We start from the raw sequence: 113156 nt of genomic DNA on the forward strand, positions 1-113156 counted from the left end.
CTCGCCCAGCACCGCCCACGTGGGCGGCATCAGCGCCCGCGTGCCGTCCTCCCACTCGCGCAGGGCCTGCGCGGGCGCGCACCACCGGGCACCGACCGCCTCGGTGGTCGCCCCGTCCGGCTCCTGGCCCGGGGGCACGGCGGCCACGAAGAACGCGGTGTCGTAGCGGCGCGGCATCGCCTCGGGGGTGATCCAGCGCGCCCACGGGCGCAGCCGGTCGGCGTCGACGCGCGCCACGACGTCGCCCAGCCCGACCTCGCGGGCCACCAGGCGCTCGCGGACGCCGGGACCAGGGGTGCCGTCGGCGAGCAGGACGCCGGTCTCCTCGTAGGTCTCGCGGACCGCGCACGCCAGCAACGCCGCGGCGGTCCCCGGTGTCGTCGCCCAGCTCTGCGCGGCCTCGCCCGCGGCGGCCTCGTCGACGAGGCCGCGCGCCAGCGCCTCGCGGTCGGCTGCGTCCACCCCGCCGCCGGGGAAGACCGTCATGCCGGCCGCGAACGCCATCTCCGCGGCCCGCTCGAGCACGAACACCTCGACGCCCCCGCCCGCCGCGTCGCGGACGAGCAGCACCGACGCGGCCCGCCGCAGCTCGCCCGGGGGACGGCTCCCGAGGCGGTCGAAGGCGGGCCGGTCCATCCCGAACCGCGGGGGCAGGTCGACGAGGTCGGTGGTCACCCGCCGCACCCTAGGCGTCGCGGGGCGTGCCGTCCTCGCCGTCGTGATCCCCGCGGCGGGGCAGGTTGTGGCCGTTGCTGCCGCCCACCGGCGGCGGCCCGGACGGCCGGGGTCCGGGGTGCGGCGGCCCGGTGGGCCGCGGGCGGGGCGCGGTGGTGTCCTCCGACCCGGGCGGGGCGTGCTGGCCCGGCGAGGGCCGGCCCGTCAGCGGGTCCGGCGCGCCCGCCTCCAGCCGCTCCCGGGAGGCCAGCTCCTCGTGCAGGCGGGCGAGCAGCTCGCGCTCGCGCTCGGAGAGCTGCGAGTCCACCGAGTCCGGACCGGACGGGGGCGCCGACGAAGGTGCGGCCGGCGCGGGCGGCTCCGGGGCCGGCGGTGACGGTGACGGCCGCGGCCGGTGCACCGGCCCGGTGGCGGCGTCGCCGGGCCCGTGGCCTCGCCCGTGGCCCTTCCCGTCGCCGTGCTCGGGCCCGTGGTGGTGGCCGTTGGTGTGGGTGGGCGCCGGGGCGTCGAGCGGTGCCTCGAACTCGCCGGTCTCGCTGCGGCTGTGCCGGGCGCGACGCAGCCGGGCACCGTTCACGGCGTCCGGTTCCACCGCGGGCAGGTCCCCCACCAGGGAGCCGCCGACGACGGGGATGTCGCCGGTGGCGGCGTCCGGGTCGACCGCGGCGGGAGGTTCCCACGCACGGTCGTCCGTGGTCTCCGCCGGTGCCGTCCCGGGTGCCGCCGGCCCGTCGGTGCCGAACGAGACACCGAGGGGGCTCCCGGTCCACGCCGAGATCGGGTGCTCGTCCGAGAGGATCTCGTCCGGTGGCGGGGTGCGCCACAGCGCCGCGATCCGCTCGGCAGTGGTCTCCGGGTCGAGGTCGACCGGGGGCGGCGCCGGCGGCTCGAGACCCTCGGGCTCGGCGGCGAGGGTCTCGGGCTGCGGTGCCGACGGCGCGGGAGCGTCCTCGACGTCCGCGATGTCGGGTACCGCCCGGTCCGGCCGCTCGAGCGGGTCACGGCCGGCGGCCGCGACCGTGCGGTACTCCTCCTCGGCCGGCTCGGACGACCCGACCGGCTCGGCGCGCCCCGTCGGCTCGACCGGGAGCACCGGCTCGGCCGCGGGCTCCCGGCGGGCCGGCTCGGCGCGGGGCTCCGACGACTCGACCGAGGCGCGGGACGGGGCGGGCGGGCCGGGCACGCCGAACGGCGGGACGTGGTCCCGCCGGGCGTGGCCGCCGGCGGGGGCCCCCGACCGGGGCGTCGCCGCGGGGGCCCCCGACCGGGGCGTCGCCGCGGCGGGCAGCGGGCGGGCGGCCCGCACCGCCGCCTGGTGGTAGGCGGGCAGCTCCGCGCCCGCGGCGAAGACCTCGACCGACACCGCGCCCAGCTCGCGGGCGGCGTGGGCGACGTGATGGGCGACGTGCTCGCAGTCGTCGGCGGAGTGCGTCTCGACCAGCACGACACGGTGCGGCACGGGACCGGGCGCGGCCCCGGCGGGCGTGGTCCGCCAGCACTGGCGCACGCGGTGGACCTCGGGGAGGCGCGCGGCGGCGCGGGCGACGGCCTCGCCCGCACCCCCGGACGCGGCGGCGCCGGGCGGCGGGTCGCCCGTGAAGCGGTGCTCGTCGCGCCGGTCGGCCTCGGGGTCTCGCGGCAGGACGTCGACCAGCTCCGGATCGACGCGCGACGAGGCGAACCACCGGCCCAGCACGGCGTGCTCGCGGGGCGTCACCCCGGCGCCGGCGGCCAGCAGCGATCCGCCCAGGAGCTCGGCGGCGGCGGCGTCGTCCTCGACGGCGACCAGCTCGCGCACCGAGGACAGGGCGTCGTCGTCGATCCGTCCCGCGAGCGAGAGCAGGACCTCGTGCCGCCCACCCCCGTCGGGCCGCACGGACGACGGGGTGCCGGGCCGGAAATCGCTCCCGCGGGTCCGGGCCGGCCCGGCCGGACGCTCGGGGGGCTCGGCGTGCGCGTCCCGCGCCGCGGGCACCGCCGGTGGTGCGGGGACCTCGTCCACCGCCTCGCCGGCGTCGTCGGTGTCGGCGTCGTCGGTGTCGGCGACGTCCTCGGGGGCGGGCTCCTCCGCCACGGGCTCCTCGACGGCGGGCTCCTCGACGGGGGGCTCCTCGACGACCGGCTCGGCGGGCTCCGGCACCGCCGCCGCCTCCTCCGCCGCCGCCTCGTCGGCAGCCGCCTCATCCGCGGCCGCAGCCGCGCGCAGGCGCCGGCGCTCGGCGACGCGCCGCCAGGCGGCGAGGGCCACCGGGTCTCGGTCGGGGCGTCCGGCCTCGTCGCGGACGGACCACGGCGGCAGGTTCGCCAGGTCACCCCCGCCGCCGGCGAGACCGCGCAGCTCGCCGCCGAGATCGCCGCCCAGGTCACCGCCCAGGCGCTCGAAACCGAGGCGGCCGATGCGCGGATGGTCGCCGCGGCGTCGGGCGAGCGGGGACCCGTCGGCGCGGTCCTGGTGGTCCTCGCCGGTCATGTCGCGCTCAGCCATGGCCCACCAGCTCCCCCGTGCTCGCGACGACGCCGGCGCGGGCGGGCGGCGGGACCCGGCCGGCGTCGCGGCGCCACAGCACCTCGGCGACCGCCAGCGCCTCGCGGTGGTACGGGGCGGGCACCGCCGACGGGCCCAGGACCTCGACGCACGGGTCGGCCTCGCCGCGGGCGCGCAGGGCGCGCTGCAGGGCCCCGGTGAGTGCCGCGTCGCCCGTGCCGTCCGCCGCGACGAGCACCACCCGCACCGCGTCCCCGGCGGACCCGGAGCGCCACGCCCGGCGCACGGCCGTCACGCCCGCGGTGACCGGGGCCAGCGCCCGCAGCACGAGGTCGGTGTCGTCCCAGCCGGGACCCGCGCCGGGCTCGGCGAAGGCCGCGGCCGGCGCGGGCGCCGCCTCGACGTGCAGGACGGCGTCGACCAGCCGTGCCGGACCGCCCCACCCGAGCACCGCCGTGCGCAGACGGGCGCGCTCGTCCTCGGTGACGCCGACACGGTGGCGCAGCAGGGCACGCGGCAGGGCGGTGCGCAGGGCCACGTGGGCGCCGCAGGACAGCCAGTCACGTAGCCGCCAGAGCTGGCGGTCCGGCAGCCGGCCGGCCATCGCCAGCAGGACGTCGTGGCACGCCCGCTCGGCCTCGGTACCGGATGCGGTCCTCGTGTCCACCTCTGCTCCGATCCACCTGCTGCTCCCGGCGACCCCCGGTCGACCGGGGTGCGGCCAGCTCACGTGAGGTCGACGACGACCTCAACCTCGACCGGGGCGCCCAGCGGCAGCGCCGCCACTCCGATCGCCGAGCGGGCGTGTTCACCCGACGAACCGAACACGGAGCCCAGGAACTCCGACGCACCGTTGATCACCTGGGGCTGACCGCCGAACCCGGGCGCCGACGCGACGTAGCCCACGACCTTCACCACCGAGGCGATCGCCTCGAGACCCACCAGCGCGTCGATCGCCGCCAGCGCGTTGAGGGCGGCGATGCGGGCGTAGGCCGCGGCGTCGTCCGGGTCGACCTCCGCGCCGACCAGCCCGGTCGCCGGCAGCTCGCCGCCGACGAGCGGCAGCTGACCGGACGTCCAGACCTGGTTGCCGGTGCGCCGCGCGGGCACGTAGACACCCTTGGGCGCCGCCACCGCCGGCAGCTCCAGCCCCAGCGACCGCAGCCGCTCACGCGGGCCGGAGCTCATCCGCGCGGCTTCTTCAGGTACGCGACGTGCTGCTCCCCGGTGGGCCCGGGCAGCACGGTGACCAGCTCCCAGCCGTCCTCGCCCCACTGGTCGAGGATCTGCTTGGTGGCGTGGGTCAGCAACGGAACCGTTGCGTACTCCCACTTCACGGCGTCCGCAGTCATGGCCGCGAGGGTAGAGAAGGCGTCCGACACCGCGGTGACCCGGTGTGACCCGGACCCCGGGCGCACCGCCCGCGACACCCGGCGGGCGGGCCTACGCTGGACGGCGTGAGCGATCAGCGCTGGCCCGCAGCCCTCGACGAGGCCCGGCTGCACGTGGTGACCGGCAAGGGCGGCACGGGCAAGACGACCCTCGCGGCCGCGCTGGCCCTCGCCCTGGCCGCCGGCGGCCGCCGGACCCTGCTCGTCGAGGTGGAGGGCCGGCAGGGCATCGCCCAGGTCTTCGACACCCCGCCGCTGCCCTACGCCGAGCAGCGGATCGCCGTCGCGCCCGACGGCGGCGAGGTCCGCGGGCTGTCGGTCGACGCCGAGGCGGCCCTGCTCGAGTACCTCGAGATGTTCTACAACCTGGGCCTGGCCGGGCGGACCCTGCGGCGGATGGGCGCGATCGAGTTCGCGACCACGCTCGCGCCCGGCCTGCGCGACGTCCTGCTCACCGGCAAGGTCAAGGAGTGCGTGGGGCGCACCGTCGGCGACGGCCGTGGCGCCCGCGGGCGCGTGCCGCTGTACGACGCGGTCGTGCTCGACGCACCGCCCACGGGCCGCGTCGTGAAGTTCCTCGACGTCACCAAGGCGATGGGCTCGCTGGCACGCACCGGCCCGATCCACTCGCAGAGCGAGGGCGTGGTGCAGCTGCTGCACTCGCCGCAGACGGCGGTGCACATCGTCACCCAGCTCGAGGACCTGCCGGTACAGGAGACCCTCGACACCGTCGACGAGATCGCCGAGGCCGGGCTCCCGATGGGCGCGGTGCTGGTCAACCGCATCCGCCCCTCGCGGCTCCCGGCGACGGCGCTGACCGCGGCGGCGACGGGCGCGGGCGTCGGCGCCGAGCTGCGGTCCGGGCTGGAGGCCGCGGGGCTCTTCCTCAAGGACGACGAGGTGGACGGCCTGGTCAGCGAGACGGTGGAACACGCCGAGCGGGTGCAGGTCGAGGCCGCCGTCCGCTCGCGCCTCGACGCCGCGGGCCTGCCCCAGCTGGACCTGCCCGAGCTCACCGAGGGCGTCGACCTCGGTGGGATCTACGAGCTCGCCGAGCTGCTGCGTGAGCAGGGGGTGCGCTGATGGCCGCCGACCGCACCGACGCCGCCGGCACGCGAGGGGGCCGCCCCCGGCACCTCGACCTCGACGGGCTGCTCGCCGACCGCGCCACCAAGGTGCTCGTGTGCTGCGGCTCCGGCGGGGTCGGCAAGACGACCACCGCCGCGGCGCTGGCGCTGCGTGCGGCCGAGATGGGCCGGCGCGTCGTCGTGCTGACCATCGACCCGGCCCGCCGCCTGGCCCAGTCCCTCGGCCTCGAGGAGCTGGACAACGAGCCGCGCACGGTGCCGGGCGCGCTGCGCCGCGAGGCGGGCGACACCGGCGAGGGCGAGCTCCAGGCGATGATGCTGGACATGCGGCGGACCTTCGACGAGATGGTCGCCGGGCACACGACGCCCGACCGCGCGCAGGCGATCTTCGACAACCCCTTCTACCAGACGATCTCCACGTCGTTCTCCGGCACGCAGGAGTACATGGCGATGGAGAAGCTGGGGCAGCTCACGGCCACCGGCGCGTGGGACCTGATCATCGTCGACACCCCGCCGTCGCGCTCGGCGCTGGACTTCCTCGACGCCCCGCAGCGGCTGTCGTCCTTCCTCGACGGCCGCATGATCCGGCTGCTGTCCGCCCCCGCCCGTGCCGGCGGCCGCGGCCTGCGCAAGATCGTCGGCTCGACGTTCAACCTGTTCGCCAAGGCCGTCTCGACGATCCTCGGCGGTCAGTTGCTCGCGGACGCCTCGGCGTTCGTGCAGGCGTTCGACACGCTGTTCGGCGGCTTCCAGGAGCGGGCCGACAAGACCTACCAGCTGTTGCGCGCCCCCGGGACGTCGTTCGTCGTGGTCGCCTCGCCGGAGCCCGACGCCCTGCGCGAGGCCAGCTACTTCGTCGAGCGGCTGTCGTCGGAGCGCATGCCCTTGGCGGGCCTCGTGCTCAACCGGACCCACCCGGTGCACGCGACGCTGTCGGGCGCGCGGGCGCGCGAGGGCGCCGAGACGCTCGAGGCCTCGCAGAACGATCGGGTCGAGCTCCGCTCCGCTCCGTCTCCCGGCTCCGAGATGGCGGCCGCCGTGCTGCGCCTGCACGCGGACCGCGTCGAGACCGCCGAGCGCGAGCGCCGGGTGCTGGGCCGCTTCACCCGCGCCCACCCCGGCGTGCCGATCATCGACGTGCCCGCGATGGCCACCGACGTGCACGACCTGGACGGTCTGCGCGAGATCGGGCGCCGCCTGGCGTCCTGACCGGTCCGGCCTCAGCCGGCGTGGCGCCGGTCGCCCTCGGTGCGGCGGGCCGGCTGCGTCCCCGCCGCCGGCTCGCCCGGGCGCCCGGCGCGGCGCGTCCGGGCCGGAGCGGCCGGGTTGGCCGGGGGGCTCGCGAGGGCCGCGCGACGCGCGGACTCGAGCAGCGCCGCCCATGAGATGACGTCGGGCCGGCGCTTGAGCAGCGCGCGGCGCTCCCGCTCGGTCATGCCGCCCCAGACGCCGAAGCGGATGCGGTTGTCCAGGGCGTGTGCCAGGCACTCGGTGCGCACCGGGCAGGCCTTGCACACCTCACGGGCGTCACGCTGCTGGGCGCCCTGGACGAACAGGGCCTCCGGATCCTCGTCGCGGCACCGCGCGGAGTGCCGCCAGTCCACCGAGGTCCCGGCCGCGAACGGCACCGACTCGTTCGTCACGTCGTGTCCCCACCCTCTGTTCCCGGTGCGGGCCCCGTCTCCGTGGAACGCCTCCCCGCAGGCGTCGCCACGGAGCGCGCGCCGGATCGGTCCCCGGGCGCGTCCTGCCCGTCATCGGGGTCTGACGCACTGTAGGAGCGCTCGGTTCCCTCCCACAACGGAAACGGAGGATCTCCGGGGCGCCGGTGCGGCCCCGGGGCCGGGGATCCTCACCGCACGGCCGGTGTCGGGCCACCGCGTACCCTGATCGGCGTGGCGAGGGGCGAGCGGAACATCGGGGCGACGGTGCGGCCGATCACCAAGCTCCTGGCGATCTGCCTGGTCGCGGGGGTGATCGTCGCCGGCATGGCGTTCCCGTTCGTCGGGGGTCTCGGGCTGGTGTCCAACGACGCCAGCGACACGGTCAACGCCACGTCGTCCGACCTCGCGGCGGGCCAGCTCCCGTCGGTCACCACGGTCACCGACAACCAGGGCGCGCCGATCGCCTACCTCTACGAGCAGAACCGCACCCCGGTGCCCCTGCAGCAGATGTCGCCGGCGATGCGCGGCGCGATCGTCGCGATCGAGGACCGCCGCTTCTACGAGCACGACGGCGTCGACTGGACCGGCACGCTGCGCGCGCTGGTGACCAACCAGACCGCCGGCTCCACCCAGCAGGGCGCCTCGACGCTGACGCAGCAGTACATCAAGAACTACCAGCTCTACGTCACCGCGCAGACCGAGTCCGAGCGCCTGCGCGCCACCGAGCCCACTTACGCGCGCAAGCTGCGCGAGGTCCGCGTCGCCCTCCAGCTCGAGCGCGAGCTCGCCTCCGGGCGCAGCAAGCGGGAGGCCAAGGACGAGATCCTGGAGCGCTACCTCAACATCGTCTTCCTCGGCAACAACTCCTACGGCGTCGCCGCGGCCGCGCGCACGTACTTCAACACCACGCCGGACCGCCTCACGATCCCGCAGGCCGCGATGCTGGCCGGGATGGTGCAGTCGACGACGCAGTTCGACCCGACGCGCCACCCGCAGGCCGCGACGGGCCGGCGCAACGAGGTCATCAACCAGATGCTGGGCCAGGGCATGATCACCCCGCAGCAGGCGCAGGAGGCCGCCGCCTCGCCGCTGGGCATCGTCGAGCCGCTGGCCACGCCCCCCAACGGCTGCATCGGCGCGGGCAACGCCGCGTTCTTCTGCAAGTACGTCGTCGACTACCTGGGCGAGACCGGCATCTCGGCCGAGCAGCTCAACCGCGGCGGCTACACGATCCGCACCACGCTCGACCGCAACGCGATGAACATGATGCAGGCGGCGCTGACCAGCGAGGTGCCCCCGCGGCAGCGCAACGTCGCCGACGTGATGTCGACGGTGCAGCCGGGCCGCGACAGGCACCGCGTGGTCGCGATGGGCGCCAACCGCGTCTTCGGCGTCGACGGCGACGCCCAGGAGACCAGCTACGGCCTGCCGTGGGAGCCGGTGAACCTCGGCGCAGGTTCGACCTACAAGATCTTCACCGCGGCCGCCGCCCTGGAGGAGGGGCTCGGCATCAACTACCAGATGCCGATCCCGCCGGACGGCTACGCGTCGCCGATCTACCGGGACGGGTCCGGTCGTCCGTTCCCGGTGCGCAACTCCGAGCCCGGTGTCGCTCCGTTCATGAGCATGACCGACGCGCTGGCGCAGTCGCCGAACACGGGCTTCGTGAAGCTCATGGAGATCACCGGCGTGCCCCCGGTCGTGGACATGGCGGTCAAGCTCGGCCTGCGCTCGCTCGCCGACCCCGGACCGAACGGGGTGTCGATCGCCGACACCGCCCGGGAGCAGAACCAGGGTTCGTTCACCCTGGGCGTCACGCCGACCAGCACCCTCGAGCTGGCGAACGTCGGCGCCACCCTCGCCTCCAGCGGGATGTGGTGCCCCCCGACGCCCATCGAGTCGATCACCGACGCGTCCGGTGCGCCCGTGCCGCTCTCCGAGCAGCCGTGCGAGCAGGTCGTCGACCCCGCGCTCGCCGACACCCTGATGACGGGGCTGAGCAAGGACGACCAGCCCGGCGGCACGGCGTACAACGCAGCCTCGGCCAACGGCTGGAACCGGCCGCTGTCGGGCAAGACCGGGACCACCCAGAACAACCGCTCGGCCGCCTTCGTCGGCTTCAACACGCAGTACTCCGGGGCCGTGATCACCTTCGACGACTCGTCGTCACCCCGGACGCTCTGCGACGGCGGCGGCAGCAGCCCGCCGTTCCCCTGCAGTGACGGCAACCTCTTCGGCGGCACCACCCCGGCCCGCACCTGGTTCAAGGCGATGAACCCGCTGATCGCGCCGCTCCCGGTCGCCCCGCTGCCCCCGACGAGCCCCCGGTACCTGCAGGGCGGCTCGAACGAGCAGGTGCCCGAGGTGATCGGCGAGCGGGTCGACGAGGCCACGGAGGAGCTGCGCGACGCCGGGTTCGATGTACGGGAGGTCCAGGTGGGCAACCGCGCTCCCGCCGGCACGGTGGTGGGCCAGAACCCGCGCGGATCGGTGCTGCCCGACGAGGTCATCACGCTGCAGGTGTCGGACGGGACCGTGCCGGCCGCGCCGTCGCCGCCGAGCGGGCCGCCGCCCCTGGCCGGCGGCGCGCTGAACGGGGCGGGCGGATGAGCCCCGCGGGGACGCTCGGCCGCCGGGTCCTGCGCGCGGGCGCCGGGCTCACCGCCACCGGTGCGCTGGGCCTGGGCTACGCCCTCGGCGTCGAGCGCCACTGGTTCGCGCTGCGCCGCACCCGGCTGGAGGTGCTCGACCCCGAGACCGCCGCCGGCCGCACCCTGCGGGTCCTGCACCTCTCGGACCTGCACCTGCGGCCGGGGCAGCGGCTGGAGCGGCGGTTCGTCGAGGGGCTCGCCGCGCTCGAGCCGGACCTGGTCGTGAACACCGGTGACAACCTGTCCCACCCGCGCGCCGTGCCCGCGGTGCTGCGCGCCCTGGGTGGCCTGCTCGACAAGCCGGGTCTCGTGGTCTGGGGCAGCAACGACTACCACGGGCCGCGGCCGAAGAACCCGACGCACTACCTGTTCAACCCACAGCACCGGGTGCTCGGCCCGGAGCTGCCGTGGCGGGACCTGCGCGCCGCGTTCCTCGAGCGCGGGTGGCTCGACGCCACCCACACCCGGCACACCCTGACCGTGAACGGCGTGCGGATCGCGGCAGCCGGTGTGGACGACCCGCACATCGGTCGCGACGACCACGACCGCATCGCGGGGCCCGCCGACGAGCCCTACGACCTGCGCCTCGGACTCACCCACTCCCCCGAGCCGCGGGTGCTCGACGCGTTCGCCGCCGACGGCTACGACCTCGTGCTCGCCGGGCACACCCACGGCGGCCAGCTGCGCCTGCCCGGGTACGGCGCGATCGTCACCAACTGCGGCGTCGACCGCTCCCGCGCGCGGGGAGCCTCGCGGTGGGGCGCACACACGCGCCTGCACGTCTCCGCCGGGCTGGGCACGTCCCCGTTCGCCCCGGCGCGCTTCGCCTGCCGCCCCGAGGCCACGCTGCTCGAGCTCGTGCCCCGTCCCGCCGGCGTCGCCCGCTCGGCACCGGCGGCGGGCGGGCGCGAGGGGCGGCCCCCGTCCGCCCGCTCGGAGGCGAACGGGTAGAGTCGTCTCCGCGCGATCGCCTCCGGGGTGTGGCGCAGCTTGGTAGCGCGCCTCGTTCGGGACGAGGAGGCCGTGGGTTCGAATCCCGCCACCCCGACACGCCGGACGACGGCCCCCATCCCTCGCGGATCGGGGGCCGTCGTCGTTCCCGAGCCCTCGCCCACCCCGCGACCGTGAACCTCACGGGACCCGTCCGCCGGAAGCACCTGGTGGTCTCCGTCCGGTAACGACACGATGTCGCTCGACGATCCCTCTCTCGGATCACCCTGTCGGGGGCTGGCACACGGATCGGGGACACGATGGGACACGGACGGGCACCGCACCCCGGGCGCCATGCCGCGCCGGCGACGTCCACCGCGACGCCCGACCCGGCCGGTGGGCGCCACACGCGCCACGTCACGGCCGTCATGTCCGCCCCGACACCCGCGGCACCCGGCGCCCCGACGCCACGCCGCCGCCTCCACGCCGTGCCCGACGCCCCCGCCTCCCCCGGGCGTGACCACGGGGGCGCCGAGCCCCGCCGCACGCCGCGCCTGGCCGACGTCCTGGCCGACGCCGCCGTGGGCGACGCCCCGTCCCCGTGGGCCGGCCTGACCACCGGCACCACGCCCGCCGCGGACCCCGCGCGGTCCGACGCGCCCGCCGGCGCGCGGCGGTCCCCGGTCGCGGTCCCGTCCCCGGCCCGTCCCGCGGTGCCCGCCCGCCCGACGCCCCGGGGTGCGTCCGACCCCCGTCACGCGCACGCCGAGCCGCCCGGCGCCCCCCTGGTGCCCGTGCCCGCGAGCGCGGCGCCGGATCGCCCCGCCGGCCCGGCGCCGGTGCCCGCCCGCCCGACCCCCACCGCGGTCCGCCCCGCGCCGCTCCCCCCACGCCCCGCTGCGCCCGTGACGGCGACCGTGGTCCCCGCGACCCGCACGACGCTCACCCCGACGACGCACCGGGACCCCGAGCCCTCCCCGACGGCCACCGGCGTCACCACCGCCACCCCGGAGCCGGGCAGGCGTCCCGCCGCCCGCCGCTCGGACCCGGCCGAGATCGCTGCGCGCAAGTCGACGAACCTCCTCGGCGCACCGGCACTCGGCGAGCCCGGGAACGCGGTCGTGCCCGTGTTCGCCGATCGCACCGGACGACGGGCCCGGCGCTGGCGCACCGCGGCGTTCGCCGTGACGGCCGTGTGCGCCTCCTACATCGGCGTGGTCGCCGTCGGTGCGGTGGCGGGCCCCGTCGGCCCCACCGCGGCGCCGACCCTCCTGCCGGCACCGCCGCCCGCCCCGACGCCGGTGGCCGCGCCGCCGAGCGTCGAGGCCCGCGCCGTGGCCGAGGTGGAGCCGACCACGACCACCACCCGCGCCCGGGCGACCACCACCCGCAGCACACCGCGCACGACCACGCCGCGCGTGCCCCGGACGACGCCCCGTGCGGCCGTGGTGGCGCCGGAGCAGCCCGCCGAGCCCCTCGACGACGACGGGACCGGTACCCGGGCCGAGCCCCGGACCGAGCCGCAGGGCCCGGCCCAGGGCGACGACGGGTCGCAGGCCTGAGCCGCGTCCGCCGCAGGACGGCCCGGCCGTCCCTGCGTGCCGTCCTGCTGGCCACGGTGGTCGCGGTGCTGGTCACCGCGCCGGTGGTCACCGGCGAGACGCCCACCCCCGCGCCGACGGTCGCCGACGTCGCGGCGGCCGGCGGTACCGGCGTCGGCGAGACCGCCGGACCGCGGCGCCCGGGCGTCACCGCGCCCGACGGCCCGCTGCCCTCGGTCGCCGTCGTGCCCTACGTGGACCTGACCACGCCGCCGCTGCCCGTGCTCACGGACATGGCCGACGCGACCGGGCAGGCCGACGTCGTGCTGGCGTTCGTCCTCGCGGGTCCGGACGGCTCCTGCGCGCCCACGTGGGGCGGCACCACGCCGCTGCGCGACCCCGCGATCGCCGGCCGGTTGGCCGCGCTGAAGGCCCGCGGCGGCACGATGACCGTCTCGTCGGGCGGCGCGCTCGGTGACTACCTCGAGGCCGCGTGTCCCGACGCGCCCTCCCTCGCCCGCGCCTACGCGACGGCTCTCGACGCCGTGGGCACCGACCATCTCGACGTCGACGTCGAGACCGACCGCGGCCGCGAGGTGTCGGTGCGGCGCATCGCCGAGGCCCTCGCCCTGCTCCAGCGCGAGCGTGGCACCCGGGTGACGCTGACGGTGCAGATCGACGGCGTCGCCGAGGGCCTGTCCGCGGACGCCCGGGAGCTGGTGCGCGAGGCCACCACCGCCGGGGTGGCCGCGCGGGTGAACCTCATGGTCATGAACTACACCTACGACGGTCGCTGGGCCGACGCCATGACGGGCGCCGCCCGCAGCGCGGTCGCACAGCTCGAGGCCCTCTGGCCGGGCAGCGAGCCCGCCGAGGTGCGGCGGCGCACCGGCATCACGTTCATGCTCGGCCGCAACGACATGGACATGACCACCACCCCCGCCGACGCGCGCGCCGTGGTGGACGGCGCCCGCGCGGCGGGCTACGGGGCGGTCGGGTTCTGGGCCGTCGCCCGGGACAACGGCTCGTGCCCCGGCACCGAGGACGAGGCCGACGGCTGCAGCGGGATCGCCCAGGCGCCCTGGGAGTTCACGCGGGTCGCCCGGCGCTTCACCGCACCGGTCTGACGGCCGCGGGTCCGCGGGGTCGGCGCCCCGTCACCACCGATCGGCGGGCCACTCCACCGGGTAAGGTCGCCACGACAGGGAGCGGCCGTGACGAGCCCGTCACGACGCCGGGCGTCGCGAGGGGCGGAGGTGCGGCGTGAGCACGCAGGTCGAGACGGACACGCTCCCCGAGTCGGGTGATCGGCCGCTCGTCGTCCTCGTCGACGCTCCCTCCACGGTCGAGCGGCGTCTCGTCGACCGCTGGCTCGCCGCCGTGCGCGACGGCGCGGGGAACGGGCGCGGTCTCGAGGTCCTTCCCGCCGAGGGTGAGCAGCTCGCGTCCCGCCTCACCCGGGGCGACAACCCGCTGCTCGTCCCGGTGCGCGTGGTGTGGTCGCCCGACCCGGAGCCCGACCGCACGCTGCTGCGCCTCGCCGACGTGCTGACCCGCGGCTGGGCGCTGCGGGCGCGGGCCCGCGCGGCGCGCCGGGGCCCGCACCGCCACCGCGTCGTGGTCGGCCGCCCCGCGACGGTCCGCGAGCTGATGCGCCGTCACCGCCGCGAGCGCGCGCAGCCGGACACCGCCGACTTCGTGCGCTTCGTGGCCCGCCAGGCGACGCTCGCGCTCGACCGCGCCGAGCGCGCCCTCACCGGCAACCGCTTCAAGGTGCCGCGCGAGGTCGCCGGGCAGATCGTCGGCTCCGCCCACTTCAGCCGCGAGATCCAGCGCTTGGCGGCGGTGACGGGACGACCCGAGGAGGAGGTGGCCACCGAGGCGGCGGCCGATCTGGAGAGCATCGTCGCGTCGCTCGACCCGAGCGCGGTCGACCTGTTCTCCGGCGTCCTGCGTCCGATGCACGAGAAGGCGTGGACGGTGCACGCCGACACCGCGGGGCTCGAGCCGCTGCGGGAGCTCAACGCCGAGCACGCGCTGGTCTTCCTGCCCTCGCACCGCAGCTACACCGACCCGTTCGTGCTGGCCGACGTCCTGCGCAGCAACGACTTCCCGCGCAACCACGTACTCGGCGGCGACAACCTGCGCATCCTCGGCCTCGAGGCCCTGGCGCGGCGCAGCGGCATCATCTTCATCCGCCGCAGCTTCGGCGGCGACCCCGTCTACAAGGCCGTCGTCCGCGAGTACTTCTCCTGGCTGTGCGCCAAGCGCTTCAACCTCGAGTGGTACATGGAGGGCGGGCGCACGCGCACCGGGAAACTGCGCCCGCCGAAGTACGGCCTGCTCTCCGACGTGGCCAGTGCCGTGGAGACGCGACGCACCGAGGACGTCTACCTCGTGCCCGTGTCGATCATCCATGATCAGCTGCAGGAGGTGCACCAGATGGCGGCCGAACAGACCGGCGCCGCCAAGACCCCGGAGGGCCTGCGCTGGCTGATGGGCTACGCCCGCGCGCAGCGCCGACCCGTCGGCGGGGTGCACGTCAGCTTCGGCGAGCCGCTCTCGCTGCGCGCGGCGCTCACCGCCGCCAACGACCCGGCGCTCGACTCCCGACCGGCCGACGACCCCGACGACGCCGCCGAGGCGCCGGCCCGGCGCCTGGCGCTGCAGAAGACCGCGTTCGAGGTCTTCGTGCGCATCAACCGGGTGACGCCGGTGACGCCGATCGCCCTGGCCGCGCTGGCGCTGCTCGGCGTCCGCGACCGGGCGTTGACGCTCTCGCAGGTGCGCCGCGTCGTCGAGCCGGTGCTCGACTACGTCGACGCCCGCGGCCTGCCCCACACCGGCGTCGAGTCGCTGCGCACCAACGGCGGCGTCGCCGAGGCGCTCCTGTCGCTGCGCCGCGAGAAGGTCGTCAGCGCCTACACCGAGGGCTCCGAGCCGGTGTTCTCCATCGAGCCCGGCCACCACATCGTCGCGGCGTTCTACCGCAACTCGGCGATCCACCACTTCGTCAACCGCGCGATCGTCGAGCTGGCGATCCTCGAGGTCGGCGACCTCACCGGGCGCGACGCGCTCGCCCGCGGCTTCCAGGCCGCGCTGGAGCTGCGTGACCTGCTCAAGTACGAGTTCTTCTTCCCCGACAAGGAGACCTTCCGCGCGGAGCTCATCCAGGAGCTCTCGCTGATCGACCCCGACTGGCGCAGCGACGACGGAGACAGCGCGCGCACCCGCAAGATGCTGCGACAGAGCCGGTTCCTCTGCGCCCATCGCGTGCTGCGCTCGTTCGTCGACGCCCAGTGGGTGGTGGCCGATCGCCTCGCCGAGCACGACCCCGACACCCCCGTCGACCAGGACGCGCTGCTCGACCGGTGCGCCGCCGTCGGGCAGCAGCTGCTGCTGCAGGGCAAGCTGCACGGGCCCGAATCGCTGTCGCGGGAGCTCTTCGCGTCGGCGGTGCGGCTCGCCAGCAACCGCGGCCTCCTCGCCCCCGACACCCGGCGCGAGGGCGAGCCCGACCTGCGCGAGCGGCGCCGCGCGTTCGCCGCGGAGGTCCGCGGGGTAGTGGAACGGGTCGTGACCATCGACGAGACCGACGCGACCAACCGACAGGAGTCCGCGGGTGTCCGACCCTGAAACGACCATCCAGGGGCTGATGGACGCGGTGGAGGCCGCGCCCGACGGACCGCATGTCGGCGCGTTCTTCGACTTCGACGGCACGGTCATCGCGGGCTACTCGGTGACCTCGTTCATGCGCCACCACGTCAGGAACCTCGACCTGCACCCGCGCACCACGCTCGAGACGCTGGCCAGCGGCTGGCAGGGGCTGCACGACGAGGAGGACTTCCGCAAGTTCCTCGGCATCACGCTGCGCACCTGGGCGGGCCGCACGCCCGAGGAGCTCGAGAAGATCGGCAACAGGCTCTTCCGCGACGAGATCGGCCCGAGCGTCTACCCGGAGGCGTGGCGGCTGATCCGCGCGCACCTCGAGAAGGGCCACACCGTCGTGCTGGCGAGCTCGGCGACGCGCTTCCAGGTCGAACCCGCCGCGAAGGCCCTCGGCGTCGACCACACGATCTACACCGCGGTGGAGGTCGGCGAGGACGGCACGCTCACCGGGCGCCCCGACGGCCGCTCGCCCTACGGCGAGGGCAAGGCCGCGGCGGTCAAGGAGTTCGCCGCCGCCCACGACGTCGACCTGGACGCGAGCTTCGCCTACTCCAACGGCGGCGAGGACGTCCCGTTCCTGGCGACCGTGGCGCACCCGCGGGCGGTCAACCCCGGCGGCGCGCTGCGGCGGGCCGCCGCCGAGCGGGGCTGGCCGACGCTGGACTTCACCGGACGTCCCTGGACCACGCCGATCGAGGTCGCGCGCACGGCCGCGACGTTCGCCGGGATGATGGGCGGCTTCGCCACCGGCCTGGGGATCGGCCTGCTCGGGGGCTCGCGGCGCGCCGGGCTGAACCTCGGCATCGGTCTCGGTGGCGACCTCTCGCTGATGGCGTCGGGGGTCTCGCTCGACGTGCACGGGGCCCGGCACATCTGGGAGTCCCAGCCGGCGGTGTTCCTGTTCAACCACCAGAGCCAGCTCGACGTCCTCGTGCTCGGCGGCCTGCTGCGCGGCAACTTCGCACCGGTGGCCAAGAAGGAGCTCGCCAACGACGTGCTCTTCGGCGGGCTGATGCGCCTGCTGGAGACCGCGTTCGTCGACCGCGCCGACAACGCCCAGGCCCGCAAGGCCCTCGAGCCCGCCGTGGAGCGCCTGCGCCAGGGCACCTCGGTGGTCATCGCGCCCGAGGGCACCCGCTCGCCCACCCCGACGCCCGGGCGGTTCAAGAAGGGTGCGTTCCACCTGGCCATGCAGGCCGGCGTGCCGATCGTGCCGCTGGTGTTCCGCAACACCGGCGAGCTGATGAGCCGCAACGCGATGATCATCCACCCGGGCGTGGTGCAGGTGGCCGTGCTGCCGCCCATCGACGTGTCGTCCTGGACCCGCGAGGACCTGGACGAGCGCATCGAGGAGGTCCGGCAGCTCTACATCGACACGCTCGCCCACTGGCCCGGCGACGGGGTGCGCTGACGCGGATGTGAGCCGTCAGGCACCCCGGAACACCGGCGCCCGTTTCTCCGCCCGTGCGCGGCGGCCCTCGGCGAGGTCCTCGCTGGCCCAGCACGCGTCGAACGCCGCGGCCACCTCGTCGGGAACCGGTGCGTCCTCGAGCAGCCGGGCGACGGCGAGCTTGTTGTAGGCCAGCGTCAGGGGCGCCAGCGCGGCGATCTCTCCCGCCCAGGCCAGCGCGGTGTCCCGGTCGCCGACGCGGTCGACAAGGCCTGCGGCGCGGGCGGCGTCGTGGTCGAGGCGCTCGCAGCCCAGCAGGATGCGCCGCGCCGCCCCGCCGCCCGCGACGAGCGCCAGCCGCCGGATCGTCCACGGGTCCACGGCCAGCCCCAGCGCCGCGGTGGGCAGCCCGAACACGCCCGCGGTGTCGACCACGCGCAGGTCGGCGGCCAGCGCGAGCTGGGTGCCCGCCCCGATCGCGGGGCCGTGGACGGCGGCCACGACGGGCACCGGGACCTCGGCGAGCCGGTGCAGCATCCCGTAGAGCGCGGCGAGGAAGTCGGTGTCGCCGACGGTGTCGAGGTCGGCGCCGGAGCAGAACGCCGTGCCCTCGCCGCTGAGCACGAGCACCCGGGCACCGTCGGCCACCGCCGCGTCGACGGCGGCGTGGAGGTCGCGGCAGTGCTCGGTGTCGAGGGCGTTGCGCCGCTCGGTGCGGTCGAGGCGGATCTCGTGGACGCCGGCGTCGTGGCGGTGGGTGCCGATCACGGGGTCATCACGGGCGCGATCATCCCCGGACGCGGCGCACCCGCGCGAGCACACCCCACAGCCCGCTCCCGGTGACTTCCGGGTCCGCCGCCGGGTCGTCGAGCGCCCACTCCGGCGCCGACGTCCATCCGGGGCCCACGAGCTCCGTGCCCTCCAACCACGCAGCCATGTCCTCGGGGTCGCGCAGGGCGGGCGCGTAGGACCAGCCCGTGTGCGGGATGGCGCGCCAGGCCACCAGCTCCGGACGCCCGCGACCGGTCGGGTGGGTGACGGCGAGCGCGCTGCCCGGCGCGACCGCGTCGCGGTACCGCCGCAACGTCGCGCGCGCGGTCTCGTCGTCGAGCGCGCTGAGCACGCCCACCGCCAGGACGGCGACCGGCCGGCGGAGGTCGACGAGCTCCCGCACTCCCGGGGTGGCCAGGACGGCGTCGACGTCGGTGAGGTCGGCGTGCTCCACGGCCACACCTGGCACCCCGGCGGCGATCCGGGAGGCGAGGGCCACGGCCTCGGCGTCGCGGTCGACGTAGACGACGCGCGGGGCGGTCACGTGTCGAGCCGCGACGGCGTGCACGGGGTCGACGGTCGGCAGCCCCGACCCGAGCTCCAGGAACTGGTCGACGCCGCTCTCGGCGAGATGGCGCACCACCGTCCGCGAGAAGCGGCGGAGGTCATGGCAGAGCCGACCCATGCCCGACACCACGCGGTCGATCTCGTCGGCGAACTCGCAGTCCACGACGAGGTGGTCGGTCCCCCCGAGGAAGTGGTCGAAGATCCTGGCGCCGTTCGGCGTCGGCCCCGCCAGTTCCGGTGGCTCCTCGCGCACCCGTCAGCCCCCCTGATCCGTTGCGCTCCCATCCTCTCCCACCGCCGGGTCCACGCGGCGGCCGCGGCACACCGGCGGGCAGGATCAGGGCATGACGTCGTCGCCCGCCCGCCGCCCCGACCCGGTCCCGGACGTTCCCGAGGCCCTGTTCGCCGACCCGGGCGTCGAGGCCCGCTGGCGGGGCCGGTTCACCGCGGCGCGCGTGTCGGTGCCCGACTGGGCCCGCGACGCCCCCGACCGCAGCGTCTACTCCTCCAACGCCACGGGGACCTGGGAGATCTACGCCTGGGACCGCGCCGCCGACACCCACCGCCGGGTCACCGACCGCCCGCACGGCACGCGCGGGGGCGCGGCGAGCACCGACGGCACCGCGATCTGGTGGTTCGACGACACCGACGGCGACGAGTTCGGCGTCTGGGTCCGCGAGCCGTTCGAGGGCGGTGACGCCGTGCCCGCGGTGGCGGGCGCCGTCGCGGGTTACCCGGCCGGCCTGGACCTGGGCCGGCGGACCGTCGCCGTCGGCTGGTCGACCGACGACGGCTCGACGCTGGCGGTGAGCGAGGACGATGGTTCGGGATTCGGCGAGGCCCGCGTCCTCTACGCCCACACCGAGGACGCGGGCATCGGCGCGCTGTCACGCGACGAGACGCTGCTGGCCATCTCGCACGCCGAGCACGGCGACTCTCGCCACCCCGCGGTGCGGGTGGTGCGCGTCGCGGACGGCGGCACGGTCGGCGAGCGGCACGACGGGGAGGGACCCGACGGACAGGGACGGGGCCTCGACCCCATCGAGTTCGCGCCCGTCGAGGGCGACCAGCGCCTGCTCGTCGGCCACGAGCGCCGCGGCCGGGACGAGCTGCTGATCTGGGACCTCGCGACCGACACCGAGACCGAGCTGGACATCGGCCTGCCCGGCGACCTCTCGGCCGGCTTCTACCCCGACGCCACCGCCCTGCTCGTCGCCCACACCCGCGCCGGCCGCACCACCCTGCACCGCTACGACCTCGCGACCGGTGAGCTCGGTGACCTGCCCACCGCACCGGGTTCGGTCGGCGGCGCCGACGTGCGCCCCGACGGCACCATCGAGTACGGCTGGTCGTCGGCGGCGTACCCGTCGTCGGTGCGGGCGCTGCGCCCCGACGGCACCGACACCGAGCTGCTCGCCCCGCCCGGGGACTGGCCCGCGCCCTCGGTCGCCCTCGACGACGCGTGGGTGGACGGCCCCGGCGGCTCCGTCCACGCGCTGTGGACGCGGCCCGACGGGACCACCGGCCCGGTCCCGACCGTCTTCATGATCCACGGCGGGCCCCAGGCGGCCGACGAGGACCGCTGGTCGCCGGTGCGCGCGGTGTGGGTCGACGCCGGCTTCGCCGTGGTGCACGTGAACTACCGCGGCTCGTCGGGCTACGGCTCGGCGTGGCGGGACGCGATCGAGGGGCGACCGGGCACCACCGAGCTCGAGGACATCGCCGCGGTGCACGACTGGGCCGTGTCGACGGGGCTCGCCGACCCGGCCGCGTGCGTGCTCGAGGGCTGGTCGTGGGGCGGCTACCTGACGCTGCTCGGCCTGGGCCGCCAGCCCGAGCGTTGGGCCGTGGGCTGCGCGGGCGTGCCGGTGGCCGACTACCTCGCGGCCTACGCCGACGAGATGGAACCCCTGCGCGCCTTCGACCGCTCGCTGTTCGGCGGCTCGCCGACCGAGGTGCCCGAGCGCTACCGCGAGGCCTCGCCGCTGACGTGGGTGGACGCGGTGCGGGCGCCGGTGCTCGTCCTGGCCGGCGAGAACGACCCGCGCTGTCCCATCCGACAGATCGACAACTACCTCGACGCCCTCGCCGAACGGGGCCGGGAGTACGCGATGGTGCGCTACGACGCCGGGCACGGCTCGCTGGTCGTGGCCGAGACGCTCCGCCACACCGTCGCCGAGATCGCCTTCGCCCGCCGGGCCCTGGGCCTGCCCGTCCCGGCCTGAGACGCACGACGGCCCGCCCGCGAGGGACGCGGGCGGGCCGGGTGTCGGTGAGGCGGCTGGCGTTGAGGCGGGCCACAGCGGCTCAGGCCGTCTTGGCCTGCCACATCCAGTGGGCCTCCTCGAGCTTCGCCGTCTGGGCGATGAGCATGTCCTGCGTGATCGGGTCGGGCTCGTCGGTGAGCTCGACGCGCTCGCGCATGCGCTCGATCAGCCGCGCCAGCGTCTCGACGACCGCCTTGTTGACGTCCTCGACGTCGCGCCAGCCCTCCTCGGTGGTGGGGAGGCCGCTGGCCTTGGCGACGGTCTCGGCGCGCCCGTCGGGCGAGACGCCGATGGCGGCCGCGCGCTCGGCGGCCTCGTCGGTGTAGGTGCGCGCCAGCTCGACGAGCTCGTCGAGGTGCAGGTGCGCCTCTCGGAAGTTGCGGCCGACGACGTTCCAGTGCCACTGCTTCGCGGTCAGCGACAGGTCGACGAAGTCGGCCAGGCTCTCCTGAAGGACCCTGCCGACGGTCTGCTTGGCCTCGTCGGGCAACGGGCTGGAGATGGGTGCGGTGGCCATGTGGTGGTGACTCCTCTCACGACCGTGTGCACGTCGTACTGGTGTCGGGTTCCCGGCGGGTCGCCGCGACACGCCGCGACCCGCCCCACAATTCAGCGTGGGACGGGTCGCGGTTGTTCCTGCAGGGCCGGTGGTCAGCTCTGGCTGAGGACCTTCTGCTCCTTGCCGGTCAGCTCCCGGACCCGGGCCTCGACCCGCTCGCCCATGCCCTGGTCGATCGACTTCCAGTAGTCGAACGCGCGGGCCAGCACATCGTCGCCGACGCCCTTGGCCAGGTGGCCCGAGACGTTCTCGACGAAGCGGTCACGGGCCGCGTCGTCCCAGACCTCCATCATCATGGTGCGGGCCTGGACCTCGTCGGTGTCCTCGGCGTGCGGCACGTAGGCCGCGCGCTGGATCTGGCCGTCGGAGTACCACGTCGGCGGCTGGATCGTCTCGGTGGTCTGCGGGCCGCCCTTCGTGTTGGGGGCGTACACCGGGTCCTTCGCGTTCACCACGCGCATCGCGCCGGCAACCGTGTACGGGTGCGCCTGCGTGCCCCGCGGCGAGTTCACCGGAATCTGCTTGTAGTTGACGCCGAGGCGGGCACGGTGGGCGTCGGCGTAGGAGAACCCGCGGGCGAGCAGCATCTTGTCCGGCGACAGGCCCAGCCCCGGGGGCTGGTTGTTCGGCTCGAACGCGACCTGCTCGATCTCGGTGTGGTAGTCCTCCGGGTTCCGGTTCAGCGTCATCTTCCCGACCTCCTGCAGCGGGTAGTCGCCGTGCGGCCACACCTTGGTCAGGTCGAACGGGTTGAACCGGTAGGTCTTGGCGTCCTCGAACGGCATGATCTGCACGTAGAGGGTCCACGACGGGTACTCGCCGCGCTCGATGGCCTCGTAGAGGTCGCGCTGGTGGTAGTCGGCGTCCTCACCGGCGAGACGGCCGGCCTCCTCCTCGGTCAGGCACTCGACGCCCTGGTCGGTCTTGAAGTGGTACTTGACCCAGAACTCCTCGCCGGCCTCGTTGATCCACATGTACGTGTGGCTCGAGTAGCCGTTCATGTGGCGCCAGGTCCGCGGGATGCCGCGGTCGCCCATGAGCCACGTGACCTGGTGCTTCGACTCGGGCGAGAGGGTCCAGAAGTCCCACTGCATGTCGTGGTCGCGCAGGCCGTTGCGGGCCAGGCGCTTCTGCGACCGGATGAAGTTCTGGAACTTCATCGGGTCACGGACGAAGAAGACCGGCGTGTTGTTGCCGACCATGTCCCAGTTGCCCTCGCGGGTCCACAGCTTGAGGGCGAAGCCGCGCGGGTCGCGCCAGGTGTCGGGGCTGCCGCGCTCCCCGGCGACGGTGGAGAACCGGATGATGCCCTCGGTGACCTCGCCGGGCTGGAACACCGCGGCCTTCGTGTAGGCAGTCACGTCCTGCGTGACCTCGAACTTCAGGAACGCACCGCTGCCCTTGGCGTGCGGCTGGCGCTCCGGGATGCGCTCCCGGTTGAAGTTCGCCATCTGCTCGATCAGGTAGTGGTCCTGCAGGACCAGCGGACCGTCGGTCCCGACCGTGGCGGAGAACTCGTGGCTCGGCGCCACGATCCCGGCGTCGTCGGTGGCGTGGGAGGGATTCGGGTTGGTCACGTTCGCCTCTCCTCGTGGTGGTGGCTCTCGTGCTGCGTGACGGGACGCCGTGCGGTCGTGGGACCGGCCAGGCCGACGCGTGCCGCGTGGCACGACGGACAGGTACCCCAGAACACGACCTCGGCCTCGTCGACGACGAAACCGCCGGCGTCCGACGGGGTCAGGCACGGGGGCTCGCCGACGACGCAGTCGACGTCGGCGGTCGCCCCGCACGACCGGCAGACCACGTGGTGGTGGTTGTCCCCGGTGCGCGTCTCGTACCGCGCCGCCGAGCCCGCCGGCTCGATGCGGCGGACCAGCCCGGCGTCCACGCACGCGGCGAGAACGTCGTAGACGGCCTGGGTGGACACCGACCCCAACCGGCTCCGCACCGCGGACGCGACGGCCTCGGCCGTCGAGTGCGGGTGCTCGCCGAGCACACCGAGCACCGCCTGGCGCGGAGCCGTGACCCGCAGGCCGGCCGCCCGCAGACGGGCACGGGGATCGGCCACGTGGTGACGCGGGTCCGCAGGGACCGGCACGTGGCCGTCCTCGGTACCGGTGCGTGGGGTCATGATGGCCTCACCGTGCCACCGAGACTGGAACGAGTCAAGAAAAGGACGGCGAGCCCGGGTCAGCCCCGGACGAGCTCCTCGGCGATCTCGTAGGTGTTCAGCGCCGCGCCCTTGCGCAGGTTGTCGCCGCACACGAAGAAGTCGAGGGTGTTCGGGAAGTCGAGCGCCTGGCGCACGCGGCCGACGTAGGTGGGGTCCTCGCCGACGACGTCGACGGGGGTCGGGAAGCGCTTCGCCTCCGGCTCGTCGACCAGCACGATCGAGGGCTGGGCGGCGAAGACCTGCTGCGCCGTGGCCACGTCGACCGGCCCGTCGAACGTCGCGTGCACCGCGATCGAGTGGGTGGTCACCACGGGCACCCGCACGCACGTGGCCGAGACTCGGAGGTCGGGCAGGCCGAGGATCTTGCGGGACTCGTTGCGGACCTTGAGCTCCTCGGAGGTCCACCCCTCGTCCCGGAGCGAGCCCGCGAACGGGACCACGTTGAGCGCCAGCGGGACCCCGAACGGCGAGTCGGACGGCAGGCCGGCCGCCGCGATGGCCTCGGCGACGTCACCGCGCCGGTTGCCGACGCCCTTGCCCGCCACGGCGGCGATCTCGGCCTGCAACCGGTCGATGCCCTCCTGGCCCGCGCCCGAGGCCGCCTGGTAGCTGGCGACGACCAGCGCGCGCAGCCCGAACGAACGGTGCAGCGCGCCCAGCGCCGCCATCATCGACAGCGTCGTGCAGTTGGGGTTCGAGATGATGCCCCTGGGCCGGTGGTGCACCTGCTCGGCGTTGACCTCGGGCACCACGAGCGGCACGTCCGGGTCCATGCGGAACGCGCCGGAGTTGTCGACGGCGATCGCGCCGCACTCGGCGGCCACCGGCGCCCACTCGGCACTGATCGCGTCCGGGGTGTCGAACATGGCGACGTCGACACCGTCGAACGCCTCGCGCGACAGCGCGACCACCTCGACCTCCTCGCCGCGCACCCGCAACCGGCGGCCGGCCGAGCGGGGCGACGCGATCAGCCGGATCTCGCTCCACGGCACGGTCTCGCGCGCGTCGATGATGTCGATCATGACGGAGCCGACCGCTCCGGTGGCCCCGACGATGGCGAGCACGGTCATCGGTTCACCTCCCCGTTCCGGCGTGGACGACCGCTTCCTCGTCGCCCCCGAGGTCGAAGGCGGCGTGCAGCGCGCGTACGGCGTCGTCGAGCTGGGTGTCGCGGATGAGCGCGGAGATGCGGATCTCCGAGGTGTTCATCATCTCGATGTTCACGCCCGCCTCGGCGAGGCACTCGCAGAACGTGGCGGTGACCCCGGGATGGCTGCGCATGCCCGCGCCGACCAGCGCCACCTTGCCGACGTGCTCGTCGTAGAGCACGTCCTCGTGGCCGACCTCGCCCTGCACGGCGCCGAGCGCCTCGACCGCTCGGGGTCCGTCCTTGACCGGCAGCGTGAAGGTGACGTCGGTCTTGCCCGTCTGCAGGTGTGACACGTTCTGCAGCACCATGTCGATGTTGACCTCGACGTCCGCGACCGCCCGGAAGATCCGCGCCGCGTAGCCGGGCCGGTCGGGCACCCCGACCACGGTCACCTTCGCCTCGGACCGGTCGTGCGCGACGCCGGTGAGGACCGCCTGTTCCACGCTCAGCTCCTCGATGGACCCGACGATGGTCGTGCCGGGCTTGTCGTTGTACGACGACCGCACCCGCAGCGGGACGTTCTCGCGCCGCGCGTACTCCACCGCGCGCAGGTGCAGGACCTTGGCCCCGCACGCGGCCATCTCGAGCATCTCCTCGTAGGTGATCCGCTCGAGCAGCTTCGCGTTCGGGACGATCCGCGGGTCGGCCGAGTAGACGCCGTCGACGTCGGTGTAGATCTCGCAGACATCGGCCCTCATGGCCGCGGCCATGGCCACCGCGGTGGTGTCCGACCCGCCGCGCCCGAGCGTCGTGATCTCACGGGTGTCCGCGCTGACGCCCTGGAACCCCGCCACCAGCGCGATGTGGTCCTCGGCGAGGGCGGTGTGGATGCGCCCCGGCGTCACGTCGACGATGCGGGCGTCGCCGTGCTTGCCGGTGGTGATCATGCCGGCCTGCGAGCCCGTGAACGAGCGCGCCCGCCCGCCCAGGGCGTTGATGGCCATGGCCAGCAGCGCGTTGGAGATGCGCTCGCCCGAGGTCAGCAGCATGTCCAGCTCGCGCGGCGGCGGGCTGGGATGGACCTGCATCGCGAGGTCGGTCAGCTCGTCGGTGGTGTCACCCATCGCGGACGCGACGACGACCACGTCGTGGCCGTCCTTGCCGGTTCGGACGATGCGCTCGGCCACCCGGCGGATGCGCTCCGCGTCCTGGACGGACGAGCCGCCGAACTTCTGGACGACGAGTGCCACCGCGACTGACCTCCACCTGCGGGCCGAGCTGTCCGTACGACCCTATCGGAGGCGCCGGCGATCACGAGGTGGTCGGCGCCACGCCGCCGACGTCAGGGCGCGAGCGCGTTGAGCAGCTTGGAGACGATGATCCCGATCGCGATCCACACCACGGCGGCCAGGCCGTAGTTGAGGATGATCCGCAGCGACTCGCTCGCGGGCAGGAACAGGTCCCCGATGCCGAGGGTGAGGTTGTCCGCGAGATCGCGGAAGAAGATCGTGATGCCGTTGGCCGGGTTCGCCCCCGCCACGGCCAGGATCACGTGGACGACGAGGATCCCCGCGAACACCACGGTGAGGATCCGGATCACCGAGGCGGCGACCGTCAGGACCTTTCGGGTGAGCGCACGGAGGTCATCAGAGGTGTGCGAACGCCGCTGTTCGGAGGTGTCCGTGCTCGCATCCTGCGCCATGCGCGACATCATGGCATGACACATGACTCGTCGGTAGCACGGCATGCGAGCTGCGTCACGGACGCAAGGAAATCGCAGGACAGAAGCCTCGACGACCCCTGCGTGGCGCCACCGGACGGGGAGCCGGGGTACCGGCCGGAGTCACGCCGGCGTTACCGTGGGGGCGATGTTCCTCGCGCCCGCACGCTCGTCGATCACGACGGGCCTGCTCCTTCGCCGCCGCGGCGGGGTCTGAACGGACCGGCCCCTCGCCGCGGGTGATGCGCGCTGCCGGTCGCCGTCCCCCGCAGTGACGCAAGACCCTGGAGCGCGAGACCCATGAGCACCACCCCCGGCGCGTCGATCAACGACGGGCCCATCGCCGACATCCGCTCGACCGTCGTCCGTCCCGACGGCGCGATCCCGGCGGACCAGCCGGCCTGGAACACCCAGCGGCCCAGCCGCATGCCGATCCAGCGCTACAAGCCCTTCGCCGACCTCGTCGAGAAGATCTCGCTGCCGGACCGAACGTGGCCCGACAAGGTGATCGACAAGGCCCCGCTGTGGGGGGCGGTCGACCTGCGCGACGGCAACCAGGCGCTGATCGACCCGATGTCGCCCGCCCGCAAGCGCCGCATGTTCGACCTGCTCGTCCGCATGGGCTACAAGGAGATCGAGGTCGGCTTCCCGGCCGCGTCGCAGACCGACTTCGACTTCGTCCGCGAGATCATCGAGCAGGACGCGATCCCCGCCGACGTCCGCATCCAGGTGCTCACGCAGGCGCGCCCCGAGCTGATCTCCCGCACCTACGAGTCCCTCGAGGGCGTGCACTCGGCGGTCGTCCACCTCTACAACTCGACCTCGATCCTGCAGCGGCGCGTGGTCTTCCGCTCCGACCGCGACGGCATCACGAAGATCGCCGTCGACGCCGCGCGGATGGTCCGCGAGGAGGCCGAGAAGCGCCCGGGCACCGACTGGCGCTTCCAGTACTCGCCCGAGTCCTACACCGGCACCGAGCTCTCCTACGCCAAGGAGATCGTCGACGCCGTCGGCGACGTGTGGGAGCCGACGCCCGCGCGCCCGATGATCGTCAACCTGCCGGCGACGGTGGAGATGGCGACGCCGAACGTCTACGCGGACTCCATCGAGTGGATGCACCGCAACCTGGCGCGCCGCGACTCGATCATCCTGTCGCTGCACCCCCACAACGACCGCGGCACGGGCGTCGCCGCCGCCGAGCTGGGCGTCCAGGCCGGCGCCGACCGGGTCGAGGGATGCCTGTTCGGCAACGGCGAGCGCACCGGCAACGTCTGCCTCGTGACGCTGGGCATGAACCTGTTCAGCCAGGGCATCGACCCGCAGATCGACTTCTCGGACATCGACGAGGTGCGCCGCACCGTCGAGTTCTGCAACCAGCTGCCGGTCGGCGAGCGCCACCCCTGGGGCGGGGACCTCGTGTTCACCGCGTTCTCCGGGTCGCACCAGGACGCGATCAACAAGGGCCTGCAGGCGATGAAGTCCGACGCCGCGGCGGCCGGCCACGACGTGGACGAGCACCCGTGGGAGGTCCCCTACCTGCCGATCGACCCGAAGGACGTCGGCCGGACGTACGAGGCGGTCATCCGGGTCAACTCCCAGTCGGGCAAGGGTGGCGTCGCCTACCTGATGAAGGTCGAGCACCAGCTGGAGCTGCCGCGGCGGCTGCAGATCGAGTTCTCCCGCCGGGTCCAGGAGCAGACCGACTCCGAGGGCGGCGAGGTCTCGGCCAAGGAGATGCACGACATCTTCGTCGAGGAGTACCTGCAGCGCCGCGTACCCCTGGAGCTCGTCAGCTCGCGCGTGTCGACCCACGACGACGGCAAGGCCGAGCTCTCGGCCACGCTGCGCGTCGAGGGCGATCTGCACGAGGTCACCGGCGTCGGCAACGGCCCGATCGCCGCGTTCGTCGACGCGCTGGCGTCGGTGGGCTACGACGTGCGGGTCCTCGACTACGCCGAGCACGCCATGTCCGCCGGCGACGACGCCCGCGCCGCCGCCTACGTCGAGGCCAGTGTCGGCGTCGGGGCCGGCGACACCGAGGTCTGGGGCGTGGGGATCAACGGCTCGATCCTCACCGCGTCGCTCAAGGCCGTCGTGTCGGCGGTCAATCGCGCTCTGCGCTGACGCGCTCGTGCGTGCTTTCCCGTGCCTGGGCACGGGGAGGCACGCACAAGGCGGGGACGGGGCCTCGTGCTCATCCCCGGTGCCGGATCCCGCGTGTGCCGCGGGATTCGGCACCGAAGTGTGCGACTCCGCTCGAAGATCTGGGATGGCGGAGCGGACGTTGCGCTGAGCGTAACGTTCGCTCCACGCCTTCAGATCTTGCTCAGCTGTCCGGGAGGTCGAACTCGCCCGCCTTCACCCCGGCGACGAACGCCGCCCACTCGGCGGGTGTGAACCGCAGCGCCGGCCCGCCCTCGGCCTTGGTGTCGACGACGCGCACCTCAGCTCCGGGATTGATCGCCACGCCGACACAGGACCCGTCGCTGCAGAAGCTGCTCGTCCTGATCACCACAAGAGCATCACGGCGCGGTTGCACTGCGGCATCCTCCTGAGGGTCACCGGAGCGGGGAAGGGCTCATCACCCGCCCGAGGCCTCGAGGCGCCGAACGGCTCGTTCCATGAGCGGGACGGACTCACGCTCACTCAACGCCGCTCGGTAGATGCCGTTCAGCCACGTCTCGTGGTCGGCGATCTCGGTGGGATCGGCGAGGAACTCACCGGCCGTCCCGGGTCGTTCGACGTAGACGAGGCCGTGCTCGATGCCCTCGGAGTAGTCCAGCTTGGCGAAGGCCTCGCGGCTACCCGGGACCAGGCCCGCCGAGAACGGCAGGACCCGGACGTCGACGTGCTCGGCCTCGGCAACGACCAGCAGGTGCTCGATCTGGGCCCGGAGGACATCCGGCGATCCCACGACCCGGTACAGCGTGGATTCGTCGAGCACGCAGTGGAACGAGAGGCCGTGGCTCGGTGCGAGCGCATCCTGCCGCTGCATCCGGACCTCGACGAGCTTCTCGACGTCGTGGGAGGCCATGGTCGACCCGTAGGCGTTGCGCAGTACTGCGCGGGCGTACTCCCGGGTCTGCAGGAGACCGTGCACGACGTACGCCTCGTAGGCGTTGATGTTCGCTGCGTCCCACTCCAGCTCGACGTACGTCGCCATCACCGGCGGCAGGACATCGCTGTACGCCTGCCACCAGGTCGGCGCCCGCCCGTTGCGGGCCCAGCTCTCCAGCCGCTCGCGCTGCTCGTCGTCCGCGACGCCGTAGACCTCGAGCATGTCCCGCACGTCGCGCCAGCGCGGGACGCCTTTGCCGTTCTCGAGCCGGCTGATCTTCGATGGTGAGCACTCGAGCCGTCGGGCCACGTCCTCGAGCTTCAGGCCCGCGCCCTCACGCAGGCGCTTGAGCTCGCCGCCGAGGCGGCGGCGGGTCACCACAGGGCCGGGTGACCAGGTCATCCGTACGCCTCCTGGGTCGGGCGTGGGCGTTGCCGGCCCCCCTGCCGACGTCGGTCCGTACACGGTAGACCTCGGGCGGCCATGTCGTCACGCAATCGTTGTGTGCAATCGCAAGACTCACTTGTGCAGTGCAGTGACACGCGGCACTCTCAGACCACGGCCGGATCGCCGGAGCCGTGGAGCGCACGACTCGACGGGAGGCACGACGACATGATCACAACGTGGAGCATGCGCCGATGGCGCAGCCGCGGGACGACCCGCGGGACCCGATGACCGCCATGACGATCATCGTGGCGGTGGTCGCCTTCTGGACCCTGTTCGTGGTGGGTGTGCTCGTGGGCATCTCGGTGCACCGCGAGGCGACGCGGCGCCGCACCCACCGCCTGCACCGCGGCGAGCTGGAGCTCGCGAGGGCGGAGGTCGTCGCCTACCGCACGCCGGTGACGGCGCGGGACCTGCGCACGGACTAGAACGCGCGGCGACCGGCGAGGGCGCGGCCGAGCGTGAGCTCGTCGGCGAACTCGAGGTCGCCGCCCATGGGCAGACCGGAGGCCAGCTTGGTGACGGTCAGCCCGGGGAAGTCGCGCAGCAGTCGCACGAGGTAGGTGGCCGTGGCCTCGCCCTCGGTGTTGGGGTCCATGGCCAGGATGACCTCGGCGATCTCGGGTTCCCCCCCTTGGTCGCCGCCGACGCCACCGATGCGGGTGAGCAGCTCGCGCACCCGAAGCTGGTCGGGCCCGATGCCCGAGAGCGGGTCGAGCGCCCCGCCCAGGACGTGGTAGCGCCCCCGGAACTCGCGGGTGCGCTCGACGGCCAGGACGTCCTTGGGCTCCTCGACCACGCAGACGAGGGTGGCGTCTCGGCGCGCGTCGCTGCAGATGCGGCAGCGGGGTTGCTCGGAGACGTTGCCGCAGACCTCGCAGAACACCACGCCGACCTTGACCTTCTGCAGGGCCTCCTGCAGCCGGGTCACGTCGGCCTCTTCGGTGGCGAGGAGGTGGAACGCGATGCGCTGGGCGCTCTTGGGCCCGATCCCGGGCAGGCGACCCAGCTCGTCGATCAGGTCCTGGACCGGGCCCTCGAACACCGGACTACTGCCCGGGCAGGCCCAGCCCGCCGCCCATGTCCCCGAGCCCGCCGGCCAGCGGGCCCATCTTCTCCGCCTGCAGCTCCGCGGCCGCCTGCGCCGCGTCGGCGATCGCGCCGACGATGAGGTCCTGGAGGGTCTCGACGTCGTCGGGGTCGACCACCTTCGGGTCGATCTTGACGGAGCGGACCTCGCCGGTGGCCGTCTGCGTGATCGTGACCAGGCCGTTGCCCGCCTGACCGGTGACCTCGGCCTCGGCCAGCTCCGCCTGGGCGGACATCAGCTGCTCCTGCATCGCCTGCGCCTGCTGCAGCAGGGCGCCCATGTCCATGCCTTCGGGGTTCTGGCCGGGTTGCATGTCACCACAGTAACCGTGCGCCCGTGAGGCGCCGCCGGCCGTCGACCGGGCACGCTGGACCCGATGGACTCGACCCACAGCACGCTGCTGCACCGGCTGCTCGACGCCACCACCTGGCGTGCCTTCGACCTGGACGTCGAGGGCCGCATCCTCGCCGGACACGACGACTCGGGGACGGTGCAGCTCGTCGAGCTGCGTCCGGGATCAGGGCAGCACGCCGATGGGGGCACGCGCGCGCCGCTCACGGCGCTGCCCGGCGCCGTCCACGGGCGGTACCTGATCGGCTCGCGACGGATCGTGGTCTCGCACGACGCGGGCGGCAACGAGCGCGCGCAGCTCTCGCTGCTCGACCCGGATTCCGTCGACGAGCCGGTCGGCGAGGACGGGCTGACCCCCCTGGTCCACGACCCCGCGTACATCCACGCGCTCGTCGACGTCCTGGCCGACGGCCGGATCGCCTACGCCACGAACCGCCGCAACGGCGTCGACTTCGACCTCGTCGTGCGCGACCTCGACGACGGCACCGAGGCCGTCCTCTACGACGGCGGCGGCATGGTCGGTGCCGCCGCGGTCGCCCCCGACGGCACGCGCGCGCTGATGACGCGGCCCGGCCGTCCGGCACTGAGCTCGCAGGTCCTGCTGCTCGGCGGCGGCACCGTCACCGAGCTGACCGACGCCGACGAGCACGCCCGCCACCTGGACCCGCAGTGGCTCCCCGACGGTGACGCCGCGATCGTCACCACCGACTCCGGGCGCGACCACCTGGGCGTCGCACGGCTCGACGTGGCGACCGGGAAGCTGACGTGGCTGGTCACCGACGACGCGCACGACGTCACCGCGCGCCTGTCCCCCGACGGCCGGTCGATGCTCGTGGTCACCGACGACGACGGCGCGAGCCGCCTCGCCGTCCACGACGCCGACGGCACGTTCCGCCGGGAGGTGACCCTGCCCGCCGGCTACCTCGGCGGCGTCGCCGACTTCCTGGCCGTGCCGCGCTGGTCCCCCGACGGCACGGGCCTCGCGCTGTCCTGGTCCGACCCGGCGACCCCGGCCGACGTGCTGCTGATCGACGCCGCACGCGGGCGGGCGGCGACGATCGCCACGTCCCGCGATCAGCTCGCCGCCACGCTCCCTCCCGGCCTCGACCTCGTCGGCCCGACCAGCCACGGCGTCCCCACGCCCGACGGCGAGACCGTGCCGTGCTTCGTCTACACGCCCGCGCACCCGTCCGGGTCGAGCGTGGTCATCGTCCACGGCGGGCCCGAGGGCCAGTCGGTGCGCTCGTTCTCGGCGATCGTCCAGGCCCTCGTCGGCGAGGGGCACACGGTGCTCGTGCCGAACGTGCGCGGGTCGGTGGGCTACGGCAAGCGCTGGTACTCCCTCGACGACGTCGAGCTCCGGCTGGACTCGGTCGCCGACCTCGCCGCCCTGCACGCCTACCTCCCCCGCCTCGGGCTGGACCCGGCCCGCGCGGCGCTGTGGGGCGGGTCGTACGGCGGCTACATGGTGCTCGCCGGCCTCGCGTTCCAGCCCGAACTGTGGGCCGCTGGTGTCGACATCGTCGGCATCTCGTCCCTGGTGACGTTCCTGGAGAACACCTCGCCCTACCGCCGCGCGCACCGCGAACGGGAGTACGGCTCGCTCGAGCGCGACCGGGAGTTCCTCGAGCGCGCTTCGCCACTCCACCGGATCGGCGAGGTGCGCGCCCCGCTGTTCGTCATCCACGGCGCCAACGACCCGCGCGTACCCCTGTCGGAGGCCGAGCAGGTCGCGGCCGCGGTGCGGGCGAACGGCGTCGAGGTCGAGATGGTCGTCTACGACGACGAGGGCCACGGGCTCGCGAAGCGCGTCAACCGGCTCGACGCCTACCCGCGCGCGGTGGCGTTCCTGGGGCGTGCGCTGGCCCGCTCCTAGCGCCCGTCGACCCGCCGCGCGCCGAGCTGCGAGGTCAGCAGCTCCATCGCCGCCTCCTCGGGATCCCGCCGCACCCCACCGCCGGTGCCCCCCGGGTCGGCGGCGGCCTCGGCGTACATGTCCTCCTCGGTGACGTGCTCGTCCGGATCGTCCTCGGGCGGCTCGGGCGGGGGCGGGATGTCCGGCGGCTCACCGGAACGGGTCGGCCGCGGGGGCGCCTCGCCCCCGCCCCGCGCCGGCGGCTGTGGGGCGGGCCGCTCGGGTCGTGAGGGTGCCGGCCGCTCCGGGCGCTCCGACCGCTCCGGGCGCCGCGGTGCCTCCGCGCGGGTGCGCGGGGCCTCCGACCGGCCGCCACCGCGCGCGGGCCCGTCACCGTCGCCGCCCGCGCCGTGCACCGCCTGCACCGTCCACTGCCCCGACAGCACGATCCCCAGCGCCGCGGCGACGTGGTCGGCGCGGTTGGGCTGGGAGAGCTGGCGGGCCAGGGGCGGTGTCGGCATCCCGAGGGTCACGGTCGTGCCCTCGACGGCGGTGACCGTGGCGTTCTGCAGCAGCGCGTGGGTGGGCTTGTTCCGCTCGCGCACCTGGTTCATGACCTCGGGCCACACCCGCCGCAACGCCGCGGCGTCGACCGCGCCGGCGGGGGCCGGCTCCCGGGTGGGCTGCTGCGCGGGTTCGGGCTGCGACACGGGTCCGGGGGCCGGCTGGGGCCGCGAGGCGGGCTCGGCACGCGCGGCCTCCCGCGGCGGCGCGTCCCGCGGCGGCTCGTCACGGGCCGCGACGGTGGCCGTCGGGCGGTCGGTGGGCGGGACGACCGTGGCGTCGAGCTCGCCGGCCCGGGCCGGGGCGGGGTCCGCGTCACCCTCGGTCGGACGCCGGGAGGGTCGGGTGAAGCGCTCCCCGCCGTCGTCGGCCGGGGTCCCGCCGCCCCCGCCCGCCCCCAGCGCGAGGCGCCGCTCGACGCCCTCGAGCCGCTGCACCATCGCCGCGTCCTCCGACGACGCCGACGGCAGCAGCATCCGCGCGCAGACCAGCTCGAGCAGCAGCCGCGGCGCGGTCGCTCCGCGCATCTCGGTGAGCGCGGTGTGGACGAGCTCGGCGTAGCGGGTCAGCGCCGCCGGGCCCAACCGTGCCGCCTGGTCGAGCATGCGTTCCATCTCGTCGGCGGGCACGTCGACGAGCCCGCGCTCGCCCGCGTCGGGGACGGCCTGGACGAGGACGAGGTCACGCAGGCGCTGCAGCAGGTCGGCGGCGAAGCGGCGCGGGTCGTGCCCGGCCTCGACGAGGCGGTCGACGGCCCCGAAGACCGCCGCGCCGTCCTGGGCGCCGAGCGCGTCGACGACGTCGTCGAGGATCGCGACGTCGGTGACGCCGAGCAGGCCCACCGCGTGGGCGTACGTGACGCCCTCGGGGCCGGCGCCGGCCAGCAGCTGGTCGAGCACCGAGAGCGAGTCGCGCGCCGAGCCGCCGCCCGCGCGCACGACGAGCGGGTAGACGGCCGGCTCGACCGTCACGCCCTCCTCGGTGCAGATGCGCTCGAGCAGCCCGCGCAGCGTGCTCGGCGGCAGCAGGCGGAACGGGTAGTGGTGGGTGCGCGAGCGGATGGTGGTGAGCACCTTGTCCGGCTCGGTGGTGGCGAAGATGAAGATCAGGTGGTCGGGCGGCTCCTCCACCACCTTGAGCAGTGCGTTGAACGCCGCCGTGGTCACCATGTGCGCCTCGTCGATGATGAAGACGCGGTAGCGCGAGCTCACCGGCGCGAAGTGGGCGCGGTCGCGCAGCTCGCGGGCGTCGTCGACGCCGTTGTGGCTCGCGGCGTCCATCTCGGTGACGTCGAGCGAGCCGGCCCCGTTGGGGGCGAGCGCCACGCAGGACTCGCACACCCCGCAGGGGTCGGGAGTCGGGCCCTGCACGCAGTTCAGCGAGCGGGCGAGGATGCGCGCGCTGGAGGTCTTGCCGCAGCCGCGGGGCCCGGAGAAGAGGTAGGCGTGGTTGACCCGTCCGGCCGCGAGCGCCGTGCGCAGCGGCTCGGTGACGTGCTCCTGACCGACGACCTCGGCGAACGTCGCCGGCCGATATCTGCGGTACAGCGCCAGAGCCACAGGGCGAGGCTACGCGGCAGCTCCGACGGTCGAGCGCCGGCCGGAGGAAGGACAGGGGAGCACGCCGATAGGGGGAGCACGCCGATAGGGGGACCCCGCGCACCCGCCAGAGCCCGCTGACCCTTGCTGCCTTCCGGCCCTGGGGGAGTTCACGGGATGGACGCCGCGCGGGGTCCGGTCACAGTGTATCGAAGGCGAAGCGCGGCCCCCGGCCCCCGGGTCGCCGGGGAGCAGGGCTGTATCGTCTCCCGCGGAGGATTGGCCGAGCGGCCTAAGGCGCACGATTGGAAATCGTGTTGGGGCAACACCCCTCACGGGTTCGAATCCCGTATCCTCCGCCGTCCGTGCCGCCGTCCGGTCCGTGGACCCGCGGCGGGGGGCCCACCGGCGTCGATGACACGGTGGGCCCGTGCGCGGACTCCTCATCGCCCTGGTCGTGATCCTCGCCGTCCTCGTGGGCGTCGACTTCGGGGCGCGCTGGATCGCCGAGGACCGCGTCGCCGTGGCCCTGCAGGACGCCCTCGACCTGCCGAACCCGCCCGAGGTCGACGTCCGGGGCTTCCCCTTCCTCACCCAGGCCCTCGACGGGCGCTACGACGACGTCGGGCTCTCGGCGCCGGGGATCGCGTACGGCGAGCTGCGCGACCTCACGCTGACCGCCGACCTCTCCGGGGTCTCGCTGCCGCTGGAGGACCTCGTCGACGCCCGGGTGGAGCGCATCCCCGCCGAGCGGGTCACGGCGTCGGCGCGCGTCAACCCGACCGATCTCGCGCGGCTGCTCGACGTCGGCGAGCTGACCATCGAGCCCCTGACCGCCGACGACCTCGAGCGCCTGCGCAGCGAGGCCGAGGCCGACGACTCCGGTGCCTCGGGCAGCGCCCGCGCCCTCGCGGACGTCGACCCGGCGTCCTCGGTGCGCCTGACCTCGTCCACGACGGTCGGCGGGCAGTCGATCGACGTGGCGGTGATCGCCTCGTTCCGGCTCTCCGGCGGGCGGATCACCTTGCAGGCCCGCGACATCCGCACCGAGGGCGGCGAGGGCGCGGTGGGCCAGGTCGCGGCGCAGGCGCTGCGGCAGCGGCTCTCCGGCTTCTCGACGAGCGTCGACCCCGGCCGGCTGCCGTTCGCCATCACCGCCACCGAGCTGCGCGCCGAGGACGGGGTGCTCGTGGTGTCGGGAACCGCGCGTGACGTCGACCTCCTCGACCCTCCGGGTGCCTGACACAGTGAGCCCCATGCAGGACATCCGCTGGGGCATCGCCGGGCCCGGACGCATCGCCGCGAACGTCGCCGGGGACCTCGCGCTGGTCGAGGGCACGACCCTGGCGGCCGTCGGCTCGCGTTCGCCCGAGCGCGCCCGGGCCTTCGCCGAGCAGCACGGGGGTCCCGACACCCGCGGGCACGGCAGCTACCGCGCGCTCGTCGAGGACCCGGACGTCGACGTCGTCTACATCGCCACGCCGCACCCCCAGCATGCCGCGATCGCGGTGGCGTGCCTCGAGGCCGGCAAGGCCGTGCTCGTCGAGAAGACGTTCACCGCGACGCTGGCGGGCGCCTGGCGGGTGGTCGACACGGCGCGCACCCACGGGGTGTTCGCGATGGAGGCGATGTGGACCCGCTTCCAGCCCGCGGTCGTGCGCCTGCGCGAGCTGATCGGCGAGGGCGCGATCGGGGAGCCCCGCTCGGTGCAGGCCGACCTCGGCACGGTGCGCGACGTGGACCCGGACGACCGGCTGTTCTCGCTCGAGCTGGGCGGTGGCGCGCTGCTCGACCTCGGCGTCTACCCCGTCTCGTTCGCGCAGATGGTGCTGGGCACGCCGGACCGCGTCCACGCCATGGCCAACCGCGAGACCACCGACGTCGACGCCGACGGGGCCATGCTGCTGGGGTTCCCCGAGGGCCGGTTCGCGACGGTGCAGACCTCGTTCCACAGCCCGTCGCCCGGCCAGGCGCGGGTGTTCGGGACGACGGGCTGGATCGACGTGCTGCCCCGCTTCCACCACCCGAGCACGATCGTGCTGCACCACGGCATCGACGACGAGGGCGAGCGCATCGAGCTCCCCGCCACCGGCCGCGGGCTCTACCACGAGCTGGTGGAGGTCACCGAGTGCCTGCGCCGTGGCGCCACCGAGAGCACGGTGATGCCGCTCGACGACACGCTCGCCGTGCAGGGCGTGCTCGCCGAGGCGGCCGACCAGCTCGGGCTCGTGTTCCGCGAGGACGACACCGCGGTGTGACGCGCTGTCACGAGCGCGCGCCCCTACCCTTCTCACGACGAGGGGGGAGCCATGCCGGAGGGGGACCAGGGCGCGCCACCGGGACGGCGCGTGACGTCGCCGCACCGCGGGCTGCGCCGGGCGACCACCGAACGGGCGATCCTGGAGTGCGTCGCCGCCGAGAGCGGCCCGCTGACGCGCGCGGAGCTGGCGCGGCGCACGGCCATCTCGCCCCCGGCCGTCAGCGAGGCGGTCCGGCGGCTCGAGGCCGGCCGGGTGCTCGTCGCCGTCGGCCCGCGCTCGGGGGTGCCGGGCGCCGTCGCCACCCTCTACGACCTCGCCCCGGGGGTCGGCGTCGTCGCCGCCGTCGAGATCCACCGGACCGCGGTGCGCGCGGCGGTCGGCGACCTCCTCGGGCGCATGCTCGAGACCACCGACCACGACCCGCCCCGCGACGGTCACGACGTGCTGGCGCGGCTGCACGAGGCCCTCGCCGAGGTGCGCGCACGCTGGGAGGCCCGGGGGCGGCCGCTGCGCGCGGTGGCGGTGTCGATCGCCAACCCCGTCGACCCGGCGACCGGGCGCGTCGTCGAGCTGCACGAGTCCGCCTTCCCGGCCGGGGTGCTCGGCGCCGACGACGTCCGCGGTGTCGACCCGGCGATGGTCGTGCTCGACAACGACGTCAACTTCGCCGCCCTCGCCGAGCGCGACCACGGCGCCGCCACCGGTGCACCGTCCTTCGCGTACCTCCACGTCGGCGAGCGGGACAGCGTCGGGCTGGGCCTCGTCGTCGACGGGGTCCTCGTCCGCGGGGCCCGCGGCCTCGCCGGGGAGATCGGCTACCTGCCCCTCGGCGGCGGCTCCGAACGCTTCCGCTTCGGCGAGGCGATGGCCGCCCAGGGGCTGGGCGCCGGCGAGGACGCCCCGGACGAGGCCGGCCTGGCCACCGCGGGGCGCATGCTGGGCGAGGCGGCCGTCGCCGTCTGCGCGATCGTGGATCCCGGGATGCTCGTGCTCGGCGGGCCGGTCGGCCTGCGCCCGGGCCTGCTCCGCCACGTCGCCGCCACGGTCGTCGAGCTCGCCCCACGTGAGGTGCCGGTGGTGGCCGGCGCCCTGGGCGGGACCGCGCCCCTGCGGGGTGCGTTGGCCGAGGCACGCCGGCGGGCGTGGGAGGGGCTCGTCTCCGCCCGCGGGTGATCCATCGCCCCCCCGCGGAGGACATCGGTTGCGCCGGAAGGTCGTCCTCGGCGGTGAGCGGCGCCACGCGCGGATCCCCAAAATCGTCCGACGACACGGGTTTAATGATCTTGACCTGCACCCGTTACGCTGCCGTGACCAAGCTCGTTGGTCCTTAAAGCTCCCCCCACCGCGGCGTTCGGTCCATTCCGGCCGCCCGAAAGGACTTCTCGATGCCGGCCAAGCACCGCACCGAAGCCCCCGGGCCGTCCCGGCACCGCTGGGTGAGCCCCACCGCGGGCGCCCCCGACGGCATGAGGCGCCGTCGCTTCCTCGGCTACCTGATCGCCGCACCGACGCTCGCCGTCGGGGTCAAGCTGACGGCCGACTCGGTCCTCGAGGCCGAGGCGCTGCCCTCGCCCACGCCCGAGGTGTCGGAGGTCTACGACCTGTCCGACCTGCTGCTCGACTCCACGCGACCGACGGCGAACCTCATCACGATCGTCGTGAACTCCGACGGCACCGTCTCCTTCACGATCCCGCGGGCCGAGAGCGGCCAGGGCATCACGACCACGGCGGCGATGCTGATCGCCGAGGAGATGGACATCCCCGTCTCCGACGTCACCGTCGACCTCGCCGACGCCCGACCCGAGCTGCTGTTCAACCAGCAGACCCAGGGCTCGGCCTCGGTCATCTCCATCTACACCCCGGTGCGCGTCGCGGCCGCGCTGGCCCGCGGGCGGCTGCTCGAGGCGGCGGCCACGATCCTCGGCGACGAGGCCGAGAACCTCCGCACCACCGGCGGCCGGGTGCTCTCCACCGCCGGCTCGTCCATCCCGTTCGCCGAGCTGGCCGCGGCGGCGGCGAACGCGGTGACGCGGGAGGCCGTGACCGAGCTCAAGCCGGTCGACGAGTTCAGCGTCATCGGCACCGAGCAGCGCCGCGACGACGTCGTCGCCGCGGTGACCGGGCGCAAGAAGTACACGATGGACCTCGAGGTCCCCGACGCTCTGCCGACGATGATCGCCCGGCCGCCGACGATCAAGGGCACGGTCGAGTCGGTCAACAACCTCGACGAGGTCCGCTCGATGCCCGGGGTCACCGACGTCGTGGAGATCTCAACCGACGCCGAGCCCGGACGCGGGACCACGTCCTCGGCGGTCGCGGTCCGGGCGCGCACCTTCGGCCAGTGCATCGACGCGGTGAACGCCCTGGACATCACCTGGGGCCGGGGCAATGTCGACGGCGAGTCCGACGCGTCGATCCTGGCCCAGCTGCGCGAGGCGCCGGCGCCGGCCAACCTGCCCTCGCCGACGCCGCTCGACGAGGTCGGCGGACAGCTCCCGCTCGTGACCGAACCCGTCGGCGACGTCCTCGACGGGGTCGGGGCGACCGAGTCGATCGACCAGGAGTTCGTCTTCTACTGGCGCAGCAACGCCGCCATGGAACCCAACGTCGCCATCGCCGACGTGCGCGACGGCGAGGCGGAGGTCTGGACCCCCAGCCAGATCCCGATCGTCACCCAGACCCAGCTCGCCCAGGTGCTCGACCTGCCCCAGAGCCAGGTGACCGTGCACGTCCCGCGGGGCGGGGGCGCCTTCGGCCGCCGGCTGTTCAGCGACGCCGCGCTCGACGCCGCGCGGGTGTCGAAGGAGATCGGCAAGCCGGTGCGGCTCATGTGGCACCGGGCCGACGAGTGCCGCGCCGGCCGCGTCCACCCGATGTGCATCTCGCGGGTGCGCGCCACCTACAGCCCGAGCGCCGGTGAGGTCGTCGCCTTCGAGCAGCGGCAGACGAGCGTCGCGACCGACTACACCGAGTCGTTCGGCGACATGATCACGTCGCAGGCCGCGAAGCTGCCGTTCGCCAACGAGCTCACGCTCTCCCAGACGGTGTTCCTGCTGACCGCCAGCGTTCCGTACGACCTCGGGGCGATCGTGCTCGGCTACAACGAGATCTTCGACTTCGACCGGTTCGCCACCGGAAGCGTCCGCAACCTCAACAACCAGGACTTCCGGCCCGCCCAGGAGCTCGTCGTCGACCAGCTCGCCGAGCGGCTGGGCGAGGACCCCCTGGAGTTCCGGCTCGACCGTGTCGAGGACGAGCGCGCGAAGGCCGTGCTGGAGGCTGTCCGCGACGAGGGCGAGTGGGGCCGGGACCTGCCCGACGGCGTCGCGCAGGGCGTGGTGGTGCACAACGAGTACAAGGGCACCGTGGCCGTGCTGGCCGAGGTCGACACGCGCCCGCAGACGACCGGCCGGGAGATCCCCGGGGCCACCACCGGGCCGCGGGTCCGCAGGGTCACCGTGGCGGTCGACGTCGGGCTGCCCATCAACCCGCTCGGTCTCAAGGCCCAGATGGAGGGCGGGGTGATGACCGGGATCTCCCACGTCTTCACCGGCAGCCTCCACCTGCGCGACGGCAACTTCCTCGAGGGCAGCTGGGACGACTACCGCTACACCCGGTTCTGGAACGCCCCGACCGAGATCAACGTCGTCGTCATGCCCGCGAGCGGCGACCGCCCCGGCGGCGCCGGCGAGCTCGCCGTGGGTGCGGCGACGGCCGCGGTGGCCTGCGCCTACGCCCGGGCGACCGGGGAGATGCCCACCAGCTTCCCCATCGGCCACACCAAGGACGTGCCCTTCGAGGTCAAGGACTTCGTGCCGCCGCTCCCCCCGTCGCCCGTCGACGGCCTGACGGCCTACCCGGCGCCGTCCGCGGCCGGCCCGGCCTTCGACCCCTCGAGCTGAGGAGCTCCCCATGCCCCCCCACACCTTCAAGGTCAACGGCCGGCAGGTCACGGTCGACACCGAGGACGACGTGCGCATGCTCTGGGTGCTCCGCGACCTCCTCGGCATCACCGGGCCGAAGTACGGCTGCGGCATCAACGTCTGCAAGGCCTGCACCAGCCACATCAACGGCCGGGCGTTCAACCCCTGCTCCGTGCCGGTCAGCCAGATCGCGCCGACCGACGAGATCACCACGATCGAAGGGCTGCCCGACACCGTCGGCGCCGACCTGCACCCGATGCAGGAGGCGTGGATCGACCGGGACGTGCCGCAGTGCGGCTACTGCCAGCCCGGCCAGATCATGGCCGCCGTCGATCTCGTGAAGAAGGTCCAGGCCGAGGGCGGGACCGTCACCGACGACGACATCGACGAGATCCGCAACATGTGCGCCTGCGGCACCTACGGCCGCATCCGCGAGGCCATCAAGCAGGGCGCCGACAACATGTGAGCCCGGCCCACCCTCCCCCCGTCTTCCACCTGAAGGGACATCGTCGTGACCGGAGCCCTGAGCCCCTCCCACTGGCTGGTCATCCTCGTCGTGGTGCTGCTGCTGTTCGGCGCCAAGCGGCTGCCCGACGCCGCGCGCGGCGTCGGCCGCTCGCTGCGCATCTTCAAGGCCGAGACCTCGGCGCTGTCCGAGGACGGCAAGAAGGACCCGGAGCCGGCCCTCGAGCCCGGCACCGTGGCCGCCACCGGTTCCCCCGCGACCGGTTCCCCCGCGACCGGTTCCCCCGCGACCGGTTCCCCCGCCACGGCCGACGCCCCCGCGACGCGGACCACGAACTCCTCGACGGTCTGAGGAGTGCCCACGCGGATGCGGGGGTGGACACGCGGGTGGCCCGGGCGGCGGCGCCGCGACCCCGAGGCGACGATGACGGTGCTCGACCACCTGCTGGAGCTGCGCCGCCGCCTGGCGTGGGCGCTGGTCGCACTGGCGATCGGCACGGCGGCCGCGTTCGTCTGGTACGAGCACGCGGTGCTGGGCGTGCCCAGCCTCGGCGCGCTGCTCATCGAGCCCTACTGCTCGCTGCCCGCTCAGGCCCGGGCCGGTTTGAACGGCACCGACTGCCGCCTGCTGGCCACCGGCCCGTTCGACCAGTTCCTCCTGCGGGTCAAGGTCGCCCTGACCGCCGGCGTGGTGCTGTCGGCCCCGGGCTGGCTCGCCAAGCTGTGGGCCTTCGTCACCCCGGGCCTGCAGCGTCACGAGCGGCGGGGCGCCGTACTGTTCATCAGCACGGCGTCCGCGCTGTTCGCGGGCGGTGCGGTGCTGGCGTACCTCCTGGTCGCCCACGCCCTGGGATTCCTGCTGATGATCGGCAACAGCGTGCAGATCACGGCGCTGCGGGGTGACGAGTACTACTCGCTGGTGCTCTCGCTGATGGTCGTCTTCGGCGTCGGCTTCCTGACCCCGCTGGTGGTGGTCATGCTCAACCGCGTCGGCGTCGTCTCCTACCAGCGGCTCGCGAGCTGGCGGCGGGGCCTGATCTTCGCCGCGTTCCTGTTCGCCGGCGTCGCCACCCCCGGCGGCGACCCGATCTCGATGGCGGTCCTGGGCGTGGTGCTGTGCGTGCTGCTCGAGGCGGCCGTGCAGGTCTGCCGGCTGCAGGACCGCCGCCGCGCCCGCCGGGACGCGGGCTGGGACGACGTCGACGACGACCGCCCGTCCCCGCTGCCCGACACCGTCGGCTGATCCCCACCCCGAGGAGGTGAGTCCGTGTTCGGCATGGGCATGGGCGAGCTGGTGCTGCTCGCCCTGGTCGGGTTCTTCGTCATCGGCCCGGAGCGGCTGCCCGGCGCCATCCGGTCGCTGGCGTCCGTCGCGACCAGGGCCAAGGAGTACGCGGCCTCGGTGCGCGAGCAGGTCGACTCGGCCGCCGACCTCGCCGAGGTCCGCCGCCAGCTCGACGAGCTGCGCGAGCCGCTCGCCGAGATCCGGTCCGCCGACCCGCGGCGGGCCGTGCGGGACGCGTTCCGGGAGGTGCCCGAGGCCGTCGGCCAGCCCGAGCCCCGTGTCCGGGTGCGCACCCGCTCGCGGATCTAGGGAAGCCAGAGCGCGCCCTCGATCGTCTCGGGCCGGCCGGCCGGGACCGCGCGCAGCGCCCGCAGGGTGTCGCGGTGCTCGGCCATGTCCAGCGCGGACAGGGCCGCGTCGAAGGCGTCCTCGCTCGCGGTGACCTCGTCCCGCAACGCCGGCGGGACCCGCGGATCGGACTCGACGACCCGGCGGCGTGCCGCGGGCGAGCGCTTGACCACCGGACCGGTGTGGACGCGCGGATAGATCTCGACCACGGTCGAGGGGCCGGCGTCGTCGAACGGCCACACCGCGAACCCGGCCTCCCGCAGCCGGGCGAGGTGCGGCATCCCGCGCAGCGAGCCGGTGCCGACCGCGCCGGCTCCGCCGATCTGGAACGTCGAGCGCGGGTCGAACCCGGCGGCCCGGGCGGCCTCCTCGGTGGCCCGCAGGCCGGGCCGCGCCGGGTCGAGCGGCGGCCGCGGCCGCGGCCCGCGGCCCCAGAACGGCGGCCGGCAGGCACGCAGCCACTCCTCGCCCTCGCGCTCCACGAGGTCCCAGAGCGCGGCGACGTCGGCGCACCCCTGCTCGCGGGCGAACCACGCCGGCAGCCCGAAGGAGAAGTCGAGGCCGACGACGAGCGGACCGGCGTCCGCGCGGGCGAGGAGGTGCTCGACCACGCCCTCGCGGTCGAGCCCGCCCCGGACCTCGAGCAACCGACCCGGGACCGCGCTCGCGACGCGGATGCGGTGGTGCGCGGCACGCTGGTCGCCCGACCAGTCCACTGCGAGCACCTGCACGGCGTCCCGCGTGCTGCTCAGCCGACCATGACGTGGTCCGGCGGGGCCGCGGTGACCGCGGGCAGGCGCAGCCGCACGGCCGTGCCGACGCCGGGGCGGGTGTCGACGTGGACGTCGCACTGCGAGCCGAACGCCGCGCGCATCCGGCGGGAGACCTCGGCGATGCCGCCGTGGCGCTGGTCGACCTGGGACGCGGCCCGCGTGGCCTCCGGACCCATGCCCGCGCCGTCGTCGGACACCGTGATCACGCAGTCGGATCCGGAGCCGGCGGCGAACACGCTGACCGCCCCGCCGCCGGGCACCGGCTCGATGCCGTGGCGCACGGCGTTCTCCACGAGCGGCGCCACCACGAACGGCGGCACGAGGACGCCGCGGACCTCGGGCGCCACGGCGACCTCGGCTCGCAGCCTGGCACCGAACCGGGCCTGCTCGAGCGTGAGGTAGCGCTCGGCGTTGTGCAGCTCGTCGCCGACCGTGGTCATCTCCCCGCCGGAGCGGAACGAGTAGCGCGTGAAGTCCGCGAACTCGGTGAGCAGCTCGCGGGCCCGGCCCGGGTCGGTGCGCACGTAGGACGCGATCGCGGTGAGCGTGTTGTGCACGAAGTGGGCCGAGAAGCGCGAGCGCAGCGCCGACTCGACGTCCGCGGGCGACGGCGCGGCCACGATCGAGGGGTCGAGCGGGGCGTCGCTGCGTCTACCGGTGACGTCGGTGCCGGCGCGGCGGATCGGGGCGCCCGGCGCCTCGGGGCCGTCGGTGGTCTCGAGCTCGTCGAGCTCGAGGTCGGTGTCGACCACCGGGGCGGCCAGCACGGGCGCGGCCACCGTCGCCGGGTGCGAGGGACGCAAGCCCTGCCACGTCGGGCGCTCGAGCAGCCCCGTGGCGGTCCAGCGTCGGTGCTCGACCTGGCCCACGAGCCGCGGCGCGAGCCAGCGGGCGGCCCCGCTCGCGTCCTCGGGCAGGGTGGCGTCGAACGGGCTGTCCGCGCGTTCGAGCGTCGCCAGCAGCCCGTCGAGCTCGCGACGTGCGCCGGCCGTGATGCCGGTGACGACGCGGCCGGAGTAGCGCAGCCCCGACTCCCCGGGGACGCCGACGAGCAGCGCGCCGACGGTGTCGGGTCGCCCGCGCGCCGGGAGCCAGCCACCGACCACGACCTCCTGGGTGCGCCGCACCGGCGTCTCGATCCAGCTGCGCGAGCGCCGGCCGGCCTGGTAGGTCGACTCCAGGCGCTTGGCGACGACGCCGTCGAGCCCGTAGCGCCGCGCCGTGGAGATCACCGCCTCGGCGTCGACCCCGGTGAAGCACGGCGGGATGACCACCCTGCTGCCGGAGAGGTCGAGCTCGGCGAGCAGCTCGCGCCGCTGCCGGTAGGGCAGGCGCCGCGTCGACGCGCCCGCGACCTCGAGCACGTCGAAGACGTAGTAGGAGACGGGCACCTGCGCCTGCAGGACCTCCGAGGGGTGGGCCACGCGGTGGCGCCGGCGCAGCTTGCCCGCGCTCGGCCGGCCGACGCCGTCGAGGGCCACGACGACCCCGTCGAGCACCAGCCCGCTGGTGCTCGTCCACGGGGCGAGCACCCCGAGCTCGGGGAAGTGCGACGTGACGTCGCGCCCGGCCTCGGTGACCAGGCGCAGGCCGTCGGGCTCCGTGCGGGCGAGGCAGCGCAGACCGTCCCAGAGGAACTCGAAGGCCCAGCCCGCGCCGCGCGGGACGTCGCCGCTGCTGGCGATCATGGGACGGTGGGGCGAGGCCTCGGTGCTCGCCGCGTCGGGCGGCGCGGTGTCCGTGAGGGTCGCCAGACGTGCCACCCGCGCCACCTCCCCCGACCGGCTCGCCGCATGCCGGCGGGGTGATCGCCGGCACCCACCACGGTATCCGCGTGGCCCGACGGTGACACCGTCCTCGGCGACGCGGCGCGCGGCAGCTGCGACCGGGGAGCAGCGAGACGCGACGAACGGCGCAACGGTCCCTGGCGCGGCCGGGCGAGGAGGGGTCAGGCCGCCAGTCCGGCGGCGACGACCGTCGAGGGACGTGCGGGCACGGGACCGGCCGGCTCGACCGACACCGCGTACCCGCGCGGCGCGGGCGCTCCGGGCGCCGGGGGCCCGGTCGGTGCCCCGAGCGGGCGTGTCACGCCGTCGGACGGGTCCATGACTGCGACGGCCTCGGGCACGTTGCCGGGCAGCCCGGTGGCCCAGAGGACGTAGTCGTGGGCCGGTGGTGCGGGCGGCATCGCGAGCGGCACGAGGCGGACCGGGGCGGCGGCGTCCGCAGGGTCGAGGACCACGGCGGCCGCGTCGCCGCGCTCGCCGCGCAGGACGGCCGAGCGCAGGGACGGGTCGCGGGAGCGGGCGTCGGCGACCACGCGGTCGGCCTGCTCATCGAGAGCTGCGGCCGGGGTGTCCGGGGCTCCGCCCTGCGTGGACAGCACGCCCCCGGCGACCACCAGCCCGAGCCCGAGCACGACGGCGACGACGAGCCCGCCCACCAGGCTGGGCCACCGTCGACGGGGGCGGTCGATCGGGGCGGCACCGGGGGGCGGGTCGAGCTCCGGGCCCGCGACGCGGGGCGGTGCGGGTCGCGCGGGCCGCGGCGGCGCGGGCTCGGCGAGCACGGCGTCGAGGACCCGCCGGCGCAGCGGGGGCGGCGGGTCGACCTGCGGCACCGCCGCCCCGAGGGCGGCGCCCACCTCGAGCGCCTCGTCGAGGGCACGCCGGCAGGTGGCGCAGCTCGCCAGGTGGTCCCGGAGCGCAGCGTCCTCGTCCGGTTCGAGCGCGGAGAACGCGCCGCCGACGGCGTCGGCGGCGCGCGGGCAGGCGCTCACGCGGGCTCCCGGGAGTGTGAGGGCGGTGCGGGGTGGTGGGCGGCCCCGCGGCCCGGTGTGGGTGGCGTGACCACGGGTGCACACCTCCTCGTCGGTGCCGCGACGGTCCCGTCAACGTTCGCCCGGGGGTCGCTGCCGGTTCGGCCGATCGGTCCTGGTCGCGGAAGCGTGTGGTCTGTGCGTTACCCCGTCCCGAGCTCCGCCAGCAGGTCGTCGCGGGCGAGCCCGAGGGCCGCGAGGCGCCGCCCGCGGGCCGGCACGTCCTCGTCGGCGAGCAGGAGGGCGATCTCTGCCTCCACGGCGGACAGCCGCTCGCGCGCCGCGGCCCGGGCGACGACCCGCTCGGCCTCGCGCGCGACCTCCCGGGCCGCGCGCCCGCCCCCGAACCACCGCTGCCACGTGTCTCGCCCCGCCATGGCGTCCTCCTTGCGTCGTCCCGCCCGACTAAACCGGTTCAAAGCAGGATGGCGCAAGGGGTCGACGGCTCCGATCCGCGTGCTATTGAACCGGTTCACCGCAGCGGCCGTGCCCGGCGCCGTGCCCGGCGCGAGAGGATCAGGGCGTGGACCGGGCACGACGCGTCACCCTCGCGACGGTGGCGAGCGCGCTCGGCGTCTCCCGCGCGACCGTGTCCAACGCCTACAACCACCCCGAGCGCCTCAGCCCCCGGATGCGCAACCGCGTCCTGCACACCGCGCGGGAGCTCGGCTACGCCGGCCCCCACCCGCTGGCCGCGACGCTCTCGCGCGGGCGGGTCAACGCGCTGGGGCTGGTCCACGGCGCGCCCATGTCGTTCGGGTTCAGCGACCCGGCGGCGGTCCTCTTCCTGCAGGGCGTCAGTGAGGTCTGCGAGCGCGAGGACCTGGCCCTGGTGCTGATCGCGGGTGGGCCGGACAGCGCGGTGGCGCGGGTGGCGTTGGTCGACGCCGTCGTCTGCTACTGCGACGTGCCGGCCGAGGGCGGGCTCGCGACGATCGTCGAGAGGGGTCTGCCGTTCGTCGTCGTCGACGGTCCGCGGCTGCCGGGCGCCGGCCACGTGGGCATCGACGACCGTCGCGGCGCCGAGGTCGCGGCACGTCACCTCCTCGACCTCGGTCACACGCGGTTCGGCGTCGTGGCGATGCCCCTGCTCGAGGACGGGCGGGAGGGCACGGCCGACCTTGAGCGGCAGGCCCGTACCCGTTACCGCGCCTCCCGCGAACGCCTGGCGGGCTACCGCGAGGCGATCGAGGCCGCCGGGCACGACTGGGCCGCGGTCACCGTCGAGGAACGGTCGCCCTACGGCCGCGACGCGGGCGGGCGGGCCGCGGCGGCGCTCCTCGCCCGCGACCCGCACCCGACCGCGCTGCTCGCGATGAGCGACGAGCTCGCCCTCGGCGCAATGGCCGCGGCCGCCGACGCGGGACTGGCGGTGCCGGGCGACGTGTCCGTCGTCGGGTTCGACGACGTCCCGGCGGCCGCCGACGCCCACCCGCCCCTGACGACCGTGCGGCAGCCGCACCGCGAGAAGGGGCGGCTCGCCGCGTCGCTGCTGCTGCGCCCCGGCGGCGTCCACGACGACGAGCACCACCTGCCGGTCGAGCTGGTCGTGCGCGGGTCGACGGCACCGCCGCCGGCGCGCTGAGCGCCTCCGGTCCCCCGCGAACCGTCCGGCCCCTCCGAACGGACGGTGACGGACCGTCCGCGCAGACACCGTGCGGGCCCACCGGCGACGTTACGGTGACCGGTGTTGCAGGTCACGGCTCGGGAAGGTGCTCATGGCTGGTCAGTGGTTCGAGTCCGTCGCCGAGGCGCAGCGGCGCGCGCGCAAGCGTCTGCCGAGGTCGGTGTACGGCGCGCTGGTGGCCGGCAGCGAGGCGGGCGCGACGCTCGAGGACAACGTCGGGGCCTTCCGCGAGCTGGAGTTCCTGCCGCACGTGTGCGACCTGCCCTTCGAGAAGGACCTGACCACGACGGTCATGGGCCAGGAGATCTCGATGCCGGTGATGGTCTCGCCCACCGGGGTGCAGGCCGTCAACCCCGAGGGCGAGGTCGCCGTGGCGCGGGCGGCCAAGAACGCGGGCACCGCGATGGGGCTCTCGTCGTTCGCCAGCCGCGCGATCGAGGACGTCGTCGAGGCCAACGACAAGACGTTCTTCCAGATGTACTGGGTGGGCGACCGCGACACCCTCGCCGCCCGCGCCGAGCGCGCCAAGTCCGCCGGCGCCAAGGGCCTCATCGTCACCCTCGACTGGTCGTTCTCCCACGGCCGTGACTGGGGCAGCCCGTCCATCCCGGAGAAGATGGACTGGAAGACGATCCTCAAGTACATCCCCGAGGGCGTCCAGCGGCCGCGGTGGGGCCTCGAGTTCCTGCGCTCGGGCCGGATCCCCGACCTGACCGTGCCGAACATCCCCACGGAGGGCGAGCAGCCGCCCACGTTCTTCGGCGCCTACGGGCAGTGGATGTTCACCCCGCCGCCCACCTGGGCCGACGTCGCGTGGCTGCGCGAGCAGTGGGGCGGCGACTCGCCGTTCTGCGTCAAGGGCATCACCCGCATCGACGACGCCAAGCGCGCCGTGGACGCGGGCGCCACCGCGATCCAGGTGTCCAACCACGGCGGCAACAACCTCGACTCCACCCCGGCGCCGATCCGCGTGCTGCCCGGGATCGTCGAGGCGGTCGGCCGCGACGTCGAGGTCATCATGGACGGAGGCATCCGCCGCGGCAGCGACGTCGTCAAGGCCCTGTGCCTGGGCGCCCGCGCCGTCGCCATCGGGCGCGCGTACCTCTGGGGTCTCGCCGCGAACGGCCAGGCGGGCGTGGAGAACGTCTTCGAGATCCTGCGCAGCGGCATCGGCTCGGGGCTCATGGGCCTGGGCCGCCGCTCGGTGCACGACCTCGTGCCCGAGGACCTGATCATCCCGCCGAACTTCACGCGTCAGGCGGTGGTCTAGGCCCCCGGACGCCAGGCTCCGGTACAGACGAAGGGCCCCTCCCGGTTCGCCGGGAGGGGCCCTTCGTCGTCCGGTCCCCAAGGGGTTCACGGGGGCGGAGCCCCCGTGGGCGCGGCGGTAGCGGTGGGATTCGAACCCACGGTGGGCAGAACCCACACGCGCTTTCGAGGCGCGCTCCTTTGGCCGCTCGGACACGCTACCGCCGACAAGGCTACGGGACGCTCTCCTCGCGGTGACGACCGGGCCAGAAGCCGACCATCAGGGCCGCGCACTCGGCCTCGCGGACCCCGCCGACGACCTCGGGGCGGTGGTTGAGGCGCCGGTCGCGCACGACGTCCCACAGCGAGCCGACGGCCCCGGTGCGCGGCTCCCAGGCGCCGAAGACGATCCGGTCGACGCGGGCGAGCACCGCGGCGCCGGCGCACATCGTGCAGAGCTCGAGGGTCACCGCCAGCGTGCAGCCGCCGAGCCGCCAGCGGTCGCCGTGGTGGCGGGCGGCCTCGCGCAGGGCGAGGATCTCGGCGTGCGCGGTGGGGTCGCCGAGGGCCTCGCGCGAGTTGCACGCCGCGGCCAGCTCGCGGCCCTCGGCGTCGACCACCACGGCGCCGACCGGGACGTCGTCCCCCGAGCCCCGGGCCACCTCCAGGGCCCGGCGGACGAGCTGGTCGAGCAGCTCAGGCGTCAGCGGTCTCGACGACCTTCGCCAGCTCGTCGGCGAAGCCGCAGCGGCGGGCGATCGCGGTGAGCTGCTCGTCGGGGTAGAGGTCGATCTCCTCGACGAGGACGGCGAGCTCGTCGGCCGGGACGCCGAGGTCGGCGAGCATGCCGAGGTCGCCCTCGGGCCACGGGTCGTCGTCGGCCTCGTCCTCGTCGGGCACCTCGAGGCGCAGCAGGTCGAGCACGTCGGCCGCGACGTCGTAGTCGAGCGCGGCGACGGCGTCGGAGAGCAGCAGCGACACCCCGCCGGGCGTGGGGCGCACGAGGACGAAGAACTCGTCGTCGACGTCGAGCATGCCCAGGACCGCGCCCGTGGAGCGCAGGCCGCGCAGGGCGCTGATGGCCGCGTCGAGATCGGCGAGGCTGCCGCGATCCATCGCGACCGCGCGCCAACGTCCCTCCTCGCGCGTCACCGCCACCGCCCACCCGTCGAGGGGTGCGACGGTGCCCGCGCCGCCGCGTGTCGCGGCGGAGCCTCCGGGGCCCTGACCTGCCATGCCACTACGGTATGTCCGGGCCAGTGTCGAGTGGAAGTCTTGCGAGGTCACGGGCGCCGGACGGTCGACGGCGCACTGCCTCCGGTGCTCCACGCGGCGACCGGCAGGTGTCGGGAACGCGGCGACCACACGGCGGGGGTGCCAGGATCGGACGGGTGAGCGCTCCGGAGCGGCGAACGGGGAGCCGCGGAGCCGGCGGGAGGGCGGCGCATCGCGCCCCCGAGCGGGCCCTGCTCGCCGAGGCTCGCGGCCTGCAACCGCGCACGCTCGCGCTGCGCCGCGTCCTGCACCGCAACCCCGAGGTCGGGCTGTCGCTGCCCGTCACCCAGGCCGCCGTGCTGTCGGCGCTGCGGGATCTGCCGCTGGAGATCAGCACCGGGCGCGGCGCCAGCTCCGTCGTCGCGGTCCTGCGCGGGGCGCGGCCAGGCCCGACGGTGCTCGTGCGCGCGGACATGGACGCCCTGCCGCTGACCGAGGACACCGGTCTGCCGTTCGCGTCCGAGGTCGACGGCGTGATGCACGCGTGCGGCCACGACCTGCACACCGCGATGCTCGCCTCGTCCGCCCGGCTGCTCGCCGACCGACGCGAGCGCCTGTCCGGCACGGTCGTGTTCATGTTCCAGCCGGGCGAGGAGGCCCACCACGGGGCCCGCACCATGATCGAGGAGGGGCTGCTGTCCGCCGACGGCCCGGGCGGCATCCCGGAGTCGGCGATGGCCCTGCACGTCACCTCGCGCCTGGCCGCCGGCACGCTCCAGACGCGCCCTGACTCGATCATGGCGTCGTCGGACGACCTGCACGTGCGCGTCACCGGGCGGGGCGGGCACGCCTCGGCGCCGCACGACGCGCTCGACCCGGTGCCCGCGGCCGCGGCGATGGTCGGGGCGCTGCAGACCATGGTCACCCGGCGGGTCAGCGCGTTCGACCCCGCCGTGCTCACCATCGCGCACATCAGCGCGGGCACCACCACCAACGTCATCCCCGAGACCGCCGTGCTCGAGGGCACCGTCCGCACCCTGTCCGAGGAGACCCGCGCCCGGGTGCTCGCCGAGGTCGGGCAGGTGTGCACGGGCGTGGCCGCCGCCTACGGCTGCACCTGCGAGGTCGAGGTCGAGGCCGGCTACCCGGTCACCGTCAACGACCCCGACGTCGCCGACCGCGTCGCCGACGTCGGCCGCTCGGTGCTGGGCTCGCGCTTCGTCGAGCCGATGCCCGACCCGATCATGGGCTCGGAGGACTTCTCCTACGTGCTGGGTCGCGTGCCCGGGGCGCTGGCGTTCCTCGGCGCCTGCCCCGCGGATGTCGACCCGGCCGAGGCACCGCCCAACCACTCCAACCGCGTGGTGTTCGACGAGGACGCGATGGTGGGCGGGGTGGCCCTGTACTCGGGGTACGTCCTGGACGCCCTCCGGCCGACCTGATCAGGGACGGAGGCCCCGTTCGGGCGCATCGTCCTCACTCTGGCGGGTCGCCCTAGGGTCGGTGGCGTGGAGACGGCCGTGGAGTCCGCAGGTGCCACCCTCGCCGCCGCGCAGAGCCGTCCGGTGTGCGTCATCGGCCTCGGCCTCATCGGTGGGTCGCTGCTGCGCGCCGCCGCCGACGCCGGCCGGCGCGCGTGGGGTGCGTCGGCCTCGACGACCACCACCGAGAAGGCGGGCGCCGACGGCTACGACGTCACCGCGACGGTGGACGAGGCCCTCGCCCGAGCCGCCACCGAGGACGCGCTGGTCGTGCTCGCCGTGCCCCTGACCGCGCTCGACGACGTGCTCGCCGTCGTGGCCCGCGAGGCCCCCCGGTGCCGGCTCACCGACGTCACCAGCGTCAAGGAGCCGGTGCGCGAGGCCGTCGAGCGGCAGGCACCCGGCACCCGCTTCGTCGGCGGGCACCCGATGACCGGCACCGAGTTCTCCGGATGGGACGCCGGCTCGCTGCAGTTGTTCCACGAGAAGGTCTGGGTGGTCGCCACCGAGGACGACGCCGACCTCGAGGTGTGGGTCGACGTCGCCGCGCTCGCGCTGGCCTGCGGCGCCGTCGTCGTGCCGGCCGCGTCCGACGAGCACGACCTCGCCGTCGCCCGCATCTCCCACCTCCCCCACCTGTTCGCCGCCGTGCTGGCGTCCGTCGGCGCCGACGGGGGCGAGCTCGCGCTGGCCCTGGCCGCCGGCTCGTTCACCGACGGCACCCGCGTCGCCGCCACCCGCCCCGAGCTCACTGCGGCGATGTGCGTGGGCAACCGCGCCGCGCTGCTGTCGTCGCTGGACGACGCGCTTGGACGCCTGGGCGCCGCGCGGGGCTCGCTGGCGTCCACCGGCGGCCTGCTGGCGACGCTGACGGCGGGGCACGACGGGCGGACGGCGCTCGACGACGCCCGGCGGGCCCGGCGCGAGGTGCGGATCGACCTCGAGGGCACGCCGGCGGAGTTCCTCGAGGCGATGCGCGAACTGGGCCGCACGGGCGGGCGCGTCATCGGCTGGACCGCGGAGGCGCTGGACGCGGCGGACGAGGCGCTCGGGATCTAGTCGCGACCGCGACGCCGCACGCGGCCGCGGCGAGCGGCCACTCCGGGTGTCCGCTGCGAGCGGAGCCATCTCCACGGAACAGCACCCCGCTGTCGGGGCCCTGCTCCATCATCGAACACATGTTCGAAGGGTTCGTGGACGAGACGCCGGGTGCGGCGCCCGGCGTGCCTCCCGGTCCTGCCCTGGCCGAGGCGCTCCTGACCGGGGACCCCCTGGCGCCCGCGCCCGACTGTCGCCACCACCACGTCATCAAGCACCTGCGGGGCTGGACGGTGCGCCGGGACACCGACGGGTCGGTCCTCTGGACCACTCCCTCGGGCCGGCGCCACCGCACGGTGCGCCCGGTGCTCCTGGCCGCGACGGCCGGCACCGCCGGCGAGCTTGCCGAGACCCGGGTCGACGGCGACCCCCCGCACGCCCGGAGCGGGCCACCCGAGGACCGCCGCGAGCTGCCCACCCACCAGCCCGCCGACCAGCCCGTCGGCCGGCCCCGCCGACCTCTCACGACGGGCCCGACGCGAGGACACGACGATGATCCGCCGTACTGAGTCGCGGGGCGCGGACGACCGGGTGTCGGGAGCGTGGTCAGAACAGCGTGTCGTGCTGGGGAGTGCGCTCGCGGCGGGCGTGCCGGGGACGGCGGCCCGAGGTCGTGGCGGGGGCCTCGCCGGTGCCCGACGCCGAGGACAGCAGCGTGGGCGGGGCCGAGGTCGGGGCCGTGGGGGCCACGCGTACCCAGTCGCCACCCGAGTCGCCCGGGCGGTAGGGCGTGCCCCGGCGCTTGGCGATGACCCCCGACAGGCGCTGGGCGACCACCCCGGCGAGCAGGGCCGGGCCGTCGTCGTAGGCCGGCGAGATCTGGATGCGGGTGGCCCGGGACAGGTCGAGGCGCGAGAGCACGGCCCGCCGTTCCTCGAGCGGGCGGGGGTCGAGCGGCACGCCGTAGAGGCGCACGACGTCGTAGACCATGAACACGGCCGGCCGGGCGCGCGCCAGGGCGCGGGCGCGCTGGGCGTCGGACACCTGCAGGCGCTCGCCCAGCGCGTCGGCCGAGGGGCTGCCCCCGTCGAGCATCACGGCCTCGCCGTCGAGCAGCCCGTCGGCGACGGCGTCGACGAGGCCGGAGAACTCGGGGAAGCGGGCGGTGACGTCCTCGCCGTCCGCAGTGCGCAGGGTCAGCACGCCCTCGTCGACGTCGGCGAGCAGCCGGACGCCCGCCCAGTCGACCTCGTAGCTCCAGGCGCCCTCGACCGGCAAATCGCCGGGGACGGGGAGCATCGGCAGCACCCCGCCATCGTGCTACGGCACGCCGACAACGCCCGGGACCGGGGTCGGCGCGTCGTTGGCTGGGACGAATGGGGCTGCTGCGGCATGCTGGGACCGACGCACGGTGAGCGACCACGCACCGCGCCGACCTACCTGCCCGCCGAGAGGGGCCGATGATGCGCGCGATCTGGAACGGCGCGGTGTCGTTCGGGCTCGTGAACGTGCCGGTGCGGCTCTACGCCGCGACCACGAACCACGACATCCGTTTCCACCAGGTGCACGAGCGCGACGGCGGGCGCATCCGTCAGAAGCGGACGTGCTCGGTCTGCGGCGAGGAGGTCCAGTACTCCGAGATCGCCAAGGGCTACGAGACCGACGACGGCCAGCTGATCATGCTCGACGACGACGACCTGTCGACGCTGCCGGTGGCGACGGGGCACGAGATCGACGTCGTCCAGTTCGTCCCGTCGGACCAGATCGACGCCCTGCTCCTCGACAAGAGCTACTACCTGGAGCCGGAGAACAAGGCGGTCAAGCCGTACGCCCTGCTGCGTGAGGCGCTGCGCGAGACCGACCGCATGGCGGTGGTCAAGGTCGCGCTGCGGCAGCGGGAGACGCTGGCGCTGCTGCGGGTGCGTGACGAGGCGATCGTGCTGCAGACGATGCTGTGGCCCGACGAGGTGCGCGAGCCGGAGTTCGAGACCCTGCGCACCGAGGTCGACCTCCGGCCGCAGGAGATGCAGATGGCGTCCTCGCTGGTGGAGAGCCTGTCGGGGGACTTCGAGTCCGACCAGTTCGAGGACGAGTACCGCCAGGCGGTGGTCGAGCTCATCGAGTACAAGCGCGAGCACGGCGGGGGGCGCCCGGCCCCCGAGCCGGCCGCCGCCGACGACGGTGACGACATGACCGACCTGCTCACCGCGCTGCGCCGCAGCGTCGAGGCGGCCGGCGGCAAGGCCCCTGCCGAGGAGCCCGCGGCGGCGTCGGACCAGGGCGCCACGGCGACGGCGACGGAAACGGAGACGGAGACGCCGGCGGAGGAGAAGCCGAAGCGGGCCCGTTCCCGCACGAAGAAGACCGAGGAGAAGACGGAGGAGAAGCTCGAGGAGGAGACCCCGAAGAGGACCCGGCGCTCCTCGTCGAAGAAGAAGGACGAGGACGAGGAGGCCGCGCCGGCCAAGGGGCGACGCAGCAGGAGCGCCTGAGCCCCGTCCGCGCTCAGTTCCTCAGCGCGTCCTGCTCGGGGACGTCGTAGCCCTGGTCCTCGATCGCGTCGACGAGCGCCCGGACGGTGACGACGTCGTCGTGCTCGACGCGCACCGAGCGGGCGTCGACGTCGACCTCCACCGCCTGCACCCCTTCGAGCGGGCCGACGGCGCCCTCGATGGCCTGCTTGCAGTGCCCGCAGTGGATTTCCGGGACCGACAGGGTGGTGCTGCTCATCGCCGTGCCTCCGTTTCGTGGCGTCGGCGCCGGGGGAGCCCCCGGCGTCCGTCGCACCGTCCCCCAGCGGCGACGGCGCGATACCCCCGGAGGGTACCCACGACGCGAGGGAGCGCTGCACGACCATGGCCGACAACGGACAGCTCCACGGCAGGACCGTCATGTTCCTGTGCGCCAAGGAGGGCACCGAGCAGGTCGAGCTGACCGAGCCCTGGAAGGCGGTGCAGGAGGCCGGCGGCACCCCGGTGCTCGTCTCCGAGACGCCCGGCTCCATCCAGGCCTTCAACCACCTCGACAAGGGCGACCGCTTCGACGTCGACGCCGTCATCACCCAGGTCAAGATCGAGAACTACGACGCCCTCGTGCTGCCGGGCGGCGTCGCCAACCCCGACCTGCTGCGGACCATCCCGGACGTCGTGCAGGTCGTCGGCCAGTTCTTCGCCAACCGCAAGCCGGTCGCCGCGATCTGTCACGCGCCGTGGACGCTCATCGAGGCCGACGTCGTCCGTGGCCGGCGCATGACGTCGTTCCCCAGCATCGCGACCGACCTCCGCAACGCCGGCGCGGAGTGGGTCGACGAGGAGGTCGTCGTCGACCAGGGGCTGATCACCAGCCGCAACCCCGACGACCTGCCGGCGTTCTGCCGCACGCTGGTCGAGGAGTTCGCCAACGCCCCGGAGCCGGCGCACGCCCTGTCGGCCGACCAGGCCTGACCGGCAGCGAGGGCCGAGAGACCACCCGGACGCCGGCCGGCCCCCGAACGGAGCCGGCCGGCGTCGTCGCGCGGAGGACACGGAGCACCGGGCAGACTCCGGCGCCATGCGCAGACGCCCTGCCCGGACGCTGGCCGCCGTCGGCCTGATCGCGGGCCTCGCGCTCGCCGGCTGCAGCAACCAGGCCCCCGCGCCGCCGCCCGCGGCCGCGCCCACCCCTGCCGCGCCGCCCACGACGACCACCGGCTTCATCCCGCCGGGCGTCCCCACCGAGGGCATGCGTCCGCCGACGGACACGCTGCCGCTGGCCGCCGAGCCGCAGGGCGCGCCGGCCCCGACGTCCACCCCGCCCGGCCGCCAGGTCGAGGTCGGCCCGGCGCCGGAGGGCGTCGTCGTCGACCCGATGACCCGCACCGTGGCCGTGGCCAAGCGCGAGCCCAACGAGCTGGTGCTGCTCGACGCCGACACCGGCGCGATCCGCACCCGCACCCCGCTGCCGGGCTTCGTGCGCCACCTCCAGCTCGCCGGCCCCGGCGGCCCGGTGCTCGTGCCCGTCGAGAGCGCGAACGTCGTCGTGCGCGTGGACCTGCCCGGTGGCACCGCGCAGGCGCCGGTCCCCGTCGGCACGGTGCCCCACGACGCCACCCAGGCACCCAACGGCACGCTGATGGCCGCCGACGAGCTCGGCGGCACCGTGTCGGCGGTGCGGGGCGACCAGGTGGTCAAGGTCTTCACCGACGCCGTGCAGCCGGCCGGCATCGTCCCGGTCGGCGACATCGTCGGCATGGTCGACGTCCGCAAGAACACGCTGACCACCTACGACGTGGCCGCCCTGCGCATCGTCGGGGAGACGCCCGCCGGCGCCGGGCCCACCCATCTGGTCGCCGACCGCCACGGCCGCATGATCGCCACCGACACCCGCGGCGACGCGGTCATCGTGTTCGAGCCGACGACGGGCCCGGGCGGCGGCCCGCGCGAGGTCGCCCGCGTCACGCAGCCCGGCGGGCCCTACGGCATCACCTACGACCCGGTCCGCGACCGCGTGTGGGTCGCGTCGTCGGGCACCAACGAGGTCGTCGGCTACGACCTCACGACCCCGCAACCGCGCGAGGTCGCCCGGGTCGCGACCGTCCAGAACCCCTACACCGTCGGCGTCGACCCGACCAGCGGCCGGCTCTACGTCGCGGGCGTCTCCACCGGCGTCGTGCAGATCGTCGACCCCGCAGCGTGATCGACCACGGCGTGCTCAGCCCCCGCTGATCAGATCCTGGGGGATGTCCTCGTCCTCCCGGATGGCGTCGAAGAACTGCTGGGAGTCCCGCCGGTCCCAGACGACGCCGCCGGAGACGCTCGAGGACAGGTCGACCGGCACCGTCGTGGTCACGCCCGAGCCGCCGGACAGCGAGCGCATCGCGAAGCCCAGGCTCGCGAGGTTCCAGACGTGGGTGCTGTCGTCGACCTTCAGCGTGCCGATCGCCGAGTTCGCGAACGGGATGATGCGGAAGGGGTTGAGCAGCACCAACGGGCTCGACGCCTCGGAGATCAGCGCGGACAGGAACTTGCGCTGGTTCTGGATGCGCTGCAGGTCGGCGTTGGGGAACGCGCGGCTGCGCACGAACCCCAGCGCGCTGGGCCCGTCCAGCTCCTGGCAGCCGGCGGGCAGGTCGATGCCCGCCTTCGGGTCGTCGAGCGGCTCGTCGAGGCACATCTCGACGCCGCCGATCGCGTCGACCATGCCCGCGAAACCCTCGAAGCCGATCTCCGCGTAGTGGTCGATCTCGATGTCGGCCGCCTCCTCGATGGTCTGTACCAGGAGCTCCGGCCCGCCGATCGAGTACGCCGAGTTCAGACGGCCGCGGCCGTGGCCGGGGATGGGCAGGATCGAGTCGCGCGGCAGGCTGGTCAGCGAGGTCTGCCCGCCGAACCCGCCGGCGTGCACGAGCATCATGGTGTCCGTGCGGCTGCCGTCGACCTCACCGGTGCTGAGCTGCTCCTCCGTGGCTTCGGTCAGCCCGGCACGGCTGTCGGACCCGATGATCAACCAGTTCGTGCCGGAGCTCGCCGACCCCTCGTACTCGGGCAGCGCCCCGATCCGTGTCATCTGCGTGTCGAGGTAGATCCCGAACCCGACGACGAACAGCAGCAGCACCGCCAGCACCGCGCCGATGCGCTTCGGCCAGCTCCAGCCCCGCCGCCCGCCACCGGTTCCGCGCGACCAGGCCGGGCGCTCGGGCACCCGGTCGCGCCACGACCGGCGCGGGGCCTCCTGCTCGCGGGCCGCCCGCGCGACCTCGGGGTCGAAGCCGACCTGCGGGTCGCGGTTCCAGTCGGGCGCGCCGACGCGGGTGGGCTGCTGACGCGGCGGGCGCGCCCCGCCCCGACCCGGCGGAGCGCCGCCGTTGGAACCCCCGCCGCGGCGGCCGCGACCCGGCATCGCGAACCCGCCGGGACGCGCCGCGGGAGGGCCCTGCCCCGGGGGCGGTCCGGGCGGCGGGCCCCCGGGAGGACCGGGCGGGCGGCCACCGGGACCACCGGGACCACCGGGCCCGGCAGGCCCGCCGGAGCCACCGCGCCCACCGGGACCGCCGCGCGGGCCGCCGGGGCCCGGTCGTCCCCGGCCGGGGGGTCCGCCGGGTCGGTTCATCGCCGCCTCACCTCGCGTGTCGCGTCGACGGGCGGCGCCCGGGTCTGGACGCCCGGCCGGCTCTCGGATGCCGGCCGCGGGGCCGTCGTGATCGGTGAGGATACGCAGGCCACGGGCCCGTCGAGCGCCCCCCGCAGGCGCGGGGGCACCCGCCGGCGTCACACGTCCGGACCAGCGGCACGGTCGAGGACCGCGAGGACGAGCGCGGTGACGGTGGGCGCGAGCTCGCCGAGGCGGTCGCCGCGTCCGTCCTCGACGGCGTCGAGGACGAGCTCGTTGATGCCGCCGACGAGCGCGACGGCCATCGGCCGGGGCAGGCCGCGCAACCGCGCGAGCTCGGGCGAATCCGCCGAGCCGTCCCCCGGGCCATCTCCCGTGCCGTCCGCCGTGCCGTCCCCGGGGCCCTCCGCCGCGGCCCACCGCGCGGCGCCGAGCGCGACGAGGGCGGCGAGCTGGTCGGCGAAGCGGTTCAGCACCTCGCGACGCACCCGCCAGCCGCGGTGGCCCAGGCCGCTGACCTCGGTGAGCAGGGTGCGCGTGAGCTCCGGCTGCTCGGCGAGGGCGTCGAGGTAGGCGCGGGTGGCGGCGTCGACCTCGTCGGCGAGATCCGGGGGCGGCGCCCCGGGGTCGGCCTCGACGGCCGGGGCGACGGCCTCGGCGATGCGAGTCAGCGGGCCCTCGGCGGCGGCGACGTAGGCGGCGAGGAAGCAGTCCTCGCGGTCGGCGAAGTGCTGGTAGAACGTCCGCTTCGACACCCGTGCGGACGCGACGACGTCGGCCACCGTGACGGCGGCGTACCCGCGCTCGGCGACCAGACCGATCATCGCCTGGACCAGGCGGTCACGATGGGCGGACCCCGCAGCAGCTCCCGCGTGACCCGCGGCCGGAACGGACACTGGACAACGGTACCACCGCGTACCACACTGATCGCCGATCCGGTACGGTCGCGTACCAGCGCCATGCCCGCGGCGGTCGCCCGCCCGGGACGCCGACGACGCCACGAGGAGGACCCATGACGCAGGTGGAGCCGACGCCGGCGCCGGCCCCGTCCGAGAGCACCCCGGAGGCCGGCGCGCCGATCGCGCACCTCGCGGTGGCGATCGTCGGCAACGGCTTCTCCGGGCTCGGCACGGCGATCCGCCTGCGCCAGGCCGGGGAGGACAACTTCCTGATCTTCGAGCGGCACGACGACGTCGGCGGCACGTGGCGGGACAACTCCTACCCCGGCTGCGCCTGCGACGTGCCCAGCCACCTCTACTCGTTCTCGTTCGCGCCCAACCCGGACTGGAGCCGGTCCTTCTCCGCCCAGCCGGAGATCCACGCCTACCTGCAGCGGGTGTCGGCGGAGTACGGCATCGACCGGTTCACCCGCAACCGCCACGAGGTGCTGGACGCGACGTGGGACGACGACGCGCAGCACTGGGTGGTGACGACGAGCCAGGGCGTCTGGACCGCCGACGTGCTGGTGCTGGGCTCGGGCGCGTTGTCGGACCCGTCGTTCCCCGACGTGCCCGGCCTCGAGGACTTCGAGGGCCCGGTGTTCCACTCCGCGACCTGGCGCCACGACCTCGATCTGCGCGGCCGGCGGATCGCCGTTATCGGCACCGGGGCGTCGGCCATCCAGTTCGTACCCGAGATCGCGCCGGTCGTGGACACGCTCGAGGTCTTCCAGCGCACGCCCCCGTGGATCATGCCGCGGGGGGACCGCGCCATCACCCGCGCCGAGAAGCTGCTGTTCCGGTACGTCCCACCGGCCCAGCGGCTCGTGCGTGAGGCCATCTACTGGGCGCGCGAGACGTTCGTCTTCGGGTTCAAGGACCCGCGACGGATGGCGAAGGCCGCCAAGATCGCCGAGGCGCACATGCGTCGCCAGGTCCGCGACCCGGAGCTGCGCGAGAAGATCACGCCGAACTACGCGATGGGCTGCAAGCGCATCCTGCTGTCCAACGACTACCTGCCCGCACTCGACCGCGACAACGTCGAGGTGGTCACCGAGAAGATCGTCGAGATCCGGCCGCACGCCGTCGTCACCGCCGACGGCACCGAGCACGAGGTCGACACGATCATCGCGGGCACGGGCTTCGCCATCGCCGACCTGCCGATCAGCCACCGCGTGCACGGGCGCGACGGCCGCACGCTCGCCGACCACTGGGCCGGCTCGCCGCACGCCCACAACGGCACGATGATCGCGGGCTTCCCCAACGCGTTCACCCTGCTGGGACCGAACACGGGCCTGGGCCACAACTCGGTCGTCTTCATGATCGAGTCCCAGATCGCGCTCGTCATGGACACCCTGCGCCACATGCGCTCCCACGGCGTCGGCGCCGTCGAGCCCACGCGCGCCGCCCAGGACGCGTTCGTCGAGGAGATGCAGCGCAAGACCGAGGGCACCGTCTGGGTCGATGGTGGCTGCTCGAGCTGGTACCTCGACAGGAACGGCAAGAACTCGGCGCTGTGGCCGACGTTCACCATGCCCTTCCGCCGGCGCCTGCGGCGCTTCCGCCCCGAGGAGCACGTGCTGACCCCCGTCACCCCCGCCCGCGCCGGCCGGCGCTGAGACACCCCGAGGAGACGACTGATGAATCTGCGCGACAGTCTGGCAGGCAAGGTCCTGTTCATCACCGGCGCCGCGCGCGGCATCGGCGAGGAGACCGCGCGGCGCGCTGCCGCGCGCGGCGCCCACATCGCCGCCGTCGGCATGGAGCCCGAGCGCCTGGAGAAGCTGGTCGCCGAGCTCGGACCGGGTCACACCTGGGCCGAGTGCGACGTCACCGACCAGGAGTCGCTGGACGCGGCCGTCGCGACGACCGTGCGCGACCTCGGCGGGATCGACGTCGTCGTCGCCAACGCCGGCATCGCCAACCAGGGCACCGTCGCCGAGAGCCCGGCCGACGTCGTCGCGCGGGTGATGGAGGTCAACCTCATCGGCGTCTCGCGGACCGTCTCGGCCACCGTGGCCGAGGTCGAGAAGCGCAACGGCTACCTGCTGCTCGTCTCGTCGCTGGCGGCGTTCACCGCGCTGCCGGGGATGGCCGCCTACTGCGGGGCCAAGGCCGGCGTGGAGCACTACGGCAACGCCCTGCGCTTCGAGCTCGCCTACCGGGGCATCGACGTGGGCACCGCCCACATGGGGTGGATCGACACCGACCTCGTCCGCGACGTCAAGGCCGACTCCTCGACGTTCGAGGAGACCCTGCGCAAGCTGCCCGGGCCCCTCGGCGCGCTGACCTCGGTCGGCGACTGCGCCGACGCCTTCCTCGAGGGGATCGTCAAGCGCAAGCGCCGCATCTTCGTGCCGAAGTCGGTCGGCGTCGTCGCGGCGTTGCGCCCCATCACGTTCTCGCGCCTCGGCGACCTGCCGATCCTCGCCCAGGCCAGGACGATGGTGCCCCGTCTGGAGGAGCAGTTCCGGAAGACCGGACGTACGTTCGGCGCCACGAGTGCGGGGATGGGCAAGCGGGGAGCCCCGACCGGCTCCCGGTGACACGGCGCGGTCCCTCCCGCGCGCGTACGGTCGTCGGTGAACCGAGATTCAGCGGCCGACGCGAGAGGGGCCCGCCGTGACCGACCTGGCCACCGGCCCGGTGTTCACCGACGACTACTGGCGCGACCCGTTCGCCGTCCTGGCCGAGGTCCGCGAGCAGGCGCCCGTGCGGGAGGTCGAGCTGCCCGACGGCGGCTCGACGTGGCTCGTCACGCGGTACGCCGACGCGCGCTCGGTGATGGCCGACCCGCGCTTCGTCAAGGACTTCCGCAACACCCTGCCGCCCGAGCAGCGCGAGCACGCGCCCGGCATCCCCTCGCCGGGCGGCGAGATGATGCTGCTCAACGACCCGCCGGTCCACACGCGGCTGCGCAAGCTCGTGGTCAAGGCGTTCACGGTGCGGCGGGTCGCCGCCCTGCGCCCGCGGGTGGAGGCGATGGCGGCGGCGCTGCTCTCGGCCCTGCCCGCCGACGCGACGGTCGACATGGTGGCGGGCTACGCGGTACCGCTGCCCACGGCGGTGATCTGCGAGCTGCTCGGCGTGCCGGTGGACGACCGCGACGCCTTCGGCGCCTGGTCGACGACGCTGATCGACGAGACGCCCGAGCCCGATAAGATGCAGGCCAACGCGAGCCTCGCCGCGTACCTGTCCGAACTCGTGGAGCGCAAGCGCGCCGAGCCGGACGAGGCGCTGATCTCGGCGCTCATCGAGGTCTCCGAGGCCGACGAGCGGCTCTCCACCGAGGAGATCGTCGCGATGGCGATGCTGCTGCTCATCGCCGGGCACGAGACGACGGCCACGCTGATCACGACCTCTGTCGAGGCGATGCTGCGTGACCCGGGGCTGCGCGACCGGCTGGCCGCCGCCGACCCCGACGAGCTGCGCGCTGCCATCGAGGAGTTCCTGCGCTGGGGCGCGCCGATCGCCCAGGCCCCCGTGCGCTTCGCCGCCGAGGACGTGGACTTCGACGGGGTCGTGGTGCCACGCGGCGCGATGCTCATGGTGTCGCTGGCCGCGGCCAACCACGACCCGGCCCGCTTCGAGCGGCCCGACGACCTCGAACCCGGACGTGACACCACCGGGCACCTGGCGTTCGGCCACGGGCTGCACTTCTGCCTCGGCGCGTCGCTGGCGCGCCTCGAGGCCGAGGTCGCGCTGCGCACCCTGCTCGACCGCTTCCCCGCCTTCGCCCCCGGCGTCACGCTTCCCGTCGAGCGGCGGCGCAGCGTGCTCGTCAACGCCTGGCAGCACCTGCCCGTGGTGCTCGACCCGGAGGCGGCCGAGCGCACGGAGGACACCGATGCCATGCCGGCCGTGCAGGCCACCGCGTCCACCGCGTGACCGCACGGCGGGTGCCGCTCGCGCTGTGACACCCTGCGGTCGTGACCGCTCCGGACGCCCGCTGGACCCTCGCGGTCGATCACGGGACATCCGAGACGGTGGGCGCCTGGGCGGACGTCGACCCCCGCGACGGCTGGGTGCGCGTGGGGCCCGTGGAGGTCGACGGCGCCACCTCGATGCCCTCGGCGGTGCTGTCGCGCACCGACGGCACGGTGCTCGCCGGCCGCCCGGCGCTCGAGGCGGGCGCGCTGGACCCGGCGGCGGCGCTGCTGCGCTCGCGCCCGCACCTCGGGGCCAGCACGGGCGGCCCGCCGGAGCTGCTCACGCGCTGGCCGCGTCCCACCACGGCGGTCGACGTGGCCACGGCACTGATCGCCAAGCTCGTCCACGCCGAGGCGGGGCGCCGGGGCACGCTGCCGTCCCTGGTGGTGCTCCTGCACCCGGCGTCGTGGTCCTCGCCGGCGTGCGAGGCGCTGCGCGCGGCGGGCCGCGCGGCACTCGCGGCCATCCCCTACACCTCGCCCGACCAGGTCGAGCTCCTCGACGGGCCCCGCGCCGCGGCCCACCGCCTCGGCGGGCACGGCCGCCTGCTCGTCGTCGACCTCGGGGGCGCGGCGACCGAGCTCGCCGTCGTCGACCGCTCCGGCGACGGGAGCTCCTCGATCGCCGCGGTGAGCACGGTCAACGTGGGCGCCGAGGTGCTCGACGACGCCCTCGCCCAGCTCGTCCTCGACCGCGCGCCGGCCCCGTTCGCCGCGCGGGTGCGCTTCGGCGGCGACCTCGAGGCCCACCGCGCCTGGTACCGGCTGCGCAGGAGCGTCCGGGAGGCCAAGGAGACCCTCGCCGCGACGGGCAGCGTCACCGTCCCGCTGCCGATGCTGCCGCCGGAACCGCCAGCCGGGGTCGTGACGCTCACGCACGGCGACCTCGGCGCGATGCTGGCGCCGGGGCTCGAGGAGATCGCCCAGGGCATCACCGCCCTCGTCGGGACGCTGACCGGGCCGCGGCCCGGGATGCTGGTGCGCGGGGGCCTGGCCGCGATGCCGCGGGTGCGCGAGTGGCTCGCCGAGCGCACCGGGTTCGGCCTCGCGCACGGCGGGGACCCGGGCGCGGTCTCGGCGTTCGGACCCGCCTCCGGCGCGGCCGCGTGGGCGGCCGAGCGTCTGGGGCTGGGGCTGGGGAGACAGTAGGTCGGTGTGGGGGGACGGCGTGGAGGGTGACGCGGTCCACCGCTGCGCCGCCCGCCTCACGTCCCTGGCCGGCGCCACGGTCGTGCGCAGTGACCTCCGCACCCCGGCGCTCGCCACCGTGGATCTCGCCGGGCGGGTGCTCGGGGAGACGAGGGCTCACGGCAAGCACCTGCTCACGCGCTTCACCGACGGCGCGACGCTGCACAGCCACCTGCGGATGAGCGGCTCGTGGACGGTCGTGCGGCGGCACGGCAGGGGCGGGCGTCCGCTGCTGCCGCGGCACCTGGCGGTGCGGGCGGCGCTCACTCTCGACTCCGGCGTCTCGCTCGTCGGCGTCGACGTCCCGGTGCTCGAGCTGCTGCGCACCCGCGACGAGCACCGGGTGGTCGGCCACCTCGGGCCCGACGTGCTCGCCGGGCAGCCGACCGCGACCCAGGAGCGGTTCGACGAGGACGACGCCCTCACCCGCCTGCGCCGCGACCCGCAGCGCCCGGTCGTCGAGGCCCTGCTCGACCAGCGCGGGGTGTCGGGGTTGGGCAACCTGTGGGCCGTCGAGCTGTGCTTCCTGCGCGGTCTCTGGCCGTGGACGCCGGTCGGCGAGGTCGACCTCGAGCCCCTCCTCGCGCTGGCCCGCAGGATGATCCGGCACAGCCTCGAGCACGGCACCGGCATGACGACCACGGGCGTCAGGCGGCGCGGCGAGAACCACTGGGTCACGGGGCGGTCGAACCGGCCGTGCCGGCGCTGCGGCACGCTCGTGCGCTTCCGCCCCGCCCCGGGCTCGGGCGCCCCGTACCGTCGCGAGGTGTGGTGGTGCCCCACCTGCCAGCCCGTGTCAACCCGCGCCGGCCGGGGCACCTGAGCAGCGACCATGAGACTGGCGACGTTCAACCTCCTCCACGGCCGCTCCCCCGACGACGGCGTCGTCGACGCGGAGCGCCTGCGCGACGCCGTCAAGGGCCTCGATGCCGACGTCCTGGCCCTCCAGGAGGTCGACCACGCGCAGCCGCGCTCGGGCCTGGTCGACCAGACGTCGCTCGTCGCCGAGGCGATGGGCGCCCACGACGCCCGCTTCGTGCCCGCCGTCGTCGGCACCCCGGGCGAGACGTGGCGGCCGGCCGACCCGGACGAGGTCCTCGGCGTCGCGCCCACCTACGGCATCGGGCTGGTCAGCCGGTGGCCCGTCGCCCGCTGGCGCCGCATCCCGCTGGGGACCTCCCCCGCGACGCTGCCGCTGCTCGTCGACGCGCGGCGCCTGGCGCTCATCCCCGACGAGCCGCGCCTGGCGCTGGCCGCCGTGCTGACCCCGCCGGCCCCGGTGGGCACGGTCGTGGCCACCCACCTGTCGTTCGCGCCCGGCTTCAACATCGCGCAGCTCACGCGGCTGGCGCGGGCGGTGCGGGACCTGCCCGGCCCGGTCCTGCTGCTCGGGGACCTGAACATGCCCGGGCCGGTGCCCGGCGCCGTCCTGCGGGGCTGGCACCCGCTGGGTCGGGCCCCGACGTTCCCGTCGGAGCGCCCTCGCATCCAGTTCGACCACGTACTGGCCCGGGCGCCGGAGGCCCCGCCGGTGCGCGCGGTCGAGGCCGTCGCGACGCCGGTGTCGGACCACCGGGCGCTGGTGGTCGACCTGGAGATCAGCCGAGGTCCGCGACCGCCCCGATGACGATCACCGCGGGCGGGCGCACCCCGGCGTCGGAGATGGCCCCGGGGAGCTTCGCGAGCGTGGCGCGCGTCGTCGTCTCGCCCGGCAGGCCGCCCTCCTGGACCGCGAGCGCCGGGGTCTCCGGATCGCGGCCGTGCGCCACCAGCGCCTCGGTGATCGCGCCGATGTTCTCGACGGCCATGAGCAGCACGATCGTGCCGCGCAGCCGCCCGAGCGCCGCCCAGTCGACCAGTGACTGCGCGTGCCCCGGAGGGAGATGCCCGGAGACGACGGTGAACTCGTGGGTGACGCCCCGGTGGGTCACCGGCACGCCCGCGAGCGCGGGGACGGCGATGGCGCTGGTGATGCCGGGGACGACCTCGACCTCGACGCCCGCGGCGACGCAGGCCTGGATCTCCTCCAGGCCGCGGCCGAAGACGAACGGGTCGCCGCCCTTGAGCCGCACCACCCGGTGCCCGGCCAGCGCCTCGTCGACGAGGACCTGGTTGATCGTGTCCTGGCTCATGTACCGGCCGCGGGGCAGCTTCGAGGCGTCGATGACGGTGACGTCGGGCGGCAGCTCGTCCAGCAACGGCTGCGGGGCGAGCCGGTCGGTGACGACGACGTCGGCCTGCGCCAGCGCCTGGCGGCCCCGCACCGTGATCAGGCCCGGGTCACCCGGGCCACCCCCGACCAGCGTCACCCCGGGCCGCACGGCGCGGTGGCGGCGGTCGGCGAGGGTGCCGCTGCGCAGGGCCTCGACGGCGCCGTCGCGCACACCGGTGGCGCGGCGCGGGTCGCCGCCGCCGTGGACCGCCACGGTGATGTCGTCGTAACGCCCGACCGCGGGCGTGACCGCGGTGCCGGCGTCGGCGTCGTCGGCGCGCACGCAGAACACCCGGGCCCGCTCGGCCGCGGCCGCGACGGCGGCGTTGACGTCCGCGTCGTCGGTGGCCGCCACGGCGTACCAGGCGCTGTCGAGGTCGCCCTCGGCGTAGGCGCGGGGCAGCCAGGTGATCTCCCCGGAGTCGGCGAGGGCCTCGAGCGCGGTCGTGAGGGTCGGGCTGACGACCACTGTGTCGGCGCCGACCTCGTGCAGCCCGGCCACCCGGCGCTGGGCCACCGAGCCGCCGCCGACGACGACCACCCGCCGGCCCCGCAGCTGCAGGCCGACCGGGTAGACGCGCGCGCTCTCGCTCACGGTGCGTCTCCTCCGTTCTTCTCCGTCACACCCGCCGCGTCGAACGTCGCGACGTCGGCGAGGGCCCGGGCCGCGGCGGTCACCACGGGCACGGCGAGCAGGGCACCGGTGCCCTCGCCGACCCGCAGCCCCAGGTCCAGCGCGGGCGCCAGACCGAGGTGGTCGAGCGCCAGGGTATGGGCCGGTTCGACCGAGCGGTGCCCGGCGATCCACGCGTGTGACGCGGTCGGGGCCAGCGCGGCGGCCACGAGCGCCGCGGCGCCGGACACGACCCCGTCGAGCACCACGGGCGTGCGCAACGCCGCCGCGCCGAGCAGGAAGCCCACGAGCCCGGCGTGCTCGAGCCCGCCGACCGCGGCGAGGACGGCGAGGGGGTCGGCGGGGTCGGGCTCGTGGCGGGCCAGGGCCTCGGCGACGACCGCGGTCTTGCGGGCGTGGGTGGCGTCGTCGATGCCGGTGCCGCGGCCGGTGACCTGGTCCGCGGACGTCCCCGTGAACGCGGCGACCAGGGCCGCCGAGGCCGTGGTGTTGGCGATGCCCATGTCGCCGGTGACGAGCAGGCGGTTGCCCGCGACGACGAGGTCGCGGGCGGTCTCGATGCCCGCGTGCACCGCGGCGCGGGCCTCGTCGCGGGTCATCGCCGGGCCCGCGGTCATGTCGGCGGTGCCGGGGCCGATCCTGCGCGGGAGCAGGCCCGGCGCGGGCGCGAGCTCGGCGGCGACGCCCACGTCGACCACCTGCACCTCCGCGCCGACGGTCGCCGCGAACGCGTTCACCGCCGCGCCGCCGGCGAGGAAGTTCGCGACCATCTGCGCGGTGACCTCCTGCGGCCACGGCGTCACCCCGCGGGCGTGCACCCCGTGGTCGCCGGCGAAGACCGCGACGACGGCCGGCTCGGGCAGCGGCGGCGGGCAGGTCCCCGCCAGCCCGGCCAGGCGCACGCCGAGGTCCGCGACGCCGCCGAGCGCGCCCGGCGGGACGGTCATGCGCGTCAGGTGCTCGCGGGCCGCGGCGACCCCCGGGGCGGGGTCGAGGTCGGCGAGCGCGGCGAGGGTCTCGTCGAGCGGATCCACGTGGTGGTGCCCCCAGGTGTCGGTGTGCACGGCCCATTCGAGGGGTCGGCGGCGGGCCCAGCCGGAGGTCGCGAGCTCGGGCTCGTCGGCGAACGCGGTGACGTGCCCGACGCACAGGTAGGCGACGACCTCCACGTGCGGCGGCATCCCCACCCGCCGGCCCAGCAGCGCGGCCAGCTCGCGCTCGTCGAAGAAGCTGACCCAGCCGACCCCGAGCCCCTCGGCGCGGGCGGCCAGCCAGAGGTTCTGCACCGCGCCGGCGACCGAGTGCGCGGCCATGCGCGGCTGGGTGTGGCGGCCGAGGACGTGGCGCCCGCCGCGCGTCGCGTCGCAGGTGACGACGATGCCCAGCGGCGCCTCGCGGATCGCCTCGACGCGCAGGGCGGCGAAGGCCCTGGCGCGCGCGGCGGGGAGGGTGGCGGCGAAGGCGTCGCGCTGCTGCCGGGCGAGGGCGGCGAGCTCGGCCCGGAGGTCGGGGGCGCGCAGCACCAGGAAGTCCCAGGGCTGGGAGAACCCGACGCTGGGCGCGCAGTGGGCGGCGGCGAGCACCCGCTGCAGGCGCTCGTCGTCCACCGGCGTGTCGACGAAGCCGGTGCGCACGTCACGGCGAGCCCGCAGGACGCGGTGCAGCGCCTCGCGGTCCCCGGGCTCGAGGGCACTCACGAGGCCAGGACCTCGGCGAGCGTGCCGACGAGGCGGTCGCTGATCGTGCGGGACCGCACGGCGACGCGGACGTGCTCGGCGTCGAGGCCCGGGAAGGTGTCGCCGCGGCGCACCGCGAGGCCGCGTGCCCGGAGGCGCTCGCGGACGTCCGGGCGTCCCGGGACGCGCAGCAGCACGAAGCTCGCCGCCGGCGCGCCGCGCACCTCGACCCCGGGGACGGCGCGCAGGGCGGCCACGACGTGGTCGCGGTCGCCGGCCAGGGCACGGGCGGCGGCATCGGCCTCGGCGCGGGCGGCGTCGGTGCTGCAGGCCTCGAGGGCGACCAGCGCCGGCGTCGACACCGGCCACGGCGGGGCGGCGGCGCGCAGGTCGGCGGCGAGGTCGGCGGGGGCGAGCGCGTAGCCGACGCGCAGACCCGCGAGACCCCAGGTCTTGGTGAGGCTGCGGAGCACGACCAGGCCGGGCAGGTCGCGGCGGTCGGCGAGGGCGTCGGGCTCGCCGGGCGCGGTGTCGATGAACGCCTCGTCGACGACGAGCGTGCGGCCGGGCCGGGCCAGGGCGGCCAGGACGTCGGCGGGGTGGCGCACCGACGTGGGGTTGGTGGGGTTGCCGACGACGACGAGGTCGGCGCCCGGCGGCACCGACGCGGGGTCCAGCGTCAGGTCGCCGCGTGGATCCCCCTGGCCGAGCACCACCCGGTCGACGTCGTGCCCGGCGGCGCGCAGGGCGGCCTCGGGCTCGGTGAACTGGGGGTGCACGACGACGGCGTGGCGGGGGCGCAGGGCGCGGGCGAGCAGCACGAACGCCTCGGCGCCGCCGGCGGTGGGGACGACCTCGTCGGTGTCCCGGCCGTGCCTCGCGGCCAGCGCGGCGACCGCACGGGCGGGGTCCGGGTAGGCGGCGAGGCCATCCAGGCTCGCGGCGAGCCGGTCGCGCAGCCACGCCGGCGGGGTGCCGGCGCGGACGTTGACCGCGAGGTCGACCAGGCCGGGCCCGACCTCCGCGTCGCCGTGGTGGCGCAGGGCGGCCAGGTCGGGGCCGGACTCGACGCTGACCGTCACGCGCGCCTCGTGCGGGCGGCGCGCAGGAGCACCGTCTCGGCCTCGGGGACGGAGGCGGCGAGCACCGACGTCACCGCGGACGGGGCGGCGCCCTCGTCCCAGCCGGCGCCGCGCATCCGGTCGACGAGCGCGCGGGCCAGGGCGTCGACGCGGGCGGCGGCCTCGACCCGGTCGCGGACGGGGGCGTCGCCCAGCAGGTCCAGCGGGAGCTGCCCGGCGCCGGCGAGCACCCGGCGGAGCTCGGCGAGCACCCGGTCCTCCACGCGGTCGAGGCGGCCCCGGCTGCGGGTCACCGGTGGGTGGGTGCGGGCGTGCGGGGTCACGGGTGCGTGCATCGTCGCCGGCCTTCCTCGGGGTCCTCGCCCGATGTCTGCCTGAGGTCGTGCCACGACGGCCGGAGTCTCCTGGCTCCCGGATCGGCGCTCGCCCCGGCCTTCCCGCCGGCGGGTGCCGGCCGTGGCCTTCGGTGGGGTCCGCTCCCCGGTGACAGTGGCGGGACCGCGCCGGATTCGCACCGGCTTCCTCCGCGTCCGTCGAGGAGCTAGCCGACCACGCGCGGTGGCGCCCGTCAACGCACTGCTCGGATTCGAGCGTGTGGCGTTGCGGACGTCCAGTGTCAGCGATGGCCCACCGCTGACAACGGGGCTCCGCCGTTCAGCGCAGCAGACCCTGGCGAAAGCCGCGGGCGACGGCGTCGGCGCGGTCGCCCGCGCCGAGCTTGCGGAACAGGCGGCGGGCGTGGGTCTTCACCGTGTCCTCGGCGAGGACGAGCTCCGCGGCGATCTCGGCGTTGGACAGGCCCTCGGTCATCCCGAGGAGCACGTCCATCTCGCGCTCGGAGAGCTCGGTGGTCACGGGGCGGGCGCCGGGCAGGGCGCTGGGGTCGGCGAGGTCGCCGGCGCGCAGGAAGCCGCGGGCGCCGAGACGCATCGCCCAGGCCGCGCGCTCGTCCTCGGGGACGACCGTGTCGGGCTCCGGCACCGCCCGGTCGCCGAGGGCGTCGAACGGGTCGGGCGCCTCGCCGACGACGAGCACGGGGGTCTCGGGGGCGTGGCGACGGACCTGGCGGACGGCCTCCATCCAGGCGCTGCCGTCGTCGGCGCCGACGAGGACCACGTCGGGGCGGTCGCCCAGCCCGGCGACGAGGCCGGGGAGGTCGTCCACGCACGGCAGCTCGTCGAAGACCGAGGAGAGGTGGGCGACGAGACGGTCCCTCGCGGGCGTCGGTCCGGCGAACACCAGGCACGAACCCATACGCGCTCCTCACCCCGATGAGTGCCGGCCCGCGGGTCGAGCACCGCCGCGCTGTGGCGGTCAGGTTCGCACACGGTGACTGCCGATCGGGTGACCCCCTCCCCGGACGGGCGGGTCGGCCACGGCGCGGAGGGGCTCCGGCACCGCCAGCCCGCGTCCGGTCAGCACCGCGAGCAGCACGGGTCCCACGGCGCGGGCCGCCCCGTCGGCGACCTTGAGCGCCAGCGACGCCCCGTCGGGCAGGACCGCGAGCAGCACGCCCTCGGCGCCGACCTTCGACAGGCTCCCGGGCTGCTGCGCCATCAGCACGGTGTCGAGGCGGTCGCTGCCCGCCACGAGCGCGGGGTGGGCGCGCATCGCGGCCGCGACCCGGTGCTCGTCGCGGCCGGGTGCCGCGTCGGCCAGCCGCCGACCGAGACGGGCCACCGCGTAGAGGTCGGTCGCGAAGGCGGGCGCGCCGCACCCGTCGACGGTCACGCCGCGCACCGGTCCGGCGACCCGCTCGACGGTCGCCCGGACGTGGCGCTGCAGCGGGTGCTCCGGGTCGGTGTAGCCCTCGACGGGCCACCCGCGGGCCAGGCACGCGACGAGCATCGCCGCGTGCTTGCCCGAGCAGTTCATCGCCAGCCGGTCGGCGGGACGCTCGCCCCACGCCTGGTCGGCGGCCAGGCCCAGGGGACGCGCCGGCGGGCAGGCCAGCGCCGACGCCCCGAGGCCGTGGCGCGCGAGCAGCTCGCCCGCGACGGCCAGGTGCTCGGCCTCGCCCGAGTGCGACCCCGCCGCGAGGGCGAGCTCGCGGTCGTCGAGGTCCGCACCGAGATCCAGGGTCGCCAGCGCCTGCGCCGGCTTGAGCGCCGACCGCGCCAGCACCGGCGCCTCCGTGGGGCCCGCGTGGAGCCCGACCCGCCCGTCGGGCTCGATCACCACCACGGACACCCGGTGCGCGGACTCGACGAACGACCCGCGCACGACCTCGACGACCCACGGGGGACGCGGCGCAGCGGGGCTCGACCCGTCGCCCTGCTGGCCCACGGCATCCACCGTCACGACCGGACCTCCTTCCCCGGCCTCCGCCCGAACTCACCTGGCCTGGGCTACACCAGCCGCTCGGCCAGTGTCCGCGCGTGGGCGGCCCGCTCCTCGACGTGCTCGACGCGAGGGTCGGCGAGCTCGTCCCCCGTCGTGATGTCGCTGTCGGCGATGTTCGCCCCGACCAGCGCCGCCGCGGACTCGGCGGCCGCGGCGGCGAGGAACGCGGCGGTGACCGCGTCACCGGTGAGCTGGTCGGGCCCGGTGTCGGCGAGCAGCGCCGCCAGCTCCGCCACCCGCACCGCCACCGCCACGACGTCGGCGGGCACCTGGACGATCGCCTCCGCGGCGGCCGGCCCGGCGCCCCGGTCAGAGATTCGATCGAGCCGGCGCGCCTCGAGGAAGCCGGCGAAGGCCTCGACGTCGTCGTCGGCGAGGCGCAGCGCCCGGGCCCGCAGGGCGTCGAGCTCCTCAGCCAGATCCCGTGTGACGGCCTCCCGCTCGGCGGCGCCCTTGGCGACCTTGGTGGCGAGCCCTGCGGCCAGGGCCGCGGTGACGGCGGCCGTCGACCCCGCGGCGGGCCCGGGGCCCCTGGCGGCGAGGACCTCACCGAAGCGCGCGATCCCGAGATCGCCGATCACGGGTGCGCCTCCGGCGCACGTGAGCAGTGGGCGCAGCCCACCTAGAACAGCCCCACGATCGTGCCGTCGGGCTTGACGTCGATGTGGTGGGCGGCCGGGTTCTTGCCCAGGCCGGGCATGGTCCGCATGTCGCCGCAGATCGGGTAGATGAACCCGGCGCCGACCGAGGCGCGGACCTCCCGCACCGGCATCCGCCAGCCCGTGGGCGCGCCGAGCAGCTTCGGGTCCGACGAGATCGACAGGTGGGTCTTGGCCACGCAGATCGGCAGGCTCCCGAAGCCGTTGCGCTCGTAGAGGTCGATGGAGGTGTTCGCGGCCGGGGCGTAGTCGACGCCGTCGGCGCCGTAGACCTTCGTCGCGATCGTCTCGATCTTCTCGCGCAGCGGGGCGTCGTCGGGGTAGAGCAACTGGAAGTGGCTCTCCTCCTCGGCGGCCTCGGCGACGGCCTCGGCCAGCTCGGCCGCGCCCCGCCCGCCGTCGGAGAAGTGGGTCGACACCGCCGCCCGCGCACCCATCGACTCGGCGATCTCGCGGATCGCGGCGTGCTCGCTGTCGTGGTCGGTGGGGAAGGCGTTGATGCACACCACCGGCGAGACACCGTGCAGGCGCATGTTCTCGATCTGCTTGCGCAGGTTGGCCGCGCCGGCGTGCACCTCGTCGGGGTTCTCCTCGAGCAGCGCGGGCGGCAGGGCCTTGCCGGCGACGATCCGGTGGTTGCCCGAGTGCACCTTGAGCGCGCGCACCGTGGCCACCACGACCGCGGCGTCCGGGCGCATGCCCGAGGTCCGGCACTTGATGTTGAAGAAGCGCTCGGCGCCCATGTCGGCGCCGAAGCCCGCCTCGGTGACGAGGAAGTCCCCGCAGTGGATGCCGATGCGGTCGGCCACGATCGAGGAGTTGCCGGTGGCGATGTTGCCGAACGGGCCGGCGTGCACCAGCACCGGCGTGTTCTCCAGGGTCTGCATGAGGTTCGGCTTGAGCGCGTCGCGCATCAGCGCCGCCATCGCCCCGGCGCCCTGGACGTCCTCGGCGGTCACCGCGTCACCGTCGCCGGTGTAGCCGACGACGATGCGCCCCAGCCGGGCGCGCAGGTCGGCGAGGTCGTTGGACAGCGCCAGCACGGCCATCACCTCCGAGGCGGAGGTGATGTCGAAACCGGACTCCCGCGGCACGCCGTCCATGCGCCCGCCCAGCCCGGTGACCACGTTGCGCAGCGCCCGGTCGTTGACGTCGAGCACGCGGCGCCAGGTGACGCGGTAGGGGTCCAGCCCCGCGGCGTTGCCCTGGTAGAGGTGGTTGTCCAGCACCGCGGAGAGCATGTTGTGCGCGCTGGTCACCGCGTGGAAGTCGCCGGTGAGGTGGAGGTTGAACTTCTCCATCGGCACGACCTGCGAGTAGCCCCCGCCCGCCGCGCCGCCCTTGATGCCGAACGTCGGGCCCATGCTCGGCTGGCGGATCGCCACGACCCCACGACGGCCGATGTGCGAGAACGCCTGCCCCAGCCCCACGGTCGTGGTCGTCTTGCCCTCGCCCAGCGGCGTGGGCGTGATCGCGGTCACGACGACGTACTTGGCGCGCGGGCGGTCACGCATCGCCTCGATCGCGTCGAGCTCGATCTTGGCGACGTCGTGGCCGTGCCGCTCGAGCAGCTCGAGGGGCAGGTCCATCTGGCGGGCCACGTCGTCCAGCGGCTTCAACGTCGCCGCCTGCGCGATGTCGAGGTCCGAGGGCATGCTCACGCGAGTCCTCCTCTGGCGCGTCACCCCGGCTCCGGCACCGGCGCCGGGGACTGCCGGGGGACTCCCTGCCGGGGCACGCTGGCAGAACCACGGCGATCTGTCAGCCCGGCGCGGTCCGGATCTCCCGCCATGTCGGTCGATGCGTCACGATGTCCCGGTGCCGCGGGTGCTGCTCGTCCTCCTGCTCGTCCTCGGCACCGGCGTCGTCACCGCGCCCGCCGCGTCGGCCATGGCATCAGTGCCGGCCTGCCCCACGGTCGCCCTCTTCGCCGTGCCCGGCACCAACGAGACGCGCGCCGACGCCGACCCCGCGCGGGCGGTCGGCCTGCTCGCGAGCCTGACGAACCCGCTGGCCGCGCGCTGGGGCGACGCCCTGTCGGTGCGCTACGTCCCCTACCCGGCCTCGCTCGACCGCCCGGTGCTCTACCCGCTGTCCGTCCTGCGCGGCACCGACCGCCTCGCCCATGATGCCGCCGACCTCGCGGCACGCTGCCCCGACACCACGATCACCATGATCGGCTTCAGCCAGGGCGCCGACGTGGTCGGCGACGTCGTGCACCGCGCATCACGGGGCACCATCGGGCTGCCGCCCGAGCGCATCGCGGGCGCGGTGATGCTCGGCAGCCCCCGTCGCGACCCCGACGCGGCGAACCTCGTCGAGGCCCCGGGCCGCGGGGTGCTCGGTCCCCGCCCGACCCGCGAGCTGGAGGTGTACGACGGACGCGTCTACGAGGCGTGCGCGCCCGGCGACCCGATCTGCGCCACCGAGACGCTCGACTGGCGTGTCTTCCGTGACGGCTGGGCCTCGGGCGCCCACCGCTCCTACCCGATGCTGCCGGTCGCGCCGGGCGGGCTGCCGCTGTTCACCGTGCTCGAGCGGGGCGTCGACGCGCTAGTGATGCGGGGCACGGTGACCCCGATCGTGGCCGCCGGACCCTGACCCGGCCCCTACGCTCGCCGGGTGAGCGGCGTGGGTGACCTCCTGGGCCGCATCCTGCCCGTGTTCGCGGTGATCGCGGTCGGGGTGGTCGCGGGCCGCTTCGAGCGCTTCGGGGAGCGCACGGCGACGGTCCTCAACGACCTCGTCTACTGGGTCGCCCTGCCCGCGCTGATCTTCACCTCGGTGGCCGGGGCCGACCTCTCCGCCGGCATCCCGGGCTCCGCCCTCGTCGCCACGATCGCGGTGCTGCTCGTCGCCTACGCCCTGGGCCGGCTCGCCGCCCGCCTCGCCCGCCGCCCGCGGGGCGAGGCGAACGCCGCCGGGCTCGTCGCCGCGTGGGGCAACGTCGGCTACCTCGGCATCCCGCTGACCGTGGCCGTCCTGGGCCCGGCGACGGCGTTCGCGGCGTCGCTGACCTCGACGCTGCACACGGCGCTGGCGATCGGGGTGTTCCTGGTGGTCGCCACGCTCCACGGTCGGGGCCGCGGGGAGGAGGGCGCGGTCGCGCTGCCGCTGCTGCTGGCGCGCCGGGTGCTGGGCAATCCGGTGGTGCTGGGGATCGGCGCCGGCGCGGTCGTCGCCCTGGCGGGGGTGCCGCTGCCGCGCCCGGTGGCCACCACGATCGCGATGCTCGGCGACCTCGCCGCGCCCGGCGGCCTGTTCGCGCTCGGCATCCTGCTGCGCTCCGCGGTCGGCGCCCTGCGGGAGGCGCGGGCGCAGTGGGTGCCGATCGCGGCCGCCGTGCTGATCAAGCTCGTCGGGATGCCGCTGCTCGCCCTGGCCGCGGTGGCGTGGCTCGACGTCCCCGCGCCCTGGGCGGCGGTGCTCGTGGTGATGTGCGCGCTGCCCGACGCCGCGACGGTGTTCGTGCTCACCGCGCAGTACCGGACCTGGTACCGCGAGAGCACCGCGGTCGTCGTGCTCACCACGGTGCTCTCGCTGCTGACGTTGCCCGTCGTCCTGCTGGTGCTGCCGTGAGCTCAGTCCCCGAGGAACGCGGCCCGGCGTTGTTCGTGCGTGCGCGCGGCCGCCATCCGGACGACGCGGTCGCGCTGCTCGTCGGTCGCGGTGCCCTCCGCGACGGCGCGCTCGGCGGCGGCCATCGCGCGGTCGGCGCGGGCCTCGGCGGCGTCGGCCGGGGTCGGGGCCACCCAGCCGCGGTGCGCGTCCGGGGGCTCGGCCCGGTGGTCATCGCTGCGGAACATGGTGTCGACCTCCTCGTCGTGTCGATCTCCGGATATCCGCGCACCGGCGCACCGAATCGGTTGTATGCATCACCCGGGGGTGGACCGTGGTGACGGCGGGCGTGGTGCTCGCGGGCGGCCGGTCGCGGCGGATGGGCACCGACAAGGCCCTGCTGGCGCGGGCAGGGACGACCCTGCTGGGCCACGTCCTCGACGCGCTCGCCGCCGCCGTCGACGGCCCGCTGCTCGTCGTCGGGGCCGCCGACGCCGACCGCCCGCTGCCCCCGGACACCGACCGGCGGCCGTGGCGGTCACGCGTCCGGGTGGTGCACGACCCCGTCCCGGGCCGCGGTCCGCTGCAGGGCCTGGCCACCGGGCTCGGGGCCGCCGCGGACGACGGCGCCGACACCGCCTTCGTCGCCTCGGTGGACCTCCCGCACCTGCACGCCCCGTTCGTGCGCGCGGTGCTCGCGCACCGGGTGGGCACGGTCGAGGTCGCGCTGCCCGTGCTCGACGGCCACCGCCAGCCCCTGCTCGCCGCCTACGCGACGGCGCTCGGCGCCCGCGCCGCGGACCTGGTGGCGCGGGGGGAGCTGCGCCCCGGCGCACTCCTCGCCGCGAGTCGCGTGGTCGAGCTCGACGCCGCGACCCTCCTCGCCGACCCCGCCCTCGCGGCCCGCGACCCCGGGCTGCGGGCCGCGCAGGGCGTCAACACCCCCGACGAGTGGGCCCGCGCGACCCGTGAGCCCCCGGGCCCGGCGACCTAGGCTCCCGGAGCATGGCGGACCTCACCGACCCCGACATCCGCGCCTTCCTCTCCGAGGGCACGCGCACCGGCAAGATCGGCTGGACGGCGAGGGACGGCCGCCCGCTCGTGGCGCCGGTCTGGTTCCTCGTCGAGGACGGCACCCTCGTCTTCACCACCGGCGCCGACACCGCCAAAGGTCGCGCGTTCGCCCGCGATCCGCGCGCCGTGCTCTGCGTCGACCTCGAGGAGCCGCCGTACGGTTTCGTGCAGGTGCAGGGCTCGGTGACGCTCTCGGAGGACCTCGACGAGCTGCGGCGCGCCGCCACCGCGCTCGGTGGGCGCTACATGGGCGCCGAGCGCGCCGAGGAGTTCGGCGCCCGCAACGGCGTGCCCGGCGAGCTCGTCGTGCGCCTGCACCCGGACCGGGTCGTCGCCCTGCTGGACATGGCGGCGTGATCCCGCCCCTGGCCCGCGCGCTGGGCCTCGCGCCGCACCCCGAGGGCGGCTGGTTCCGCCGCACCTGGACGGCAGCGACGACGCTGCACCCGCCCGGCTATCCCGGCGAGCGACCGAGTGCCACGGCGATCCACTACGTCCTCGCGCCCGGCGAGGAGTCACGGTGGCACCGGGTGCGCTCCGACGAGCTGTGGTGCTGGCACCGCGGACCGGCGCTCTCGCTCGTCCTGGGTGGCGACGGGCCGGCGCCGGGCGCGGAGCACGAGGTCGTCCTCGGCGATCGCGTCGAGGACGGCCAGGCCGCGCAGGCCCTCGTCCCGGGAGGGGTCTGGCAGCGCGCCGCGCCCCTGCCCGGCGCGGCGGGCGAGGTGCTGGTGACCTGCGTCGTCAGCCCGGGCTTCGACGACGCCGACTTCACCCTCGCGTAGCTGCTCCGTGCTACTCCCCGGGCGGGTCGCCGCCCGCCGGCGCCTCCCCCTCGACGGGCGCGGCCGGCTCCTCGCCCGCCGCTGCCTCGCCGGCGGTCAGCTCGCCGGGCACCTCCTCGACGGGCGACTCCTCGACGAGCGGGGCCGTCGTCGACGTCGGGGTCGCCGACGACGGCGCGGAGGTCGAGGACGACGGCGCCGGCGACGAGGACTCGCCCGTGGTGTCGCCCGGATCGGCGCCCGCGACCGGGGTGAACGGGCCGAACGTCTCGCGCGGCGCGTCCTCGAGCGCGTCGTCCATGAACGTCTTCCAGATCTCGCTGGGCAGCCCGTGCCCGTAGACCGGGCGCCCGTCGGCGCTGCGGATCGGCGTGTTGTCGTCGGTGCCGACCCAGACCACCGTCGACGCGGCCGGCGTGTAGCCCGCGAACCAGGCGTCGTTGTTCTGGCTCTCGACGTGCGACTGGACCGTCCCCGTCTTCCCCGCCGACTGCCGTCCGCCCTCGAGCGAGACCCCGTCGTACTCCGGCACGTCGCGCATGGCCTCGGTGACGTTGCGGGCCACCCGCGGGTCGATGCGCTGCTCGCCCTGCATCGTCGACTGGTCGTAGAGGACCTCCCCGCTCGCCGTCGTCACGCGCTGGACGAGGTGCGGGCGGAAGTACATGCCCTCGTTGGAGAACGTCGCGTACGCCGAGGCGAGGTCCACCGGGGTCGTCTCCTGGTTGCCCAGCGCGATCCCGCTGTTCGGGTCCTCCATGGGCTGCGTGATGCCGGCCTGCCGGGCCGCGGCGGCGACCGCCTGCGGACCGACGCGGTTGCCGAGCGCGGTGAACACGACGTTGTTCGACAGGGTCATCGCGCGCTTGAGGCTGCAGTTCGTGCAGTCGGCGCCCTCGACGTTGCGGACCGTCTCGCCGGGGACGGCACGCCCGTCGAACTCCGTCGAGATGCCGATCGGCGGGTCCTGCTGCAGCGCGGCGAGCAGGACGAAAGGCTTGAACGTCGACCCCGCCTGCTTCTCGACGCGGGCGTAGTCCAGGCCGGCGCCGTTGTCGCCGCCGTAGTAGGCGAGGATGCCGCCGGTCTCGGGGTCGATGGACACGGTGGCGGTGCGCAGGTTGCCCGGCTGGCCCCGCATCTTCGAGCGCACGGCCTCGACCGCCTCGCGCTGCGCCTCGGGCCGGATCGTCGTCTGGATCTGCAGGCCCTCGGTGACCAGGGCGTCCTCGTCGATCCCGAGCGCACGGAGCTCGTCGCGCACGGCGCTGTAGATGTGGCCGCGGTCGTCGTCGGGGACGCCGCCGGCGACGCGCCGGGGCGGGACGGTCGCCGGGAACGTCGCGGCCGCCCGCTCGGAGGCGGGCAGCCACCCCTGGGCGACCATGCCGTCCATGACGTAGTTCCAGCGACGGAGGGCGTCGTCGGGGTTCTCGGCGGGGTCCCAGCGCGACGGCGCCTGGATGACGCCGGCGAGCAGCGCGCCCTCCGACGGCGAGAGCGTCTCCACCGGACGGCCGAAGTAGGCCTGCGAGGCGGCCTGGATGCCGTAGGTGCCGCGGCCGAAATAGATGCTGTTGAGGTAGTCAGCGAGGATCTCGTCCTTGGAACGCTCCTGCGAGATCTTCAAGGAGATGATGAGCTCCTTGTACTTGCGCACCAGCGAGTACTCGTCGCCCACCATCGCGTTCTTGACGTACTGCTGGGTGATCGTGGAACCGCCGCCGGTGCCGCCGGTGAGGTTCTTCCACACGGCCCGACCGAAGCCGGTGACGTCGAACCCCGCGTTGGAGTAGAAGCTGCGGTCCTCGGCCGAGAGCACCGCGAAGCGCACCGAGGGCGGGACCTGCGCGAGCTCCACCTTCTGCCGGTTGCCCTGCTCCCCCGGCGCGATCCGCGCGAGCACGGTGCCGTCGGAGAACGAGACGGTGTTGAGCTGGCTCTCCACCGCGTCGTCGGTGGTGGGCACCGGGATGAACAGCCATCCCACGACCAGCGCGAGCACCGGGGCCGCGGCCATCGCCGCCGCGCCGGCGTAGGCGCTGCGGCGCGCCCGGCGCCAGCGCAGGGCCCCCGCCGAGAGCTTCTCCGGGTGGGGTCCGTCGAGGTAGAGGACGACCCGCGACCGCACGCGCCGACCGAAGGCGACGGCCGCCGGGCCGCCGGGCAGGCGGACGACGCGCGCGGCGACGACCGCGAGCACCGCGGCGACCACGGCGGCGATCCGCCCGCGCGGGACGGCGGTCGCACGGTCGTCGCGGTCGTTCCCCGGCGACTCGCTGCGCGAGACCGCCCGGGTGGGGCGCGCCGCCGTGCCGGCGGTGCGGCTCCCGGACCGGGCCGTCGTCCCCCGCGGCCCGGTGCCGCGTGCCGCCGCGGCGCGGTCGGGGCGTCCGGCACGGGCGGCCCCGGCGTCGTCGCCGCCCGACCCCGCGGTCTCGGGGTCGTCGGAGGTGCCGACGGCGGGCATGGCCGCGGTGCCGGTCGGACGCGAGCGGCGCGCGGGCGCGGCCGAGGGCTCCGGTCGCCCCGAGGGCTCCTCCGACGGCTTCTTCGGGACCTTCCCGGGCGCGCTCTCCGGGGCCGCCCCCACGTCGCGCGTGTGCGGGCCGGGCGCGTCGGGGCCGGTGGGGATGGGCGGGACGGCGGGCCGGGGCGCGGGGGCGCCGCCGCGCACGGGCGGGCGGGGCCCGGCGACCGGGGCTCCGGCCGGCGGGCGCGCCGGTGGGGCTGCGGGGCGTCCGGGCGGCGTGCCCGGCGGGCGGGAGGTCGGGGTCTGGCGGTCGCGGGGCCCGCCGGGTGCGGGGCCCGACGGGGGTCGGGCAGGCCCCGTCGGGGTGGGTGGCGGCGTACGGCCGGAGCGGGGGGCCGGGCGGGCGTCCTGCGGCGGCGTGGCCGGTCCCGCGGGCGCGACCGGGGGCGGCGGCACCGACGGCGGCGCGGCGAGGCCGCGCCCGCCCGGCACGGGAGGACCGGATGCGCCGGGACGGCCCGGGCGCGGTGCGGCGGGGGACGGCGGCGCGGACGACGGCGCGGACGACGGCGCGCTCGGCGCGACGGCGGGACGCGATCCCCGACCGGGGGTGCGCGCGGGCCGGGACGGCGGTGCGGCGGGCCGGGACGGGGGTCCGGACGGACCCGCGGGCGGCCGAGCGCCGGCCGCGGCGGGGCTCGCGGTCAACGCGGCCGCGGCGGCCTCGACGGGCCGCGCGAGGGTCTCGGTGATCGCGCGGCGACCCGAGGACGGAGCGCCCGCGGGGACGAACGAGCCGGTGGAGGGAGCGGAGGGGAAGCCGACCGGGGGCGACGAGGGTGCGGGGCTCGCGGCGATGCGCGCGGCGACGTCGCCGTAGTCGCTGTCCTGACTCGGCCGGTCCGACGCCTCGCGCCCGTCGCGCACCCGGCGCCGGCCCTTGGCCGCCTCGGCGTCGTGCCTGCGCCGGACGTCCTCGTCCTCCGCAGCGTCCTCGGCAGCGTCGGCGGCACGGCGCCGTCCCGACGAGCGAGCGTGTGTGCCCGCCACTCGAGCCACCACCTCCCGTGTCGGTCGCGGTCCTGGACCCGTGTCCTGGTCGGACCCGCGGGGACGGCCCGACCGTCGGGACCGGACGCCGTGCGTTCCGGACCCGCACGCAGGCAACGCGCCGACGACGCGGAGGTCGCGGCAGGACGGTGCGGCTGTCCACGACCGGGCAGCACGCAGCGGTGAGTGGTGGGGCGATGTCACTCGGTAGTGGGACGCCCGCCCTTGGTCCCCCATGCTTGCGCTGAGTGGCGATCCCGGTCACCGGGCGCTAACGGCGCAGCGTTGCCGACCGATGACCCCCACGGTTTCGCCCGGCGAGAGGACTCGGCCCATGGACCCGGACCACGATCCGCCCCGGCGTGTCCCGGCGCCCCGCGCCGGGGGTCACGACGCCGGCGGCGACCCGGGCGGTGAGGCCCGGGACCCGTTCGTCCCCGTGCCGCGCCGTGCCCCCGCCGTCGAGCGCCTGCCGGACGGCGTGACGACGTCGACCGAGCCCCCGGCCCCGGCCTCCGCCGCGCTGGTCCCGGCGCCCCGGCCCGCTGCCGACCTCGCGGCCGGCGAGGCGGGCGTGCCGCGCGCGCTGCGGTCGTGGGTGCGGGCCGTCGCCCGCGCCGTGCGGATCGCGGTGGACGGGGTGCGCTCCCTGCTCGACGCGCTCGTGCCGGCGCCCGCGTCCCGCTGAGGTCCTCGCGGGTCCTCGCCGCCGGTCCTAGAGCTGCACCCCGCGCGTGAGCGCCCCGTCGACGACGAGGTTGGTGCCGCTGATGAACGTGGCCGCGGGACTCGCCAGGAACACCACGGCCCGCGCGACCTCCTCCGGCGTCGCCATCCGTCCCGTCGGGTTGAGCCCGAGGGCGTGAGCGTAGAGGTCGGGGTCGTTCTCCTCGATGGACTCCCACACCCCGCCGGTGAAGTACACGTTGCCCGGCGAGACGGTGTTGGCGCGCACGCGGCCGGCGAGCTGGTACGCCAGGCCCTGCGTGTAGTGCACGAGTGCACCCTTGAACGTGCCGTAGGGCCCCGCCGCGAAGTCGATCTCGCGGCCGGACACACTCGAGATCGTCACGATCGCGCCGGCGTCGCTCTCCTCCAGCGACGGCAGGGCCGCCTCGACCAGGCGGACCGTGTGCATCATGTCGGTGGTGAAGCTGGCCGCCCAGTTCTCCTCGGTGGACGGGATGGCCAGCGCCGACACGTTCGCCACGACGGCGTCGATCCCGCCGTGGGTCGCCGCACTGTCGCGCACCCAGGCACCCAGCGCGTCGCCGTCGGTGACGTCCACGGCCGTCCCGTGCACGTCGTGCCCCGCGTCGCGCAGCTCCTCCTCGGTCTTGGCGACGCCGTCGGCGGACCGCGCGCAGAACGCCACCGTCGCGCCCTCGGCGGCCAGCCCCTCGACCACCGCGCGCCCGATGCCGCGGCTGCCACCGGTGACGAGGGCGGTGCGTCCGGTCAGCTGCAAGTCCACGGGTGAGCTCCTCAGGTCAGGGACTTAGACGACGGCCAGGGCGCGGTCGCGCAGGTCCGCGTGCAGCCCGTCGTGCGGACGCAGTCCGGGCACGAGCGCCTTGGCCACCTTGGTCACCGCGCTGTAGTTGGTGTCGACGACGTTGGCCAGCGGCGCCAGCGACACCTGGGTGAGCAGCTGGTAGGCGTCGAGGCGGTCGAGACCGAGCAGCTCGCCGAGCCAGGCGATCATCTCGACCTGGCTGATGCGCCAGGCGTCCTCGAGCGGGCGCGACGAGCCGACCACGATGATCTCGTCGTCGTTCTCCAGCCGCGGCCACAGCGGCGCCGGACCGGCCGGCGCCTTCACCAGGTCGACGATCAGCGTGACGTCCATGGCGCCCTCGACCGCCGTCCCGCACGACTCGCCCTCACCCTGGCGGTAGTGCCCGTCCCCCACCGAGAAGATCGCGCCGGGCTCGTTGACCGGCAGGTAGCAGGTGGTGCCGGCGCGCATCTCCGGGGTGTCCATGTTGCCGCCGAACGCGTCCGGCGTGAGCGACGAGCGCACCTCGCGGTTGGCCGGCGCCACCCCGACGGTGCCGAGCATCGGGGCGAGCGGCAGGTCCAGGCTCAGGTCGGAGCGCCCGGCGACGAAGGTGACCGTGCGGCGGGCGCGGTCGACCTCGTAGATCCAGGTGCGCTCATCGAGCGGCGGGTTCAGCAGCGCCGTGCGGTCGGTGCCCGTGAGCCCGCCGAAGAACGGGACGAGCGTCGAGGCGCCCCAGTCGCGCGCCGGGGTGAGGTCGACGAGGTGCAGCACCAGCGTGTCGCCGGGCTCGGCACCGCGCACCGAGAACGGCCCGGTCTGGGGGTTGAGGAAGCGCGGGTCGAGACTCGCGCTCGCGAGGTCGGACACCGACCGGATGCGCCCGCCGAACGCGTCGTCGCACCACAGGCGCATCACGCTGCCCGGCTCGACCTCGCGGACAGGCGCGGCGCCGCCGAAGGTCCAGGCGTACTGCGACGGCTCGGGCCGGAACTCGACCACGTCCACGCCGGTCCTCCTAATAGCGGTCGGTGCCGGTCAGGGCGTGCTCGAGCTGGTCGGCGATGCGCGTGACCAGCCGGAACGGGCCGTCGAACTCGGCGAACGAGAGGTCCTCGAGCGGCGTGGCGTGGCGGAACACCGCGACCCCGCCCACGGCCGCCGCGCCGCCGACCACGGCGTCCTCGGCGAGCTCGAGCAGCCGCCGCGCGTCGATCTCGTCCAACCGGCCGATGGGTGACTCGATCTGCAGCCAGTCGTGCCCGTCGACCTCGCCCTTGTGGTGCACGTACACCAGCTGCGTCCGGTCCTCCGACGTGGGGAGCCGGAACGTCATGCTCTGCGCGTCCTGGGCCATCACCTCGTAGCGCACGCGGACCCACAGCACCAGGTCGTCCCACGAGGCCACCGACCACTCACCGTCCTCACGCTGGTTCTCGGTCCCGGCGCCGGGACCGCCCGGACGGCGTGCCGGGCGGAGCGATCGCACCGTAGCAGCGCGGACCGACGGTGATCGTCGGCCGCGCGGGGCGGTCACCGCGCGCCTCCGCCGACACCGCTCACGAGGCGGTCCCAGCCGGCGGCGCCCACGGTGGCGGTCGCGCCGCTGCGGTCGAGCAGCCGCAGCAGCGCCGCCCCGTCCCTCGGGCGGTCGCCGACCTCCTGCGCCGTCGCCCGCCGCAGCACCGGCACCAGCCGCGGAGAGAGCCGGTGCACCGCCGCGAACGCCTCGGGGCCCGGGCCGTCGAGGATGCGCCGGGCGATGTCGAGGATGTTGTCGCCGTCGAACAGGTGGTCGCCACGGGCGGCGAACACCACGCAGCACGCCCAGGCCCACACGTCGGTGGCGGGCACGGCGCCGTTGCCGGTGACCTGCTCGGGCGCCATGTAGCCGGGCGTGCCGACCATGTTCCCCGCCGGCGTGTGGTGGGTCTGGCCGACGACGCGGGCGATGCCGAAGTCGACGACCTTCGGGCCCGCGGAGGTCAGCAGGACGTTCCCGGGCTTGAGGTCGCGGTGGGTGATGCCGTCCGCGTGCAGCGCTGCGAGGGCGCGGGCGAGCGCGATGGCCGTGCGGGTGAGCATCTCGCCGTCGGTCACCGCCCCCGACGCGGCCACGAACGCGTGCAGCGACGGCCCGTCGAGGCGCTCCATCACGATGTAGGGCATCGAGCCGTCGAAGCCGACGCCCAGCACGCGCGCCGTGTAGTCGCCGGTGACCTTCTGCAGCGTCTGGCCCTCGCGCAGGAAACGGGTGCGCGCGTCGACGTCGTCGAGCAGGTGCGGCGCGAGCACCTTGATGGCCACGACGCCGTGCGTGCCGGCGCGGTGGCCGAGGTAGACCGTGCCCATCCCGCCGGAGCCGAGCCGTCCGGTGAGCGTGTACTCGCCCACCGAGCGTGGGTCGTGCGGGGTGAGTGGCTGCTCCGGGGTCGCGAGGTCCACCAGCCGCGTGGAGGGCCCGACGACCGGCGGCGCGACCCGCGTCGGCGGCCGCGGGGCGGGCGGCACCGACCGGCCGACCATCGGTCCGGGCGGCCGGGACGGCGCGGGCGCCGGCGCGACCTGCTGGTCGGGCCGGGCCGCCCGGCGGGCGCGCAGCAGGCGGCGCTCGCGCACCGGGGGCAGCCGCGCGGCCCGGAGCGCCTCGGGCACCACCGGCGCCTCGCGGCACGCCCGCGGGCGTCCGATGCGCGCGACCACCTGGTGCGCGAGCAGGAAGAGCAGCGCCCCCAGCCCGACCCCGGGCACCCCGATCGAGCCGGCGGCCAGCACCACGGCGAGGAAGAGCAGCACGCCGAGCACGAGCGTCGCCTTGCCCGTGCCGGTGGGCCACGGCCGGGTCACCGGCATCGCGCGCCGGCGCTCGAGGTCGAGCCCGCCCACGTAGAGCCCGACGGTGGCCAGCGAGAGCAGCGCCAGGACGACGAGGCCCACGACGGTCAGCGTCGGCCCGGAGCTGCTCGGGCTGGGCAGCCCGGCGTCGTCGAGGCGGCCGATGACGTCGCGCACCACGGCGCGCCGGCCGTCGGCCAGCTGGTCGGCGACCAGGGAGACGACGAGCGCGCCGACCGTCGCCGTGATCGCGGCGGTCAGCACGGTGAGCCCGAGCGCCCGCGGGACGGGCAGGTCGGCGGCGCGCTGCAGGTGGCGGCGGGCGCGGCGGCGCTCGGCGCCGGTCAGCCGGGCGACGCGATCGGTGACGACGCGGTCGACGAGCATCGCCGTGCGCCGGTGCGCGGCGGCCCGCCGGTGCAGGGGGGCCATCGCCAGGGCGGTGACCACACCGGCGACGACCACGACGAGCACCGGCAGGCCGGGACCGAGCTGCGCCAGCGTCACGTCCGCTCCTCCCGCCGTCGTGTGGTCCCCGTCGCTGTCCTCCGCGACGTTACCGGGGTGCCGTGTCAGCCCCGGGCGCGTCGTCCCGGCGTGCCGTCACCCTCATGCGTCACATCCGTGCGACGGCGCCCGGGTCGCCAGCGCGGCCTGCGGGGGTGGCGCAGGACGACGTCGCCGAGGCTGTGGCGCCCGCGGACCACGAGGTGCGGGGTGCCGCGCTCGCGCCGGTGGACGGTGTCGTCCTTGACCTTGCCGGCCGAGATCCGCAGGGAGTCGACGTCGGCGGTCGCGTGCCCGGGCAGCACGATGACCGGCGAGCACAGACCGGTCGCCAGCTCGATCGCGATGACCGGCGCGGTGCACTCGGCGTCGGTGAAGTCGAGGGTCACCCCGCCCACCCAGCTGCGCACCCGCACCACCGGCGGCACCCGCCAGTAGCCGCGCCGGGTGATGGACCCGCCGACCCCGGCCTGCAGATCCAGGACGTCCACCGCGCGCTCGGCGTGCAGCGACGCGCCCGGCAGGTCGTCGAGCAGCCCCTCGAGGTCGCGGCGCACCCGCGCGGCGAGCGCGGCGGCGGCGCGGTCGCTGTATTCCGCCGGCGTGAGCTGCCCGGCCACCATCGCGCGCGCCAGGAACTGCTGCACCTGCTCGCGCTCGACGTCGGAGACACGCAGGCCGGCGGGATCCACCGGCTCCGGGCTCGTGGACGTCACACCGGCGATGATAGGGCGCGGAGCCCGCTCGTCAGGCCGCTCGCCCGGGTTGACGGGGTGGTCATCGGGGGTAACCGGCCGGTATGGCTGCTGATGACAAGATCGACAATAAGACCGACAAGCTCAAGGGCAAGGTCAAGGAGACCGCCGGCACCGTCCAGGGTGACGAGGAGCTCCGCCACGAGGGCAAGGCCGACCAGACCAAGGGCGACATCAAGCAGGCCGGCGAGAAGATCAAGGACGCCTTCAAGTCCTGAGCGGCTCGCCACACCGCACGGCCCCGGGGACCTCGTCCCCGGGGCCGTCGCACGTCAGCCCTAGTAGCCGCGCGACTCCCGCCGGCCGGTGAACGCGTAGACGGGCGTCCCGTCGCCGTCGCGGCGCTCCAGGCGGTGGACGGCGAACACGTTGATGCCGGGGATGGAGCCGCCGAAGATGTCGTCGACCGTCTGGCGCGGTCCGGACTCGACCAGCACGAGGTACTCCTCGGGCAGGCTCGCCCCCTCGGCGATCGTCAGGTCGTGGTCACCCCGGCACGGGCCGTCGGCGAGTCGGATGCGCACGGTCCCCCCACCTCCGTCTCGAAGCTGACCCGGTCATGGTGGCACGCAGTCCTCGGACGCGTGTGGTGCACGGAACGGTGGGGGCGCGTGTGCCGATGAACGTGCACGTGCAAGGATCACCGTCGCCGATCATGCCCCCCGTGATCGGCACCGGACCCGGTCGGTGTCCCCCCGCCGGCCGGGTCCCCCCACTCCTCGGAACGACGGGTGGCTCACGGCGCGCCGGGCCGCCCCGGTGATTGGGGCGGGCACGCAGCGGTCATCCTCGGTGCGTTCCCGATCGGAGCTGAGAGCGGACGTGCATAAGGACGAGGCGGCGGAGAGACTCGCGCGGCAGGTGACGGACGCGCTGTCCGCCATGGTCGACCACGGCACGTCCCGCCCCGCCGGTGTCGACCGCTTCGACTGGTCCAGCGACACCCTCGACGAGCTGGCCCGCGCCGTCGTCGCCATCGGCGAGATCGTCGAGCGCAGCACCGCCCGGTCGCTCACCGAGGAGGACCCCGACGGCATCGCCGCGAGGGCCCGCGAGCTCGCCACCGCCATCGTCTGCTGCCGCAACTCCCTGCTCGTCGAGAGCGCCGCGACCCGTCTGCGCCGCACCCGTCCCGACGTCATCCGTAGCGTGAGCTGACCCGCGTCGGCCCGGTCGTCCAGCGACCTCGTCGCCGGCGTCGCGTGACGCCCGGCCGACCCCGCTGCGCTGGTGAACCGGGCCGACCGGGTGCTCAGCGTTCGGGGGACGCGGGCGGGCGGTTCGGTGTCGGCGGCTCGCCGGCGACCGCCCCCCGCGCGCAGAGGACGCGGATCGGCGGGGTCAGGACCCGGTAGATCGGCCGGACGAGCCGGCCGGGGAGGCTGCCGTGGCGCTCTTCCTCCCAGACCCGCGCCCGCGGGTGCTCCTCGAGCAGGCGGTCCGGGAGGGACCGGGGGCGGTCGGTCGGCGCGGAGGTGCGGACCTCGATCCGGTGCAGGTGCTTGGTGCAGACGTAGCCGTACTGGCGCGGGCTGACGAGCCGGGCGGGCGCGCCGTGGTCGCCGTCGAGCGGCCGCCCGTCGAGGTTCTCGGCGATCAGCACGTCGTCGCCCATCGCGTCCTCGATCGTCGCGAGCGACCGGTAGCCGTCGAGCCCTTCGAACACCAGGTGGGTGACGCGGGCCGAGGGATCGACGGCCGGCTCGATCACCTCCCGGTAGAAGGTCGCGAAGGCGACCCCCTCCCAGCGCAGGTCGAGCGCCGACCACCCGGCGACACAGTGGAAGTCCGCGGTGAGCTCCCGGCGCGGGAGTCGCGCGAGCTCGGCCAGGGGCACCGCGAACGACGCCGTCACCGCTCCGCCGACCTCGATGGCGTGGTCCTCGGGGATCGGCGGCGGCGGGTGGTGGAGGTGGGCGCCGAAGCGCGGGAACCCGGTGACCGGGCGCTGTCCCGGGGGCAGCCGCAGGCCGTCGCGACCGCCCTGGCCAGGCCGTTCCTCCCCTTCTGCCCGGGCACCCGTCCTCGCCGCTCCGCGGGTCGTGTCCATGTCCGCCTCCTTCTATACGGCTGCGTATAGAAGTCGCGACAGTAGCAGTCGTTGTACGGACCCGTACAGCATCGCGCGGCGTCCACGCCGGCGGAGCGCCCGGTCGGGGTGGCGCCCGCCTCGTCGCGCTCCGCGGGCCGAAAGACCCTTGTGGCGACTCACAGCCCGGCGACGATCGGCGAGGTCCGAGCACTGTGAGGTGGTCACGATTTCCATCATCACCCCGAAGCCGATCACGACCGAGCCCTACACCGCGCAGCGATCGCGACGCGGCTCGGTGTTCACGCACATGCTGAGCACCACCGACCCCAAGGACATCGCGATCCTCTACATGGTCACGTCGTTCGCGTTCTTCCTGATCGGCGGACTGATGGCGCTGCTCATGCGTGCGGAACTCGCGCAGCCGGGGATGCAGATCCTCTCGGTGGACCAGTACAACCAGCTGTTCACCATGCACGGCACGATCATGCTGCTGCTCTACGCGACCCCGATCGTGTTCGGCTTCGGCAACTACATCATGCCGCTGCAGATCGGCGCCCCCGATGTCGCGTTCCCGCGCCTGAACGCCTTCTCGTACTGGCTGTTCCTCTTCGGCGGCACCATCGTCATCTCGGGCTTCTTCACCCCGGACGGCGCCGCCTCGGCCGGGTGGTTCGCCTACACCCCGCTCTCGGACGTCGAGTTCACCCCGGGACTCGGCATGAACCTCTGGATCGTCGGCCTGGCCGTCGCCGGTCTGGGCACCATCCTGGGCGCGGTCAACTTCGTGACGACCATCGTCTGCCTGCGCGCCCCGGGCATGACGATGTTCCGGATGCCGATCTTCACCTGGAACATCCTCGTCACGATGATCCTCATCCTGATGGTGTTCCCGATCCTCACCGCGGCCCTGTTCGGCCTCGCGGCGGACCGCGTGCTGGGCGCGCACATCTACGACCCGGCCAACGGCGGCGCCGTCCTCTGGCAGCACCTGTTCTGGTTCTTCGGGCACCCCGAGGTCTACATCGTGGCGCTGCCGTTCTTCGGCATCGTCACCGAGGTCTTCCCGGTGTTCAGCCGCAAGCCGATCTTCGGCTACAAGACGCTGGTCTACGCGACGTTGGCGATCGGGGCGCTGTCGGTGGCCGTCTGGGCCCACCACATGTACGCCACCGGCGCGATCCTGCTGCCGTTCTTCGCCTTCATGACCTTCCTCATCGCGGTGCCGACCGGCATCAAGTTCTTCAACTGGATCGGCACGATGTGGCGGGGCCAGCTGACGTTCGAGACGCCGATGCTGTTCGCGGTCGGCTTCCTGGTCACCTTCCTGTTCGGTGGCCTCACCGGCGTCCTGTTGGCCAGCCCGCCGCTGGACTGGCACATCTCGGACACCTACTTCGTGGTCGCCCACTTCCACTACGTGCTGTTCGGCACGATCGTGTTCGCGACCTACGCCGGCATCTACTTCTGGTTCCCGAAGATGACCGGCCGGATGATGGACGAGCGCCTCGGCAAGTTCCACTTCTGGGGAACGTTCATCGGCTTCCACCTGACGTTCCTGGTGCAGCACTGGCTGGGCAATGAGGGCATGCCGCGCCGCTACGCCGACTACGCCGTCACGGACGGGTTCACCGTCCTGAACACGATCTCCACGATCGGGGCGTTCCTCCTCGGCGCCTCGACGCTGCCGTTCCTGTGGAACGTGTTCCACAGCTACCGCTACGGCCGCCCCGTCGAGGTGGACGACCCCTGGGGCCACGGCAACTCGCTGGAGTGGGCGACGTCCTGCCCGCCGCCGCGGCACAACTTCACCGAGCTGCCGCGCATCCGCTCCGAGCGGCCGGCGTTCGAGCTGCACTACCCGCACGTGGGCGAGCGGATGCGCCTTGAGGCCCACGTCGGCGGCGGGCACAAGAGCATCGGCGAGGCCGCGGCCGGGCGCACCGGGCAGGAACACCTCCCGGGCTCCGACCCGCGCAACCGCTGACACGTGGAGCACGCGCGCCCGTCGAAGCGCCGCCCTGGACGTACTGCAATCTCTAGGTTGCACTAGGCGCCCTCGGTGTGCAATCGTCTGATTGCATATCCGCTCGACGAGGAGCAGCGCCATGGACGACGCCACGTACACCCACGCGGAGCTGGCCGAACTGGACAGCATCGCCCGCGAGATCGACATCGACGCGCCGGCCGAACGCGTGTGGGACCTGATCGCGCGGCCGGGCTGGTTCATCAACGACGGCACGGTCGAGGCCGAGCCCGACCTGCGCTACGAGGACGACGTCGCGGTCGTCACGGACCCGACCGGGGAGTTCCGGTTCCGGACGGTGCAGCTGGACAAGCCGCGTTACGCGGCCTTCCGCTGGCTCGGCACCCCGTTCCGGGACGCGTCCGAGGGCACGCTCGTCGAGTTCTGGGTCCAGGAGCGGGCTGGTGGCGGTGTGACGCTGCGGGTCCTGGAGAGCGGGTTCTCCAGCCTGTCCGAGGACCCCGCCGTGTGGCTGAAGGAGCGGGAAGGCAACGACCAGGGCTGGACGCAGGAACTCGCCGCGGCGAAGGCGTTCGTCGAGTCCCGCGCGGACGGCGGGTCGTGAACGCGAAGGACCTTCCGGCGATGTGCGCCGCACTCGGTGACCCGACCCGCTGGGACGTCCTCACCCAGCTCGGGGAGGGCGCGAAGTCGGCCTCCGCGCTGGCCCGAGAGCTCCCGGTGAGCCGGCAGGCGATCGGTAAGCACCTGGAGGTGCTGCGCGAGGTCGGTCTGGTCGAGTCCGAGCAGCGTGGCCGCGAGGTCGTCTACTCCGCCGTCGGCGCCCGGCTCAACGCACTGGCCCGGGAACTCGACCGGATCGGCCGTTCCTGGGAGACCCGGCTGCTGCGGATCAAGGAGCTGGCCGAGCGCCCCGACGAGCGGCCGCCCCGCTCCTGAGCTCCGTCCACCACCGCAGGCCTGCCCCGCGGCCGAGCCCGTGCGCTCGGCCGCGGTCGGTCCCGCGCACCCGGCAGGCCTCCCACCCGCATCACGACGAGCAGAAGGCACACGAGGAGACAGCCATGAACCACGACACCCGCGAGAGCACACCCACCGAGCCCGGCGGACGACCCGGCCTCGCTGCGCCGGCGGACGACGCGACCGACGCGACCGGCCGGCCCCCGGTCGTCGACCGGGCGACCTTCACGACCGCGGTGGACGGGCTGCGGGCCCGGGAGAAGGCCCACACCCGCGAAGGCGACGCGATCGCCGCAGCCCGACGTCGCCTGCCCATGGTGGAGGTCGATGCGAGCCTGCCGCTCGTCGGTCCCGGCGGGCCCCTGACCCTGCTCGACGCGTTCGAGGGGCGCAGGCAGCTCATCGCGTACTACTTCATGTGGCACCCCGGGCACCCGGCGGCCGAGCAGTGCGAGGGCTGCACCTTCTACACGGGCCAGGTCCGCGAGCTCTCCCAGGTGCACTCCCGCGACGCCACGTTCGCCGTCCTCTGCCAGGGGCCGTACGAACCGAGCGTCCGCTATCGCGACTTCATGGGTTGGGACGTGCCGTGGTACTCGGCCCGGCCCTCCCTCGACTCCCTCCTCGTCGGGCGCCGGATCGGCCTGTTCCACCTGGTCTGCTACCTGCGCGACGGCGACCGGGTCTTCGAGACCTACTGGACGAAGGACCGGGGTGTCGAGGCGTTGGACAACACCTACGGGCTGCTGGACCGGACGGTGTACGGCCGCCAGGAACCGTGGGAGGAATCCCCGGCCGGCTGGCCGCAGCGATGGGGAGCCGACGGCGGGCACCCGTACCGGAGGAACGGGCGCCCGATCGCCCAGTGGCCCCGCGTGGAGGCGGGCAGATCCGACGACCTCGGCAACACGCTCGTGGATCGGATCGTGGAGCAGCGGTCATGAACAGAGGGGCCGCAGCAGTGCTGCGACCCCTCTGAGCTGCCTCGACCGGCGCGCGCCCGAAGGGATTCGAACCCCTAACCTTCTGATCCGTAGTCAGATGCTCTATCCGTTGAGCTACGGGCGCATGTCTGTGGTTGTGGTTGCCCCGGCCCTGTCCGGACCGCGGCCGCGGAGGCTCCGGGATTTGAACCCGGGAGGGAGCCGAACTCCCAACCGCATTAGCAGTGCGGCGCCATAGACCAGACTAGGCGAAGCCTCCCGAGGTCCCCCTGGGGCCTCCTGGACGAACAGTACACACCTTCGTCCACCGCGTTGCCCGCCACCCCCCGCCCCCCGCCCCCCGGGCCGCACGGCGTGACGTGTGCACGGACCCGCATGAGCCGTGGGGTGACGGGTAGTCCACAACTGAACCATCGTCGGAGGAAGGACCGCCGTGAAGGCGACGTTGATCTACGGAGCGGGCGACATCCGGGTGGAGGAGGTCCCCGACCCGAAGCTCGAGAACGCCGGCGACGCGATCGTGCGCATCACGCACTCGTGCATCTGCGGCAGCGACCTGTGGCCGTACAAGAGCCGCGAGCAGACCGAGCAGGGCGACCGCATCGGCCACGAGTTCATCGGCGTGGTCGAGGAGACCGGCTCGGACGTGAGCCGCATCCAGAAGGGCGACCTGGTCGTCGCGCCGTTCTACTACGCCGACGGCACGTGCGAGTACTGCCGGGCCGGCCTGACCAGCGCCTGCCCGAGCGGCAACGCCTGGGGCGCCGAGACCGACGGCGGACAGGGCGAGGCCGCGCGCATCCCGTTCGCCGACGCGACGCTGATGAAGCTGACGGTGCCGCAGGACTCGGCGCTCATGCCGAGCCTGCTGACGCTCTCCGACGTCTTCGGCACCGGCCACCACGCGGCCGTGTCGGCGCAGGTGGGGCCGGGCAAGGACGTCGCCGTGGTCGGTGACGGCGCGGTGGGCCTCCTCGCGGTGCTCGCGGCCAGGCGTCTGGGTGCCGAGCGGATCGTGCTCATGGGCCACCACAAGGACCGCACCGACCTCGGGCGCGAGTTCGGCGCCACCGACGTCGTCGAGGAGCGCGGCGAGGAGGGCGAGCAGAAGGTGCGGGACATCCTCGGCACCGACGGCGTGCACTCGGCCATCGAGGCGGTCGGGTACGAGCAGTCGCTGACCTCGGCGATCAACCTCACCAAGCCGGGCGGGCACGTCGGCATCGTCGGCGTCCCGCAGAGCGGCTCGCTGCCGAACCTCGCGCAGAAGTTCATGAAGAACGTGACCGTCGCCGGCGGCATCGCGCCCACCCAGGCGAACATGTACGAGCTGCTGCCCGACGTCCTCGACGGGCAGATCGAGCCGGGCAAGGTGTTCGACCGGACGATCGGCCTCGACGAGGTCGCCGACGGCTACCGCGCCATGAACGACCGCGAGGCGCTCAAGGTGCTCGTGCGCCCTTGAGCCGTGCGCAACGAACGCGCTGTTCGTGCGCATAGAAGGTGCGAACAGCGCGTTCGCTGCGGTCGGGCGTCCCTCACCGTCGCAGCAGCCGGAGCAGCGCCGGCGGGCGGCCGCCGTAACCCTCGGCCTCGAAGGCGGCGACGGCGATGCGGGGCAGGTCGCGCACCGCGTCGAAGACCAGGTACCGCGGCACCCACACCGGACCGAAGCGGGCGTTGAAGCGGTAGAGCGTCTCGATCTGCCACCATCGTGACGCCGTGCGCAGCACCCGCGCCCAGAGACGCGCCACGGGGCCGGCGCCGATCTTCTCGCCCCGTTCGAGCGCCGAGCGGAAGACGGCGAAGTTCAGCGACACCCGGTCGACGCCGAGACCCCGGCACGCGCCGAGCAGGTCGGCGATGAGCAGCTCGTTGAGGCCGTTGTCGGGCACCGCGGGGTCGCGGATCATGAGGTCGAGCGACAGGCCCTCGGTGCCCCACGGCACGAACTGCAGCAGCCCGCGCACCTCGTCGGCGCAGGTCGCGACCACCACCACCGCGTCGGGGTCGGCCTCGGCGTCGGCGACGCGGGAGAGCGCCATCGAGAACCCGCGCTCGGCGGGCCCGCCCCGCCAGCGGGCGACGAGCTCGCGCAGCTGCGCCGGCTCCTCGCCGGGCACGTCGCGCAGCCGGCGCACGGTGGTGTCGTAACCGGCGCGCCGGACCCGGGCCACGGCCTGGCGCACGGTGCGCATGGCCCGGCCCTGCAGGGAGAACGTGGCCACGTCGACGACCGCCTCGTCGCCGAGCTCCAGCGCGTCGAGCCCGCCCTCGCGCACCCACACCCGCGCGCCGGCCTCCGAGCACCCGAGCACCGCCGGCACCCAGCCCGAGCGGCGGCAGGTGGCGAGGAACTCCGCGATCGCGCCCGGCCAGGCCTCGAGATCGCCCAGCGGGTCGCCCGACGCCAGCGCCACGCCGGCCACCACCCGGTACACCACCGCCGCCTTGCCCGACGGCGAGAACACCGCGGCCTTGTCGCGGCGCAGGGCGAAGTAGCCGAGCGAGTCGCCGCGGCCGTGGCGGGCGAGCAGGTCGCGGATGCGGTCGGCGTCGCCGCGGGTGAGCGCGGGACGGGGCTCGGCCGAGCGCAGCAGGAAGTAGCCGCCGAGCACGAGCGCGGCGACGCCGAACGTCAGCCCGAGGCCGGCGGTGAGGTCGTCGAACCACCCGGCGCGGAACCGCAGCGGCCCGCTCACACCGAACAGCGACAGCGCCGCCTGCGCGGCCTTCTCCCCCAGCCCCGGCCGACCCTCGACGAGCGACGGCCGGACCACGAGCAGCAGCAGGACGACGACGAAGCCGCCGAGCAGCACCTGGAGCACGACCCGCACGCCGGCCAGCGGGCCCACGGGGTCCGGGCGGGCGGTGAACTCCCGGCGGGTGACGAGCAGGCCCGCGAGCAGCACCAGCACCACGACGGCCGGGACGACGGACTGCCGCCCGAGCACGTGCGAGACGACCAGCAGCACGCACGCCAGCACCGCCAGCTGCCAGGCCCGCCGCTTCCGGCGCCGCAGGCCCGTGGCCAGCATCATCAGCCCGATCCCGAGCGCTGCGACGACGATCGTGCCGGCGAGCGAGGCCTGCGCGGGGAAGCCGAACCAGGTCGCGGGCTGCAGGTGCCGGCGCAGCACGGGCAGGGCCAGCGACAGGATCGTCAGCAGCCCGGCGACCCGCGCGGCCCAGGTGACGACGCGCGCGATGCGCCGGCCCCGCCACCGGGCGAAGCGGCCCTCGACGGCGGCCGCGCTCGGACGGTCGGTCCGCACCCCCGTCGGCACCCCCGACGCCATGTCCCCTCCGGTCGGTGTGCGCGCCTGCCCGTGTCCTGGCACGGGCAAGCGCTCACAGACAACACAGCACGCCGATAGGGCGCTAGCGCAAATGCGCGTCCAGCCAGTTCAGTACCCGGCTGCGTGCCTCCATCTTGGTGGCCTCCTCGGAGTTCCCCTCGTCGAGGGGATCCGGCTGGGCCGCCGCGCGCTCGTCGGCGTCGAAGCGGTGCTCGCGCGAGGGGTAGACGACGACGTCGACGACGCGCCCGGAGGCGTGCGCGGCCTCGCGCAGGTGGTCGACCTCCGCCGGCTCGACGGGGTCGCCGCTCTCGCCGTAGAGCCCCAGCCACGGGCAGGTCAGCTCGCCGACCACGTCGATCAGCGGCGGCAGGCCCGTGGCCAGCGGCGACGTGACGCCGGCGGCCGACACGGTGACGACCGCGCCCAGCGAGCGCTGGGCGGCGACCACGAGCGCGGCCGTGGCGCCGATGTCGAAGCCGAGGACCGCCATCCGGTCGGAGCTCACGCCGCGCTCGGCGAGCATCCCGAACGCCGCGTCCGAGTCGGCGAGCACCGACTCGCCCGAGATCGCGGCGGCGCCACGGCCGACGGCCTCGTCGTCGTCGGTCTGCTCGTCGATGCCCGGGTCGTCGCGGTGGTAGAGGTGCGGCGCGACCGCCAGCCAGCCCTCCCCGGCCAGCGCCTCGACGATGGCCTCGGTCCGCGAGGTCATGCCGCGCGACTCGTGCAGCACCACGACCCCGCCGCGGACGGCCCCGTCGGGCTCGCCGATGGTCACCCGCAGCTGCGTCTCGTCGACCAGCGGGATGGTCTCGGTGTGGGTGCCCGTCATGCACTCAGCCTTCCACGTCGTCGGGCCCGCGTCCCGCGCGCCCGGTCGATCACCTGGCGAGGGTCCCGGCGGTCCGCCGGACGCGTCTACCGTGGTCGGCGTGCCCGTGCGACTCCGTGACGACCTCGCCGCCCTGCCGACCTACGTCGCCGGTCGCACCGTGCCCGGAGCGGTGAAGCTGGCGAGCAACGAGATGCCGCTGCCGCCCCTGCCGGCCGTGCTCGACGCCGTCGACCGGGCCGCGCAGGCCGGCAACCGCTACCCCGACATCGCCGTCACGACGCTGACCGCGCGGCTCGCCGAGCACCACGGCGTCGACCCCGCCCGCATCGCCGTCGGCTGCGGGTCGGTGGCCCTCTGCGGGCAGCTCGTGCAGGCGCTCTGCGCGCCCGGCGACGAGGTCGTCTTCGCGTGGCGGTCGTTCGAGGCGTACCCGATCGTGGCGCTCGCGGGCCACGCCCGGGCGGTGCGCGTGCCCTTGACGCCCGGGCACGTCCACGACCTCGACGCCATGGCCGACGCCGTCACGGAGCGCACGCGGCTGGTCTTCGTCTGCAACCCGAACAACCCGACGGGCACGGCCGTCGACGAGGACGCCCTGCGCACCTTCCTCGCCCGCATCCCGGACGACGTGCTCGTGGTGCTCGACGAGGCCTACCGCGAGTTCGTCTCCGACCCGGCCGTTCCCGACGGGCTCGCACTCGCCGCCGAGCTCGACAACGTCTGCGTCCTGCGGACCTTCTCCAAGGCCCACCGCCTCGCCGGGCTGCGTGTCGGCTACGCCGTGGCCCCGCCGGAACTCGCGGCGGCGCTGCGCGGGGTCGCGGTGCCGTTCGCGGTGTCCGCCGTGGCGCAGGCGGCGGCGCTCGCCGCGCTCGACCACCTCGACGAGCTGCACGCCGACTGCGCGGGCGCGGTGACCGAGGTCGCGCGCATGACCTCCGAGCTGCGGTCGCTCGGGTACGAGGTGCCGCCGTCGCAGTCGAACTTCGTCTGGCTCCCGCTGGGCGAGCGCGCGGCCGAGTTCGCCGAGCACGCCCTGGAGAACAAGGTGGTCGTCCGCGCGTTCGCGGGCGACGGCGTGCGGGTCAGCGCCGGCACGGCCGAGGAGGTCGACCTGTTCCTCGCCGCGGCCGGCTCGTTCCCCCGCTGAGGGCGCGGCTCAGGTCGCTCACCCCAGCTCGTCGGCCGGGACACGCCGTGTGACCTCGCGCACCGGGCCCTCCCGCCGGCCGCCCACCAGCCGCACCGCCCCGAGACAGAACTGCACCCACAGCGCCGCCTGGACCTCGCGGCCCACACCGAGACGGCCGTAGACCAGCGCGGCCACCCGGTCGCCGCCCCGGGACCACACCTCGATCGTGAAGTCGACGACGCCGGGCCCGGAGTCCGCGGCCCGGAACTCGATCTCGCCGGCCTCGAGGTGACCGTCGAGGGTGCCGAACCGGAAGGCGTACTCGGTGCGCGCCAGCACCCGCACCGGCCCGTCCCACGGCGCGGGCATGTACACCCGGTACTCGTCGCCGAGCAGCATCCGGCCGGGCTCCCCCCGCTCTCGGGCGAACGTGACGACGTGCGGCGGGGCCCCGCGGTCGAGGTCCTGCGACAGGGTCTCGATCAGGGCGGCCGCCCCGTGCTCGGCGGCGACCGCGCGCACCGTGAAGACCCGGTGGAACAGGGGACCGCGGCCGTCGGCGAACGTCTTCGTGCGCTCGTCGACGAGGGCGAGCGGCCAGGGAGCGGGCAGGTCGGTGCGGTCCCCGCGCTCCCGCCGCCGCCGTGTGATGGGCAGCGCCCGCAGGTGTCGCCCGACCATGAGCAGCGCACCCCAGCCGCGTCGGAGGCGTCCGAGCGGGGGGCGCCGGGAGAACAGACGACGCAGGGGCATGGTGGAGCGGGTAGCCGCCGGGCGGTGACACCATGCGCCGGTCCGTCCGGTGCGTGACGGTCGCCCGACCCTGTCCGCCCCGCCGTGATCGGAGCCGCCGCGTGAGACCCGCCGTGAGGATCGCCCCGTGAGGATCGGCGCCCACCCCGACCCGGCGCGTGGCCTGCAGGAGATCGCCGGCTACGACCTGAACTACGACCCCGCCCACACCGAGGGCCGGGGCTGGCACCACGACCGCGTGCGCCACTTCCTCGGCGACGAGGAGCCCGGCGAGCCCGTCCCCGGCGGGCCGTACGAGATCGCCCGCGGACTCGTGTTCGACTACGAGTTCGCCGAGCCGCGGATCATGCACGCCTACTTCCATCACGCGGCCCCGCTCGTCGGGCGGGACATGTTGCTCGAGGGCCGGTTCCTCGTGCTGCGCTTCCCGATGGGGGTGCGGGTCGACGCCGAGGTCGACGAGGTCCGCGACCGCGCCGACGGCACGCAGGAGCGTTCGTGGGGCTGGAGCTACCGCACCCTGGAGCACCATCTCGAGCGCGGCCGGCTCGTCTACGAGGTCGTCAAGAACCTCTCGACGGGCCGCGTCGAGTTCGTCATGACCGGCACGTCGAGCCGGGCGAAGATTCCGAACCCGGTGATCGCCCTCGGCTTCGGGGTGTTCGGTCGCCGGACGCAGACGCGCTTCTACCGCGCCGCCGGGACGCGGCTCGCCCGCCTCGTCGCCGAGATCTACGCGGGCGCCGACCGTCCCGTCCCCCGGCGCATCGGTCCCGGCGACATCGTCGTGGCGCCCACCGACTGAGCGCGGCTTCACCGCACCGGAGACGGGGCACCCTCCTGCGGACCCGGCGGGAGGGGGCGCACGATGCCGAGCGACGAGGGTGACGAGCCCGCGGACGAGACGGCCCTCGCCGGCGCGGTCGACGAGGCGATGAAGAGCGAGATCCGGCGCTCCCTCGCACCGCAGTTCGAGCGGCTGACGCTGCAGCACGACGAGATCCGCCCGCCGCGTGATCGCCAGGACGAGATCCTCGACGAGCTGCGCGACCTGGACCCCGGCGACGAGCCGCCGGAGTGAGCTACTCGGCCGGGTCGCCACGGGGCCGCTGTGCCCGCATGTGCGCGACGAGCGGCCACGACAGGATCACCAGCACCAGGAGCGCCTGCCCGGCGAGGCCGAGCACCACGAGCCCGACCGCGAGGGTGACACCCACCGCCGCCAACAGGACGCGCCAGGTCGCCCACCGACGCCATGTCGGGAGCGCCCGGCGCATCCGCCGGGCGAGGAGGGGGTCCGCCGACGCGAGCTCGTGCTCGAGCCTCTCCAGCGCTCGTCGTTCCCGGTCGTCGAGCATCTCCGGCCTCCACCCTCTTGCCACGTCGCATGGCGAGCGCACACGCCTTCCGGCGGGCGGGGTAGGACCTTCGGTCCCGGATCGGGGCCCGGTGCGGACGTTTCCGTGATCGGCGGGAGCCGGTTCGGCGGAAGCGGGGGGATTCGAACCCCCGGTCACTCTCGTGACGTCCGCTTTCAAGGCGGATGCAATCGGCCGCTCTGCCACGCTTCCGCGCGTCAGGGTAGGCGCAGGTCAGGAGTCGGCGCGCAGCTTGGTCTGGACACGCTCGAAGACGTCCCCGATGACCTTGCGCTCGGTGTCGTCGAGGAGGTCGACGAAGTGGGCGCGCACGCCCTCGAGGTGGTCGGGCGCGGCGCGCTGGAGCACCTCGAAGCCGTGGTCGGTGAGCACGGCGAACACGCCGCGGCCGTCGGAGGGGCACAGCTCGCGGCGCACCAGGCCGTCGGCCTCGAGCCGGGACACCTGGTGGGAGAGCCGGGACTTCGACGCCACGACCTCGTCGGCGAGCAGGCTCATCCGCATCCGGTGGTCCTGCTGCTCGGAGAGGCGCACGAGGATCTCGTAGTCGGCGAGGGACAGCCCGTGCCGGTCGGACAGCTCGCGGTTGAGGCGGCCGGCGAGAAGGGCCTGGCCCGCGATGTAGTTGCGCCACGCGTGCCACTCGGCGGGGTCGAGCCAGCGCGGCTCCTGCTCGGCCATCCGCGCAGGATACTGCGTTCGACCTACTCTGGGTACGAGACGCGGCGGGAGGCCGTCGCCGATAGCGTCGCGCACCGTGTACGCGATCAGCATCCGCGAGCCCGGCGGCCCCGAGGTCCTCGAGTGGACCGAGCACCCCGACCCCGAGCCCGGCCCGAACGAGGTCGTCGTCGACGTCGTCGCCTCGGCGGTGAACCGGGCCGACGTCCTGCAGCGCCAGGGCAACTATCCGCCGCCGCCCGGCGCGTCGGAGATCCCGGGTCTGGAGTGCTCGGGACGGATCGCGGCGCTGGGCCCCGACGTCGAGGGGTGGTCGGTCGGCGACGAGGTGTGCGCGCTGCTCGCCGGCGGCGGCTACGCGGAGAAGGTCGCCGTGCCCGTGCCGCAGCTGCTGCCGGTGCCGCGGGGCGTCTCGTTGGTCGACGCGGGCGGTTTGCCCGAGGTCGCGTGCACCGTGTGGTCGAACCTCGCCATGACCGGGCACCTGCGCGCGGGAGAGACGCTCCTGGTCCACGGCGGGTCGGGCGGCATCGGGACGCACGCGATCCAGGTCGGCAAGGCCCTCGGCGCGCGCGTCCTGGCCACGGCCGGGTCGCCCGAGCGCCTGCAGACGTGCCTCGACCTCGGCGCCGACGTCGCCATCGACTACCACGACGACCTCCCGAGCGAGGTCGCGAGCGCCACCGACGACCGCGGCGTCGACGTCATCCTCGACAACATGGGCGCCTCCAACCTGAAGGCGAACCTGGCCTCGCTCGCCACCGGCGGCCGGCTGGTGATCATCGGGCTCATGGGCGGCGCGAAGACCGAGATCAACCTGGGAACGCTGCTGGCCCGGCGGCTCTCGGTCGGCGCCACGACCCTGCGCGGGCGCCCGGTCGAGGGCCCCGACGGCAAGGGCGCGATCGTCGCCAGCGTGCGTGAGGAGCTCTGGCCGCTCGTGGAGCAGGGCACCGTCCGACCCGTGATCCACGAGTACCTCCCGGCCGCCGAGGCCTCGCGCGCCCACGCGGCGCTCGACGAGGGCGGCGTCGTCGGCAAGCTCGTGCTCGTGGTGCGCGACGAGGACGGGGTGCTGAGCGCCTGACGGGGCGAGCGAGGGCCGCCCTGGCTGCGTGCCACACAGCGAGGGTGACCCTCGCTCCGTCGCGCCGGCGCCCTACAGCCGGGCGAGCGCGCTGACGAGCGTGTCGATCTCGGCGCGGGTGGTGTAGTGCGCGAGGCCCACGCGCACGACACCGCCCACCTCGGCGCCGCCGAGGACCTCGAGGGCACCGGTGTCGCCGGTGTCGGTGACCACGCAGACGCCGTGCTCCGCGACCCGCTCGGCGACCTCCCGCGCGGTGCGGCCGGCGACGGTGAAGGCGACCACGGGAATCCGGCGGGGCGGGTCGCCGATGACCATGACCCCGGGCAGGAAGCGCAGCTCCGAGACGAGGTAGGCGGTGAGCTCGTCCTGGTGCGCGCGCACCGAGCTCATCGAGGTCAGCACGCGGTCGCGCCGCGGGCCCTCGGCGGTGTCGTCGAGGTCGGCCAGGTAGTCCACCGACGCGACGAGCCCCGCGAGCAGCGCCCACGGCGCGTCGCCGAGCTCGAGCCGCTCGGGCCCGCGCGCGGAGGAGTCGAGCGAGGCCGCGGGCAGGCGGTCGAGCAGGTCGGGGGTGCGGAACACCAGCGCGCCCACCGGCGGGCCGCCCCACGCCGCGGCCGAGAGGACCATGACGTCGGCGCCCATGGTCTCGAGGTCCAGCGGCAGGTACGGCGCCGCGGCGCTCGCGTCGACGACCATCAGCGGCTCGACGCCCGTGCTCCGGTGCGGCAGGGCGTGCACCTTGCGCGCGATGGCCGCGACCTCGGTGCGCACGCCGATCGCCGGGCACGCGGCGGTGACGGCGACGACGCGGGTGCGCTCGCCGAGGAGCTCGTCGAACTGCCAGCTGGGCAGCTCGCAGGTCTCCACGTCGATCTCGGCGGTGCGCAGCCGCCCGCCCGCCCGCTGCGCGGCGCGTTCCCACGGGGCGACGTTGGCGAGGTCGTCGAGGCGGGAGACGACCACCTCGTCGCCGAGGGCCCAGTCGGCGCTCAGGGCGTCGGCGAGCCGCTGGATCAGCGGCGCGGGGCCCGGGCCGAGGACGACGCCCTTGGGGTCGGCGCCCACGAGGTCGGCGATCGCCCGCCGCGCCGCCTCCACGATGGCGCCGCCGCGCTTGGACGCGGGGAAGACGCCGCCGGGGCGCGACACGGGCGCGCGCAGCGCCGAGGACACCGCGGTGGCCACCTGCTCGGGGATCTGCATCCCCGTGGGCCCGTCGAGGTGCGCCCAGCCGTCACCCAGCGCCGGCACGAGGCCGCGGACCCGGGCGACGTCGAACGACACGCTTTCGGAGGGTACGGAGCGGTACGACCGGCGGCGACGGTGGTCGGCGCGGCTGACGCCGCGGGGCGCCGGGCGGGCACCGCTCGCCGACGGGTGGAGGATGGAGGGCATGAGCGAGGCACCCGGCGACCGCCCCACATCCTCGACAGGCCCCACGTCCGGCGACCAGGTGATGGTGGTGGGCCCGGACGGCCAGCCGGTGGGGACCGTGCGCGTCCCGAGCGGGGAGGCCCGCGGGGACGACGAGGGCGCGGAGGGCGCCGACGCGCAGCGTGAGGACCTCTCGGACGCGGTCGAGGAACCGGCCAAGGTCATGCGCATCGGCATGATGATCAAGCAGCTGCTCGAGGAGGTCCGGGCCACCGACCTCGACGACGCCAGCCGCGGCCGCCTGCGCGAGATCCACGCCTCGTCGCTGCGCGAGCTCGAGACGGCGCTGGCCCCCGAGCTGCGCGAGGAGCTCGGCCGGCTGGTCGAGCCGTTCGCCACCGAGGAGCCGCCGTCGGCGGGCGAGCTGCGGATCGCGCAGGCCCAGCTCGTCGGCTGGCTCGAGGGCCTGTTCCACGGCATCCAGACCGCGCTGGTGGCCCAGCAGATGGCCGCCCGCGTCCAGCTCGAGCAGATGCGGCGCGGCCTGCCCAGCGGCTCGTCGGGCACCCCCGGCGGCGGCACGACGGGGCAGTACCTCTGAGGCACGACCCGGCGGCCGTGGGGCGCGGGAACCCACCCCCCGCGCAGGTACGCTCACGCGACGTGGCCGTCCCCGCACTCGCGCGTTCGGACGCCGACGAGCCGGCGCCCGAGGATTCCGCGCCGTCCCCGCGCAGCTGGGGGCGCGCGTTCGGCGACATCCGGCAGGCCGTCGCGCAGCGCGAGCTGTGGGGTCATCTCGGCTGGCAGGACATCAAGCAGCGCTACCGCCGATCGGTGATCGGCCCGCTGTGGATCACCATCAGCATGGCCGTGACGGCCGCGGCGCTCGGCGGGCTGTACTCCCAGCTCTTCGGCCAGCCCATCGGCACGTTCATGCCGTACGTGACCGTCGGCTTCATGATCTGGTACTTCATCAGCGCCTGCGTGCTGGAGGGCACCGAGACCTTCATCGCCAACGAGGGCCTCATCCGCTTCCTGCCGGCCCCGCTGATGATCTACGTCTTCCGCACGGTGTGGCGCCAGATCCTGTTCTTCGCGCACAACGTCGTGGTCTACGTCGTCGTGCTCGCGATCTTCTTCACCCAGCTCGACGAGCCCTACCGCATGGTCAACGTCGTGCCGGGCACCGAGGACCTGCCCGGCCTGCTGCACCCGGGCCTGAGCTGGTGGGCGCTGCTCGCGATCCCCGCGTTCGTCCTCATCGTCGTCAACGGCCTGTGGGTGACCCTGCTGTTCGGGATCATCTCGGCGCGCTTCCGCGACATCCCGCCGGTGGTCGGCAGCTTCATGCAGCTGTTCTTCACGATGACGCCGATCATCTGGACCACCGACCTGCTGCGCGGCGGCGAGCCCGGCAGCATCAAGGCCATCATCGAGCAGCTGGCCAAGCTGAACCCCTTCTACCACTTCATCGAGATCTTCCGAGCGCCCCTGGTGGGCCAGGCGCAGAGCTGGACGCACTGGGCCGTCGCCGGCGGCATCACCCTCGTCGGGTGGACGCTGGCGCTGGTGGCCCTGCGCAACTACCGCTCCCGCGTCGCGTACTGGGTGTGAGCCACCCACGAGAGAGAACTGATGGTCGGCATCGAGGTCCGCGGGGCCAGCGTCGAGTTCCCGATCTTCGACGCGAAGAACAGGTCGCTCAAGAAGTCCGTCCTCGGGCGGGCGGGCGGCCGGATCAGCGCGCAGAAGGTGCCCGTCGTGGAGGCGCTGCGCGACGTCGACCTGACCCTGCGCCAGGGCGACCGCGTCGGGCTCGTCGGGCACAACGGCGCGGGCAAGTCGACCCTGCTGCGCCTGCTCGCCGGCATCTACGAGCCCACCCGCGGGCACGCGAGCATCCGCGGCCGCGTCGCGCCCGTGTTCGACCTCGCGGTCGGCATGGACCCCGAGATCTCCGGCCTGGAGAACATCCTCATCCGCGGTCTGTTCCTCGGCATGACCCGCCGCGAGATGGAACGCCGGGTGAACGACATCGCCGAGTTCACCGAGCTCGGCGACTACCTCGACATGCCCCTGCGCACCTACTCGACGGGCATGCGCGTGCGGCTCGCGCTGGGCGTCGTCACGTCGATCGACCCCGAGATCCTCATCCTCGACGAGGGCATCGGCGCGGTGGACTCGGCGTTCCTGGAGAAGGCGCGCGACCGCCTGCGGGATCTCGTCGGCCGCTCCGGGATGCTCGTGTTCGCCTCGCACTCCGACGAGTTCCTCGTGGAGCTGTGCGACACCGCGATCTGGATGGACGGCGGCGTCATCCGCGAGCAGGGCCCACTGCGCGACGTCGTGAGCCACTACAAGGGCCGCGACATCTTCGAGGGTCTGAGCCCGGAGACGCTGCGGCGGCTCGAGGGCGCCGGGTCGAACGGGTCGGGCGGGTCGGTCGGGTCGGTCGGCGAGGCCGGCGGATGACCGAGGCGGAGACCGTCACGGCGGTCGTCGTCACCCGGCACCGCGCGGACCTGCTGGTCGACGGGCTCGCGGTGATCGCGAAGCAGACGCGCCGGCCCGACCACCTCGTGGTCGTCGACAACGGGCCGGACCCCGCGACGCGCGAGGTCGTCGAGAACTGCGGGCTGCCCGCGACCTACCTGCCCTCGCACCACAACCTCGGCGGCGCCGGGGGCTACGCGCTGGGCATGCTCACCGCGCTCGCCCGCGGCACCGACTGGCTGTGGCTCGCCGACGACGACGGCCGGCCCGCCGACGAGCACGTCCTGGCCACGCTGCTCGACGTCGCGCGCCGGCGGGGTCTCGCCGAGGTGTCCCCGGTGATCGCCGACCTCGCCGACCCCGAGCGCCTCGCGTTCCCGCTGCGCCAGGGCCTGCGGTGGACGCGCCGGCGCTCCGAGCTGGCCGAGTACGCGGAGCGCACCGGCGGCGAGCTGATGCCGGGCATCGCGCACCTGTTCAACGGCGCGTTGTTCCGCGCGACCACGCTCGACGTGGTCGGCGTGCCGGATCTGCGGCTGTTCGTCCGCGGCGACGAGGTGGAGCTGCACCGCCGGCTCGCGCGCTCCGGGCTGCCCTACGGCACGTGCCTGACCACCGCGTACGTGCACCCCGACGGGTCGGCGGAGTTCCGGCCGATGCTCGGCGGGCGGCTGCACGCCCAGGACCCGGGCGACGACACCAAGCGCTACTACACCTACCGCAACCGCGGCTACCTGCTGGCCCAGCCCGGCCTGCGTCGCTTCGGGGCGATCGAGCACCTGCGTTTCGCCTGGTACTTCCTGGTCTCGCGCCGCGACCCGAAGGCCCTGCGGGAGTGGCTGTCGCTGGTGCGTCTCGGCCGCCGCGAGCGCTTCCACCGACGGTGAGCGGTGCGACCGGGGTCACCCGAACCGGGACACCTCACGGGGCGCTCCGGCACCCGGACTAGCCTCGCAGCGTGCTGACCTCGGAACAGACCGTCAGCCCGCCGCGCCCGGGTAGCGACATCTCCGAGACCCCCGAGGCGGGGCGTCCCACCCGTGGACCGCGGTGGCTGCGCCTGCTCGCGGTCGGGCTGGGTCTGCTGGGCACCGTGCTCGCGGTGCTCTTCCCGTTCCTGCCCGTCGTACAGGACACCGCGACGATCACCTGGCCGAGCGCGACCACGGGCACCCGTCCGGTCGACGCCCCGCTGGTGGCCTACCGGCCCGAGACCATGAGCATCACGGTGCCGTGCCGGGCGGTGCAGGACCTCGACGCCCGCACCGGCCCCGCGGCCACCGTGGTCTCGACCTACCCGCCGCTGTCGCCGGACGGGCCCCAGGTCGGCATGCGCCTGAGCGTGGAGAACGGCCAGCTCGTGCTGAACGACCGCGGGCAGCAGATGGCAACGGCCCCGGTGCCGGCGGGCGACTGCACGGTGCGGGTGACCTCGGACGCGGGCTCGACGCTCATCGACCTCGGCATCGGGCAGGAGATCCGCCTGCCGTTCGACGCCCGCCCGCAGGTCGTCGGCATCTACTCCGATCTCGACGACAGCCGCGACGACGTGTCCGGCGTCGCGGTGTCGATCACGCCGGACACCCGCTTCGAGACCTCGCCGACCGCGCTGAAGTACCTCGCCGGCGTCCTCGCCGTGCTCGCGACGGCGGGCGGGGTGTGGGCGCTGCACGCCCTCGACGTGCGCGCCGGGCGCCGCGCGCCGCGCCTGGCACCGAAGGGCTGGTGGTGGCCGACCGGGCGGGACGTGGTCGTCACCGCCGTGCTCGGCATCTGGGCGGTGATCGGCAGCCAGACCTCCGACGACGGCTACATCCTCGGCATCGCGCGGGCCCGCGAGTCGGCCGGCTACATCGGCAACTACTACCGCTGGTTCAACGTCCCCGAGGCGCCGTTCGGCTGGTTCTACGAGCTCTACGCGCTGTGGATCCGCGTCGACGACTCGGTGCTCTGGCTGCGCGTGCCGTCGTTGCTCATGGGCATCGTGTCCTGGCTGCTCATCAGCCGGGAGATGCTGCCGCGGCTGGGCCAGCAGGTCCGGCGGTCGAAGGCGGCGGCCTGGGCCGCCGCCATGGTGTTCCTCGCGTTCTGGCTGCCCTACAACAACGGGTTGCGCCCCGAGCCGGTCGTGGTCATCTCCGCGCTGCTGGCGTTCTGCGCGGTCGAGCGCGGGGTGGCGACGCGGCGGCTGGCCCCGGTCGCGCTGGGCCTGCTCGCCGCCGCGTTCGCGGTCGCCGCGACGCCCACCGGCTTCATCGCCGTCGCCCCGTTCCTCGCCGCCGCCCGGCCCCTGTGGAAGCTGGTCTCCGAGCGCGTGCGCTTCGGCGGATGGCTGCCCGTGATGGCGCCGGTGTTCGCCTCCGGGCTGCTCGTGCTCGTGGTCATCTACGCCGACCAGACCTGGGCGGCGGTGTGGGAGGCCACGCGGCTGCGCACGCTGATGGGCCCGAACTGGAGCTGGTTCCAGGAGGTCGTGCGCTACCAGTCGCTGTTCGGGACGGCGGCCGACGGCTCGCTCGCGCGGCGCTTCCCGGTGCTGCTGCTGATGCTCGGCATCGCGGTGTGCATCGTCGTGCTGCTGCGCCGTGACAAGATCACCGGTGCCGCGCTCGGACCGTCGCAGCGCCTCATCGGGTCGTCGGTCGTCGCGTTCGCCGTGCTCGCGCTGACGCCCACCAAGTGGACCCACCACTTCGGCGCCTTCGCCGCCCTCGGCGCCGGCATGGCCGCGCTGACGGCGCTGGCGACGTCGAGCGACGTCCTGCGCTCGCGCCGCAACCGCCTGCTCTTCCTCGCGGCGCTGTTCGTCGTCCTGGCGCTCGCGTTCACCGGGCCGAACACCTGGTGGTACACGAGCAACTGGGGCGTGCCGTTCAACGCCGGCCCCCCGTTCTGGACCGGCTGGCCGTTCGGGATCGAGCCCTGGCCGGTGTACTCCCTGTGCCTCGTGGTCGCGGTGATCCTGCTGATCCTGGCCGGGATCGAGCACATCCGCGGGGTGCCGCGCCCGGAGCCGACCGGGGAGGACGACGGGCCGCCCTCGGCCGCCTCCACGGCCGTCGGTGCGGTGCTCGCGCCACCGCGCAAGGCGCTGGGGAAACTCCGGCGGACCCGCGGCGGGTCGACCGTGGAGCGCCGGGCCCGCGCGCTGCGCATCGGGTCGGCCCCCATCGCGCTGGTCTGCGCCGCGCTCCTGGTGTTCGAGATGTGGTCGATGACCGAGGGCATCGAGGCACAGGAGGGCAGCTTCTCCCTCGGCGGCGACGTCCTCGAGCACCCCTTCGGCGGCAGCTGCGGGCTCGCCGACGCGGTCCGCGTCGAGGGGTCCACGCTCGCCGGCGTCCTGGAGACCGCGCCGCCGCCCACCGGCCTGGCGCCGTCCGCGCCCGGCGTACTGCCGAGCGTGGCGCCGCCGACCCCGACGACCTCGCCGACCGGCGGCTCGGGCGGCGCGGGTGACTCCGACGCGACGGCCACCGACGGCGGCGGGACCACGACCACGACCCCGCCGAGCACCACCACCACCTCGCCGGGCGCCTCGGCGACCCCGAGTCCCGCGCCGCTGCCGTCGGGCACCGTGCCCGCGTCGGCCCCCGAGGCCCAGCTCGTCGACCCGCAGCCCGCGAACACCGGGTTCTCCGCGGCCGGCGCCGAGCCGCCCGTCGGCGGCGGCACCGGCGTGTCGGGCTTCGAGTACTCGCTGCGCAACGGGCTCGCCGACCAGGCGCTGGGGTCCTACGACGCCGAGGGCACGGGCACCGGGGTGCTGCGCACCGACTGGTACCGGCTCGACGACGAGCTGCGCAGCGGCGAGACCCCGCTGGTCCTCAGCGTCGCCGGGCGCCTCAACGGCGGGAACTTCCTGACCATCCAGTACGCCGACCGCCTGCCCGACGGCCGGGTGCGGATCCTCGGGCAGGACCCGATCGACGACGGGGCGTTCGGCGAACCGCCGTGGCGCGAGATCCGGCTCAACCTCGCGGGCGGGCTGGGCGCGCAGGCCGACGAGGTGCGCCTCATCGCCCAGGATCGCGCGCTCGGGCCCGACGGGTGGCTCGCGATCGCCCCGATGCGGGGGCCCCAGCTCGTGCCGCTGACCGAGATCCTGGGCCCGGCGTACCCGGGCTACCTGGAGTGGCCCGTGCAGTTCGCGAGCCCGTGCCTGCGCCCGTTCGACGTGAACGACGGGATCGCCGAGGTGGCCCGCTACCGCCTGATCGCCGACGCGAGCCAGCTGCGTCCGGGCGGCATCAACTGGTCGCAGGCGAGCGCCGGCGGGCCCCAGGGGTGGATCGACGTCCTCGAGCGGCGCAGCGAGCTGCCGACCTACCTCGAGGGCCAGCCGTGGCGCGACTGGGGCGTCGTCCAGCGTCTCGACCCCTACACGCCCGACTCCGCCTCGCCGACCGTCGTCCGCGGCGAGCGCGAGGTCTGGGGCACCTACACCCCGGGCCCCATCGGTGACCCGCCGCCCGGGACGCCGTCGCCGGAGCGCTGACGTCCGGGGTGTCGAGGCCCGGGGTGTCGAGGCCCGGGGTGGAGGCAGCGAACGTGGTGTTCGCTGCCTCTACGCGTCCGAACTCCGCGTTCGCGCCCGGAGCAGCCGGCGACACGCGGATGCGAACGGGGACTTCGCGCGCATAGAAGCAGCGAACAGCGCGTTCGCTGCGGAAACCACGGGCGATCAGTCGCGGAAGATCACCGTGCGCATGACGACGAAGTTGATCGTCGTCGCGCAGCCCTGGGCGATGAACCAGGACAGGAAGGCCGCGAGGGGGCCGGGGTTCACCGACGGCGCGTCCATGAGGTGCAGCACGAGGCTCGCGACGCCGACGTTGACGGCGAAGGTCGAGCCGTAGAGCACGACGAAGCCGAGGAACCTCCCCGCGCCG

General features: G+C 74.8%; 109 protein-coding genes, 6 tRNA genes, 1 other RNA gene, 1 pseudogene and 1 riboswitch (2 of these 118 running past the window's edge). Of the genes and pseudogenes, 59 read left to right on the top strand and 58 right to left on the bottom strand.

The features are described from left to right. The 5 genes in view from C8D89_RS13240 to sp36 are tightly spaced (at most 59 nt apart) and all read right to left on the bottom strand, a layout consistent with a single transcriptional unit that may run on beyond the window. Positions 1 to 675: the 5' portion of an NUDIX hydrolase gene (locus C8D89_RS13240; RefSeq protein WP_243418077.1), read on the bottom strand. The gene continues 147 nt to the left of window position 1, outside the view; only the first 675 of its 822 coding nucleotides appear in the window; the start codon lies at positions 673 to 675; its stop codon lies beyond the left edge, outside the window. 10 nt (positions 676 to 685) lie between these two features. Then, positions 686 to 3160 (bottom strand): hypothetical protein, encoded by a 2475-nt coding sequence (locus tag C8D89_RS13245; protein ID WP_133251903.1) that lies wholly within the window; start codon positions 3158 to 3160, stop codon positions 686 to 688. Beyond that, positions 3153 to 3827 carry a hypothetical protein gene (locus C8D89_RS13250; protein ID WP_116708605.1) on the bottom strand — a complete coding sequence of 225 codons (675 nt, stop codon included), beginning with the start codon at positions 3825 to 3827 and terminating at the stop codon, positions 3153 to 3155. Before C8D89_RS13250 ends, C8D89_RS13245 begins: the two co-directional genes overlap by 8 nt. A 59-nt stretch (positions 3828 to 3886) precedes the next feature. Then, positions 3887 to 4348 (bottom strand): RidA family protein, encoded by a 462-nt coding sequence (locus C8D89_RS13255; RefSeq protein WP_116708606.1) that lies wholly within the window; start codon positions 4346 to 4348, stop codon positions 3887 to 3889. Further along, positions 4345 to 4512: a Sp36 family protein gene (gene sp36, locus C8D89_RS13260; protein ID WP_116708824.1), complete on the bottom strand. Its 168-nt coding sequence runs from the start codon at positions 4510 to 4512 to the stop codon at positions 4345 to 4347. The genes C8D89_RS13255 and sp36 overlap by 4 nt, the downstream gene beginning before the upstream one ends. Before the next feature lie 105 nt (positions 4513 to 4617). On the opposite strand from sp36, the gene bagA reads away from it, so the two are divergent. Together bagA and bagB are read left to right on the top strand one after the other, a co-directional pair. After that, positions 4618 to 5634: an ATPase BagA gene (gene bagA, locus C8D89_RS13265; RefSeq protein ID WP_116708607.1), complete on the top strand. Its 1017-nt coding sequence runs from the start codon at positions 4618 to 4620 to the stop codon at positions 5632 to 5634. Continuing rightward, a complete protein-coding gene (gene bagB, locus C8D89_RS13270; RefSeq protein ID WP_116708608.1) occupies positions 5634 to 6848 on the top strand; it encodes an ATPase BagB in 1215 nt (404 codons plus the stop codon). The genes bagA and bagB overlap by 1 nt, the downstream gene beginning before the upstream one ends. 143 nt (positions 6849 to 6991) lie before the next feature. Here bagB and C8D89_RS31110 read toward each other — a convergent pair. Beyond that, positions 6992 to 7243: pseudogene (locus tag C8D89_RS31110) on the bottom strand (WhiB family transcriptional regulator); the annotation flags it as partial. A 291-nt stretch (positions 7244 to 7534) separates the two neighbouring features. Between C8D89_RS31110 and C8D89_RS13280 the strand changes: the two are divergent. The 7 genes from C8D89_RS13280 (at position 7535) to C8D89_RS13310 (ending at position 17505) form a co-directional block, all read left to right on the top strand. After that, positions 7535 to 9913, top strand: coding sequence for a transglycosylase domain-containing protein (locus C8D89_RS13280; protein ID WP_243418078.1), 2379 nt, complete (start codon positions 7535 to 7537; stop codon positions 9911 to 9913). After that, positions 9910 to 10905, top strand: a complete 996-nt coding sequence (locus C8D89_RS13285; protein WP_116708609.1) for a metallophosphoesterase — start codon at positions 9910 to 9912, stop codon at positions 10903 to 10905. The genes C8D89_RS13280 and C8D89_RS13285 overlap by 4 nt, the downstream gene beginning before the upstream one ends. 23 nt (positions 10906 to 10928) lie before the next feature. Continuing rightward, a tRNA-Pro gene (locus C8D89_RS13290) sits at positions 10929 to 11002 on the top strand. A 370-nt stretch (positions 11003 to 11372) separates the two neighbouring features. After that, entirely contained in the window at positions 11373 to 12446 is a 1074-nt protein-coding gene (locus tag C8D89_RS13295; RefSeq protein ID WP_133251904.1) for a hypothetical protein, read from the top strand. Positions 12447 to 12511: 65 nt separating this feature from the next. Then, on the top strand, positions 12512 to 13552 hold the full coding sequence (locus C8D89_RS13300) for a glycoside hydrolase family 18 protein (RefSeq protein ID WP_133251905.1): 1041 nt from the start codon (positions 12512 to 12514) through the stop codon (positions 13550 to 13552). Between the two features lie 136 nt (positions 13553 to 13688). Continuing rightward, a complete protein-coding gene (locus C8D89_RS13305) occupies positions 13689 to 16061 on the top strand; it encodes a glycerol-3-phosphate 1-O-acyltransferase (RefSeq protein ID WP_116708612.1) in 2373 nt (790 codons plus the stop codon). Next, the gene (locus C8D89_RS13310; RefSeq protein ID WP_243418079.1) at positions 16048 to 17505 is read left to right on the top strand and encodes an HAD-IB family hydrolase; all 1458 of its coding nucleotides are present in this window, start codon (positions 16048 to 16050) and stop codon (positions 17503 to 17505) included. Before C8D89_RS13305 ends, C8D89_RS13310 begins: the two co-directional genes overlap by 14 nt. A gap of 15 nt (positions 17506 to 17520) precedes the next feature. Here the strand turns inward: C8D89_RS13310 and C8D89_RS13315 are convergent, their stop codons facing one another. Both C8D89_RS13315 and C8D89_RS13320 read right to left on the bottom strand, forming a co-directional pair. Next, positions 17521 to 18252, bottom strand: a complete 732-nt coding sequence (locus C8D89_RS13315) for an enoyl-CoA hydratase (protein ID WP_116708614.1) — start codon at positions 18250 to 18252, stop codon at positions 17521 to 17523. Positions 18253 to 18271: 19 nt separating this feature from the next. After that, positions 18272 to 19075 carry an SAM-dependent methyltransferase gene (locus C8D89_RS13320; protein ID WP_116708615.1) on the bottom strand — a complete coding sequence of 268 codons (804 nt, stop codon included), beginning with the start codon at positions 19073 to 19075 and terminating at the stop codon, positions 18272 to 18274. A 91-nt stretch (positions 19076 to 19166) separates the two neighbouring features. On the opposite strand from C8D89_RS13320, the gene C8D89_RS13325 reads away from it, so the two are divergent. Continuing rightward, entirely contained in the window at positions 19167 to 21047 is a 1881-nt protein-coding gene (locus tag C8D89_RS13325) for a S9 family peptidase (RefSeq protein ID WP_116708616.1), read from the top strand. Between the two features lie 82 nt (positions 21048 to 21129). Here C8D89_RS13325 and C8D89_RS13330 read toward each other — a convergent pair whose 3' ends face one another. From C8D89_RS13330 to C8D89_RS13355, 6 genes are all read right to left on the bottom strand, one after another. After that, positions 21130 to 21606: a Dps family protein gene (locus C8D89_RS13330; RefSeq protein ID WP_116708617.1), complete on the bottom strand. Its 477-nt coding sequence runs from the start codon at positions 21604 to 21606 to the stop codon at positions 21130 to 21132. Between the two features lie 134 nt (positions 21607 to 21740). Next, the gene (locus C8D89_RS13335; RefSeq protein ID WP_116708618.1) at positions 21741 to 23225 is read right to left on the bottom strand and encodes a catalase; all 1485 of its coding nucleotides are present in this window, start codon (positions 23223 to 23225) and stop codon (positions 21741 to 21743) included. After that, on the bottom strand, positions 23222 to 23779 hold the full coding sequence (locus tag C8D89_RS13340) for a Fur family transcriptional regulator (protein ID WP_116708619.1): 558 nt from the start codon (positions 23777 to 23779) through the stop codon (positions 23222 to 23224). Before C8D89_RS13340 ends, C8D89_RS13335 begins: the two co-directional genes overlap by 4 nt. A gap of 59 nt (positions 23780 to 23838) precedes the next feature. Next, positions 23839 to 24891: an aspartate-semialdehyde dehydrogenase gene (locus C8D89_RS13345; RefSeq protein ID WP_116708620.1), complete on the bottom strand. Its 1053-nt coding sequence runs from the start codon at positions 24889 to 24891 to the stop codon at positions 23839 to 23841. A gap of 4 nt (positions 24892 to 24895) precedes the next feature. After that, positions 24896 to 26161 carry an aspartate kinase gene (locus C8D89_RS13350; RefSeq protein WP_116708621.1) on the bottom strand — a complete coding sequence of 422 codons (1266 nt, stop codon included), beginning with the start codon at positions 26159 to 26161 and terminating at the stop codon, positions 24896 to 24898. 92 nt (positions 26162 to 26253) lie between these two features. Further along, positions 26254 to 26613: a hypothetical protein gene (locus C8D89_RS13355; RefSeq protein WP_133251906.1), complete on the bottom strand. Its 360-nt coding sequence runs from the start codon at positions 26611 to 26613 to the stop codon at positions 26254 to 26256. A 318-nt stretch (positions 26614 to 26931) separates the two neighbouring features. Between C8D89_RS13355 and leuA the strand changes: the two genes are divergently transcribed. Next, positions 26932 to 28755 (top strand): 2-isopropylmalate synthase, encoded by a 1824-nt coding sequence (gene leuA, locus C8D89_RS13360; RefSeq protein ID WP_116708623.1) that lies wholly within the window; start codon positions 26932 to 26934, stop codon positions 28753 to 28755. A 202-nt stretch (positions 28756 to 28957) separates the two neighbouring features. Here leuA and C8D89_RS13365 read toward each other — a convergent pair whose 3' ends face one another. Together C8D89_RS13365 and C8D89_RS13370 are read right to left on the bottom strand one after the other, a co-directional pair. Continuing rightward, positions 28958 to 29143 (bottom strand): DUF397 domain-containing protein, encoded by a 186-nt coding sequence (locus tag C8D89_RS13365; RefSeq protein WP_243418080.1) that lies wholly within the window; start codon positions 29141 to 29143, stop codon positions 28958 to 28960. A gap of 69 nt (positions 29144 to 29212) precedes the next feature. Continuing rightward, complete coding sequence (locus tag C8D89_RS13370) at positions 29213 to 30091, bottom strand: helix-turn-helix domain-containing protein (RefSeq protein ID WP_116708625.1); 879 nt, start codon at positions 30089 to 30091, stop codon at positions 29213 to 29215. A gap of 236 nt (positions 30092 to 30327) precedes the next feature. On the opposite strand from C8D89_RS13370, the gene C8D89_RS13375 reads away from it, so the two are divergent. Then, positions 30328 to 30561 (top strand): hypothetical protein, encoded by a 234-nt coding sequence (locus C8D89_RS13375; RefSeq protein ID WP_116708626.1) that lies wholly within the window; start codon positions 30328 to 30330, stop codon positions 30559 to 30561. Here C8D89_RS13375 and recR read toward each other — a convergent pair. Further along, positions 30558 to 31178 (bottom strand): recombination mediator RecR, encoded by a 621-nt coding sequence (gene recR / locus C8D89_RS13380; RefSeq protein WP_116708627.1) that lies wholly within the window; start codon positions 31176 to 31178, stop codon positions 30558 to 30560. The genes C8D89_RS13375 and recR overlap by 4 nt on opposite strands. A 4-nt stretch (positions 31179 to 31182) precedes the next feature. Continuing rightward, positions 31183 to 31536: a YbaB/EbfC family nucleoid-associated protein gene (locus C8D89_RS13385; RefSeq protein ID WP_116708628.1), complete on the bottom strand. Its 354-nt coding sequence runs from the start codon at positions 31534 to 31536 to the stop codon at positions 31183 to 31185. A gap of 63 nt (positions 31537 to 31599) precedes the next feature. Here C8D89_RS13385 and C8D89_RS13390 point away from each other — a divergent pair, with 63 nt between their 5' ends. Next, on the top strand, positions 31600 to 33450 hold the full coding sequence (locus C8D89_RS13390; protein ID WP_116708629.1) for an alpha/beta hydrolase family protein: 1851 nt from the start codon (positions 31600 to 31602) through the stop codon (positions 33448 to 33450). On the opposite strand, the gene C8D89_RS13395 is transcribed toward C8D89_RS13390, so the two are convergent. Further along, positions 33447 to 35552 (bottom strand): DNA polymerase III subunit gamma and tau, encoded by a 2106-nt coding sequence (locus C8D89_RS13395; protein ID WP_116708630.1) that lies wholly within the window; start codon positions 35550 to 35552, stop codon positions 33447 to 33449. The genes C8D89_RS13390 and C8D89_RS13395 overlap by 4 nt on opposite strands. A gap of 84 nt (positions 35553 to 35636) precedes the next feature. Next, positions 35637 to 35731, bottom strand: an RNA gene (gene ffs / locus C8D89_RS13400) — signal recognition particle sRNA small type. A 73-nt stretch (positions 35732 to 35804) separates the two neighbouring features. On the opposite strand from ffs, the gene C8D89_RS13405 reads away from it, so the two are divergent. From C8D89_RS13405 to tatB, 9 genes are all read left to right on the top strand, one after another. Further along, positions 35805 to 35890, top strand: a tRNA-Ser gene (locus C8D89_RS13405). A gap of 71 nt (positions 35891 to 35961) precedes the next feature. Next, complete coding sequence (locus C8D89_RS13410) at positions 35962 to 36774, top strand: LmeA family phospholipid-binding protein (RefSeq protein ID WP_116708631.1); 813 nt, start codon at positions 35962 to 35964, stop codon at positions 36772 to 36774. A 13-nt stretch (positions 36775 to 36787) separates the two neighbouring features. Then, positions 36788 to 37789: a Gfo/Idh/MocA family protein gene (locus C8D89_RS13415; protein WP_116708632.1), complete on the top strand. Its 1002-nt coding sequence runs from the start codon at positions 36788 to 36790 to the stop codon at positions 37787 to 37789. 90 nt (positions 37790 to 37879) lie between these two features. After that, complete coding sequence (locus C8D89_RS30760; protein WP_207787207.1) at positions 37880 to 38965, top strand: ROK family transcriptional regulator; 1086 nt, start codon at positions 37880 to 37882, stop codon at positions 38963 to 38965. A 212-nt stretch (positions 38966 to 39177) separates the two neighbouring features. After that, positions 39178 to 41694, top strand: coding sequence for a molybdopterin cofactor-binding domain-containing protein (locus C8D89_RS13425; protein ID WP_116708634.1), 2517 nt, complete (start codon positions 39178 to 39180; stop codon positions 41692 to 41694). Positions 41695 to 41704: 10 nt separating this feature from the next. Further along, positions 41705 to 42181, top strand: a complete 477-nt coding sequence (locus C8D89_RS13430; protein WP_116708635.1) for a (2Fe-2S)-binding protein — start codon at positions 41705 to 41707, stop codon at positions 42179 to 42181. Positions 42182 to 42226: 45 nt separating this feature from the next. After that, positions 42227 to 42532, top strand: coding sequence for a Sec-independent protein translocase subunit TatA (gene tatA, locus C8D89_RS13435; RefSeq protein ID WP_116708636.1), 306 nt, complete (start codon positions 42227 to 42229; stop codon positions 42530 to 42532). A 15-nt stretch (positions 42533 to 42547) separates the two neighbouring features. After that, a complete protein-coding gene (tatC, locus tag C8D89_RS13440) occupies positions 42548 to 43423 on the top strand; it encodes a twin-arginine translocase subunit TatC (RefSeq protein ID WP_116708637.1) in 876 nt (291 codons plus the stop codon). Positions 43424 to 43456: 33 nt separating this feature from the next. Beyond that, the gene (tatB, locus tag C8D89_RS13445; RefSeq protein ID WP_243418100.1) at positions 43457 to 43774 is read left to right on the top strand and encodes a Sec-independent protein translocase protein TatB; all 318 of its coding nucleotides are present in this window, start codon (positions 43457 to 43459) and stop codon (positions 43772 to 43774) included. Here the strand turns inward: tatB and C8D89_RS13450 are convergent. The 4 genes from C8D89_RS13450 to C8D89_RS13465 form a co-directional block, all read right to left on the bottom strand. Then, complete coding sequence (locus tag C8D89_RS13450) at positions 43771 to 44544, bottom strand: hypothetical protein (protein ID WP_207787208.1); 774 nt, start codon at positions 44542 to 44544, stop codon at positions 43771 to 43773. The two genes, tatB and C8D89_RS13450, sit on opposite strands and share 4 nt — an antisense overlap. A gap of 17 nt (positions 44545 to 44561) precedes the next feature. Further along, a complete protein-coding gene (locus C8D89_RS13455) occupies positions 44562 to 46349 on the bottom strand; it encodes an ATP-dependent DNA ligase (protein WP_116708639.1) in 1788 nt (595 codons plus the stop codon). 185 nt (positions 46350 to 46534) lie between these two features. Continuing rightward, complete coding sequence (locus tag C8D89_RS13460; protein ID WP_165825688.1) at positions 46535 to 47365, bottom strand: anti-sigma factor; 831 nt, start codon at positions 47363 to 47365, stop codon at positions 46535 to 46537. A gap of 182 nt (positions 47366 to 47547) precedes the next feature. Beyond that, positions 47548 to 47781, bottom strand: a complete 234-nt coding sequence (locus tag C8D89_RS13465; protein WP_116708641.1) for a hypothetical protein — start codon at positions 47779 to 47781, stop codon at positions 47548 to 47550. 146 nt (positions 47782 to 47927) lie between these two features. Here C8D89_RS13465 and C8D89_RS13470 point away from each other — a divergent pair, with 146 nt between their 5' ends. Continuing rightward, a complete protein-coding gene (locus C8D89_RS13470; RefSeq protein WP_116708642.1) occupies positions 47928 to 48989 on the top strand; it encodes a LacI family DNA-binding transcriptional regulator in 1062 nt (353 codons plus the stop codon). Positions 48990 to 49122: 133 nt separating this feature from the next. Further along, positions 49123 to 50301 (top strand): pre-mycofactocin synthase MftD, encoded by a 1179-nt coding sequence (gene mftD, locus C8D89_RS13475; RefSeq protein WP_116708643.1) that lies wholly within the window; start codon positions 49123 to 49125, stop codon positions 50299 to 50301. A 115-nt stretch (positions 50302 to 50416) separates the two neighbouring features. Here the strand turns inward: mftD and C8D89_RS13480 are convergent. From C8D89_RS13480 to C8D89_RS13490, 3 genes are all read right to left on the bottom strand, one after another. Then, positions 50417 to 50502: transfer RNA gene (locus C8D89_RS13480), tRNA-Ser, on the bottom strand. Between the two features lie 10 nt (positions 50503 to 50512). Then, positions 50513 to 50986 (bottom strand): nucleoside deaminase, encoded by a 474-nt coding sequence (locus C8D89_RS13485; RefSeq protein WP_207787224.1) that lies wholly within the window; start codon positions 50984 to 50986, stop codon positions 50513 to 50515. Beyond that, positions 50976 to 51515 carry a tRNA adenosine deaminase-associated protein gene (locus C8D89_RS13490; RefSeq protein ID WP_116708645.1) on the bottom strand — a complete coding sequence of 180 codons (540 nt, stop codon included), beginning with the start codon at positions 51513 to 51515 and terminating at the stop codon, positions 50976 to 50978. The genes C8D89_RS13485 and C8D89_RS13490 overlap by 11 nt, the downstream gene beginning before the upstream one ends. 230 nt (positions 51516 to 51745) lie before the next feature. Between C8D89_RS13490 and C8D89_RS13495 the strand changes: the two genes are divergently transcribed. The 3 genes from C8D89_RS13495 to C8D89_RS13505 all read left to right on the top strand — a co-directional run bounded on the left by C8D89_RS13495 (position 51746) and on the right by C8D89_RS13505 (position 54582). After that, positions 51746 to 52936 (top strand): M20 metallopeptidase family protein, encoded by a 1191-nt coding sequence (locus tag C8D89_RS13495; RefSeq protein ID WP_243418101.1) that lies wholly within the window; start codon positions 51746 to 51748, stop codon positions 52934 to 52936. Between the two features lie 66 nt (positions 52937 to 53002). Continuing rightward, positions 53003 to 54034 carry a prephenate dehydrogenase gene (locus C8D89_RS13500; RefSeq protein WP_243418081.1) on the top strand — a complete coding sequence of 344 codons (1032 nt, stop codon included), beginning with the start codon at positions 53003 to 53005 and terminating at the stop codon, positions 54032 to 54034. Between the two features lie 119 nt (positions 54035 to 54153). Continuing rightward, on the top strand, positions 54154 to 54582 hold the full coding sequence (locus tag C8D89_RS13505; RefSeq protein WP_116708648.1) for a hypothetical protein: 429 nt from the start codon (positions 54154 to 54156) through the stop codon (positions 54580 to 54582). A gap of 37 nt (positions 54583 to 54619) precedes the next feature. On the opposite strand, the gene C8D89_RS13510 is transcribed toward C8D89_RS13505, so the two are convergent. Next, positions 54620 to 55312: an ATP-dependent DNA ligase gene (locus C8D89_RS13510; RefSeq protein WP_243418102.1), complete on the bottom strand. Its 693-nt coding sequence runs from the start codon at positions 55310 to 55312 to the stop codon at positions 54620 to 54622. Between the two features lie 164 nt (positions 55313 to 55476). Between C8D89_RS13510 and ku the strand changes: the two genes are divergently transcribed. Continuing rightward, positions 55477 to 56505 (top strand): non-homologous end joining protein Ku, encoded by a 1029-nt coding sequence (gene ku, locus C8D89_RS13515; RefSeq protein ID WP_116708827.1) that lies wholly within the window; start codon positions 55477 to 55479, stop codon positions 56503 to 56505. Positions 56506 to 56518: 13 nt separating this feature from the next. Here ku and C8D89_RS13520 read toward each other — a convergent pair whose 3' ends face one another. Then, a complete protein-coding gene (locus C8D89_RS13520; RefSeq protein ID WP_116708650.1) occupies positions 56519 to 56743 on the bottom strand; it encodes a copper ion binding protein in 225 nt (74 codons plus the stop codon). Between the two features lie 125 nt (positions 56744 to 56868). On the opposite strand from C8D89_RS13520, the gene C8D89_RS13525 reads away from it, so the two are divergent. Both C8D89_RS13525 and C8D89_RS13530 read left to right on the top strand, forming a co-directional pair. Beyond that, positions 56869 to 57456 carry a type 1 glutamine amidotransferase domain-containing protein gene (locus C8D89_RS13525; protein WP_116708651.1) on the top strand — a complete coding sequence of 196 codons (588 nt, stop codon included), beginning with the start codon at positions 56869 to 56871 and terminating at the stop codon, positions 57454 to 57456. Between the two features lie 106 nt (positions 57457 to 57562). Then, positions 57563 to 58687: a YncE family protein gene (locus tag C8D89_RS13530; protein WP_207787209.1), complete on the top strand. Its 1125-nt coding sequence runs from the start codon at positions 57563 to 57565 to the stop codon at positions 58685 to 58687. Positions 58688 to 58702: 15 nt separating this feature from the next. Here C8D89_RS13530 and C8D89_RS13535 read toward each other — a convergent pair whose 3' ends face one another. Next, positions 58703 to 59890: an LCP family protein gene (locus C8D89_RS13535; protein ID WP_165825689.1), complete on the bottom strand. Its 1188-nt coding sequence runs from the start codon at positions 59888 to 59890 to the stop codon at positions 58703 to 58705. Positions 59891 to 60258: 368 nt separating this feature from the next. Further along, complete coding sequence (locus C8D89_RS13540) at positions 60259 to 60924, bottom strand: TetR/AcrR family transcriptional regulator (RefSeq protein WP_116708653.1); 666 nt, start codon at positions 60922 to 60924, stop codon at positions 60259 to 60261. Positions 60925 to 61112: 188 nt separating this feature from the next. Here C8D89_RS13540 and C8D89_RS13545 point away from each other — a divergent pair, with 188 nt between their 5' ends. The 6 genes from C8D89_RS13545 to C8D89_RS13570 all read left to right on the top strand — a co-directional run bounded on the left by C8D89_RS13545 (position 61113) and on the right by C8D89_RS13570 (position 67782). After that, complete coding sequence (locus C8D89_RS13545; protein WP_116708654.1) at positions 61113 to 62657, top strand: flavin-containing monooxygenase; 1545 nt, start codon at positions 61113 to 61115, stop codon at positions 62655 to 62657. A 21-nt stretch (positions 62658 to 62678) separates the two neighbouring features. Next, entirely contained in the window at positions 62679 to 63584 is a 906-nt protein-coding gene (locus C8D89_RS13550) for an SDR family oxidoreductase (protein WP_116708655.1), read from the top strand. 76 nt (positions 63585 to 63660) lie between these two features. After that, the gene (locus C8D89_RS13555; RefSeq protein WP_116708656.1) at positions 63661 to 64926 is read left to right on the top strand and encodes a cytochrome P450 family protein; all 1266 of its coding nucleotides are present in this window, start codon (positions 63661 to 63663) and stop codon (positions 64924 to 64926) included. Between the two features lie 41 nt (positions 64927 to 64967). Next, positions 64968 to 66116, top strand: a complete 1149-nt coding sequence (locus C8D89_RS13560; RefSeq protein WP_116708657.1) for an acetate and sugar kinases/Hsc70/actin family protein — start codon at positions 64968 to 64970, stop codon at positions 66114 to 66116. Positions 66117 to 66135: 19 nt separating this feature from the next. Further along, on the top strand, positions 66136 to 66978 hold the full coding sequence (locus C8D89_RS13565; RefSeq protein WP_116708658.1) for a DNA-formamidopyrimidine glycosylase family protein: 843 nt from the start codon (positions 66136 to 66138) through the stop codon (positions 66976 to 66978). A 9-nt stretch (positions 66979 to 66987) separates the two neighbouring features. Further along, positions 66988 to 67782: an endonuclease/exonuclease/phosphatase family protein gene (locus C8D89_RS13570; RefSeq protein WP_116708659.1), complete on the top strand. Its 795-nt coding sequence runs from the start codon at positions 66988 to 66990 to the stop codon at positions 67780 to 67782. On the opposite strand, the gene cobA is transcribed toward C8D89_RS13570, so the two are convergent. From cobA to C8D89_RS13610, 8 genes are all read right to left on the bottom strand, one after another. Further along, entirely contained in the window at positions 67754 to 68962 is a 1209-nt protein-coding gene (gene cobA / locus C8D89_RS13575; protein ID WP_116708660.1) for a uroporphyrinogen-III C-methyltransferase, read from the bottom strand. The genes C8D89_RS13570 and cobA overlap by 29 nt on opposite strands. Then, positions 68959 to 70698, bottom strand: coding sequence for a nicotinate-nucleotide--dimethylbenzimidazole phosphoribosyltransferase (gene cobT, locus C8D89_RS13580; protein WP_116708661.1), 1740 nt, complete (start codon positions 70696 to 70698; stop codon positions 68959 to 68961). Before cobT ends, cobA begins: the two co-directional genes overlap by 4 nt. Then, positions 70695 to 71759, bottom strand: coding sequence for an Rv2231c family histidinol phosphate aminotransferase CobC (gene cobC, locus C8D89_RS13585; RefSeq protein ID WP_116708662.1), 1065 nt, complete (start codon positions 71757 to 71759; stop codon positions 70695 to 70697). Before cobC ends, cobT begins: the two co-directional genes overlap by 4 nt. Further along, positions 71756 to 72094: a hypothetical protein gene (locus tag C8D89_RS13590; protein ID WP_116708663.1), complete on the bottom strand. Its 339-nt coding sequence runs from the start codon at positions 72092 to 72094 to the stop codon at positions 71756 to 71758. The genes cobC and C8D89_RS13590 overlap by 4 nt, the downstream gene beginning before the upstream one ends. A 63-nt stretch (positions 72095 to 72157) precedes the next feature. Beyond that, a riboswitch (cobalamin riboswitch) is annotated at positions 72158 to 72283 on the bottom strand. 130 nt (positions 72284 to 72413) lie between these two features. After that, positions 72414 to 73013 carry a response regulator transcription factor gene (locus C8D89_RS30970; RefSeq protein ID WP_207787210.1) on the bottom strand — a complete coding sequence of 200 codons (600 nt, stop codon included), beginning with the start codon at positions 73011 to 73013 and terminating at the stop codon, positions 72414 to 72416. 60 nt (positions 73014 to 73073) lie between these two features. Further along, the gene (locus C8D89_RS13600; protein ID WP_341477319.1) at positions 73074 to 74060 is read right to left on the bottom strand and encodes an asparaginase; all 987 of its coding nucleotides are present in this window, start codon (positions 74058 to 74060) and stop codon (positions 73074 to 73076) included. A gap of 47 nt (positions 74061 to 74107) precedes the next feature. Further along, the gene (locus C8D89_RS13605) at positions 74108 to 74683 is read right to left on the bottom strand and encodes a cyclodeaminase/cyclohydrolase family protein (protein ID WP_165825690.1); all 576 of its coding nucleotides are present in this window, start codon (positions 74681 to 74683) and stop codon (positions 74108 to 74110) included. 41 nt (positions 74684 to 74724) lie between these two features. Then, positions 74725 to 76422, bottom strand: coding sequence for a formate--tetrahydrofolate ligase (locus C8D89_RS13610; protein WP_207787211.1), 1698 nt, complete (start codon positions 76420 to 76422; stop codon positions 74725 to 74727). 157 nt (positions 76423 to 76579) lie between these two features. On the opposite strand from C8D89_RS13610, the gene C8D89_RS13615 reads away from it, so the two are divergent. Continuing rightward, entirely contained in the window at positions 76580 to 77362 is a 783-nt protein-coding gene (locus C8D89_RS13615; protein WP_165825691.1) for a cutinase family protein, read from the top strand. 21 nt (positions 77363 to 77383) lie between these two features. Continuing rightward, on the top strand, positions 77384 to 78340 hold the full coding sequence (locus C8D89_RS13620) for an AEC family transporter (protein ID WP_116708666.1): 957 nt from the start codon (positions 77384 to 77386) through the stop codon (positions 78338 to 78340). Positions 78341 to 78342: 2 nt separating this feature from the next. Here C8D89_RS13620 and C8D89_RS13625 read toward each other — a convergent pair whose 3' ends face one another. Continuing rightward, on the bottom strand, positions 78343 to 78567 hold the full coding sequence (locus tag C8D89_RS13625; RefSeq protein WP_116708667.1) for a hypothetical protein: 225 nt from the start codon (positions 78565 to 78567) through the stop codon (positions 78343 to 78345). Between the two features lie 89 nt (positions 78568 to 78656). On the opposite strand from C8D89_RS13625, the gene mobA reads away from it, so the two are divergent. The 3 genes from mobA to C8D89_RS13640 are packed head-to-tail and all read left to right on the top strand — an operon-like array spanning position 78657 to position 80178. Next, positions 78657 to 79313, top strand: coding sequence for a molybdenum cofactor guanylyltransferase (gene mobA, locus C8D89_RS13630; protein ID WP_116708668.1), 657 nt, complete (start codon positions 78657 to 78659; stop codon positions 79311 to 79313). 11 nt (positions 79314 to 79324) lie between these two features. Then, positions 79325 to 79750: a PPOX class F420-dependent oxidoreductase gene (locus C8D89_RS13635; RefSeq protein WP_116708669.1), complete on the top strand. Its 426-nt coding sequence runs from the start codon at positions 79325 to 79327 to the stop codon at positions 79748 to 79750. Further along, on the top strand, positions 79747 to 80178 hold the full coding sequence (locus C8D89_RS13640) for a cupin domain-containing protein (protein ID WP_116708670.1): 432 nt from the start codon (positions 79747 to 79749) through the stop codon (positions 80176 to 80178). Before C8D89_RS13635 ends, C8D89_RS13640 begins: the two co-directional genes overlap by 4 nt. Before the next feature lie 10 nt (positions 80179 to 80188). Here C8D89_RS13640 and C8D89_RS13645 read toward each other — a convergent pair whose 3' ends face one another. Continuing rightward, positions 80189 to 82648 (bottom strand): transglycosylase domain-containing protein, encoded by a 2460-nt coding sequence (locus tag C8D89_RS13645; RefSeq protein WP_133251907.1) that lies wholly within the window; start codon positions 82646 to 82648, stop codon positions 80189 to 80191. On the opposite strand from C8D89_RS13645, the gene C8D89_RS28735 reads away from it, so the two are divergent. After that, entirely contained in the window at positions 82647 to 83531 is an 885-nt protein-coding gene (locus C8D89_RS28735; protein WP_133251908.1) for a hypothetical protein, read from the top strand. The two genes, C8D89_RS13645 and C8D89_RS28735, sit on opposite strands and share 2 nt — an antisense overlap. Positions 83532 to 84035: 504 nt before the next feature. After that, the gene (locus C8D89_RS13650) at positions 84036 to 84389 is read left to right on the top strand and encodes a hypothetical protein (RefSeq protein ID WP_116708672.1); all 354 of its coding nucleotides are present in this window, start codon (positions 84036 to 84038) and stop codon (positions 84387 to 84389) included. A 27-nt stretch (positions 84390 to 84416) separates the two neighbouring features. On the opposite strand, the gene C8D89_RS13655 is transcribed toward C8D89_RS13650, so the two are convergent. The 5 genes from C8D89_RS13655 to C8D89_RS13675 all read right to left on the bottom strand — a co-directional run bounded on the left by C8D89_RS13655 (position 84417) and on the right by C8D89_RS13675 (position 89260). Next, a complete protein-coding gene (locus tag C8D89_RS13655) occupies positions 84417 to 85175 on the bottom strand; it encodes an SDR family NAD(P)-dependent oxidoreductase (RefSeq protein ID WP_116708673.1) in 759 nt (252 codons plus the stop codon). 24 nt (positions 85176 to 85199) lie between these two features. Beyond that, a complete protein-coding gene (locus C8D89_RS13660; protein WP_116708674.1) occupies positions 85200 to 86210 on the bottom strand; it encodes an acetamidase/formamidase family protein in 1011 nt (336 codons plus the stop codon). Between the two features lie 10 nt (positions 86211 to 86220). After that, complete coding sequence (locus tag C8D89_RS13665; RefSeq protein ID WP_116708832.1) at positions 86221 to 86610, bottom strand: hypothetical protein; 390 nt, start codon at positions 86608 to 86610, stop codon at positions 86221 to 86223. 125 nt (positions 86611 to 86735) lie between these two features. Then, positions 86736 to 88544, bottom strand: coding sequence for a serine/threonine-protein kinase (locus C8D89_RS13670; protein WP_116708675.1), 1809 nt, complete (start codon positions 88542 to 88544; stop codon positions 86736 to 86738). 65 nt (positions 88545 to 88609) lie between these two features. Continuing rightward, positions 88610 to 89260 (bottom strand): DUF1707 SHOCT-like domain-containing protein, encoded by a 651-nt coding sequence (locus tag C8D89_RS13675; protein ID WP_116708676.1) that lies wholly within the window; start codon positions 89258 to 89260, stop codon positions 88610 to 88612. 83 nt (positions 89261 to 89343) lie between these two features. Between C8D89_RS13675 and C8D89_RS13680 the strand changes: the two genes are divergently transcribed. Further along, on the top strand, positions 89344 to 89517 hold the full coding sequence (locus C8D89_RS13680; protein ID WP_116708677.1) for a CsbD family protein: 174 nt from the start codon (positions 89344 to 89346) through the stop codon (positions 89515 to 89517). Between the two features lie 60 nt (positions 89518 to 89577). On the opposite strand, the gene C8D89_RS13685 is transcribed toward C8D89_RS13680, so the two are convergent. After that, complete coding sequence (locus C8D89_RS13685; protein WP_116708678.1) at positions 89578 to 89823, bottom strand: hypothetical protein; 246 nt, start codon at positions 89821 to 89823, stop codon at positions 89578 to 89580. Between the two features lie 337 nt (positions 89824 to 90160). Here C8D89_RS13685 and C8D89_RS13690 point away from each other — a divergent pair, with 337 nt between their 5' ends. Then, positions 90161 to 90457, top strand: a complete 297-nt coding sequence (locus C8D89_RS13690; RefSeq protein ID WP_116708679.1) for a hypothetical protein — start codon at positions 90161 to 90163, stop codon at positions 90455 to 90457. Positions 90458 to 90551: 94 nt separating this feature from the next. Here C8D89_RS13690 and C8D89_RS13695 read toward each other — a convergent pair whose 3' ends face one another. Continuing rightward, complete coding sequence (locus tag C8D89_RS13695; RefSeq protein ID WP_116708680.1) at positions 90552 to 91349, bottom strand: molybdopterin-dependent oxidoreductase; 798 nt, start codon at positions 91347 to 91349, stop codon at positions 90552 to 90554. Positions 91350 to 91548: 199 nt separating this feature from the next. On the opposite strand from C8D89_RS13695, the gene ctaD reads away from it, so the two are divergent. The 4 genes from ctaD to C8D89_RS13715 all read left to right on the top strand — a co-directional run bounded on the left by ctaD (position 91549) and on the right by C8D89_RS13715 (position 95219). Beyond that, positions 91549 to 93315, top strand: a complete 1767-nt coding sequence (gene ctaD / locus C8D89_RS13700) for an aa3-type cytochrome oxidase subunit I (protein ID WP_423717011.1) — start codon at positions 91549 to 91551, stop codon at positions 93313 to 93315. A gap of 121 nt (positions 93316 to 93436) precedes the next feature. Continuing rightward, positions 93437 to 93919, top strand: coding sequence for an SRPBCC family protein (locus C8D89_RS13705; protein WP_116708681.1), 483 nt, complete (start codon positions 93437 to 93439; stop codon positions 93917 to 93919). 20 nt (positions 93920 to 93939) lie between these two features. Continuing rightward, complete coding sequence (locus C8D89_RS13710; RefSeq protein ID WP_165825692.1) at positions 93940 to 94254, top strand: ArsR/SmtB family transcription factor; 315 nt, start codon at positions 93940 to 93942, stop codon at positions 94252 to 94254. A 125-nt stretch (positions 94255 to 94379) separates the two neighbouring features. Beyond that, positions 94380 to 95219: a DUF899 family protein gene (locus C8D89_RS13715; RefSeq protein ID WP_116708683.1), complete on the top strand. Its 840-nt coding sequence runs from the start codon at positions 94380 to 94382 to the stop codon at positions 95217 to 95219. A 51-nt stretch (positions 95220 to 95270) separates the two neighbouring features. On the opposite strand, the gene C8D89_RS13720 is transcribed toward C8D89_RS13715, so the two are convergent. Both C8D89_RS13720 and C8D89_RS13725 read right to left on the bottom strand, forming a co-directional pair. Then, a tRNA-Arg gene (locus C8D89_RS13720) sits at positions 95271 to 95343 on the bottom strand. A 45-nt stretch (positions 95344 to 95388) separates the two neighbouring features. Continuing rightward, a tRNA-Ser gene (locus tag C8D89_RS13725) sits at positions 95389 to 95478 on the bottom strand. 174 nt (positions 95479 to 95652) lie between these two features. Between C8D89_RS13725 and C8D89_RS13730 the strand changes: the two genes are divergently transcribed. Continuing rightward, positions 95653 to 96684, top strand: coding sequence for a zinc-binding dehydrogenase (locus C8D89_RS13730; protein ID WP_116708684.1), 1032 nt, complete (start codon positions 95653 to 95655; stop codon positions 96682 to 96684). A 73-nt stretch (positions 96685 to 96757) separates the two neighbouring features. On the opposite strand, the gene C8D89_RS13735 is transcribed toward C8D89_RS13730, so the two are convergent. Both C8D89_RS13735 and C8D89_RS13740 read right to left on the bottom strand, forming a co-directional pair. Beyond that, positions 96758 to 98518, bottom strand: coding sequence for a phosphatidylglycerol lysyltransferase domain-containing protein (locus tag C8D89_RS13735; protein WP_116708685.1), 1761 nt, complete (start codon positions 98516 to 98518; stop codon positions 96758 to 96760). 82 nt (positions 98519 to 98600) lie between these two features. After that, a complete protein-coding gene (locus C8D89_RS13740; RefSeq protein WP_116708686.1) occupies positions 98601 to 99353 on the bottom strand; it encodes a dienelactone hydrolase family protein in 753 nt (250 codons plus the stop codon). Between the two features lie 100 nt (positions 99354 to 99453). Between C8D89_RS13740 and hisC the strand changes: the two genes are divergently transcribed. Next, positions 99454 to 100506: a histidinol-phosphate transaminase gene (gene hisC / locus C8D89_RS13745; RefSeq protein ID WP_116708834.1), complete on the top strand. Its 1053-nt coding sequence runs from the start codon at positions 99454 to 99456 to the stop codon at positions 100504 to 100506. 18 nt (positions 100507 to 100524) lie between these two features. Here hisC and C8D89_RS13750 read toward each other — a convergent pair whose 3' ends face one another. Continuing rightward, a complete protein-coding gene (locus tag C8D89_RS13750) occupies positions 100525 to 101241 on the bottom strand; it encodes a DUF1990 family protein (protein WP_116708687.1) in 717 nt (238 codons plus the stop codon). A gap of 127 nt (positions 101242 to 101368) precedes the next feature. Between C8D89_RS13750 and C8D89_RS13755 the strand changes: the two genes are divergently transcribed. Beyond that, positions 101369 to 102046, top strand: a complete 678-nt coding sequence (locus C8D89_RS13755; protein WP_116708688.1) for a DUF1990 family protein — start codon at positions 101369 to 101371, stop codon at positions 102044 to 102046. A 63-nt stretch (positions 102047 to 102109) separates the two neighbouring features. Beyond that, positions 102110 to 102322: a hypothetical protein gene (locus tag C8D89_RS13760; protein WP_116708689.1), complete on the top strand. Its 213-nt coding sequence runs from the start codon at positions 102110 to 102112 to the stop codon at positions 102320 to 102322. 1 nt (position 102323) lies between these two features. On the opposite strand, the gene C8D89_RS13765 is transcribed toward C8D89_RS13760, so the two are convergent. The 3 genes from C8D89_RS13765 to C8D89_RS13775 all read right to left on the bottom strand — a co-directional run bounded on the left by C8D89_RS13765 (position 102324) and on the right by C8D89_RS13775 (position 103301). After that, positions 102324 to 102599 carry a DUF3040 domain-containing protein gene (locus tag C8D89_RS13765; RefSeq protein ID WP_116708690.1) on the bottom strand — a complete coding sequence of 92 codons (276 nt, stop codon included), beginning with the start codon at positions 102597 to 102599 and terminating at the stop codon, positions 102324 to 102326. Positions 102600 to 102727: 128 nt separating this feature from the next. Next, positions 102728 to 102812, bottom strand: a tRNA-Ser gene (locus C8D89_RS13770). A gap of 21 nt (positions 102813 to 102833) precedes the next feature. Next, entirely contained in the window at positions 102834 to 103301 is a 468-nt protein-coding gene (locus C8D89_RS13775; RefSeq protein ID WP_116708691.1) for a MarR family winged helix-turn-helix transcriptional regulator, read from the bottom strand. A gap of 76 nt (positions 103302 to 103377) precedes the next feature. Here C8D89_RS13775 and C8D89_RS13780 point away from each other — a divergent pair, with 76 nt between their 5' ends. Further along, positions 103378 to 104388 carry an NAD(P)H-quinone oxidoreductase gene (locus C8D89_RS13780; protein ID WP_116708692.1) on the top strand — a complete coding sequence of 337 codons (1011 nt, stop codon included), beginning with the start codon at positions 103378 to 103380 and terminating at the stop codon, positions 104386 to 104388. A gap of 72 nt (positions 104389 to 104460) precedes the next feature. Here C8D89_RS13780 and C8D89_RS13785 read toward each other — a convergent pair whose 3' ends face one another. Continuing rightward, on the bottom strand, positions 104461 to 105678 hold the full coding sequence (locus C8D89_RS13785) for a cysteine desulfurase-like protein (protein WP_116708835.1): 1218 nt from the start codon (positions 105676 to 105678) through the stop codon (positions 104461 to 104463). Between the two features lie 100 nt (positions 105679 to 105778). On the opposite strand from C8D89_RS13785, the gene C8D89_RS13790 reads away from it, so the two are divergent. The 5 genes from C8D89_RS13790 to C8D89_RS13810 all read left to right on the top strand — a co-directional run bounded on the left by C8D89_RS13790 (position 105779) and on the right by C8D89_RS13810 (position 112762). Beyond that, positions 105779 to 106369, top strand: coding sequence for a bacterial proteasome activator family protein (locus tag C8D89_RS13790; RefSeq protein WP_165825693.1), 591 nt, complete (start codon positions 105779 to 105781; stop codon positions 106367 to 106369). A 62-nt stretch (positions 106370 to 106431) separates the two neighbouring features. Further along, positions 106432 to 107385, top strand: a complete 954-nt coding sequence (gene wzm, locus C8D89_RS13795; RefSeq protein WP_116708694.1) for a galactan export ABC transporter permease subunit Wzm/RfbD — start codon at positions 106432 to 106434, stop codon at positions 107383 to 107385. 21 nt (positions 107386 to 107406) lie between these two features. Further along, on the top strand, positions 107407 to 108243 hold the full coding sequence (wzt, locus tag C8D89_RS13800; protein WP_116708695.1) for a galactan export ABC transporter ATP-binding subunit Wzt/RfbE: 837 nt from the start codon (positions 107407 to 107409) through the stop codon (positions 108241 to 108243). Then, entirely contained in the window at positions 108240 to 109151 is a 912-nt protein-coding gene (gene glfT1, locus C8D89_RS13805) for a galactofuranosyltransferase GlfT1 (protein ID WP_116708696.1), read from the top strand. The genes wzt and glfT1 overlap by 4 nt, the downstream gene beginning before the upstream one ends. A gap of 71 nt (positions 109152 to 109222) precedes the next feature. Then, positions 109223 to 112762, top strand: coding sequence for an arabinosyltransferase domain-containing protein (locus tag C8D89_RS13810; RefSeq protein ID WP_116708697.1), 3540 nt, complete (start codon positions 109223 to 109225; stop codon positions 112760 to 112762). 186 nt (positions 112763 to 112948) lie between these two features. Here C8D89_RS13810 and C8D89_RS13815 read toward each other — a convergent pair whose 3' ends face one another. Beyond that, positions 112949 to 113156, bottom strand: partial view of a GtrA family protein gene (locus C8D89_RS13815; RefSeq protein ID WP_116708698.1) — the 3' end only. It continues 233 nt past the right edge of the window; 208 of the gene's 441 nt are visible here — the last part of the coding sequence; its start codon lies off the right edge, out of view — the gene reads right to left on this strand; its stop codon occupies positions 112949 to 112951.

Origin of the sequence: Actinomycetospora cinnamomea (assembly GCF_003096675.1) — a bacterium.
Lineage (GTDB): Bacteria > Actinomycetota > Actinomycetes > Mycobacteriales > Pseudonocardiaceae > Actinomycetospora > Actinomycetospora cinnamomea.

Excerpts from the sequence above, each read along its gene's own strand:
- C8D89_RS13330 (WP_116708617.1), bottom strand. The coding sequence starts at position 21,606 with ATGGCCACCGCACCCATCTCCAGCCCGTTGCCCGACGAGGCCAAGCAG.
- C8D89_RS13255 (WP_116708606.1), bottom strand. The coding sequence starts at position 4,348 with ATGAGCTCCGGCCCGCGTGAGCGGCTGCGGTCGCTGGGGCTGGAGCTG.
- C8D89_RS13680 (WP_116708677.1), top strand. The coding sequence starts at position 89,344 with ATGGCTGCTGATGACAAGATCGACAATAAGACCGACAAGCTCAAGGGC.
- C8D89_RS13510 (WP_243418102.1), bottom strand. The coding sequence starts at position 55,312 with ATGCTCCCCGTCCCCGGCGATTTGCCGGTCGAGGGCGCCTGGAGCTAC.
- C8D89_RS13520 (WP_116708650.1), bottom strand. The coding sequence starts at position 56,743 with ATGAGCAGCACCACCCTGTCGGTCCCGGAAATCCACTGCGGGCACTGC.
- C8D89_RS13625 (WP_116708667.1), bottom strand. The coding sequence starts at position 78,567 with ATGTTCCGCAGCGATGACCACCGGGCCGAGCCCCCGGACGCGCACCGC.
- C8D89_RS13790 (WP_165825693.1), top strand. The coding sequence starts at position 105,779 with ATGGAGGGCATGAGCGAGGCACCCGGCGACCGCCCCACATCCTCGACA.
- C8D89_RS13525 (WP_116708651.1), top strand. The coding sequence starts at position 56,869 with ATGGCCGACAACGGACAGCTCCACGGCAGGACCGTCATGTTCCTGTGC.
- C8D89_RS13345 (WP_116708620.1), bottom strand. The coding sequence starts at position 24,891 with ATGACCGTGCTCGCCATCGTCGGGGCCACCGGAGCGGTCGGCTCCGTC.
- C8D89_RS13550 (WP_116708655.1), top strand. The coding sequence starts at position 62,679 with ATGAATCTGCGCGACAGTCTGGCAGGCAAGGTCCTGTTCATCACCGGC.
- C8D89_RS13430 (WP_116708635.1), top strand. The coding sequence starts at position 41,705 with ATGCCCCCCCACACCTTCAAGGTCAACGGCCGGCAGGTCACGGTCGAC.
- C8D89_RS13465 (WP_116708641.1), bottom strand. The coding sequence starts at position 47,781 with ATGGCGGGGCGAGACACGTGGCAGCGGTGGTTCGGGGGCGGGCGCGCG.
- C8D89_RS13545 (WP_116708654.1), top strand. The coding sequence starts at position 61,113 with ATGACGCAGGTGGAGCCGACGCCGGCGCCGGCCCCGTCCGAGAGCACC.
- C8D89_RS13535 (WP_165825689.1), bottom strand. The coding sequence starts at position 59,890 with ATGCCGGGTCGCGGCCGCCGCGGCGGGGGTTCCAACGGCGGCGCTCCG.
- C8D89_RS13590 (WP_116708663.1), bottom strand. The coding sequence starts at position 72,094 with ATGCACGCACCCGTGACCCCGCACGCCCGCACCCACCCACCGGTGACC.
- C8D89_RS13490 (WP_116708645.1), bottom strand. The coding sequence starts at position 51,515 with ATGGCAGGTCAGGGCCCCGGAGGCTCCGCCGCGACACGCGGCGGCGCG.
- wzt (WP_116708695.1), top strand. The coding sequence starts at position 107,407 with ATGGTCGGCATCGAGGTCCGCGGGGCCAGCGTCGAGTTCCCGATCTTC.
- sp36 (WP_116708824.1), bottom strand. The coding sequence starts at position 4,512 with ATGACTGCGGACGCCGTGAAGTGGGAGTACGCAACGGTTCCGTTGCTG.
- C8D89_RS13750 (WP_116708687.1), bottom strand. The coding sequence starts at position 101,241 with ATGCCCCTGCGTCGTCTGTTCTCCCGGCGCCCCCCGCTCGGACGCCTC.
- C8D89_RS13385 (WP_116708628.1), bottom strand. The coding sequence starts at position 31,536 with ATGCAACCCGGCCAGAACCCCGAAGGCATGGACATGGGCGCCCTGCTG.
- C8D89_RS13340 (WP_116708619.1), bottom strand. The coding sequence starts at position 23,779 with ATGACCCCACGCACCGGTACCGAGGACGGCCACGTGCCGGTCCCTGCG.
- ku (WP_116708827.1), top strand. The coding sequence starts at position 55,477 with ATGCGCGCGATCTGGAACGGCGCGGTGTCGTTCGGGCTCGTGAACGTG.
- tatB (WP_243418100.1), top strand. The coding sequence starts at position 43,457 with ATGGGCATGGGCGAGCTGGTGCTGCTCGCCCTGGTCGGGTTCTTCGTC.
- C8D89_RS13645 (WP_133251907.1), bottom strand. The coding sequence starts at position 82,648 with ATGCCCGCCGTCGGCACCTCCGACGACCCCGAGACCGCGGGGTCGGGC.
- C8D89_RS13415 (WP_116708632.1), top strand. The coding sequence starts at position 36,788 with ATGCAGGACATCCGCTGGGGCATCGCCGGGCCCGGACGCATCGCCGCG.
- C8D89_RS13425 (WP_116708634.1), top strand. The coding sequence starts at position 39,178 with ATGCCGGCCAAGCACCGCACCGAAGCCCCCGGGCCGTCCCGGCACCGC.
- C8D89_RS13705 (WP_116708681.1), top strand. The coding sequence starts at position 93,437 with ATGGACGACGCCACGTACACCCACGCGGAGCTGGCCGAACTGGACAGC.
- C8D89_RS13775 (WP_116708691.1), bottom strand. The coding sequence starts at position 103,301 with ATGGCCGAGCAGGAGCCGCGCTGGCTCGACCCCGCCGAGTGGCACGCG.
- C8D89_RS13530 (WP_207787209.1), top strand. The coding sequence starts at position 57,563 with ATGCGCAGACGCCCTGCCCGGACGCTGGCCGCCGTCGGCCTGATCGCG.
- C8D89_RS13375 (WP_116708626.1), top strand. The coding sequence starts at position 30,328 with ATGGCGCAGCCGCGGGACGACCCGCGGGACCCGATGACCGCCATGACG.
- C8D89_RS13710 (WP_165825692.1), top strand. The coding sequence starts at position 93,940 with ATGTGCGCCGCACTCGGTGACCCGACCCGCTGGGACGTCCTCACCCAG.
- C8D89_RS28735 (WP_133251908.1), top strand. The coding sequence starts at position 82,647 with ATGGCCGCGGTGCCGGTCGGACGCGAGCGGCGCGCGGGCGCGGCCGAG.
- C8D89_RS13695 (WP_116708680.1), bottom strand. The coding sequence starts at position 91,349 with ATGGACACGACCCGCGGAGCGGCGAGGACGGGTGCCCGGGCAGAAGGG.
- C8D89_RS13635 (WP_116708669.1), top strand. The coding sequence starts at position 79,325 with ATGGCGGACCTCACCGACCCCGACATCCGCGCCTTCCTCTCCGAGGGC.
- mftD (WP_116708643.1), top strand. The coding sequence starts at position 49,123 with ATGGCTGGTCAGTGGTTCGAGTCCGTCGCCGAGGCGCAGCGGCGCGCG.
- leuA (WP_116708623.1), top strand. The coding sequence starts at position 26,932 with ATGAGCACCACCCCCGGCGCGTCGATCAACGACGGGCCCATCGCCGAC.
- C8D89_RS13765 (WP_116708690.1), bottom strand. The coding sequence starts at position 102,599 with ATGCTCGACGACCGGGAACGACGAGCGCTGGAGAGGCTCGAGCACGAG.
- C8D89_RS13735 (WP_116708685.1), bottom strand. The coding sequence starts at position 98,518 with ATGGCGTCGGGGGTGCCGACGGGGGTGCGGACCGACCGTCCGAGCGCG.
- C8D89_RS13740 (WP_116708686.1), bottom strand. The coding sequence starts at position 99,353 with ATGACGGGCACCCACACCGAGACCATCCCGCTGGTCGACGAGACGCAG.
- C8D89_RS13570 (WP_116708659.1), top strand. The coding sequence starts at position 66,988 with ATGAGACTGGCGACGTTCAACCTCCTCCACGGCCGCTCCCCCGACGAC.
- C8D89_RS13285 (WP_116708609.1), top strand. The coding sequence starts at position 9,910 with ATGAGCCCCGCGGGGACGCTCGGCCGCCGGGTCCTGCGCGCGGGCGCC.
- C8D89_RS13540 (WP_116708653.1), bottom strand. The coding sequence starts at position 60,924 with ATGATCGGTCTGGTCGCCGAGCGCGGGTACGCCGCCGTCACGGTGGCC.
- C8D89_RS13650 (WP_116708672.1), top strand. The coding sequence starts at position 84,036 with ATGGACCCGGACCACGATCCGCCCCGGCGTGTCCCGGCGCCCCGCGCC.
- C8D89_RS30970 (WP_207787210.1), bottom strand. The coding sequence starts at position 73,013 with ATGGGTTCGTGCCTGGTGTTCGCCGGACCGACGCCCGCGAGGGACCGT.
- C8D89_RS13355 (WP_133251906.1), bottom strand. The coding sequence starts at position 26,613 with ATGGCGCAGGATGCGAGCACGGACACCTCCGAACAGCGGCGTTCGCAC.
- C8D89_RS13325 (WP_116708616.1), top strand. The coding sequence starts at position 19,167 with ATGACGTCGTCGCCCGCCCGCCGCCCCGACCCGGTCCCGGACGTTCCC.
- C8D89_RS13370 (WP_116708625.1), bottom strand. The coding sequence starts at position 30,091 with ATGACCTGGTCACCCGGCCCTGTGGTGACCCGCCGCCGCCTCGGCGGC.
- glfT1 (WP_116708696.1), top strand. The coding sequence starts at position 108,240 with ATGACCGAGGCGGAGACCGTCACGGCGGTCGTCGTCACCCGGCACCGC.
- C8D89_RS13390 (WP_116708629.1), top strand. The coding sequence starts at position 31,600 with ATGGACTCGACCCACAGCACGCTGCTGCACCGGCTGCTCGACGCCACC.
- C8D89_RS13505 (WP_116708648.1), top strand. The coding sequence starts at position 54,154 with ATGTTCGAAGGGTTCGTGGACGAGACGCCGGGTGCGGCGCCCGGCGTG.
- C8D89_RS13245 (WP_133251903.1), bottom strand. The coding sequence starts at position 3,160 with ATGGCTGAGCGCGACATGACCGGCGAGGACCACCAGGACCGCGCCGAC.
- C8D89_RS13715 (WP_116708683.1), top strand. The coding sequence starts at position 94,380 with ATGAACCACGACACCCGCGAGAGCACACCCACCGAGCCCGGCGGACGA.
- tatC (WP_116708637.1), top strand. The coding sequence starts at position 42,548 with ATGCGGGGGTGGACACGCGGGTGGCCCGGGCGGCGGCGCCGCGACCCC.
- bagB (WP_116708608.1), top strand. The coding sequence starts at position 5,634 with ATGGCCGCCGACCGCACCGACGCCGCCGGCACGCGAGGGGGCCGCCCC.
- C8D89_RS13760 (WP_116708689.1), top strand. The coding sequence starts at position 102,110 with ATGCCGAGCGACGAGGGTGACGAGCCCGCGGACGAGACGGCCCTCGCC.